Genomic DNA, 108,226 nt, shown 5'->3' with positions numbered 1-108,226 from the left:
CCCGTCGCGGCGTTCGTCGCGGCGTTCGTCGCGGCGTTCGTCGCGGCGTTCGTCGCGGCGTTCGTCGCGGCGTTCGTCGCGGCGTTCGTCGCGGCTAGGAAGGCCTGGAGGTGGTGCAGGTCCGAGGACCTGCCGACGAGCGCAGTCACGAGGAAAGTGTCCCTCGTCGCCCGAGTCGAATGACTGGTGCTCCCCCATTGCCGGACGCCGGACCATGGTGCAGCCACATCGGCGGTACGGGAGGTAGCAGGATGAACGGCACGCTTCGGGTCGTCGTGGCGGACGACCACACCCTGGTGCGTGAGGGCATGGTGCGCGTGCTGGAGCAAGGCGGCGTCGACGTCCTCGGCACGGCCGCCACCGCTGACGGCCTGCTCGGCCAGGCTCGCGCCTACCGCCCCGACGTGGTCGTCACCGACCTGCACATGCCGCCGGGCGACGGCCGCGACGGCATGTGGGCGGCGCGGGAACTGCGGCGCGGCAGCCCCGCGTGCGCGGTCGTGGTGGTCTCGCAATACCTCGAGGAGGAGTTCGCCCTCGAGTTGGTCGAGGCGGGCCCGACCGGCGTCGGCTACCTGCTCAAGCAAAAGATCGCGGTGGCGGACACCCTGCTCGACGCGGTCCGCCGGGTCGCCGCGGGCGGCACGGCCCTCGACCCGGACGTCATCTCCGGCCTGGTGCGCCGCGGCCGCGACGAGGGCCCGCTCGGCACGCTGACGGCCCGCGAGCGCGAGGTGCTCACCCTGATGGCCGAGGGCCACTCGAACGCCGGCATCGCGGCCCGGCTGTTCATCACCGTGCCCGCCGTCGAACGCCACGTCACCGGCATCTTCGCGAAGCTGGGCCTGGGCGGACCCGGCGGCGGCCGCCACCGCCGGGTCCAGGCGGTTCTCCATTACCTCCGTTCGACCTGCTCATAGACGGTGTCCCGCGGCCGCGGCCGGACCCGCCACAGGGGGATCGCCGCCTGGATCAACCAGGTGACGGCGAGTAGCACGGTGAGCACGGCCACGAGCGGCCGGACCTCGTGGCCCGCGAAGACGAACGCCGACGCGAGGGAAAGCACACCGAGGACGAGGACGACGATGCGAACCCGGGGCCGGCGGACGCTGTGGCGCACGGCGACGGACAGGGTCGGGACGAATTCGGGCTCCACCGGGGCGCGGCTGCCGCGAGCCTCCGCCTCGAGCAACTGCCGAACCTCGGCGAGGGACTCGTCCGCCCCGGCAGCGCCCTGCTCGCGGGCCACCGTCAGCCAGTGTTCGGCCCGGACCAGGCTGCCGTTCTCCAAATAGAGGTTCCCAGCTCGTACGCCGCGATCGCCAGCACACTGGAGACCGCCCTGAGGCTCCCGTCGTGAATGGCCATGATGCACTCCAGACAAATAGATGTCGCAATGGTGGGGTGGAAGGGGGAGATTGCCGACCTCCCCCGCACGAAGACATTTCGTTGATCAGCGGGAAAGGGGTAGGCTCAGGTCTGCCCTGGCGTCGCGGATGCGCCGCACTGCCAGGGAACCAGCCTCTCCTGCTCGCTGTCCGCCACCCGTAGGCCGAATCGCACCCGGAACTCGAAAGGCACATCCCCCGAGACCGGTTCGGTCAACAGGGCCTCCTGTTCCGCGGTCATCATGATTCTCGGCAGAACCGAGTTCATGAAATTCGCCCAGGCGATGCCGGCGAGAATCCCGGGTCCCGGGCCCGCCACAACGCCGGTCATACCACCGACCGCGGCTGCCGATCCCGCTGTGATGGTCCAGCGGATGCACGAGTTCCGTTTTGACATTTCCTCCGCCTCGAAGGCTCACGTCGGCAACAAAAAACCCGTAGCCGGCGTATGGCTACGGGTTTGCGGTCGTGCGTTCGTGCGAAGTTCAAGCTAGCACCGCACCGCCCGGGCGGATATGTCGCGCGCGCCAACTTCACCCGGAAGGGGCGTCGTCAGGAGGCCTGGCGGACCAGCAGGCCGGCGCGCCACGCGTCGGCGAGGGCGTCGAGGGGGACGCCGAGGACGTCGCTGAGGCGCACGACGGTGCCGAAGGCGGGGGCCGGCAGGCGGCCTACCTCAATCTTGCGGAGGGTCTCGGGGGACATGCCGGCGGCGACGGCGACCTCGACGAGGCTGCGGCCGGCGCGAGCCTGCCGGAGGGCGATGCCAAGGCGCTGGCCGGCCGCGATCTGTTCGGCGGTGTGCGGTTGGCGAACCATTCCGTCACTATAGACCCCAAACCGGCGTGGTATAACTATACCGTGATCGAGCTGAAGTCCCCCGCCGAGATCGGGCTCATGCATGTCACCGGCCGCTTCGTCGGCGAGGTGCTGGCCGAGGTCGCCGCGTCCGCGGCCCCCGGCGTCAACCTGCTCGACCTCGAGCAGCACGCGCGCGGCCTCCTCGAGAAGCGCGGCGCCGAGTCGTCCTACTGGGACTACGCGCCGTCGTTCGGCCGCGGCCCGTTCCGCAACGTGCTGTGCCTGTCGGTCAACGACGCCGTCCTGCACGGCCTGCCCCACGACTACGCGCTGCGCGACGGCGACCTGCTGAGCATCGACATGGCGGTCGCCATCGACGGCTGGACGGCCGACTCGGCGTACTCGGTCGTCGTCGGCACCGCCGCCCCCGAGGACCTGCGCCTCATCGAGGCGACCGAGGTGGCTTTGGAGGCCGGCATCGAGGCGGCCCAGCCCGGCGGGCGCCTCGGCGACATCTCCGCCGCGATCGGCGCGGTGGCCCGCGACTACGGCTACCGGGTCAACAGCGAGTTCGGCGGCCACGGCATCGGCCGCACCATGCACGAGAGCCCGCACATCCCGAACGACGGCCGCGCCGGCCGCGGCATGCGGCTCATGCCGGGCCTCACGATCGCCATCGAGCCGTGGTTCCTCGTCACCACCGACAAGATCCGCTTCGACGAGGACGGCTGGACGATCCGCTCCGCCGACGGATCCCGCACGGCCCACTCCGAGCACACGGTCGCGGTCACCGAGACGGGCCCGCTCGTCCTGACCCGCCGCCCGGACCACGACCCGGCCACCGGCGACGCCGCCGGCACGCCGGGGCAGCAGGCGCGGTAACCGCCTCAGGACCGGACGCTCAGCAAGGCCACGCGCCGGGGGACGCGGCGCGGGTGGCCGACGCCATCCTCGCCGTGACGGAGATGGACGCGCCGCCGCTGCGCCTGCCGGTGGGCGGCGACGCCGTCGCGGCGATCCGCGCGTCGTTGCAGTCGCGCCTGGCGGAGCTGGAGCGTCTCTAGGGCTTCATCACGGCGGCGAGGCCGTCGAGGAGGCGCTGGAGGCCGTAGTCGAGCAGCAGGTCGAGGCCGAACTCGTGGTCGCCGGCCATGAAGCGGGCCATCAGCGGGAGCTTGCCGGTGGCCAGGACGGCCGCGAACCGGTCCTGCTGGGCCTCCATCCACTGCTGTTCGGTCATGCCGGTCTCCTGCTCGGCCTGGGCCTCCTCCTCCAGGTTGACCGCCGTGCCCCGTACGTAATTGGCGATCATCACCGCGGCCGTGAACTGGGTGCTCGTGTCGAGCCCGCACCGGTCGAGGGCGCGCATCGTCCACTCGGTGTGCGCCATGCCGTGCGGGGCCAGCGGCGGCCGGGTGAAGGACATCGCCTGGGCCAGCCAGGGATGCTCGCGGTACATCGCCCACTGGAGGCGGGCGAGCGCCTCGACGCAGGTGCGCCAGTCGTCGACGCCGGGATCGAGGTGGGGCGGCGGGGGATGCTCGGCCATCACCCGGTCCGTCATCAGCCGGACGAGGTCCTCCTTGTCCTCGACGTAGCGGTAGAGCGCCATCGTCGGCAGGCCGACCTCGCCGGCGAGCCGGCGCATCGAGACCGCGCCCAGCCCTTCGGCGTCGGCGACGGTGATGGCGACCCGGACGATGCGGTCACGGTCGGGCGGGGCGGTGCCGCCGGAGACGACCGTGCCGAGGCCGGGCCGCGTCTCCACCAGGCCGGTGTCCCGCAACTGGCCGATGACCCGCGTCGCGGTGGCCATCGCGACGCCGTACGACGCCATGATCTGCCTGGTCGAGGGGACGGGCGCGCCCGGCGGCAGCGAGCCGTCGGTGATCTGCGCGGCGATCTGGGCGGCGATCCGCCGGTACAGGGGCTCCACCGCACTAGTGCACCACAGGGCGAAGCACCACGTCGAATGGTGGGGTTAGCACTACCGACCCGGCAGGTAGTGCGCCCGTACGGTGTACTCATCCGAACACGGGAGGGGCACCAGCATGAATGACGCGGTCCGTGTGGAATCGCTGTACAAGACTTATGAGAACGGGGTGACGGCGCTCGACGGCGTGTCGGCGCGCTTCGCCTCGGGGACCTTCACGGCGGTGATGGGACCGTCCGGCTCGGGCAAGAGCACCCTGTTGCAGTGCGCGGCCGGGCTCGACCTGCCGACCGCCGGGCGGGTCTTCATCGGCGGCGCCGAGCTGACGGCCACAAAGGACACTGCCCGCACGAAGTTCCGGCGCAGCCGGGTCGGCTTCGTCTTCCAGGACTACAACCTGCTGCCGTCGCTCACCGTCGAGCAGAACGTGCTGCTTCCGTTGCGCCTGGCCGGCAAGCGGCGGCCGGCGAACGCCCGGCAGATCCTCGACCGGCTGGGCCTCGGCGACCGCACCCACGAGCTGCCCGAGCGGCTCTCCGGCGGCCAGCGCCAGCGGGTGGCGGTCGCGCGGGCGCTCGTCACCGAGCCCGCGGTCGTCTTCGCCGACGAGCCGACGGGCGCGCTCGACCTGCGCAGCGCGCGGGAGGTGCTGGGCCTGCTGCGGGCGGTCGTGCACGAGTACGGGCGCACGGTCGTGATGGTCACCCACGACCCGGTGGCGGCGGCACACGCCGATGCCGTGCTGTTCCTGGCCGACGGGCGGCTGGCCGGGTCGATGGCGCACCCGAGCGCCGACGCCGTGGCCGAGCGCCTCGCCCACCTGGGTGACCTCACCACCCGGGCCGCGGCATGATCGCCATCGCGCTGCGGAACCTGAAGCACCGGCCGGGCGGCTTCGTGGCCACCTTCGTGTCGGCGTTCCTCGGCGCCGCCCTGCTGATGGCGTTCGCGTCCCTGATGGACACCGGGGACACCGAGTCGCTCACCACGACGGCCGTGGTGGGCGGCGGCTGGTGTCTCGTCATCGTGGCCTTCGCGGTCACGTCGACGCTGAGCCTGTCGGTGCGGCAGCGCGCCGACCAGGTGGCCCTGCTGCGCTCGGCCGGCGCGACCGGCCCGCAGCTGCGCCGGATGATCGTCGGTGAGGCGGCGGCCATCGCGCTGATCGCCTCGGCGGCGGCCGTGCCGGTGGGGTACGCGCTCGGCCGCGTCCTGCTCTCGCTGTTGCAGGACACCGGCCAGGTCGCGGAGTCGGTCGGCTACCGGTTCGGCCCGATCGCGCTCGGCACCGGCTTCGGCGTGACGCTGCTGGGCGCCGTGGCCGCGGCGTACGCGACGGCACGCCGTACCGCCGGAAAGGCCGGCGGCAGGCCGGAAAGGCCGCGTCTGCGCCGCGTCGGGGCCGTGATCTTCCTGCTGGCGGGCGCCAACTGCTCGGTGCTGACGGCCACGCTGATGGACGGCAAGGGCGTCGACGCGATGCAGACCGCCGGGCAGGCCGGCATCTGGGCCTCCATCGGCCTGGCGCTGCTGGCTCCCGAGCTGCTGCGGCTGGTCACCGCCGTCATCGGCCCGGTCGTGCGGGCCTTCGGCGGCGTTGCGGGTGAGCTGGCGGTGACCGGCGTGCACTCCCGGGCGCGGCAGCTCGCCGCGGCCGTCATGCCGGTGCTCATCTTCACCGGCGTGGCCACCGGGACCGTGTACATGCAAGGCATCGAGGACCGCGCCGCCGAGGGCCAGATCCAGCCCGAGTACGCGCAGGACGTGCAGACGCTCAACTACGTGGTCGTCGGGATGATCGCGGTCTTCGTGGCCGTGATGCTCGTCAACACGCTCGTCGCCGCCACCACGCGCCGCCGCCGCGAGTTCGCCCAGCACCGCCTGGCCGGCGCCACCCGCGGTCAGCTGCTGGGGATGGTGTCGCTGGAGGTCGTGCTGGTGACCGTGGCCGGCGTGCTCGGCGGCTCCTCGGCGTCGCTGTTCACCATCGTGCCGTTCGGCTCGGCCCGTGCCGGCGAGCTCTGGCCGTCGGCGAGTCCTTGGCAGTACGGGGTCATCGTCGCCCTCGCGGTGGTCCTGACCGCCGCGGCGACGATCCAGACCACCCGCCGCGCGCTGCGGGGCCCGGCGACCGCCGGCGTGCGCGCCTGACCCGGCGAAGACACGCCATGCCCGGTCTCCCCCCTGGGGCCGGGCATGGCGGCTGTGGCTCTCTTTACTTGCCGTGGCGGGCGTACTTGGCGCGGAACTTCTCGATGCGGCCCGCGGTGTCCAGGACCCGGGTGCGGCCCGTCCAGAACGGGTGGCTCGCCGAGGAGATCTGGACGTCGATCACCGGGTACGTCCGGCCGTCGGTCCACTCGACGGTGGCACGGCTGGTCTCCGTCGAGCGGGTGAGGAACGCGAAGTCAGCGTTGCGGTCGCGGTAGACGACGCTGTGGTAATCGGGGTGAATGCCGTTCTTCATGGCTCTCTCCTCCAAAGGATCGACCACCACAACCAGCGGAGGTGCCCCGCTATTCCAGGGCACCTGAGCTGCGGTTATGCGAACTTCGCGGACGCCGCGTCGAGGGCGGCCACCTCCTCGGCGGTGAGGTCGAACGTCGCCGAGGCGAGCAGCGCCGGCAGCTGCGACGCCTTGCTGGCGCTGGCGATCGGGGCGACGACCTGCGGGCGCCCGCGCAGCCACGCCAGGGCGACGGTGGCGATCTCGGCGCCGCGCGCCCGGGCGATCCGGTCGAGGGCGTCGACGACCTCGAGGCCGCCCTCGTTCAGGTAGGTGCCGGCGCCGCCGCCGCGCGGGGACTTCGACAGGTCCTCGGTGGTGCGGTACTTGCCGGTGAGGAAGCCGCTCGCCAGGCCGTAGTAGGGCACGACGGCGAGGTTCTCGTCGGCGGCGACCGGGGCGATGTCCTCCTCGTACCGGGCGCGGGCGACGAGGTTGTAGTGGGGCTGGACGGCCACCGGCGGCGCGAAGCCCTCCCGCTCGGCGATCCCGATCCACTCGCGGATGCGGGCGCCGGTGTAGTTCGACACCGCGATCGCGCGGACCTTGCCGGCCCGCACCAGCGCGTCGAACGCGGCGGCGGTCTCGGTCAGCGGCACCGACTCGTCGTCGTAGTGCGCGTAGTAGAGGTCGATGTGCTCGACCCCGAGCCGGGTGAGCGACGCGTCCGCGGCCGCCGCGACGTTGCTCGCGGAGAGCCCCCGGAACTGCGGATGCTGGCTGACCTTGGTGGCGACGACGACCCGATCGCGATTGCCGCGGGCCCGGAGCCACTCCCCGATGATCGTCTCGGACTCGCCGCCCGAGTTGCCCGGCACCCACGCCGAATAGCCGTCGGCGGTGTCGATGAAGTTGCCGCCGCCGGCCACGTACTGGTCGAGGACGTCGAACGAGGCGTCCTTGTCACTGGTCCAGCCGAAGACGTTGCCGCCCAGCGAGAGCGGGAAGACGTCGATGCCGGAATTGCCGAGAGTAGCCATGGTGCTCCACTTCCCTGTCGATCAATCTCCTGAACGCTAGCGCGGCACCCGGTGCCCGGCATCACACCTCGCAGAGACCGAATCCGGTATGGCCATACGTATTGATATGCCTCGATAAGAGGGCCAGCCTCGGACGTAACCCCCGAGGAGGAGAGATGTTGTTACGCAGGATCGCCGCGGCCCTCTGCGCCACCGCGCTGGCCGCCGTGGGAGTGCAGGCCACCAGCGCCGGACCGGCCGCCGCCGCACCCCGGGTGCTCTACTACGACGCCGGCCAGGCCCAGGAGTTCCGCTCGGTCGTCGACCAGGGCGCGCAGATCTGGAACAGCCGCGTCACCAACGTCCGCCTGGTGCCGGTCCCGGCCGGGCAGACCCCCAACATCCGGGTGTACGCCGACAACGGCTGGCCACGCGCGATCACCACGTCCCTGGGCAACGGCCGCTGGTACATGGGCCGCGAGGCGGTCAACGACGGCTACTACCAGCCCCGCATCGCCGCGCACGAGTTCGGCCACCTGCTCGGCCTGCCCGACCGCCGCACCGGCCTCTGCTCCGACCTGATGTCCGGCAGCAGCGCCCCGGTGTCGTGCACCAACGCCTACCCGAGCACCCGCGAGGCCACCACGGTGAACACCAACTTCGCCACCGCGGCGGCCGTCGCGCCCCAGGTCTACGCCTGGGCCGGCTAGCGCCCGGGGCCGGGGCCGGGCCGCGCGGGCGGCTCGGCCCCGGCGCTCCAGTCCGGCTTGCCGCCGGCGGCGTTCGAGGTCACCTCGGGGCCGATCAGCAGGAAGTGGGCCTCGTCCCCGTCGACCCGGGGACAGTGCTCGACGCCGCGCGGGATGACCAGCAGGTCGCCGGGGAGCAGAGGCACGTCGCCGTCGCGCAGCTGGATCGTCATCCGCCCGGACAGCAGCAGGAAGGTCTCGTCCTGGTCGTCGTGCGCGTGCCAGTTCGTCGACCCCGTGCCCTTCGCCACCTTGAGCAGGTTGCCGTTCGCCGAGGCGAGCACCCGCTGGGACCAGAACTCGGTGAGGCCGGCCGCCTCAGCGGCCACGGCGTGTTTCGTGAGCATGCACTGATCTTGAAGGCGCCGGCGGGCGAACGGCAGTGGTAGGAATGACCGATGCCGCAAGGATCCTCACACCGGGTCGTCCTCGTCGTCGACGAGCAGTCCAACCCCTTCGAGGTCGGGTGCGCCTGTGAGATCTTCGGCGGCCCGCTGCGGCCCGAGATCGGATATCAGCTGTACGACCTGCGCGTGGCCGCCCCGCGACGCTCGACGCCCATGCGGGACGCGCTGTTCAGCATCGGCGCGGTCGGGCGACTCGACGAGATCGACCGGGCGGACACCGTGATCGTGCCGAACCGGCCGTATGTCGCGACGCCGACCCGCCCGGCGCTGCTCGCGGCCCTGCGCCGCGCCCACCGGCGGGGAGCGCGCCTCGTCGGCCTCTGCACGGGTGCCTTCACCCTCGCCGAGGCCGGCCTGCTCGACGGGCGCCGGGCGACGGTGCACTGGGATCTGGCCGAGGAGTTCCGGGCGCGCTTTCCCGCGGTGACGCTGGCACCCGACGTCCTGTTCGTCGACGACGGCGACGTGCTGACCTCGGCGGGCAGCGCCGCGGCCCTCGACCTCGGCTTGCACATCGTCCGGCGCGACTACGGCGCGGAGGTCGCCAACCACGTCAGCCGCCGTCTCGTCTTCGCCGCCTACCGCGACGGCGGCCAGCGCCAGTTCGTGGAACGCCCGATGCCGCCCGCCGCCGGCCAGTCCCTCGCCCCCGTGCTGGCCTGGGCCCAGCAGCGCCTGGACGAGCCGATCACCGTCGCCGACCTCGCACTCCGGGCCGGGATGAGCGCGGGAAGCCTGCACCGCCGTTTCCGCGCCGAGCTCGGCACCACCCCGCTGGCCTGGCTGACCGTCGAGCGCGTCACCCTGGCCTGCCGCCTCATCGAGCAGGGCGCCCACGGCCTCGAAGCCGTCGCCCGCCGCTCCGGCCTCGGCACGGGCGCGAACATGCGGGCCCTGTTCAAGCGCCACGTCGGCGTGAGCCCGGCGCACTACCGGCGCCGCTTCACCGCCACACCGTGAATCTGCATCTTGGCAACGTTTCCACCTTCGCGACTCAGGCGAGCTCGCGGTGAAGACGTAAGCCATTGCGGGTAACGCCTTCCTTCGAATCGATGCCGAAACGATTGATCGCCGCAACGGGGCGGTGCGCCGTCAAGGCCCCACCAAATCCATTGCACATCGTGTCGTCGCCGCGCTCGTCTCCTCCGGCAGGATCGACCCCACGGGGAAGACAGCCGATCAAATTGCCGCAGAAGGCCTGGGGATCCTCAGGAAAGCAGTGGACGATCCGAATTCCGAGTTCCTCACGGTCGTAGACCACTCAACCGAAATCCTTGAAGCGGCGCAGTCCGCGAGGAGCGCCGGCAACCTGCATCTGGCCATACTCATGCAAGCAACACTGTGGAAGCTTCTTGGAATGCCGCTCGTGGCCGAGAGGGACGTGGACGTCTTCGGGGCAGCTGCCGACGACCTCGCACCACTCGAGGGCCGGCGCGCACCGCGCCGGCCCTCTCGCCGGGCTCAGGCCGGCAGGCCGCCCACCTGCTGATTCACCCAGGTCCGGATCGATGGCAGGTCGCCGTAGATGGACGGGGCGGTGGCGCAGACCGAGCTGTTGTTGCCCGCTCGGCTGGTCACGCCGATCAGGGACCAGCGGCCGCTGATCGCGCGGACCTGCGGGCCGCCCGAGTCGCCGTAGCAGGCGCCGGCGTTGCCGTTCGTGTTGTTGGTGCAGATCTCGTAGGCGGCGTTGATGCCGGAGCAGCGGCTGTCCGCCACGATCGACGTGTCGAGCTCGTTCGCGATGCGCGGGGTGGAGCCGCAGCCGCGGGTCGGGCACGTCTGGCCCCAGCCGATGATGCGGGTGGCCGTGCCGACGGCACCGGACGCCGTGGGGATCGGCGCCGGGGCGTACGAGACGGAGCTCGCCAGCTCGAGCAGCTTCACGTCGATGCCGGGGTGGTTGACGGCGCGGCGCACGGACACGACGGTGCCGCCGCTGGACCGGTCGACGCTGCCCACCCGTACCGATGACGGGGTGGGGCAGTGTTTGGCGGTGACCGCCCAGTTCGCCTTGATCAGGGAACCGGTGCAGCCGGACACGTAGACCATGAACGAGTAGTTCTCGCTCGCGGGCCGGCCGTTGACGACGTTGGTGCTGGGAGCGGGATCGGCGGCCGCTGCCGTGCCCGCGGTGGCGGGCGCCAGCAGACCGGCCGCCGCGGAGACCGCGACGAGCGTACGGGCGAGGATGCGCATGGTTTCGTCCTCCTCCAGGTCGGTAGAGGACACACCGTAGCCATCTATCGATGTCCGTCGATAATCCCGGCGAGGGCCTATCGCGGGGCGATGACCCCCATGGCCGTGCGCGCCTGCCCGAGCGGGTCGGGGCCGAGCGGGCGCAGGACGATCGTGTCCGCGCCGGCCTCGCGCAGCGCCGCGATCTTGCCGGGGATCTCGGCGGCCGGGCCGATCAGCGAGAAGACGTCGGCCGGGTCCACGCCCAGCCACGCCGCCTGGCCCTCCACCATCGGCCGGGTCACCTCGAAGTCGTCGGTACGCAGGTAGGTGAAGACGATCAGCTCGTGCGCGGGCCGGTCGCCGGCCTTGCGCCCGCGCTCGATGTGCTCGCGCGCCGCGGCGATCTCGGCCGGCCCGGCGCCCTCGGCGAGGATCGTGCCGTCGGCGACCCGGCCGGAGAGCTCCAGCGACTTGGGGCGCACCACGCCCGTGACGATCGGCGGGACGACGCGCGGCGGGTGCACCAGGGAGACGCCGTCGAGGGTCACCTCACGGCCGTGCAGGGTCGCGGTCTCGCCGTCGAGCAGGCCCCGCACGCCGACGACCGTCTCCTCCAGGAGGGCGAGCTTCCGGTCGCGGTCGGCGCCCACCTTGCGCATCCATTCCGGTACGCCGTGACCGACACCGGCGACCAGGCGGCCCTCGTGCACGCGGGCGAGGTTGCCGAGCTCCATCGCGAGCAGCGCCGGGTTGCGCAGCGCCACCGGGGCGATGCCGATGCCGACGCGCAGCCGGGACGTGGCCGCGAGGGCGAGCGCCGCGGAGCTGATCGACCCGGTCCAGCCCAGGTCCTCGATCACCCACAGGTCGTCCGCGCCGAGCCGCTCGACGTCGGCGGCGAAGCCGGTCAGCTCCTCCGGCTGCCGGTCGCGGTCGAACATGAAACCGATCTTCGTCATGCCGGTCACCCTAGACGAGCGCGTCCCGGCCGATGCTAGGCGCGTGACTAGCTCATACGTGTCGGAGAAGTGACGTGGACCCCCGCGATGAGGCGATTTGCGGCACCATGTCGGGAAAGGCCCGTTCGCAGCTCTCGGAGGACACCGTGGCGAGCCCAGCGCAGCGCGTTTTCGTCCAGGACGTGGTGGCCACCGCCGACGCCATGACCAAGCGGCTCGAGGTGCTTCTCGCCCGGCACGAGCAGGTGCCCAGGGAGCGGCAGACGATCGCCGACGGCGTCACGTCGCTGCTGGAGAGCGCCCGCGCGGCGGCGAAGGGCGAGAACCCGCCGTACCGGCGTCTGACGAACTGGTGGCGGGCGCCGCTGCTGGAGGCGGCCTACCAATATCTGCACGCCGCGCAGGTGCAGATGATCGACCTCTACGACGACGAGGAGGTGGAGACCGCCATCCCGGCCGCGCTGGCCAGGATCCGGCGCGAGCTCGACCGGGACGACCCACGCCGGGCGACCGCCGAGAAGCTCGCGTCCATCCGGTCGGACGAGGCCCGGCGGGTCGCGCTGCGCACCTGTTTCGAGGCCGCCTACACCGCCTCCGACGAGTGGCACCGCCGCCAGCGCAGCTTCCGCAACATCATCGTCCTGGCGACGATCGGCATCACGGTACTCATGGCGCTGGTCGGGACGCTGGTCTTCATCAAGCCGTCGTTCATGCCGTTCTGCTTCGAGAACGTCCAGCAGGCCGAGGGCGCCCAGGCGCCCACCGGCACGACGCCCACGGACCCGTCGCGGCCGGGATCGACGGCCGAGGTGGTGACCGCGTTCGTGGTCACCAGCTGCCCGACCGGGGAACCGGCGAACGACGACTCGCCGGCCTCGTCGTTCGACATCGTTATGGTCGCGCTCATGGGGCTGCTCGGCGGCTCGCTCGCGGCGGCCGTCTCGATCCGCAAGGTGCAGGGCAGCGCGACGCCGTACGACATCCCGGTCGTGCTCGCCACCCTGAAGGTGCCCACCGGCGCCCTGACCGCCGTCGTGGGCCTGGTCGCCATCCGGGGCGACTTCGTGCCCGGCCTGTCCGGGCTGGACTCCCAGGAGCAGATCCTCGCGTACGCGCTGGTGCTGGGTTATGCCCAGCAGCTGGCGACCGGATTCCTCGACCGCCGGGCCGAGGGCCTGGCCAAGGAGCCCGCGGCCGAGCCGGTGGCCGCCAAGGAGATCAAGCCGGAGGCGGCCCGGACCGAGACACCGCGGCGGAGGGGCTGGGGCTCGCTGCGCCGGCGCTGAGGCGCGCCGTCAGGCAACCGTGGTGGCCAGCCACACGGCGAGGCCGGCCAGGACGAGCAGCACGATGTTGAAGCCGATCAAGCGCGCCTCGCCGCGCGCCAGGTGCAGCGCGATGGCGCCGATCTGGAGGGCGACCAGGCCCACGGCCGCCGCGATCGCGAGCGCGGGCAGGACGCCGGTCAGGGGCGGCAGGATCAGGCCGGCCGCGCCCAGGATCTCGAGCACCCCGATGACGCGGAGGAGCGGCAGCGGCATGCTGTCCACCCAGCCCATCATGGGCCGCAGTTGATCGCGGCTCTGCACCGCCTTCTTGCCGCCGGAGTAGAGGTAGACCAGGGCGAGCAGCGCGGCGACGATCCAGTAGGCGATTTCCATTGCATGACCCCTCTGAGCAGGATGGTTATCATCCGGAAGTAGCCACATCATGGGGCACTTTCGAGGGGCTTACAAAAGGCACATCCGTGTGCCTCAGGCACAGGGAGACGTCATGTCGCAGTACGAGCACACGTGCATGATCCGAGGCGACGGCGGGCGGACGCTGCGGGCGATACTCGACCGGATCTGCAACAAGTGGACGCTGCTGATCGTCGCCACGCTGGACCAGGGCACGGTCCGCTTCACCGACCTGCAACACCAGATCCCGGGCATCTCGCAGCGGATGCTCACCCTGACCCTGCGCCATCTGGAGCGCGACGGCCTGGTCTCCCGCACGGTGCACGCCGAGGTGCCGCCCCGGGTCGAGTACGCGCTGACCGCGATGGGCAAGAGCCTGATCGCCCCGGCGCTGGCGCTCGCAGGCTGGGCCATGGAGCACCTGCCCGAGATCGAGGCGAGCCGCGGGGCATACGAGGCGAAGGGCCGATGAAAAGATCGACCGATGCGGATTCTCTTCGACGGCGGGCTGCCGGTCGCCTACGGGCAGGCGTACGTGACCAGCCGGGAGCTGCCGGACATGGACCGGGCGTTCGCCGGGCAGGCGAACGGGCTCTGCGGCGCCGGTGATCCCGGGACGCTCTTCCTGATGACGGGCACGAGCGACGGGCAGGTGCACCTCACGATCGAGCTGCACGAGCGGGAGCCACCGCCCGCCGCCGAGGGGTGGGAGGAGGTCGTGGAGGTCTCGCTCCAGCCCCGGGCGGCGCGGGCCGGGCTGGTGCCCTGGGGCGACGGCGCCCTGGCCGAGCTGGAGCTCCCGGAACGCTCCTACCGCGTGCGCTACTGCGCGGCCGGCATGGACGAGGGGCGCGACCCGTTCGGCGGGTTCAACCCGGACGAGATCGAGGCGGGCGACTACACGTACATGGATCAGCGCCCGGACCGGTACCTGCTGTGCTTCTGGCCGGCACCACCCACGGCCGACGCGATCGTGCGGCAGACCAGCGGGGCGGCCGCCTACTGGCACGGCTGGGCCGCCCGGCTGCCGGCGCCGCCGACGCTGGAACAGCAGATCCGGGCGGTGGAGGAGGACCGGCGCGAACGGCAACGCCGCGCCGAGGAGTACCGGCTGCGGGAGGAGGCGCGGCGCTGGGGCGGCCGCGCGCCGAGCGACCGGCTGCGCCTGGTGAAGGGCAACGTGTTCGGTCTCGCCCGGGTCGACCGCGACCTGGTCGACGGGGTCGCGGAGGCCGGTGACGCCGTCCAGCGGCGCGTCGCGATCTGGGCGGCCCGGCACGCGTTCGCCTACGCCGGCATCGCGGACCTCGACTGGCTGGCGCCGGCTTGGGCGGCGCTGGAGAACGGCGAGCCGCTGCCCGCCGAGTTCACCGATGGCATGGCGCTGCTGACCCGCATCGAGGGGGCGCCGCTCGTCACCTTTTCGCTGGCCACCATCCGCCCTCTCCACCAGCTCCACCACGGCCTGGACGACGACATGCTGAGCGGCCCGGTCAACCGGGTCGCGATGGCGCTGCCCGCGCTGACCGCCGCCGCTCAGCCCGACCCGCTGCAAGCCGCGCTGGAGGCCCTGTGGGCGGCCGTCACGGCGTACGGCTCCGATCGTGGGGTGTTCTTGGCCGAGGTGCGGCGGGCCTTTCCGGTCACCGACCGGGAAGGCCCGCTCTGATCAGCCGTTGCAGATGGTGGTCATCTCGTCGCGCGGGACGACCTTGATGCGCTTGCGGCCGTGCGGCTCGCCGAGGCTGACCTCGTGGGCGTCGAGCTTCTGCCAGCCCTCCCAGGTGGTGATGGGCAGGCCACGGCCCTTGAGGTACGCGGTGACGTCGTCGAGCTCGCGCGACGGCGCGACCGGCAGCGCCTCGACGTCGGCCAGCAGGCTGGTGACCGTCTCGTTGGCGTCGCCCTTGGTGTGGCCGATCAGGCCGACCGGGCCGCGCTTGATCCAGCCGGTCACGTACATGCCGGGGATGTGCTCGCCGTCGAGGTCGAGGATGCGGCCGGCCTCGTGCGGGATGGTGCCGGTCTTGGTGTCGAACGGCAGGTCCGGCAGCGCCGTGCTGAGGTAGCCGACCGCGCGGTACACGGCCTGCACGTCCCAGTCGGTGAACTCGCCGGTGCCGCGCACCCAGCCGTCGCCGGTGAGCTCCTGCGTCTCCGTACGCAGGCCCTCGACCTTGCCGTTGTCGCCCAGGACCTCGACCGGCGCCTGGAGGAAGTGCAGGTGCAGGCGGCGCGGGCGGTCCTCGCGCGGGTCGCGGACGGCCCAGTTCTGCAGGATGTCCACGCACATCTTGACGTGCCGGGTCTGGCGCATCATCTCGAGGCTGCCCTCGTCGAACTCGATGCCCTCGGGGTGCACGATGACGTCGACGTTCGGCGAGTGGTCGAGCTCGCGCAGCTCCTGCGGGGTGAACTTGACCTGCGCCGGGCCGCGCCGCGAGAACAGGTGCACGTCGGTGACGGGGCTGTTCTTGAGGTGCTGGTAGACGTTGTCCGGGATCTCGGTCTCGAGCAGCTCGTCGGCCGTCTTGGCCAGGATGCGCGCGACGTCGATGGCCACGTTGCCGGCGCCGATCACGGCGACCTTCTCGGCGTTCAGCGGCCAGTCCCGCGAGACGTCGGGGTGCCCGTTGTACCAGGAGGCGAAGTCGGCGGCGCCGAAGCTGCCCTGCTTGTCGATGCCGGGGATGTCGAGCTCGCGGTCCTTCTCGGCGCCGGTCGCGATGATCGTCGCGTCGTAGAAGCGGCTCATCTCCTCGGGCTTGACGTCCACGCCGTACGCGACGTTGCCGATGAAGCGGATCCGCGGGTTGTCCATCACCCGGTGGAGCGCGTTGATGATCTCCTTGATCCGCGGGTGGTCGGGGGCGACGCCGTACCGGATCAGACCGTAGGGGGTCGGGAGCTTGTCGAAGATGTCGACGGTGACGTTCTCGACGGCCTTGATGAGGTGGTCGGCGGCGTAGATGCCGGCCGGGCCGGCGCCGATGACGGCAACCCGCAGAGGGCGGTTCATGGTCGCGGTTCCTTAACAAGATCGACGTTAGGCAAACCTAACTGTAAAACCTCAACCTAGGTTCAGATCAAATCAGGTCCCGCCCAGCGATATTCCGTCGCTCAGTGTGACGAGACCGACCATGCTATTAAACCCATGGAGATAGTAGGGTTGCTGAGGCACACAACATGATCAACTAACTGGGGCCCATCCATGACGGCAGAGGAATACGCTGCGTGGCGGGAAGACCGGGAGCGCAAGGTCACCGCGCCCACCGGCAATCTCGCCCTTATCGAGACCCGCTGGGGCACCGACGACCCAGCGGCTGCTCTTGTCGGCCAGGCACCCACAGTAACCGCCAGCACGCTCGTCCGCCGTGATTTGATCACGGGCATCGAGCAGCACGGCGTCCGCCTCTGGGACGCCGAGTCCGAGGCGATCAAGAACTTCAAGGGCATCGACGCGTACCCATATGCGCAGGACTGGGTCTTGGAAGGGACCTGGACCGAGGTGCCGGGAGCCCGCTGTCTGCCGTTCGAGCACGCCCGTGACGAGGGGCGCACGCGTGATCTTCCGGTGCCGGGTGATATTCACCTCACCCTTGCGGGGCGCGACTACACCGTGAGCGCCTTCGACGACGAGGGCACGCTGCTGCTGGTCTTCGGCGACCCGACCAACGGCGCCGGCACGTACCACTCGGGGCGGTTCCTCTTCCCCACCCTGACGCCGGGCACCGACCGGGTCGTCCTCGACTTCAACAAGGCGTTCGTGCCGCCGTGCGGCTTCTCGTCGCACTACAACTGCCCGATGCCGCCGCCGCAGAACCGCATCGCCGTGCCCGTCCTCGCCGGCGAGAAGCTCCCGCTCTTCACGAATGGATTCGAAGTATGAAGAAGCTCCTGGCCTCGCTGGCCGCGGTCGCCGCGCTGAGCCTCGTGGCCGCGTGCGGTTCGTCCGGCGGCGGCTCGTCGTCGAGCTCGGGCGGCGCGAACGCCACCATCCAGGTCGGCTCCGTCTATGAGCCGCAGAACCTCGACAACACCGCAGGCGGCGGCCAGGGCGTCACCGAGGCGCTCAACGGCAACGTGTACGAGGGCCTGTTCAAGCTCACCGACGACGGCAAGGTCGAGCCGCTGCTCGCCAAGGACCAGAAGGTCAGCGAGGACGGCCTCACCTACACCTTCACCCTCCAGCCGAACGTCAAGTTCCACTCGGGCAAGGCCCTCACCTCGGCCGACGTCAAGGCCAGCATCGAGCGGGTCACCGCCGAGAACTCGAAGTCGGCGCGCAAGAGCAACCTCGAGGTCGTCAAGAGCATCGCCACGCCGGACGACTCGACCGTGGTGGTCACGCTCTCGAAGCGGTCCATCTCGTTCGTCTACAACCTCAGCTACGTCTGGGTCGTGAACTCGTCGGCATCCGACTACACGACCAAGGCCGACGGCACCGGCCCGTACAAGCTGGGCGAGTGGAAGCGGGGCTCGACGCTCACGCTGACGAAGTTCGACGGCTACTGGGGCACGCCGGCGAAGAACGCCTCGGTGGTCTTCCACTACTACACGGACGCGACGGCGCTGAACAACGCGCTGCTCACGAACGCGGTGGACGTCGTGACCAGCGAGCAGAGCCCGGACGCGCTGGCACAGTTCAAGGGCAACTCCTCGTACAAGGTGAACGACGGCAAGTCGACCACCAAGCTGCTGCTCGCGTTCAACGACAAGGTCGCGCCGTTCACCAAGGTCGAGGTCCGTCAGGCGCTGACCCAGGCGATCGACAAGAAGAAGCTGCTGACCTCGATCTGGGGCGAGTACGGCACGGTGATCGGCTCGATGGTGCCGCCCACCGACCCGTGGTACGAGGACCTGACCTCGATCAACGCGTACGACGTGAACGCGGCCAAGGCGAAGCTGGCGGCCGCCGGCTTCCCGAACGGCTTCACGTTCACGCTGGACACCCCGAACTACGATCCGCACCCGACCGCGGCGACGTTCATCAAGTCGGAGCTCGCGAAGGTGGGCGTGACCGTGAACATCAACACGATCACGGCCGATCAGTGGTACACGAAGGTGTACCAGAAGCACGACTTCCAGGCGACGATGCAGGAGCACGTCAACGATCGGGACGTGGTGTGGTACGGCGACCCCACCTTCTACTGGGGCTACGACAACAAGCAGGTCACCCAGTGGATCGACCAGGCCGAGCAGGCCAAGACGACCGATGAGCAGACCGCGCTGCTGAAGCAGGCCAACAAGCAGATCGCGACGGACGCGGCGAGCGACTGGCTCTACCTCTACCCGCAGATCGTGGTGGCCTCGTCGAAGCTCTCCGGCTATCCGGTCAACGGCCTCAACGCGCAGTTCTACGCGTACGACATCGTCAAGAGCTGATGACCCGATACCTCGTGCGGCGAACGGCGATCCTGATCGGGTCGCTGTTCCTCGCCGCGGTGGCGCTCTTCGTGCTGCTGCGGCTCCTGCCGGGCGACCCGGCCAACGCCCTGCTCCCGGTGGGCGCGACCCCCGAGCAGATCGAGGTCGCCCGGCGGGAGCTCGGCACGAACGAGCCCCTGCTCACCCAGTTCGTCACGTGGCTCGGCGACCTGTTCTCCGGTGACCTGGGCACGTCGCTGATCAGCACGTTCCCGGTCGGCCCCGAGATCGCCGCGCGGCTGCCGGTGACCGTGCCGCTGACGCTCGCGGCGTTCGTGCTCGCCGTGGTCGTGGCGGTGCCGGTCGGCACCCTCGCGGCCGTGCGGGCCGACCGCTGGTACGGCGTGGTGCTCAACGCGGTCGCGCAGTTCGGCATCGCGGTGCCGGCGTTCTGGGTGGGGTTGCTGCTCGTCACGGTCTTCGCCCTGCGGCTCCAGGTGCTTCCCGCCGGCGGCTTCCCGCCCGACGGCTGGGCGTCGTTCGGCGCCGCGGCCGAGTCGCTGGTCCTGCCCGTCGTGACGGTCGCGCTGGTCATGTCGGCTTCGCTCATCCGGTACGTACGAGCGGCCGTCCTGGAAGTGCGCGGCGCCGACTATCTCCGTACGGCCAGATCGTTGGGCTCCTCCCCGGCGCGGGCGCTCTGGCGGCACGGGCTGCGCAACGCGGCCGTCCCGGTGATCGCGGTGCTCGCGATGGAGCTGGCGACGACCTTCCTCGGCGCCGTGGTGGTGGAGAGCGTCTTCGCGCTGCCGGGCCTCGGCGGCCTGCTGGTGAAGGGCATCAGCGAGCACGACTTCCCGGTCATCCAGGGCGTGATGCTGGTCAGCACGGCGACCGTCCTGCTGGTCGGCTTCCTCGGCGACGTGGCGCAGCGCCTGGTCGACCCCCGCCTGCTGCATCGGAGCGCGTCGTGAACCGTCGTTCGCTTCACCTGGCCGCCGGGCTCGTGCTCGTGCTCGTCGTGGCCGGTGCGGTGCTGGTCTCGTACCTCTGGCTGCCCTTCGCCCCCGACGACACGTCGGGCGGACGACTCGCGCCGCCCGGAGGCGACCACCTGCTCGGCACGGACAAGCTGGGCCGGGACCTGTTCACCCAGCTGCTGATCGGCGGGCGCATCGCGATCGGCACGGCGCTCGGCTCGGTCGCGGTGGGTGGCGTGCTGGGGGTGAGCGCGGGCCTGCTCGCGGGCTTCGCGACGCGGTGGCTCGACGACGCCTTCGCGGTGGTGCTGGACATCCTGATCGCCTTCCCCACCCTGCTGCTCGCGATGCTGATCGTGGCGGGCACGGGCGCGTCGCTGGGCACCGCGATCCTGGCGATCGGCCTGGCCATGGCCGCGATCGTGGCCCGGCTGGTGCGGGTGCTGGTCAAGCAGGTGCTGGCCCGCGACTACATCACGGCGGCCCGCGTCGCCGGCGTCTCGTGGCCGCGCATCGTGGCGAGCCACATCCTGCCGAACATCGGCCCGGTCGTGATGGTGAACCTGGCGTTGCAGGCCGGGCTGGCGGTGCTGGCCGAGGCGAGCCTGTCGTACCTGGGGCTGGGCACTCCCCCGCCGAACGCCTCGTGGGGGCGCATGCTCTACGAGGCCCAGGCAACGGTGCTGACGTCCCCGGTGGCGGCGCTGGCGCCCGGGATCGCGCTGGTGGTGCTGGTGGTCGGCATGAACCTGACGGCGGACGGGTTGCGCGACCTGACCGACCCGACCCGTCGCGGGGCTTCCGCGGCCGCCACCGGGCCGGCGGATCCGTTCGAGCTCGCCGATTACGGCAGCGTCGTCAACCCATCGCTGGCCGCTGCGGCCGACTCCGCTGCCGCCGACGCTGTTCCTCGGGGGGATCGATGAGTCTGCTGACTGTTTCCGGGCTTTCCGTGCGTTCCGGGCCTTCCGTTCTGGTGGACGGCGTCTCGTTCGAGGTCTCGCCGGGCGACCGGGTGGGCCTGATCGGCGAGTCCGGCTCCGGCAAGTCGCTGACGGCCCTCGCGGTCACCGGCCTGCTCCCGCCCGGCCTGACCGCGACCGGAGAGGTACGCCTCGACGGCGTCGACATGATCGCCGCGCCGGAGCGGCAGCGAACCGCCGTGCGCGGCCCGGTCGCCGCCATCGTCTTCCAGGAGCCGCTCACCGCCCTGAACCCGCTGATGCGCGCCGGCCGCCAGATCGCCGACCCGCTGCGCCGCATCCGGGGCCTGCGCGGCGAGGCCCTGAAACTCGCCGTGCGCGACGCCCTGCGCGAGGTGCGCCTCGACGACACGGACCGGATCGCCCGCTCGTACCCGCACCAGCTCTCCGGCGGCCAGCGCCAGCGCGTCGCGATCGCGATGGCCATCGCCTGCCGCCCCCGCCTGCTCATCGCGGACGAGCCGACCACGGCCCTGGACGTCACCGTGCAGGCGGAGATCCTGGACCTGCTGGACGGCCTGGTGACCAGGCACAACACCGCGCTCGTCTTCATCACCCACGACCTGCCGGTGGCCGCCCGCGTCATCCGCGACACTCACGTGCTGCGCAACGGCCGCGTGGTCGAGTCGGGTCCCATCGACAGCCTGATCGACCACCCCGAACACCCCTACACCCGAACCCTCGTCGACAGCGCCCGGCGCTTCGACGCCGCCCTGGAGCGGACCGCCCGTGACTGACTCACCCCGCAACGATCCCCGGCCATCGTCCGATGTGGCAGTGGCTGACTCTCCCGGTTCGGTGGCGCTGCTCGAGGCCGACTCGGTGGGCTTCTCGTATCGAGGCGGCACGCCGGCGTTGACCGATGTCTCGCTGACCGTGCGGGCCGGGCGCAACGTGGCCCTGGTGGGCGAGTCCGGCGCCGGCAAGAGCACCCTGTTGCGGCTGCTGCTCGGGTTGGCCCGCCCGACGACCGGCGAGATCCGCTTCGCGGGCCGGCCGCTGACGCGGGGCAGGCTGCGCGAATACCGCCGCGCGGTGCAGGCCGTGTTCCAGGACCCGTACTCGTCGCTCGACCCCCGCCACAGGATCGGCCGCATCGTGGCGGAACCGCTGCGCGGCCTCGGCCTGCGCGCCGACCCGGCCCGGGTGGCGGCCGCCCTCGACGCGGTGGGCCTGCCCGCCGACACGGCGTCCCGCTACCCGCACGAGTTCTCGGGCGGCCAGCGCCAGCGCGTCGCCATCGCCCGCGCCATCGTCTGCGACCCGAAGGTCCTCCTCGCCGACGAGCCGGTCAGCGCCCTGGACCTGACCACCCGCGTGCGCATCGTCGACCTGCTCGCGTCCCTCTGCGCCGAACGCGACCTCACCATCATGCTGGTCTCCCACGACCTCGGCGTGGTGGCCGAGCTGTGCCGGCACACCGCCGTCCTCGAAAGCGGCCGCCTGGTCGAACAGGGCGACACATCGCAGGTCCTGGGCAGCCCGTCGCATCCGTATACGCGGAAGTTGCTCGCCAGTGTTCCCCGCCTCGCCCGCTGACCGCCGCCGGGCCCACGCGGCCAGGTGACATCGGACCCGCCAGACGAACACGGTTCACCCAGCCACGCGACAACGAACCGCCACGCGAACGCGGCCTCACCCAGCCACGCGACAACGAACCGCCACGCGAACACGGCCTCACACCACAACGAACCGCCACGCGAACACGGCCTCACCCAGCCACACCGCACGTAAGGCCGCGCGAACACGGCCTTATGCGGGCGCGTGACGGCGGAGTGGTCAGGCGTAGGAGGGGCCGACCGCGGCCGCGGCCTCGCGCAGCCATGTGATGGCGGGGTCGTCGCCGCGGTCGCGGTGCCAGACCATCGCCCAGGGGTAGGCGAGGTTCGGCGAGAGCCGCAGCCGCGTGGTGCCCTCCGGCAGCGGCGTGGAGCGCAGGCTGAGGGTGACGCAATCGCCCTCAGCGACCAGGTCCAAGGCCGAGGCCGCGCTGGCGGTGGTCACCGGATAGCGGGCCGGCTCGAAACCCGCTCGGCGGCATTCGCCGAGCACGAAGTCACGCCACTCGGGCGCGAGCGTGTCGTGCGGCAGATAGAAGGTCTCCCCCGCCGCGTCCGCGAGCCCGACCGCTCCAGGCGCCGAGTCGACGTCAGCGACAGCGGCGTCCGGGACGGCGGCGAGGGGGTGGCCTGTGGGGACGATCAGGTCGACTGGCTCGTGGCAGAGGGGAACCATCGTTAACTTCTCGTCGCCGGCCGCGCCCAGGCCGCAGAAGCCGGCGTCCAGGTCGCCGGCCAGGAGGCGGCGGCGCTGGCTGACGCTGCCCTCGGCGGTGACCGCCAGCCGCATGCCCTGGTGGTCGGTTCGGAGGCGCTTGACCACCGCGCGGGGAAGGGCCAACTCGGCGTCCAGCACGTCGACGCGGAGGACCGGTGAGGGCGCGGCCGCGGCGAGCGCGGCGCGAATGGCCGTTAACGCCTGGCGGGCGTACGGCAGGAAGGCCTGTCCCGCGGGAGTCAGAGTGACGCCGCGCGTGGAGCGGGCGAACAGGGGTGAGCCGACGGCCCGTTCGAGGCGCTGGATCTGGTTGCTCAGCGCCGGCTGCGAGACGAAGAGGCGCTGCGCCGCCCGGGTGAAGTGCAGCTCCTCGGCGAGCGTCAGGAAGTAGCGAAGCAGGCGCGCGTCGATGCCGTCGGACCGCTGTTCACCTGCGTTCATAACCGAATCCTGTCACCGCACCGGATCTGTGTCTTGGACCGGTCGCGCCGGCCGGGCCGAGACTGGCCGCATGACCACGATCAAGATCGGTGACCACCTGATCGGGCCCGGGCACCGGCCGTACGTCATCGCGGAGATGTCGGGCAACCACAACGGCTCCCTGGAGCGGGCGCTGAGCATCGTCGACGCGGCCGCGGAGTCGGGGGCGAACGCGTTGAAACTTCAGACCTACACCCCGGACACGATCACGATCGACGCCGACGGGCCCGACTTCCGCCTCTCGGACGGGCACGAGCTGTGGGGCGGGCAGACCCTCTACGAGCTCTATCGCAAGGCCCACACGCCGTACGAGTGGCACAAGTCCCTCTTCGAACGAGCGGCAGCGCACGGCCTGACGGTGTTCTCGGCCCCGTTCGACCCGAGCGCGATCGCGCTGCTCGAATCGCTGGGCGCGCCGGCGTACAAGATCGCCTCGTCGGAGCTGGTCGACCTGCCGCTCGTGCGGCTCGCGGCACGGACCGGCAAACCGCTCATCATGTCCACCGGCATGGCGAGCGTCGCCGAGATCGGCCAGGCCCTGGAGGCGGCGCGCGGGGCGGGCGCCGAGCAGATCGTGCTGCTCGCCTGCACGGCGTCGTATCCCGCGGCGCCGCACGAGAGCAACCTGCGGCGCATTCCCGTGCTGGCGGAGACCTTCGGCGTGCAGGTCGGCCTCTCGGACCACACGCTCGGCGTCGGCGTGCCGATCGCAAGCGTGGCGTACGGCGCGACCGTCATCGAGAAGCACCTCACCCTGGCCCGCGACGACGGCGGCGTGGACTCGGCGTTCTCCCTGACCCCGGCCGAGATGCGTGTGCTCGTGGACGAGACCGAGCGGGCGTGGCAGGCGCGAGGAACCAGTAACATCGGGCCGACCGAGTCGGAGCGGGAGGGCCTGCGGTTCCGGCGCTCGCTCTACGTCGTCGCCGACGTCGAGGCTGGCGAACCCGTCACCCCGGCGAACGTCCGCTCGATCCGCCCGGCCAACGGCCTGCCACCCGCCGAGATCGACCGGGTCCTGGGCCGCCGCTTCACCCGCGCCGCGGCGAAGGGCACGCCACTGACCTGGGACCTGATCTGACGCTCCACCCGCGCCGCGGCAAAAGGCACGCCACTGAGCCGGAACGCGATCCAGCGCTCCACCCGCGCGGCGGCAAAGGCACGCCACTGAGCCGGAACCCGATCTGACGCTCCACCCGCGCCGCGGCGAAAGGCACGCCACTGAGCCGGAACCCGATCTGACGCTCCACCCGCGCCGCGGCAAAGGGCACGCCGCTGAGCTGAGACCTGATCTGAGCACCCCGGCACACGGTTGGCGCCCAGCGGTCACCGGGCCAGGCGGTCGAGGCGCACCCGGCCGATGTAACGCGTTGGTGGGGCCTCCACCGCCGGGTGGGCCGGGATGTGGACGATCCGGGTCGGTGACACGTCCAGGTGGGTGTCGTGGGTGATCAGGATCGTGGTGCGGCCGGCCATCAGGCGGCGCAGCGGCACCATGATGCGGGCGGCGGAGTCGCGGTCCAGGCCGGTGGTGGGCTCGTCGAGGACGAGGACCGGGGTGTCGCGGAGCAGGGCGCGGGCGATCGCGAGGCGCTGGCGCTGGCCGCCGGAGAGCAGGCGGCCGCGGTGGCCGACGTCGGTCCGGTAGCCGTCGGGCAGGGCCGCGATGAAGTCGTGCGCGTCGGCGGCGCGGGCGGCGGCCTCGATCTCGCTCGTGGTCGCGCTCGGGCGGCCGTAGGCGATGTTGTCGTGGACGGTGCCGGCGAAGAGCTGGCTCTCCTGGTGCAGCAGCGTGACGGTGGCGCGCAGCGAGCGCAGGGACATGCGGCGCAGGTCGACCCCGTCGAGCAGGATGCGCCCGGCGGTGGGGTCGTAGAAGCGCAGCAGCAGCTTGGTGACGGTCGACTTGCCGGCGCCGCTCGGGCCGGCCAGGAGCACCAGGTCGCCGCGGTCCGCCGTGAACGACAAATGCCGAAGGGCGGGACGGTCACCCTGTGGATAGCGGAAGGACACGTCGATGACGTCCACCCGGCCGGCGGCGCCTCGGCCCTCGCCGGCTGGACGATTGCGGTCGAGCGCGGGCCACGGACCCGGGGCCACGGCACCGGCCGGACGACGGCGGACAGCGGCCGACGGACCGCCGGCCCCGGCCAGGCGGCTGCGGCCGAGCGCGGCCCATCCCGCCCCGGTCACGGCGCCGTGGGGCGAAGGGTCATGAACTTCTGCTTGATCTTCGACGGCGGGGCGCACGCGCAGGAGGTCGTCGAGCCGGTCCACGGCGGCGGCCGCTTCGGCGGCGTTCAGGGGGAACTGGCCGAGGGACTGGATCGGCGGGTACAGGTAGCCGAGGTAGCCGGCGAACGACAGCAGGCCGCCGAGGGTGACGCGGCCCGCCGCGAGCTCCCACGCGCCCAGCCCCAGCACGGTCAGCACGCACACCGTCTCCACGACGCCGACCACCGGCCCGTAGAGCGAGCCCAGCCTGGTCTCGGCCATCCGCGCCCGCAGCCACACCACGCCCTGGCGGTGCAGGCGCTCCTGTTCGGCTTCCTGACGGTTGTACGCGCGCACCACCGCCTGATTGGAAAGGCTCTCCTCGACCACGGTCGCCATGCCGCCGTTGCCCGCCCGCTCCTCCGCGGCCACGGCCTGGAAACGGCCGCCGATCGCGCGTGAGACCAGCCAGAAAAGCGGCGCGAGCACGCAGGCGGCGAGAGCGAGATCCCATCGTACGAGAAATGCGGCCGTGGCGAACGCGACGACGCTGATCGCCGCCGTGGCGCTGCGGACCAGTCCGGAGACCACGAAATTCTCGACGGACTCGAGGTCGTCGGTGAATCGGGCCATGAGGTCGCCGAGACGGCTCTGGTCGAGAAAGTCGAGGGGAATGCGCTGCACGTGCGCGAACAGCCGATCACGTAATCGGAGCAGAAATCGTTCGCCCGCGAGCGACACCAGAACGCCCGCCGAAAAAGAGGCGACCGCACCGGCGACCGCGATCGCCAGCCAGGTGACCGCCGGGCCCCAGAAGGCGTTCAGATGGCCGGCGGCGAGCACCTCATCGGTGATGACGCCGAACAGATAGACGGCGGCCACCTCGGCTCCGGCCGCCGCGACGGCGAGGACGCCACCCCAGACAACCAGCTTCCGATCGGTCGCGACAAGTGGCCAGAATCGCTTTATCATCGGCCACGCGCTCATCCCGTTGCTCCCTGCCCGCAGGAGTGGGGGCCGGCCCGGCGGACCGGCCCCACTCCATTCGCTACCGCGTGCTCCTGGTCACTTCCAGTCGGCGCGCGGGTCGAACTTCTTGGCCTTCTTGGCCTTCTTCTTCGGCTGCGCCGGCGGGCGGGGAAGCTCGTCCTTCTTCTTGGGGAGGATGTTGTTGATCGGCATGATGAATGCCCCTTCTCTTGACTTCCGCCTTGCGGCGCTTGCAGAGAGAAAGCTATTTCCGGAACTTGTCCCGCCAATGTGCGGAACCTGGGAATTACCTAAACCGAATGGCATGAATACCTCGATGTGTGACCGCTTCGCGACGGGGTATTCGCCAGGGCATGACTGTGCGATATGACCAATACGACAGGGTTGCGGTGGTGACGGGGTCGGATTCCGGAATCGGCGAGGCGATCGCCGTCGCGCTCGCCGGGGCCGGCTTCGACGTGGGCGTGACGTACCGGTCGGACGACGGCGGCGCCAAGCAGACCGCGGAGAAGGTGCGGGCGGCGGGGCGCAAGGCCGAGCTGCGCCGGCTCGACCTGACGAAGCTGCCGGAGGCGGCGAGCGTGGTGGACGAGCTCGCGGACGCGCTCGGCGGCCTCGGCGTGCTCGTCAACTGCGCCGGCACGGGGATCTCCACGCCGGTCATCGACACCGGATACGAGCAGTGGCGCGAGGTGCTCGCGGTCGACCTGGACGGGCCGTTCCTCTGCGCGCAGCGGGCCGCCCGGCGCATGTCCGCGGCCGGCCGGGGCGGGCGCATCATCAACATCACCAGCGTGCACGAGCACGCTCCCCGGGTGGGCTCGGGCGCGTACTGCGCGGCGAAGGGCGGCCTCGGCCTGCTCACCAAGGTGATGGCACAGGAGCTGGCGAGCCACGGCATCACCGTCAACGCGGTGGCGCCCGGCGAGATCGCCACGCCGATGACCGGCAACGAGGACGTCGACCCGTTCACCGTGGACCGCCCGGGCATCCCGGTGGGACGCCCCGGCGACGCGAACGAGGTGGCGGCCGTCGTCGCGATGCTGGCGGACCCGAAGGCCGCGTACGTCACCGGCTCGTCCTGGGTCGTCGACGGGGGCATGCTGCTGATGGGGCCCCAGGCCGGCTCGCATCTGACGACCGACGAGTGGCGCGAGGGATAGACCGGGTCCACCGGGGTACTCGGACGGCCCATCGATGTCGAGGGAGCCATCATGACCAATGACGTGGTCGACGTCCTGACCAGCGACCACCGGGACGTCACCGCCCTGATCGGCGAGATCTGGACGATCCGTGACCCGATGATGCGGCGGGATCTGACCGACACCGCGATCAGCGAGCTCGTGCGCCACGCCGTCGCCGAGGAGATGTACGTGTACCCGGCGATGCGCAAGTACCTGCCCGACGGTGAGAAGGCGGTCGAGCACGACGTCGAGGAGCACAAGGAGCTCGAGGAGACGATGAAGCGCCTCGAGGACGTGGACGTCTCCAGCCCGGAGTTCGACGAGGCGCTGCGCAACCTCGAGACGGTCCTGCGGGATCACGTGCAGGACGAGGAGTCCGAGCAGTTCCCCGAGCTGCGCCGGGTGGTGCCGCGCGAGGAGCTGGTGGAGCTCGCCGGCAAGGTCGAGACGGCGAAGAAGCTGGCGCCGACCCGGCCGCACCCGAGCGCGCCGAACGCCGAGCTGTTCCACAAGCTCGTCGGTCCCGGCGTGGGCCTGGTCGACCGCCTCCGCGACAAGCTCACCGGCCGCGCGACGAAGTAGGCGATCAGAACGCGTACCGCACGCGGCAGTAGGGGATCCGCTCGGCGATCAGGTCCGTCAGGGCCTGCACGTAGCGGCCCTTGCTGCCGGTGCGGTAGCGGACGTTCCAGCTGCCGTTCTGCGACCGCTTCGGCTGCTGGAGGTCCGGCCGCCAGAGCGCGTCCTCGGCCTTGGGGTGCCAACCGAGGTTCACTTCGTGGAGATCGCGGTTGTGCGTGAGGAAGATGACCTCGCACGCGAGCTGTCGCCTGGCCGCGGCGCCGATGCCCGCGTCGAGCTGCTCGAAGAGCTCCGACCAGGCCTCCAGCCAGCCGTCCCGCACGACGACCGGGCTGAAGTTGACGTGCACCTCGTAACCGGCGGCCACGAAGTCGTCGATCGCGGCGATCCGCTCCGCGACGGGCGTGGTGCGAATGTCCAGTAACTTCGCGTCGGCCTGGGGCATCAGCGAGAAGCGCACCCGGGTGCGCCCCTGCGGGTCCCAGCCGAGCAGATCGCGGTTGACGTACTTCGTGGCGAACGACGCCTTCGCGTTCGGCAGCCATCGGAACAGCTCGACCAGATCGCGCACGTTGTCGCTGACCAGCGCGTCGACGCTGCAGTCGGAGTTCTCGCCGATGTCGTAGACCCACGCGTGCGGGTCGCACTCGTTCGGGGCCGGCTTCACGCCCTGACGGCCGGCATGCCTCTGCACGTACCCGAGGATCTTGTCGATGTTGGCGAAGACGGTGATCGGGTTGGAGTAGCCCTTGTGCCGGGGCACGTAGCAGTAGGCGCAGGCCATCGCGCAGCCGTTGGCGGTCGAGGGCGCGATGAAGTCGGCTGAGCGCCCGTTCGGACGGGCGCTCAGCGACTTCTTCACCCCGAGGACGAGTGCCTCGCGTTTGATACGTACCCACCGATTCACGTTCGACTCATCGCCGTACAGCTCGGGGATGCGATGGTGGCTCTCGACCTCGACGAGGGTCGCGCCCGGGAAGCGCGCCAGGATCTCCTTGCCGCGCGGCAGCTCCGCCGCGGCCGGCTCGTAGTAGATCCTGCTGATGTCAAGCACGAACCCCACCGTACCTAGTCGAAGTCGACCGATCGCCCCAGCTCGGCCCACTTCGCGTCCTCGGCGTTGAGGACCGCCATCTCGTGACGCACGATGTCGACGGCGTCGCTGCCGAGCGGCAGGTGCAGCGGCGGCTCCGCCATCGCGGCCACGTCGATCAGCACGCGGGCGACCTTGACCGGGTCGATCGGTTCTTGCCCGCCGCGGCCACGCAGAAACTCCCCCATCGCGCCGACGGTGGCCGCATAGTTCGCCGAAACGGGCGGGATCTCCATCGACGAGCCCGACCAGTCCGTACGCATGGCGCCCGGCTCGGCCAGCGTGACCTTGACGCCCAGCGGGCCGGTCTCCTTGGCGAGGACGCCGGAGAAGCCCTCAACGGCCCATTTGCCCGATTGGTACGCGCCCACGCCCGGGGCGGTCCCCCGCCCGCCGACCGAGGTCACCTGGATGAAGTGACCGGCCCTTCGCTGGACGAAGTGCGGCAGCACGGCCTTGGTCACGTAGACTGTGCCGTAGAAGACCGCGTCCATCTGCGCCCGGAAGTCGTCGAGGCTGATGTCTTCGATCGACACGAGGTTCGCGTAACCGGCGTTGTTGACGACGACGTCGATCCGCCCGAACGCGCCGATCGCCTCGTCCACAGCGCGCCGCGCCTGCTCCGGGTCGGTCACGTCGAGTGCGACGGCCATCAAGCGGTCGCCGAACTTCGCGGCGAGGTCGTCGAGCGCCGCGGGCTTGCGAGCGGTCGCGACGACCCGGTGACCCGCCACGAGCGCCTCTTCGACGACGGCTCGGCCGAGGCCGCGGGAACTGCCGGTGACAAACCAGACCTGCTCGGTCATGTCCTCCTCCTTCGTTGCTTGCTGCTGCATCGAAGTTAACGCAATCGCCTTGCGTTAACAACGCAAGGCGATTGCGTTAGCATGGTGTCGTGCCACACACCTTTCAGCGCGCCCGCTCCCCCGAGGCCAAGGAGGAACGCATCGGCGCCCTGCTCGCGGCGGCCCGGTCCCTGGCCACGCCGCAGGGCCTGCGAACGGTCACGTTGACCGACATCGCCCAGGCGGCGGGCGTGCACGTCTCCGGCGTGCGCCGATACTTCGGCTCTCGTGAGGAGATCTTCCTGACGCTCGCGGCCGAGGAGTGGACCGCTTGGGCCCACGAGGTGAGCACCCGGCTGGCGTCCGGCACCTCGGCACCGCCAGCCGAGGGTGGTCTCGCCGCAGTGCTCGCGGGGACGCTCGCGGAGCGCCCGCTGCTCTGCGACCTGCTGGCGCACGTGCCGCTGAGCCTGGAGCGGGAGGTGTCGGCCGAGGCCGTACGCGACTACAAGCTCACCGCCGTCGCCGCGCTCGACGTGCTGCTCGACGCGATCACCGGCGTGACGGCGTTGTCCCGCGGCGCCGCGCAGGACCTCGTGGCCGCCGTGACCAGCATCGCGGGCAGCCTCTGGCAGGTGTCCCACCCGCCCGCCACCTTGGCCCGGCTGTACGCCGAGGACGAGCGCGTGGCCCACGCCGCCTCGGACTTCACTCCCCGCCTGACTCGTCTGACGGAGGCCTTGGTGCGCGGTCTGGAGCCGACATCCCGCCCATGAGCCCCGGCGGCTCGTCCGTGACGGACGGCGCCACGGGGTCCGGCAGCGGCGCGCCGGGGACGAGGCCGGCGGCCGTCGCGATGGCCAGAGCCTCCTGCAGCACGGCTCGCTCGGACCGGCCCTCCCGCCCGGCGAGGGCGGCCACGTCCGCGAACTCCGGCATCACCTGGACGATCACGCCCTCCAGGTGACCGACTTTGATCGGTACGGTGGCGTCGCCGACCCGCACGGGCACGAAGAGCCGGGGCAGCGCCGTCTTGGCGCGCGGCGACTCGCGAACGCCCAGCGTGCTGGTGTCGCGGAAGATCCTGGCGCGCAGCGCCGCGGCCCGCCCGGGTTCGCAGAGCACGCTGAGGGTGTGCGCGGGGCGGCCCTTCTTCATGAGGATCGGCACCAGCCAGGCGTCCGAGGCGCCGGCCGCCAGCAGGCCCTCGAGGACGCCGGGCCACAGGCGGGGATCCAGGTCGTCGACGTTCGCCTCGAGCAGCACGGCGTCCACCGCCGCGGAGCCCGGTGCGAGGCCACCCGGCTGCGGAGTGCCGATGAGGACTCGGACGATGTTGGGGCGGTCCGGGGTGTCGCGGCCGCCGGCGCCGACGCCCGTGGCCTGCAGGGTCATGGGCGGGAGGTTCTCGCAGCGTTCGGCCAGGGCCCGGATGATGGCCATGCCGGTGGGGGTGGCGAGCTCTCCGGTGCCGCCGGCGCGGACGCGCCAGTCGCGGGCGAGTTCGGTGACCGCCGGGGCCGGCACGGGCAACTCGCCGTGCGCGGTGCGGACACGGCCGGCGCCGAGGGCGACCTCGCCCGCCGAGACCGTGCCGATGCCCAGGTCGTCGAGGGCCGCGCACACGCCCACCACGTCGGCGATCGAGTCCAGGGCGCCGACCTCGTGGAAGTGCACGTCGCCGGCCGGGACGCCGTGCACCGTCGCCTCCGCCTCGGCCAGCCGGGTGAAGACGGCGAGGGCCCGGTCTCGTACCGCCGGGGGCAGCTCGGCTGTGATCAGCCGCTCGCGGATCCCGCGCCAGGTGCGCTGCGGCGGGCTGTCGATCAACGGCTTGACATCGGCCCTGAGGGCGCGCAGGCCGGCGCGGGTCACCGCACGCGCGCTGACGTGCACGGATCCCGGGACGACGGCGTCGACTGCGCCTTGGACGACGTCGGCGTTCGCCCCGGCGTCGAGCAGGGCCGCGAGCACCATGTCGCCCGCCACCCCGGCCGAGGCGTCGATCCAGGCGTGCCTCATGACGGATCGGGGGCGGCGATCTGGGCCGCGAGGTGCCCCGCCCCGTACCCGTTGTCGATGTTGACGACCGCCACGCCCGGGGCGCAGGCGTTGAGCATGGACAGCAGAGGGGCCAGGCCGCCGAACGCCGCGCCGTAGCCCACCGAGGTCGGCAACGCCACGACCGGCGCCGGCACCAGGCCGGCGACGACGCTGGGCAGGGCACCGTCCATCCCCGCGGCGACCACCACCACCCGCGCCCGGCGCAGGAGGGGCAGTTGGGCGATCACCCTGTGCAGGCCCGCCACCCCGACGTCCACCACCAGTTCGGTCTCCCGGCCGAGGTACCGGGCCGTGAGCATCGCCTCCTTCGCCACGCGCAGGTCGGAGGTGCCCGCGGCCACCACCACGACCAGGCCGCCCGACGGCGCGGGCGGCTCCGGCGGCCAGGCCAGCAGCCCCGCGTCCGCGTCGTGGAAGGCGTCCGGGCGCTCCCGCAGCACCGCCTCGGCGTGCTGCTCATTCGCCCTGGTGAACAGGGTGACTCCGGAGCCGCCACTCGCCGCGGCGATCGCCGCCACCTGCGCCGGGGTCTTCCCTTCGCAGTACACGGCCTCGGGATAGCCGCGCCGCGCGTGGCGTTCGGCGTCCAGTTGGGCGAAGTCCGCCACCTTCACGAGACCGCCGGCCTCGGGATTGTCGTGGTCAGGCATGGGTGGCCGTGACCAACGGGAGGGTGAACGCGCCCGACTGGATGCCGGCGGCCAGGTCGAGGGCGGCGAAACGGAAGCCCGCGGACCGCACGGCGGCGTGGATCTCTTCGCGCAGCGTGGTGACGGCTCGGACCAGGTCCTGCTCGGGCAGCTCGATGCGCGCCACGTCGCCGTGGTGGCGCACCCGGAGGTCGCCCAGGCCCAGGCGGCGCAGGGCGGACTCGGCGGACTCGATCTGGTGGAGCTTCTCGCGGGTCACGGGGGTGAAGTGCGGGATGCGCGAGGCCAGGCACGGCGCGGCGGGCTTGTCGGCGCTGGGCAGGCCGAACGCGCGGGCCAGGCGGCGGACGGCGGCCTTGTCCAGGCCGGCGTCGGCGAGCGGGCGCAGGACGCGGTGCTCGGTCGCGGCGCGGCTGCCGGGGCGGTCCGGGCGGCGGGCGTCGTCGGCGTTCTCGCCGTACGCGACGGCGTCGAGGGCGTGCGCGGTGGCGACCTCGTCGCCGATGCGGGCGAAGAGCTCGTTCTTGCAGTGGAAGCACCGGTCGGGGCCGTTCGCCTGATAGGCGGGCACGTCGCCCTCGTGGGTCTGGATCTCCACCACGGGTACGCCGATGTGGCGCGCCACCGCGTGAGCGCCGGCCCGCTCGTCGGCGGCGAGGCTGGGCGAGACCCCGAGGATCGCCACCACGCGGCCGGGGCCGAGGACCCGCGCGGCCAGGGCGAGCAGCACGGACGAGTCGACACCGCCGGAGAAGGCGACCCCGAGCCGGTCCACGCCCGCCAGCAGACCCGCGATCCGCCGGAGCACGCCGTCGACAGCCGGCGACTCCCCCGCACGGCCGCTGCCGGAAGTTGGTGGCGGTTCGGGCAAGCGCCCGGTGGGGGCGGCCACGGTGGAATCATCGGTCATGATCCTTATTTGATGCCGGTACGGCCGGAGCGGCAAGCGGTTGCCACATGTTGCGGGAGGTGCGGGGTGAGCGAACGACCGCCCACCATCTACGACGTGGCCAAGGCGGCCGGTGTCGCGGCGTCCACCGTCTCGCGGGCGTTCGCGCGGCCGGGGCGGGTGAACTTCGCGACGGCGGAGCGGATCCGGCGGGTCGCGGCCGAGCTCGGCTACCGGGTCAGCCCGCTGGCCCGGGGGCTGTCGGCGGGGCGTACGTCGATGATCGGGCTCGGGGTCGCGGACATCGGGAACCCGTTCTACACCGAGATCATCCGTGGGGCGCAGGACGCGGCGGCGGAGGCCGGTTACACGTTGCTGGTCACCGACGCCCGGGAGTCCGGTGCGCGGGAGCGGGAAGCCCTGGAGCGGGCCGTCACGACGGTGGACGGGCTGGTGCTGGCCACATCGCGCATGTCGGACTCGGCGATCCGGGCCATCGCGAAGCAGCGGCCCGTGGTGGTGCTCAACCGGGCGGTGACCGACGTGCCGAGCGTCCTCACGGACACCGCCGACGGGATGCGCCGGGTGGTCGAGCACCTCGCGGGGCTCGGACATGAGGGGTTCACGTACGTGGCCGGGCCGGAGGCCTCGTGGGCCGACGGGATGCGCTGGCGTTCGCTGCGGGAGCTGGCTCCGGGCAGCCGGCGGCTGGGGCCGTACGCGCCCAGCGTGCCCGGCGGCGGTGCGGCGGCGGCCGACTTCCTGCGGGCGCCGTCGAGCGCGGTCGTCACGTACAACGACGCCATGGCGATCGGTCTGATCCGGCGGCTCACGGTGATGGGCGTGCGGGTACCCCGGGACGTGAGTGTGGTCAGCTTCGACAACGTCGAGGCGGCGGAGCTCGTCACGCCGGCGCTGACGACGGTCGCGACGCCGCTGCGGGCGATGGGGCGCACGGCCGTGGTGAACGTGCTGGCCATCGCGAACGGGGCGGTCCCGCACACCACTGAGCCGATGGTGCTGCCGTCCCGGCTGGTGGTGCGCGCCTCGACGGCGCGGCGTGAGAAAGGCGGCGGCCGCGCGGTGTGGGAGGGGCCCGCCCCTCACGCGGAGCGCAGGCGGAACAGGACCTCGCCCGCCTGGGGCACCACGAACGCGTCCGGGTCGTCGAGGCGCACCGCGGACGGGTCGAGATAGTCGAGGTTCGCGGCCCGTACGACGTCCTCCGGGATGCCGGTGGCGAGCGTGACCGTCACGCGCAGGTGTTCGCCGGTCGCCGGGTCGTAGGTGCCGGCGCCGCGCAGGTGGGTCGAGTGGGCCAGCACGCCCCAGTGGTAGCCCTTGAACCTGTCCCACTGCTTGAGGAAGTAGTCGCGGCAGTGGTAGCCGATCTTCTCGATCTCGGGGTGCATGGCCGCGATCCGGGTGATGTGCGGCGCGTAGAGGATCACCTGGCCGCCGTCGGCGACGACCGGCTCGACCTTGTAGAAGCCCTTCGCGCCCGTCCACATGTCGTCGTACTTGGCCGGGATGATCGAGAGCACCTTGTGGACGGGGGCGTCCAGATATCGCACGTGGGTCTGGGCCGACACGTCCGCGGCCGCCGCCCACGCCTCCTCGGGTGCGCCGAGCGCCGCCGCGTGCAGCTCGCTCGTGCCCGACCGCACGACCAGGCAGAGCGCCAGCCGGCGGCTCGGGATCAGCGCGGCGGCCTGGTCGATGAGGGCGCGGACCGGTGTGATGCCGCGCGTGCCGATGATGGAGGCGCTGGTGATGAGCGCGCCCAGCCAGTGCGAGAAATCGATGATCTCCTGGCCGGCGACTCCCGGGAAGAAGTACTTGTTGCCGCCGGAGAAGCCCACCACCTCGTGCGGGAAGACCGGCCCGATCACCAGGCACACGTCGTGCTCGACCACGGCCCGGTTGAGCACCACGTCGACGTCCTGGCTCATCCGCCCCTCGGACAGCTCCGCCACGCGGGCCGCGGGGATGACGCCGATCGACGTGAGGGCCGAGGGCTGCCACCACTCGTGGTTGCGCACGGTGAAGCCTTCGTACGGGCCGCCCAGGTGCGCGAGCAGTTGCTCGCCGGTCATCGGCGCGTGCGTGCCGAGCGCGACCAGCACGGTCACCCGCGAGGCGCGCCCGTGCAGGGCCTCGTGCACCGCGGAGAGGAGCATCGGCAACGGGCAGCTCCGGGTGCCGTCCGGCACGATCACGCAGACGCTGCGCCCGTCAAGATCTTCACTTCCGAGGGTACGCAGCACGTAGTCGCGCACCGCCTCGTCGCCGAGGGTCGTGTCCGGGCCGCCGAGGAGCTCGATCATGGCTCCCACCCTCCGCCCGCCCGCCGCGCCGTGGCAAGCGAACCGGGCAACACATGGCAACCGCTTGCCGCCCGCGCGCCCGCACCGGAAGCCTCGACACCATGGCGACGCGAGAGCACGGGGCGGCCGGCGGGGGCCGGGGAATGCGGGAGGACCGGCTGCTGCCGGCGGATCCGGGGACGCGGGCCGTGGCTCGGCGGCTCTACGAGGCGGTGCGCGACCTGCCGATCATCTCGCCGCACGGGCACGTCGATCCCGGCATGCTGCTGGAGGACGCGCCCTTCACCGATCCGACGGCGCTGTTCATCACGCCGGACCACTACGTCACCCGGCTGCTGCACGCCGGCGGGATCGGCCTCGACCGGCTCGGCGTGGGCGAAGGACCCCTGACCGAACGAGCGTCCCGTGACGCGTGGCGCCTGCTCTGCGAGAACTGGAGACTGCTGCGTGGCACGCCCGTGCGCTACTGGCTGGAGACCGAGTTCGAGGACATCTTCGGCATCACCGAGCGCCCCTCCGCCGCGAACGCCGACGTACTTTACGACCTGATCGCGGACCGCCGGGCACGCCCGCGGGAGCTCCTCGCCCGGTTCGGCATCGACTTCCTCGCCACCACCGACGATCCCGCGGACGACCTCGCCCCGCACGCCGCCCTCGCCGGGGCCGTGCGGACCCGCATCGCCCCCACCTTCCGGCCCGACGCCTATCTGGAACCCGCACGGCCCGGCTGGGCGGGGAGGATCGAACGGCTGGCCGCGGCCGCCGGCACCGACATCGCCGACTACAAGGGCTACCTCGCGGCGCTCGAGAACCGGCGCCGGCACTTCATAGCGCACGGCGCGGTCTCGGCCGACCACAGCCACGCCGATGCCCGGGCCGAGCCCGTGGACAACCCCGACCGCCTCTTCCAGAGGGCGCTGACCGGCGACATCACCGAGGCCGAGGGCACGGCGTTCCGCCGGCACATGATGCTGGAGATGGCGCGGATGTCGTCCGAGGACGGGCTCGTCATGACCCTGCACCCGGGCATCCACCGCAACCACCACCCGGCCACCTTCGAGCGCTACGGCGCGGACACCGGCCACGACATCCCCACCACCGTCGAGTTCACCCGCGCGCTGGCGCCGCTGCTCGCCCGGCACGGCACCGATCCCGGCTTCCACCTGGTGCTCTTCACCGTCGACGCCACCGTCTACAGCCGCGAGATCGCGCCGCTCGCCGGCTTCTACCCCTCGGTCTACGCGGGCGTGCCGTGGTGGTTCCTCGACAACCCGGCGGCGATCCGGCACTTCCAGGAGTCCGTCACCGAGATCGCCGGGTTCAGCCGCCTCTCCGGGTTCATCGACGACACCCGCGCCCTGTGCTCGATCCCCGCGCGGCACGACATGTCCCGCCGCCTCGACGCCGGCTACCTCGCCGGCCTGGTCCGCACGCACCGCCTGGACGAGGACGAGGCCCTGGACACGCTCACCGCCCTCGTCACCGACCAGCCCCGAAAGGTCTTCAAGCTGTGACCGGCATCGTGCACCTCGGCCTCGGCAACTTCTTCCGCGCCCACCAGGCCTGGTACACGGCCGAGGCGAACGACGGGTGGGGCATCGCCGCGTTCACCGGCCGTTCCCCGCACGCGCCCGGCCCTCGCTACAAGCTGATCACCCGGGGCCCGGAGACGGACGAGATCTCCTGGCCGGGCGCCATCACGTCGACGCATTCCGGGCTCGACCGCGCGGCATGGACGACGGCCGTCGCGAGCCCGGAGACCGCGATCGTCACGCTGACCGTGACCGAGGCGGCGTACGCCGGCGACGACGTCCCGGGCCGCCTGGTGGCGGGCCTCGCCGCGCGCAAAGCAGCGAACACCGGTTCACTTGCGATCGTGCCGTGCGACAACCTGCCCGGCAACGGCGAGGTCGCCCGGCGCGTGGTCACCGAGGCGGCCCGCCGCACCGATCCCGCGCTCGCCGGCTGGATCGCCGAGAACGTCTCCTTCGTCTCCACGATGGTGGACCGCATCACCCCGGCGTCGGCGCCGCCCGAGGTCGTCACCGAGCCCTTCCACGAGTGGGTGCTCCAGGGCGCCTTCCCCGCGGGCCGCCCGGCCTGGGACGTCGCCGGCGCCCGCTTCGTCGAGGATGTGCTCCCCCACGAGCAGCGCAAGCTCTGGCTGCTCAACGGCGGGCATTCCCTGCTGGCGTACGTGGGAAGCGCCCGCAACCTCACCACCGTGGCCGAGGCGGTCGACGACCCGGAGTGCCGCACCCTGCTGGAGACCTGGTGGGACGAGGCGGCCGCCTGCCTGCCGCTGCCCGCCGAGGAGATCCGCGACTACCGGGCGGCGCTGGTCGAGCGCTGGGAGAACGCCCGCATCCGGCACCTGCTGGCGCAGATCGCGATGGACGGCTCCCAGAAGATCCCGATCCGGGTGCTGCCGGTGCTGCGCCGCACCCGCGAGCGCGGCGGCATGCCGGTCGGCGCCGTCCGGGTGCTGGCCGCCTGGCACCGGCACCTGCACGGCGCCGGCGCGCCGGTCAACGACGCGGGCGCGGCCCGCTTCGCGTCCGCCGCCACCGCCCGCGACCTGCTCGGCGAGCTCGACCCGGCCCTCGCCGCCGACGACGACCTGGTGACCGCCCTCGACGACGAGCTCCGCGTCGCCGCCCGCTGAGCCCCCGCCCGGCACAGGTGCCGTCAGGTCACACTGACGGTGCCGTCCGCGGAGCGGGTGCAGCGCACCGACCGGGCGGCCGTGACCGCCGCCCCCGACAGGCACTGCCCGAGCACCGCGTGCCCGGCAGCGTTCGGGTGCCAGGACTCCTGGCAGGTCTGGAAGGAGGTCACGCAGGCGTTCGCGACCCGCTGGACGTCGAGCTTGTCGAAGCCGGCCAGGTCGGTCAGGAACACCCCCGTCGGCCCGTCCTGCAGCCGGATCGGCGTCGCCAGCGCGTTGCCCGGGCTGCCCGCCCGCTCGCACAGCCGCGCCCCGTCGAAGGCCGACTGCACGTTGAGCAGGACCAGGTCCTCGCCCGGGAACTCCGCGCTCATCGTGCCGTGCACGCCCGCCACCAGCGCGCCCAGACCGGCCGAGAAGGTGTGCCCCGGCCCGAGGCTGGCCCGGTGGATCGGGCAGCCCGCCCGGTAGCGCTCCGCCCCGAGCGCACGGAACTTGTCCCGGTCGTCCGCCCGGCCGTCCTCCTCGTGCAGGCTGCTCTCGAGCTCGGTGGGCAGCGGGTTGGTGTAGTCCTGGAAGACCACGCGATGCACGCCGTCCGCGTCGACCTCGTCCAGGGTCCGCAGAACGGCCCGGACCGCCGTGGCCGTCTCGGCCTGCGCGGCCGCGAGCTGGGCCGGTGTCGCCAGGTCCTCGGCCGTGCAGGGCTCCTGCGGCACCGGGCCGCCGAGGTAGGCCCAGAACTCCCACCAGCCGGTCCACGCATCCGCCACGAACCGGTTCGCGCACTTGACCGCGACGTCGCCGAAGGTGAACGACGCGTTGTTCGATCCGAGGCCGATCACCACAAGATCGATGTCATGGGTACGGGCGACAGCGCGCACCTGATCGAGCTGCGCGGCCACCGTCCGGCCCTTCTCGCGCGCGCTCGACGCGTGCGTGATGTCAGCGGGCTGCCCGCCCGAGCAGGCGAGGTTGAACCGGTCCTGGATGCCCGGCAGGCTCGCCTTCAGCAGCGAGGCGTTGGCCGAGCGGTGGCAGAAGTACGCGTTGCTGTTCGGCGCCGACCACCCCGGGAAGGACTGCGCCTGTCCCGAGGCGTCGACGACGGGCTGGTAGGCACCGGCGCCCTCACCGCTGATGAAGCTGTCGCCCAGCGCGACGGCGGCGGTCGGCAGGGCGGCCCGGGCCGGGGTGGCGTGAGCGGCGGGCACGAGGAGCGACAGGACGGCGAGGACAGCGAGGCGGCGCCACATGCACCGATCGGACCACGTCGATGTGACGCTCGTCAATGAAGCGTCAGGACCGCGGGCAGGAGTCGTCGCAGTCGCCGATCGGGATGATGAGGTCGGCGCTGTCGCGCTCCGGCGGATAGAAGGCGTCGAAGCTCACCGCGACCCACTGCCCCTCGGGCCGCCGGCTCCAGTTCATCCGGTATTCGTCGTAGTAGGCGACCTCGCGCTCGGTCTCGGTGGCGCCCGGCGGGATGGGGCTCCAATAGCCGATGGAGAGCAGGTATCTGCCGCGGTCGGGCCCCGGGAAGAACATCTTCTTCGCCCGGCGGGGCACGCGGAACCAGCTGTCGAGCACCACCTTGTCGGGGTCGGCGCCGTCGAGCGACGGGATGCCCTCCTCGTGGCGGACCTCGTCGAGGCGCACGGGCATGCCGTTGGGCCGGAACGGCTTGTCGTCGAGGGTCATGCCCTCGTACCATTCGCCCCCGCCCCGGCCGGGCGGCGGCGACACCGCCTGCAGGCGGCGGAAGATGGCCGGCGGCGGATGCTCCTCCGAGATCGTCGGAGCATACGGATAGCGCAGCGGCGCACCGAAGGCGAATCGAAGGGAATGGACGCACGCGCCGACGAGTTCGAAGGCCGCGTCGCTGGTCGGCTGACCCATGTCTATATCCTCATTGGGCGACTGGAGAGCCTGGGGCGATGATGTGAGCCCGACAGTAGGCTGGCGAAGGGTGGCGGCACAAGGCGTGGCCAAGGACCTCCCGGTGACCCCATCGTCACGGACCGTGAGCGCGATGTCCGCGACCTGGCGCTCCTACCTGCCCGAACACATCCTCCGCATGCTGCTCGGCACGCCGAGTGTCAGCAATCCGCCAATCACCGAGCGTTCCGGCGCCGTCGTGCTCTACGCCGACGTCGTCGGCTTCACCGCCATGACCGAGAGCTTCGCGGGCTCCGGCAGCTACGGCACCGAGCAATTGACGCGCATCATCAACCGCTGGTTCGGGGTGACCGCGAAGGCCATCGCCGAGTCGGGCGGCAGCGTGGTCGACTTCGCCGGCGACGCGCTCGTCGGCATGTTCCTGCACGCCCCGGACTCGGCGCCCGCGGCGGCTCGCCGGGCGATCCGTTGCGCCGAGCTCATCCGCGAGGCCACCGCCTCGGTTCCCCCGGTGTCCACTCCGGACGGCGGGCGCCGCTCGCTGACCATCCGGGTGGGCCTGGGTCTCGGCCCGCTGCAGGTGATGCTCGTCGGCGACCCGGCCATCCGGTTGCAGCACCTGATCGCCGGGCCCGCCCTCGACTTCGCCATCGACGCGCTGCACCGGGCGGAGCAGGGCGAGATCGTGGTGGACGAGGCGCTGCGGGACATCGCCGCCGAGCAGGGACCCGAGCACCCGGCGCCGGAGTCGCCGCAGCCGCCGCCCGAGCAGCTCGAACGGCTGCTGACGCCCTTCCTGCACCCGGCGATCCGGCAGCGGCTGCGCTCCGGCCGCCACGAGCTGGTCAACGAGCACCGCAAGGTCTCCACGGCCTTCGTACGCCTGCCGGACCTGTCCGCCGACGACCCCTCCACCGTGCGGGCGCTGCAGCGCTTCCTCGCCGCCGGGGTGGCCATCATCGACCGGTACGGCGGCCACCTGCGCCACCTGATGGCCGACGACAAGGGCACCGTGCTGGTCGCCGTCTTCGGCACCCCGGTGAGCCACGAGAACGACGAGGAACGGGCGCTGCGCTGCTGCCTGGAGCTGCTGGCGCTGCCCGGCGGGCCCTACCGGGGCGGCGTGACGACCGGGCCGGTCTACTGCGGCGAGGTCGGCTCCGACGTCCGCCGCGAGTACGCGGTCGTGGGCGACGCCGTCAACCTCGCCGCCCGCCTCATGCAGGCCGCGCCGGCCGGTCATCTGCTCATCGACCAGGCGACCTACGAGCGCACCCACGGCTTCGTGGCGGCCGAGGGGCCCGGCGTCATCACCGCCAAGGGCAAGACCGGCCCGATTCCGGTGTGGACCGTCCGGGAGGCGTGGGAGCTGCCCGCGCCCGCCCCGCTGCCGGCGCCCGGGCCGGGCCGGCTGGTCGACCGCACCCGCGAGCTCGCCGAGCTGCACACCCTCGTGCACGAGGCGCGCGAGGGCCGCGGCCGGCTGGTCTGGCTGCACGGCGAGCCCGGCGTCGGCAAGTCCCGGCTCGCCGCGGAGACGTGCCGCCTGGCCGCCAAGCTCGGCTTCACCGGCTACCGGGACAGCTGCCGGTCGCACGGCGGTAGCGCCGGATATCTGGTCTGGCGCTCGATCCTGCGCGAGATCCTCGAGATCGACCCCACGTTGCCGATCGCCGAGCAGCAGGCGGCGCTCACCGAGCGCACCGCCCGGTACGACGGCACGGGCCAGCGCGCCCCGCTGCTGGCCGGCCTCATCAACCTGCCGATGCCCGAGTCGGCGCTCACCGCCCAGCTCGACCCGGCGGGCCGCGACCACCTGCTCCGCTCCACCCTGCTGGCCTGCCTGTTCGACCGGGCCTCCGCCGGCCCGCTGGTCCTGCTGCTGGAGGACTGCCACTGGATCGACCCGGCCTCGCTGACCTTGCTCGACCTCGTCGGCCGGCACATCGCCGACCTGCCCGTGCTGGTGCTGGCGACCTCGCGCGAGCCGCTACCGGGCCGGCTCGCCGCGCGCGACCACGCGGTGGAGATGCCGCTGATCCAGATGGCCATGACGGACGCGGAGCAGCTGACCGTGGTGCGGCTCCGCGAGCGGTTCGGCGGCGACGCGGACATCGCGGCCGGCCTGGTCGGGCGGATCGGCGAGGAGGCCGGCGGCAACGCGTTCTACATCGAGGAGCTGGTCACCTATCTGCACGGCCGCGGCGTCGACCCGGGCGACCCGCGCGCGCTGGCCGAGATGCGCCTGCCGGACAGCCTCCAGCGGCTGGTGATGGCGCGCATCGACGAGCTCACCGACGGCGAGAAGACGGCCATCAAGGTCGCCAGCGTGATCGGGCGCCGCTTCCAGCCGCCCTGGATCGCCTCGGTCTACCCGCCGGCCGGCACCGCCGAGCAGATCACCAACAACCTGCGCCGGCTGCACGCGCTCGACCTCACCCCGCAGGTGGAGACCGAGCCCGCGCCGGAGTACGAGTTCAAGCACCCGATCACGCAGGAGGCCGCGTACCAGAGCATCACGTACGACACGCGGGCCTCCCTGCACGAGCGCGTCGGCCTGCTCGTCGAGGAGCTGTACGCCGACCGGCTCCCGCAGTACGTCGACATGCTCGCCCACCACTACACGCGGAGCGCGCGAGTGGACAAACAACGGATCTGGCTACGGGCCGCCGGCGACCGCGCGAAGGCGACGTTCGCGAACGACGCGGCCCTGCACTACTACGGGCGGCTGCTGCCGCTGCTGCCGGAGCCCGACCAGGCGGCGCTGCACATCGAGCTCGGCGACGTGCACCACCACACCGGGCAGTGGGCCGACGCCGAGGCGCACTACCGGCGCGCGATGCTGCTCGCCGAGCGCACCGGCCAGCCCGAGGTGCTCGCCGCCGGGCAGCGCCAGCTCGGCGACCTGCTGATGTACACGCACTCGTACGCGGAGTCGGTGAGCTGGCTGCAGCGGGCGCTGGACGGGTTCAACCGGCTGGGCGACCCCGCCGGCGTCTCGCGCACGATGGAGCGCATGACGTTCGCGCTGTTCCGCCAGGGCGCGTACGCCGACACGCTGGCGATGGCCCGGCAGCACCTGTCGATGGCCGCCGACGCGCACGACCTGTCCGCGATGAGCGCCGCCCTCAACCACATCGGCCTGGTGCACCTCAACACCGGCGGGCTCGCCGAGGCGCTCGACCACCTGCGCCGCGCGCTCACCACCGCCGAGCGCGCCGACGACCGGCACTGGATCCTGCACGCGGCCAACAACCTCGGCTGGGCCTCGCTGCGCGGCGCCGACCACGTGCAGGCGATCGCGTCGTACCGGCAGGCCCTGGCGGTGGCCCGCGACATCGGCGCCCGGCACACCGGCGCGGTCATCGTCGGCAACATGAGCGAGATCTACCGCGATCAGGGCGACTATCGGCGGGCGCGCGTCTGCGTGATGCACTCGCTGCGGGTGGCCGTCGAGCTGGGTGACGCCTCCAGCGTCGCCGACCTGGTGGCCGGGCTCGGCCTGATCACCGCGGCCGAGGGGCGCCCGGGCGAGGCGCAGCGCCTGCTGGAGCGCGCGATCGAGCTGGCCCGCGACCTCGACGCCCCGTACTACCTCTGCGCGGGGCTCCACCGGCTCGCGAGCCTGCACCTGGCCGCGGACCGCCCCGCGGCGGCCCGGCGGCTCAACGAGGAGGCGCTCGCCGTGGCCCAGGAGCACAGCGAGCGCGACACCCTGGTGCACGCCTTCGTGCTGTCGGTGCGCCTGCGCGCGGCCGCCGGCGAGATCGACTCCGCGCGGGCGGCCGCGATGCTGCGCGAGGCGGTCAAGCAGTGGAGCGAGCCGCACGAGGCGGCCATCCTGCTGGACGCGGTGTGGCAGGCCGACCCCGACGACACGGGCGCGCGCGACACCGCCGCCGGTATCTACCGCGAGCTGTACGAGCGGGCGCCCAGCGTCGAGTACCGCGAGGCGTACCGCCGGCTCACGGGCGTGCTCCTGCCGCCCGGGCCGCCGCTGCCCGAGCTGCCGGAGTGGATCGCCGCGGAGAGCGGCCCGGACCTGGTGACGCTGCTGCGGCGCATCGACGGGCCGGTCAGCCCAGCGGGTCCTCGCCCGCCAGCAGGCTGAGCGCGGGCAGCGAGGGCGCGAAGGCGTACACCGCGCCGGTGGTCGTCACGAACCCGCCGAAGGCCTGCCGCGGGATGCGGTCGACGACCTCCTTCGGCAGGCGCTCGCGTGCCTGCCGCTCGCTCAGGCCGACGACGGGGTCGAGGCCGTCGACCCGGTCGCGGTCGGCGAGGCTGCGGCCGTACGCGTTGAGCGTGCTGGTCGGGAACTTCGGATCGTTCGCCCAGTGGCGCAGCAGGAACTCGAACTGGTCCTCGATGCTCGCCATGTACGCGTTGAAGAGGATGCCCCGCTCGCGGTCGTCGGGATTCTCCCGGTCGAACGCGGGGCCGAAGGTGATGCCGCGGCGCAGCATCTTGTGGCCGCGGTCGCGGAAGACGTCGTCGGCGCGCGGGTTCATCTTGCGGATGTGCGCGTAGAGCGGCGTGTGCCGGCCGGACTCGTCGCTGCCGTACGAGAAGTCGTTCTGGTCCTGGGGTGTGGCGCCGGGCTCGAGGGGCGTGCCGTCGAGGGAGCGGCCGAGCGCCTTGGCCGCCGCGGACTCGGCGTCGTCGCCGTTGCCGCCCATGTGCCGCCACCAGCCCGCCGCGTCCTGGTTCATCCGGCGGAACACCTGGAACGAGCCGCCGCGCATCCACGGGGCGGGGGTGGGCCGCGGCGCCCAGTTGGCCGGGCGGCGCTCGCCGGGGTAACCGAGGACGAACTCGCCGGCCGCGATCAGCTTGTTGACCTGGTCGGGGTCGCTGAAGCCGCGGATGCCCGGCTGGGAGATGCCGTCGGTGAAGCCGAAGTGCTCGACCCGGCGGTGGGCGGCGTTGCGCCGCACCTCACCCCGCTCGGACCAGAGGACCTCGAGGCCGGCATCGGTCGCGGCCCGGCTCTCGGCGCGCAGCGCGGCGGTCAGCGTCTCGTCGTCGTCGGCGGCGAGGGTGAGCAGCGCGTCGACGGGCGCGCCCGCGGGCTTGCCGACGACCCAGTTGCCGGGGTCGCTGTCGCCGATGTCGCCCAGCAGGGCGGGCGCGGTCGTGAGCTGCCCGGCCTCGTCGAGCCGCGCGCCGAGCGGGCCGCGCCAGAACGCCTCGTAGGGCACGAGGTCGCCGGCCACCTCGGCGCGCAGCAGCACCAGGCCGGTGGCGGTGAGGCCGATGTTGAGCAGCGAGGCCGAGCTCTGGATGCGCCGGCCCCGGCGCGCGCGGCCCTGGCCGTCGTCGTCGCCGTCGAGGGCGCGCTCGACATCGTCGGTGCCGGAGGCCCGGCCGGCCGCCTCGCGCAGCCACCTCCGGGCGCCGTCCCGGTCGCTGCGGAACGACAGGGTCAGGAAGGCCTGGTAGCGGCCGCCGAAGGGCAGCAGGATGTTGCCCTGGATCGTGGGTGCGTCGGCAAGGATCGGCACGATGGTCCCCTCCGGGTCGGGTTCTGCACACCGGAGGATGCCGCAGATGATCGCCGTTTCGGCCCGGCTGTCCTAAATCTGCCAGCGGCGGCGGCGCACCCATCGGCCGTTCGGACGAGGGCGGTTCCGCCTTTCTCCGGTCCAGTCCGGCACGCGCCGACCGATCGACATGCCCGTGGCCTACCGAATGAAGACTGTTGCCGCCGCGGCCCTCGCGACGGCCTCACTGACCGCCGTGACCGCCGCGCCGGCTCTCGCCGCGCCCTCGACCAGTCAAACCCCGTCCTCGCTCGTGGTAGGCCTGCGGACCGACAGTGCCGTGGCCGCCACCGTCAGCGCCCTGGACGCCGACCCCGACGTCAGCGTCCTGGCCAGCACCGCGCGGCCGGCGCTCGACGCCGTCACCGTCACGGTCCCGGCCGCCGACAGCGCGGACGCGATCGCGGCGCTGCGGGCCAACCCCGACGTCACGTACGTCGAGCCGAAGGTCGAGGCGTCCGTCGTCAGCACAGCGGCACCGACCGACCCCTACTACGCCCAGCAGTGGGGCCTCTCCAAGATCAAGGCACCCGCCGCCTGGCCCTCGTCGTCCGGCGACGGCGTCGTGGTGGCGGTCGTCGACACCGGCGTCACCGCCACCAACGAGCTCGCCGGGCGCGTCCTGCCCGGATACGACTTCGTCAACGGCGACGCCGACCCCTCCGACGACAACGGCCACGGCACCCGGGCCGCGACCGTCGTCGCCGCCAAGGGCGACAACGCGACCGGCATCGCCGGTGTCTGCTGGGACTGCGAGATCCTGCCGGTGAAGGTGATGGGCTCCGACGGCGTCGGCTACTCCGACGTCATCGCCCAGGGCATCGTCTACGCCGTCGACCACGGCGCCGACGTCGTCAACCTCTCGCTCGGCTCGGACACCGCGACCCAGGTCCTCCAGGACGCGGTGCGCTACGCCGCCGACCACGACGTCGTCGTGGTCGCCTCCGCCGGCAACGACGGGGTGACCACCCGCTTCTACCCCGCCGCCTACACCGAGGCGGTCGCCGTGGCCGGCTCCGACCCGAGCGACCTGCGCTACAACTGGTCCAACTACAACAGCGCGCAGGACGCGTGGGTCGACCTCGCCGCGCCGGGCAGCAACTACGCCCAGGGCCCGACCTTCGCCTACGGGTGGTACGTCGGCACCAGCTCCGCCGGCCCGGTCGTCGCCGGTGTCGCCGCGCTGGCCCGCGCCGCCAAGCCCACCGCCACCGCCGCGCAGATCCGCGCCGCGATGGAGGGCCAGGCCGACCCGGTCGGCTCCTGGGTCGCCAAGGGCCGCGTGGACGCCGAGGGCACCCTCCAGAAGCTGATCACCGGCGGCTCCACGCCGCCGTCGGCCGCGTTCGGCGTCACCTCGCCCGCCTCCGGCACCGTGCCGGTGACCCTGACCGCCCCGGCGGACGACACCGTCCTGATGGAGCTGCTGGTCGCCGACCGGGTCGCCGCGACGGCCACCGAGGCGCCGTGGACGATCGACTGGGACACCACCGGCCTCAACGGCAACAAGTCCATCAAGGTACGCGTCACCGACAGCGCCGGGAACGTGACCACCTCGGCCGCCCGCACCGTCGCGCTCGACAACACCGGGCCGGTGCTGCGGTGGACCGCCCCGGGCGCCACCGCGGCCCTGCGCGGCACCGTGAGCGTCACCGCGACGGCCACCGACCTGAACGGCGTGGCCACGGTCGAGCTGCTCGCCGACGACGAGCTCATCGCCGAGGACCTCACGTCGCCGTACGCGATGACCGTCGACACCACCGCGCTCGACGACAGCCAGGCCCTGACCCTGCGCGCCGTCGACAACCTCGGCAACGTCACGTCGATCGCCCGCACCGTCACCGTCGACAACGAGGCCCCGGCCGTGGCCGTGACCCTGCCGGACACGCTGCGCGGCACCGTCCGGATCACCCCGGCGGTCACCGACAACGTCGCGGTCAAGCAGGTGAAGGCCGTCGTCACCGACGCCACCGGCCGGGTCGTCACCACGCTGAGCGCCACCAAGGCCCCGTGGGTGCTCACGTGGAACACCGGCAAGCTCACCGGCACCTACGACGTCGCCCTGACGGCGACCGACACGACCGGCAACACCACCACGGAGAACCTCACCGCCGAGGTCGACAACACCGCCCCGTCCGCGGCCGCCACCGTGCCGGCCATGACCGCGGGTGCGCTCACCGTCGAGCTCGACGCGCCGTCCGCCGACACCGCGACCATGGTGCTGCTCGTCAACAACCAGGTCGTCGACACCGTCTCGGCGGGGCCGTGGGCGATCGAGTGGACGCCGTCGGCCGCCGGGGCGTACACCCTCGTGGTGCGCACCACCGACACCGCCGGCAACGTCGCCGGCTCGACGCGGCGGGTCATGGTCGACACGACCGGCCCGCGGCTGACCTGGTCGGCGCCGGCCGCCACGACGCTGCTGCGCGGCACGGTCACCGTCGCCGCGAGCGCGACGGACCCGGCCGGGGTGGCGAAGGTCGAGCTGCTCGCCGACGGCCAGGTCGTCGGCGAGGACCTGACCTCCCCGTACGCGATCCCGCTCGACACCGCCGACCTGGCGCAGAGCCAGGAGCTCGAGCTGCGTGCCACCGACCGGCTGGGCAACGTGACGACCCTGGCGCGCACCTACACGGTCGACAACGAGGCCCCGACGGCCGACCTGACCCTGCCGGGCACCCTGTCCGGCACCGTGACGCTCGCGCCGGACGTGGCCGACAACGTCGGGGTCAAGCAGGTCCGGGTGGTCGTCACGGACGCCACCGGCCGGGCCGTCGCCACGCTGGGCTCGACCCGCAGCCCGTGGACCGTGCCGTGGAGCACGGGCCGGCTGACCGGCGAGTACACGATCACGGTGACCGTCACCGACCGGGCCGGCAACACCGGCACCTGGACGGGGCCGGCCGAGGTGGACAACACGCCCTGACAGCGGCATCGCCGCGGAACGCCGCCCGGGAGGCTCTCCCGGGCGGCGTTCCCCCTTTCGGTCGATGCCAGATGGTCCTTTCGGCGGCACGGTCCGGACGAATAGTTCACGCGTTCGGCGGCGGCCGACCGAACAACAAGCTCGTGGCCCACCGAATGAAGACAGCAGCCGCCGCGGTCCTCGCGACCGCCTCGCTGACCGCCGTCACCGCCGCGCCGGCTCTCGCGGCGGAGACCGGCCCTGCCCCGTCCTCGCTGGTGGTGGGCCTGCGCTCGGACAGTGCCGCGGCCGCCACCGTCAGCGCCCTGAACGCCGACCCGGACGTCAGCGTGCTCGCCAGCGACACGACGCCCGCCCTCGACAGCCTCACCGTCACCGTGCCCGCCGCGGACCGGGCCGACGCCGTCGCGGCGCTGCGGGCCAACCCGGACGTCACCTACGTCGAGGCCGGCGCCGTCGCCACGGTGACCTCCACCGCGAGCCCGAGCGACCCGCTCTACGGCCAGCAGTGGGGCCTCGACAAGATCAAGGCTTCCGGCGCCTGGGCCTACACCACCGGCAACAGCGTCGTGGTCGCGGTCGTCGACACCGGCGTCAGCGCGATCAGCGAGCTCGCCGGCCGGCTGCTGCCCGGCTACGACTTCGTCAACGACGACTCCAGCCCGGCCGACGACAACGGCCACGGCACGAAGGCCGCCTCGGTCATCGCCGCCGCCGGCGACAACGCCACGGGCATCGCCGGCGTCTGCTGGACCTGCAAGATCCTGCCGGTGAAGGCGATGGGCGCCGACGGCAAGGGCACCACCGACGTGATCGCCAAGGGCATCGTCTACGCCGTCGACCACGACGCCGACGTCATCAACCTGTCGCTCGGCACGCCCACCGACACGCAGGTCGTGCGCGACGCGCTCGCCTACGCGGCCGACCACGACGTCGTCGTGGTCGCCTCGGCCGGCAACGACGGCCAGACGAGCGAGCGCTTCCCCGCGGCCGTCGCCGGCGCCGTGGCCGTCGCCGGGTCGGACAGCAAGGACGCCCGCTTCACCTGGTCCAACTACAACGGCGCCGGCAACCCATGGGTCGACGTGACCGCCCCGGGCCAGAACTACTCGCAGAACACCGACAACAAGTTCTTCTGGTACGCGGGCACGAGCTCCGCGGCCCCGATCGTGGCCGGGGTGGCCGCGCTGGCCCGCGCCGCGCAGCCGTCCGCCACCGCCGACGAGGTGCGCGCCGCGATCGAGAGCACCGCCGAGCCGGTCGGCGCGTGGGTGGCCAAAGGCCGCGTCGACGCGCAGGCGGCCCTCGAGGCGATCACCGGTGGCGTCGTTCCCGCCCCGGACGTCCGGGACTCCACTCCCCCGTCGACAGCGTTCAGCGTCGCCGCGGCGGTCGCCGGCACCACCCCGGTCAGCCTCACCGACCCGTCGGACGACACCGCCCGCCTGGAGCTCCTCGTCGCCGACAAGCTCGTGGCCGCCACGACGTCGGCGCCCTGGACGATCGACTGGGACACCACCGGCCTCAGCGGCACGCGGGCCGTCAAGGTGCGCGTCACCGACACGTCCGGCAACGCCATCACGGCCTCCAGCGTCACGGTCACCGTCGACAACAACGGGCCGTCGCTCAAGTGGGTCAGCCCGTCCGCCAAGGGCGGCCTGCGCGGCACCGTCACCGTCGCCGCCACGGCCTCCGACCTCAGCGGTGTCACCTCGGTCGACGTGCTGGCCGGCGGCGACGTGATCGGCGCCGACGACGCGGCGCCGTACCAGATCGCGGTCGACACCACCGCACTGAGCAGCGGCGACACCCTCACGCTGCGCGCCACCGACACGCTCGGCAACGAGACCACGATCGCCCGCGGCGTCACCGTGGACAACGGCGCGCCGACCGTCGAGGTCTCGGTGCCGGACGTGCTTCGCGGCACCGTGAAGATCAATCCGACCGCCGAGGACGACGTCGCGGTGAAGCAGGTCCGCGCGGTCGCCACGGACGGCGACGGCAAGACGGTCATGACCACGGTCGCCACGCGGGCCCCGTGGACGCTCACCTGGAACACCGGCAAGCTCGCCGGCACGTACACCCTCGATCTGATCGCGACCGACACCACTGGCAACACGGCGACCGTCTCGACGCCCGTCGAGGTGGACAACGCCGCGCCGTCGGCCGCCGCCCAGGTGCCGGCCGTCATCGGCGGCCCGGTGACGGTCGAGCTGAGCGACCCGTCCGGCGACACCGCCCGGATGGAGCTGCTCGTCAACGGCAGGACCGCCGGGAGCACCGAGTCGGCACCCTGGGCGGTCGAGTGGACGCCGGCGAGCTCCGCCTCGTACACCCTGACGGTCCGCACCACCGACCAGGTGGGCAACACCGCGAGCACCACGCGCAAGGTCGCCGTCGACGTGACCGGGCCGAAGGTGGCGTGGCCCAACCCGATCGTGTCGGTCCCGCTGCGCGGCACGGTCCTCGCGACCATGTCCGCCGTCGACAGCGCCGGGATCGCGTCGGTCGAGGTGCTCGCCGACGGGCAGGTGCTCGGCGAGGACACCGCCGCCCCGTACCAGATCGAGATCGACACGACCTCGCTCGCGCCGACGCAGGTGCTGACCCTGCGCGCGACCGACCGGCTCGGCAACGTCACCACCCTGGACCGCACGTTCGCCGTCGACAACGAGGCGCCGGCGATCGACGTCACCCTGCCGGCGGCGTACCCGTCCCTCGCCAAGATCACCACCGCGGTGAGCGACAACCTCGCGGTCACGAAGGTCACCATCGCGGTGACCGACGAGAGCGGCGCGCACGTCACGACGCTCTCCACGACCAGGGCGCCCTGGAGCATGCAGTGGATCACCAGCAAGCTCCGCGGCACCTACACGCTGACGGCGACCGCCACCGACAAGGCCGGCAACACGGCCACGTGGGTGGGCACGGCGACCATCGGCGCCACGCGCTGACCATTCCTCGGTAACGCGGCCCGGGAGGTTCTCCCGGGCCGCTGCGCGTCCGCCCGGCTCCGCCGATTCGCCGGGTTCCGGGGACGGGCGGATGGGACGATGGGGACATGCGGGTCCTGTCCTGTCTGGCGGCCGGCGTGCTGCTGCTCGCCGCGGGATGCGCGGGCGCCGGCGACGACGCGGCCGCACCGGCGCCGAGCGTGTCGGTGACCGGCAACCACCGCGTCTCGCCCTACCTCGACCTCGAGAGCGGCACGGCGGACGTCACGGCCATCGCCGAGGCGACCGGGCAGGCGGACTACACGGTCGCGTTCGTGGTGGCGAACGGCGCGGGCGACTGCACGGCGACGTGGGGCGGCTCGGCGGCGCTCGACGACAGCGACGTGCAGGCCGGCCTGGACGCGATCGCGGACCTGGGCGGGCAGATCACGGTGGCGACCGGCGGGGCCGACGGGACGTACCTCGAGGCGGTCTGCACCGCCGCGGAGCTCGCCACCGCGTACGAGAAAGCCCTGGACGCCGCCGGCAGCAACCGCCTGGACGTGGACATCCTCATCGGCGACGGCCAGCAGGTCACGGCGGCGACGGTGGCCACCGCGCTGCAGGCCGTGCAGGACGCGCGGGACACCGTCGTGTCGATCACCGTGCCGGTCGCGGAGGACGGCGACGGCCTGACCGGCGACGCCGTCGCGCTACTGAAGAGCATGAAGAGCGCCGGCGTCGACGTCACCGTGAACGTCATGACCATGAACTTCGAGGGCTCCGGCGACTGGGGCACCGCCATGACCGGCGCCGCCGAGTCGGTGCGCGACGACGTGGCGGCCGTCTGGACCGGCCTGAGCGACGCCGACGTGTACGCGATGCTCGGCGTCACTCCGATGATCGGCGTGAACGACAGCGGCGCCACCACCACGGTCGCGAACGCACAGACGCTGCTCGGCTACGCCGAGGAGAAGGAGCTGGGCTACGTCCGCTTCTGGTCGGTCAACCGCGACAACGACGGCTGCGCCGACGGCACGGTCAGCAGCTCGTGCAGCGGCATCGCGCAGACGGACTACGCGTTCACGTCGCTCTTCGCGGCCTTCGGGACCTAGGCTTCCAGGAGGATCAGCAGCCCGACCCCGATCAGGACCACGGGCAGCACGATGTGGCCCCAGCGGCTGAGCGCCCTGGCGATGACCGGGCGGGTGGCGAGGAAGCGGCCCGCCGCCACCCAGACCCCGACCAGCACGAGGAAGACCGTCGCGTAGACGGCCGTGCCGCTGGCACCCGCGGTGGCGAAGACCGGCACGTACACGCCGATGTTGTCGCCGCCGTTGGCGAAGGTCACCGCGGCCACCTCGAGCGCCCGCGGGCCGTTCTGACGCCGCTCCGACTCGCCCTCGTCGTCGTGGCGGTGCCGCCATGACTGGACGGCGGCCTTGACGCCGAGGGCCAACGGCAGCAGGCCCAGCCACGGGAGGACGGCGTCGGGCAGGAGGCCGGCGCCGAACCCGGCCGCCACCGCGACGGCCAGGATGCCGGCGAAGCCCAGGTATTGCCCGAGCGCGATGGCGTGGGCCGTATGCGGCCGGCCGGAGCCCTGCGCGAAGTACAGCGCGAGGAGCAGGAGGTCGTCGACGTTGGTGACCGCGAACAGGCCGATCGCCTGCCCGATGACGGCGGCGCTCATCAGTACTTCAGGTACTGCCTCGTCAGCGTGGCGACCTTTTCGACGAGGGCGATGCCGTCCTCGTACGTCTGGTTGTTGTGGGAGAGCACCGCGATCGAGACGTCGGTCTTCTTGTCGGCGGAGGTGACGCGGCCGATCGTGTTGACGGCCCACAGGCCGCCGTCGGCCTGGCGGGTGTCCCAGCCGTTCTTGACGGTGGCGGTCTCACCGGCCTTGGCGACGACCGGCACGCCCCAGTCCTGGTCCTCCGCGACGGTGGTCATCAGCTGGAACGCGTACTGCCGGGAGTTGACCGACAGCGGGCTCTTGGGGTCGACGAACTCGCTGAGCAGGCGCACCTGGTCGTCGGCGGTGGTGCGGGTCAGGCCCCACGCGCTGTTCACGACGGTCTGGGTCAGGCCGAGGCGCTTGTTGCAGGCGGTCAGGCCGGAGACCTTGCCCAGGGCGGTGAAGAGCGCGGTGGTGGCGTCGTTGTCGCTGTTCTGGATCGACTTGGCGGTCAGCTGGCGCTGGGACGCCGTGAGCTTGCGGTCGTCGTCCTGAGCCTGGAGCAGCGTGCAGGCGAGGATCGACGCCTTGACGACGCTGGCGGTGTCGAACTTCTCGGTGCCCTTGAACTCGAACCGCTCACCGGTCTTGCGGTCGAGCACCGCGACGGAGAACTCGGGCACCGTCGGGGCCAGCTTCGTGAGCGCCGCGGTGAGCTGCTTGCGGCGCTGAGCGCGCAGGGCGACCGCCGGATCGACGGTGCTGCGCGTCGGTGACGGGCCGCGCGAGGCCGGTGACCCCGCGGAGTCTTCGCTGCCCGACAGCCCCTGATAGATCAGGGTGCCACCGCCGGCGGCCACCACCACTGCAATGATCAACGAGACGAGTTGGGTTCGTTGCACCCGAGCATGGTGCCGTACAAGGGCAAAAATGGCGAGACCGTGAGGGATTGTTCAAAATATTGCTGTCCGTTCAACCGTTGCGGGCCGCACCGATGCTTTGCAACACGACCCCGCCGACCGCAGGCGCGCCGTCATCCGCGCCGCGACGGCGTCCCACCCGGAGCCGGCCGACGCGTTCGCCGGGCTCGGGCGGGCCGCGGACTGACGGGGCACAATCGAACGATGTCGCTCGCCTCGCACGCACGGGACATCATCGAGTCCAACCTGTACCTGGTGCTGAGCACCGTCGACGCGGACGGGCGGCCGTGGACCTCGCCCGTCTACTTCGCGCCGGCGGGCGAGCGCGACTTCCTCTGGGCCTCCGAGACGACCGCGCGGCACTCGGTCAACCTGGCCGAGCGGCCCCGGGTCAGCTTCGCCGTCTTCGACTCCGCGGTGGAGCCCTATCACGGGCGCGCCGTCTATGCGGACGCGGAAGCCGTCGAGGTGCCCGCCGGCGACGTCGAGCGGGCGCTGGCGCTCTATCCCCGGCGGGACGGCCGCGACGTCACGCTGCTGACCCGCGACGACGTGACCGCCCCGTCCGGGTACCGGCTCTATCGCGCCTCGGTGAGCGACCTGTGGGTCCTCTGCCCCCGCGCGCCCCGCGAGCCGTGCGAGCTGCACGGCCTCGCGAAGGACCACCGGGCCCGCGTGCGCTGACTCAGGCCGCCGGGCGGTGCAGGCGTTCGTAGCCGCCGTTGAAGTAGAGCAGCGGGTGCCGGTCCGGGTGGCTCTCCAGCGCCACCACCCGCCCGATCGTCAGGTAGTGGTCGCCGGTCTCGTGCTCCTGCTCCAGCGTGCAGTCGATCGAGGCGAGAACCCCGTCCAGGACCGGGCTTCCGGTGCTGCCGGGCCGCCAGCTCACGCCACGCCATTTGTCCGTGCCGGTACGCGCGAACTGGTCGCACAACTGCTCCTGGCCCGCCTCCAGGATGTTCACGCAGAACGCGCCGGCGCTGCGGATCCGCGGATAGGACACCGACGCCCGCGACGGCGAGAAGGCGATCAGCGGCGGATCGAGCGACAGGCTGAAGAACGACTGGCAGGTCATGCCGACCGGCGCGCCGTCGACGACGGCGGTCACCACGGTGATGCCCGAGGCGAAGCCGCCCAGGACGCGGCGGAACTCGCGGCTCGCGATGGCGGTGTCAGGCACGGCGTGCCCCCAGCTCGCTCAGGACGCCGGCGTGCGCCTTGGCCCACTCCTCGGTGATCTCGGCGAGCGACTCCATGCGGGACATCACCATGTAGAGGCCGCGGGTCGGCACGGTCGCGCCCAGCTCCACGAGCAGGGGGCGCAGATAGGTTTCCACCGCGAGGGCGTGGTCGGGGGCGGCGCCGGTCATCACCGGGACGGCGACGACACCGGCGAGGCCGTTGGACCCGTACCGGTCCAGGAAGGCCTTGAGAAGCCCGGTGTAGGTGGCCTTGTAGGTCGGCGAGGCCACGATCAGCACGTCGGAGGCGGCGACGCGGGCGGTGAGCTCGTCGAGCTCGGGATCGGGCCAGGTGAACAGGCGGCTCGCGTGGTCGGCGAGGTCGACGACGAGGCGGTCCTCGCCCGGGAAGTGGTCCGCGACGGACTCGGCGGTCAGGCGCGTACGGGACAGGGGCTTGGGATTGCCCACGAGAACAGTGATTCGCATGGCTGCGCACTCCTTCACTAGCACGGAACATCAGCCACCGCGGAGCAGTCCGGAATGGTCGCCAGGCACATCAGGGATGAGACCGGCCGTCTGCGGAGATCTTTTTCGGGGGTACGGCCTCAGGGCTGGACGAGCGTGCCCAGCTTGCCGTCGGCGTCGTAGAGCAGGACCTCGATGCCGAGGTCGCGGGCGGCGCGGGTGGTCCAGCCCGACGGGGAGAAGACCTGGGCGACGGTCTCGCTGACACAGAGCACGATGCGGCTGTCGGGGAACATCGAGGACCGCAGCCAGGTGAGCTTGAACATGTCGGCCATCACCTTGTTGCGGTGCAGGGAACGGAAGGTCCCCTGGTTGCCGACCATCTGCACGAGCAGGCGATGCCCCTCGTCGGCGCCCTCGATCTCGAGCCGGGTGCCGTCGCCGAGGTCGATCGAACGGGGCCGCAGCTCGACGCCGAGCTCGGCGCTGAGGGCGAGCAGCATGGCGCGCTCGATGCTGTCCGGCCCGAACCGCCGCCAGCCACGCTCCTCGGCGTCGTCATCCATGGTCAACAGCGTACGGGCGCCGAGTTCGCCCGGGGTCATCGCCGGGTGTTCCCGTAGCGCCGTGAGGATCCGCATCCCCTTCCCCTTCCATGTCGTCTTTCCTGTCACCGCGCGGCCGCCAAGGCGGCGGCCGTGGTGGTGGCGAGGGAGCGGTGGCGCAGCAGAGCCGCCACCAGACCGCCCGCCGCGACCACGAAGAGGGTGGCGAGCACGGCGCAGGCGGCCTCGTACCCCGCGAACCCGGCAACCGCGAAGACCGCGAGCGGCCCCAGCGCGGCGCCGAGGTCTCCCGCCGTGCGGGTGAACCCGATGACTCCCCCGGCCGCCGCGGGCGGGTAGGCATCGCCGGTGATGACACCCGGCAGCACGCCGATGACGCCGGTCGCCAGCGAATACGCGACGATCGCGGCCGCGAACCCCATCGGCACGTGCAGGAACGGCAGGCACAGGAACGCCACCGCCCCGGCGGTGCCGGCCGGCACCAACAGAGCCACCCGAGCGCCCGCATCGACCCACCTGGCGATGAACGGCATGGCCACGAGGCTCGCCACCGTGCCGGCCGCCGTCGCGAGGCCCAGGGTGAACGGCTCCAGGCCGCCGCTCTCGTAGGCCAGGACCGGAACGAGGCCCTGCTCCCCCGCGAACCGCACGAAGAACGTCGCGAACGCCTCCGCGCACAGGGCCAGGAGCAGCCAGCTCGGCCTCGCCCCGAATCGCCGCCCCGGCAGCGGCCGGTGTGTCCCACGATCGGCCGTTGTCCCGAAGGACCAGTAGCGCGCCGCCGGCCGGGCAGCGTCCCACAGCAGGCACGCCAGCACCGGCAGCGCCGCCACCGCGAACGTCCAGGCCGGGCCGACCAGCCCGACCACCGCGCCGCCGAGCAGCGCGCCCGCGCCGGCCGTGCTCATCTGCACGACCGTGGCCGTGGCCATCGCCGCGCCCCGGCGCTCGGCCGGCGCGCCCGCCACGAGCAGGGCGAAGCCCACCGTGACGGCCGCGCCGCCGAGCACGCCGGCCGCCAGGCGAAAAGCGAGCAGAGCGGGCGCCGAGGTGGCCAGGCCGGTCAGCGCCGTCACGGCCGCCAGCGCCAGCAGGACCGTCCGCAGGTAGGCACGGGCGGGGAGGCGGCGCAGCGCCAGCCCGGCCGGGATGTTAGCGACGATTCGCCCCACGGCGAAGGCCGCCACCAGCGGTCCGAGCAGGCCGACGGCCATGCCGTAGCTGTCCAAGTACAACGGCATTATCGGCACCGTGACGCCCCACGTCATCTGCGCCGTGCCGATCAGCGCGCAGACCAGCACGGTCTGCTCAGCCGCCGGTGACCGCAAGGTTCTCTCGCAAGGTTCGGCCCGCGTAGCGTGGCGCCAGCGCACCGCGCCTGCGCAGCTCGGGCGCCAGGAGCTCGGCGAGGTCGGCCAGGCCGGACGGCATCGCCAGCGGGCTCGACAGCATGTAGCCGCCGCGCGATCCGGTCGCCTCGAAGTTCTCCTGCAGCGCGTCCGCCACGGTGGGCGGGTCGCCGAGGACCGTGTGGTCCATGCCGGTGGCGCTGCTCCAGCCGTGCTCGAAGAACTCCGTCCGGCTCATCTGGTAGTCCTCGCCGTGCTCGGCCAGCAGCGTGCCGATCAGGCCGCCGGGGGTGGCCTGCGCCTGCGCGGCCTGGCGCCGCAGCTCGCCGAGCGGGAACGACGACGGCAGCTTCGAGAAGTCGATGCCGGCGTTGTGCGACAGGAACGCGCCGACCGCCTCCTCGCTCCAGAAGCTGAGCACCTCGTCGCGGCGTGCTCTCGCCTCGTCCATCGTCCGGCCGACGATCACCTGGGTGGCCCACAGGATGCCCACCGTGGCCGGGTCGCGGCCCTGCTCGCGCAGCGCCGCGTCCAGCATCGTGCGGTGCCGCCGCTGCGACGGCAGGCTGCCGCCGAAGCCGAAGACCAGGTCGGCGAAGCGGGCCGACGCGGCGATGCCCCGCGGCGAGTTGCCGGCCTGCACCAGCATCGGCGCGACCTGCGGGCTCGGCACGCTCGGCAGCGGGCCGCGAACGTCGAAGAACTTCCCGTGGTGGTGGATGGCCCGCACCTTGGCCGGGTCGGCGAAGCGGCCCGTCTCCCGGTCGCGGACGATGGCGTCCGGGTCGACCGACTGCCACAGCGCCTGACAGACGTCGATGAACTCCTCCATCCGCTCGTAGCGCATGTCGTGCGCCATGAGCTGGTCGAAGCCGTAGTTCGCCGCGTCCGCCCCGCGGGTCGACGCGACCACGTTGAAGGCGATCCGGCCGCCGGTGACGTGGTCGAGCGAGTTCAGCAGCCGGGCCACGTAGAACGGGTGCATGAACGTCGACGAGTACGTCAGCCCGAACCCGATGTGCGAGGTGACCGTCGACATCGCCGCGATGATGGGGCTCATGTCGTGCCGGGGCCACTGCACGCCCCACTCCACGGCCGCGTCGATCGAGCCGCGCCACGTGTCGGGGATGCCGGTGCCGTCGCCGAAGAAGAGCAGGCCGATGCCGGCGCGCTCGGCGGTCTGGGCCAGCTCCATGTACATCCGCGGGTCCGGGAAGTCGCGGCCCACCCACGAGCCGCGCCGCGCCCAGCGTCCCTCGGTGTGCGTGAACGACAGGTCGAAGGCGAGATGCATGCCGCTCATGCCGTCACCCACAGATCCGCGAGCTCGTCGCCGCCGGTGAGCACCGCGACGTTCATCGCCAGCGCGCTGAGCGAACTCTCATGAACTTCTCTCTGGTACGCCGCCACGGCGTCGACCGGCAGCAGCACCGGCCAGCCGAGCTGGAACGCGTCCGTGGCCGTCGCCGCCACACAGCACTCGGTGGTGAGCCCGCAGACCGCGACCCATCCGATGCCCGCCTCCCGCAGCGCCGCCTCCAGGTCCGTGCCCAGGAAGCCGCTGTAACCCCGCTTCACCACGCGGATCTCCCCGTCGGCGGGGCCGGTGCCGTACCACTGCGCCCCCGGCGTGCCGGCGACACAGGGTTCCTCCGGGCCGTACGGGGCGGCGGGATCACCGGTGCGCAGCCACTGACTCGCCCGCCACGGCTGCGCCGGGTCGCTGCCCAGCTCCACCCAGGCCACCGTGACCCCGGCCGCCCGGGCCGCGTTCACGAGCGCGCCGGTGGCCTTGACGGCCGCCGCCACCGCGTCGAAATCCGGCTCGTAGTCCGCGATCATCTCCGGGTCGGCGAACGACCGCTGAACGTCGACGACGATCAGCGCCGGCTCCATCCCTCGAAGAGCCGCCAGCTGAGCCTCGTGCAGCGCCACCGGCCGGCCCTCACGCAGCTCCGCAGGCCGGCCCTCACGCAGCTCCGCAGGCCGGTCCTCGCGCGACGCCGCCATCACTCGGTGCCGTCCGCGGCGCGCAGGGCGGGCAGCACGGCCTCGCCGAACGGCAGCATGTCCGCGTGGTAGTCCGGGAAGATGAGCATCAGCCCGTCCAGCTCCGCCTCGCTCGTGATCTGCTGGATGTGCTCGAGGACCTTCTGCGGCCCGCCCGTCACGTACGGCGTCTGGAACGCCTCCGAGCCGGTCGCGCCCTCGGCCCACGCCCGGGCCGTGTCCGCCGGGATGCCCCAGGACGTGCGCATGCCGATCAGCGCCTCCCTGTCGAGGCCCTCGCCGTAGCGGGCCGCCTTCGCCTCGGCCGCGGCGTCGGTCTCGTCGAGCACGACCGTCAGCATCGAGTACGTCTTCACCTGGCGGCCGTGCTCGGCGCCCTTGTCGTGGACGTACCGCGAGAACTCGCGCATCTGGTCGAGGTTGTCGGCGCTCAGGAACGCGCCGTCGGCGTACCTGGCCTGGAAGTCCCGGCCCGCGGCCGAGCGGCCGGCGCTGATGATGGTGGGCCGCGTCGCGGGGTGCGGGCGCGACTCGCAGGCGTCGAGGGTGAAGAAGTCGCTCTTCATCGTGACGACGTCCTCGGTCCACAGCCGGGTGACGGCCTGCGTCCACTCCTCGGTCATCCGGTAGCGGTCGGCGTGCGACAGCTCCGCGTCCCAGAGGCCCATCTGCTCGAACTCGGCGGCGTACGAGCCGTTGACGATGTTCATGCCGGCGCGGCCCGCCGAGACGTCCTGGAGGGTCGTGAACATCTTCGCCGCGATCGCGGGGTGATGGATGTTGGCGTGCATGGTCGCCCAGATCTTCACCGTGGACGTGGCCTCGGCGAGCGCCGACATCATCGTCATCGACTCGAGCGTCTGTCCCCAGTGGTCGGTGGTGCCGCCGAAGCCCTTCCACTTCGCCATCGACATGATGAAGTCGAGGCCGATCCGCTCGGCGTCGACCGCGACCCGGCGGTTGTAGGCGTACGTCGCCTCGGGGTGCGGAGCGGTGGACGAGATCATCCAGCCGCCGTTGCCGATCGGCAGGAACACGCCGTATTCCTTGGTACCCATGTGAATCCCCGTTCGCGTTACGGTGCCGGCCAGATGAGCTTGTCACCCGAGTAGATGGCGGAGAGGAACGACGGGTCGAATTCGCTCGTCGCCTGCGCGGGGGAGATCGAGGTCTTCGTGTACGTGTTCAGCATCTCGGCGAGCGCGGTGACGTTGGCGGTGTCGATGGTGCCCAGCGGCGTCCCCGCCTTGAGGCTGTCGCGCACGACCTTGTCCTCGGTCTGCCACACCGTGAGGTTCTGCTTCTCGTCGTAGCCGGCGCCGGTCAGGTCCGCGGCCGCCTTCACGCACTCCTCGGCGTTGCTCTCGCAGTAGGCGAAGGCGTGCAGGCCCGCGCGCAGGAAGTCCTGCACCGCGGTCGGGTTCTTCGCGGCGAAGTCCGGGTTGACGGCCATCGCGCCCAGCGAGCCCGGGACCTTGTAGTCGTACGGCCGCCACACCGTCACCGGCGTGCCGGCGGCCTTGAGCTGGTTGGGCTCGTTGGAGATGAACCCGGTGAGCGACTTGACCTGGCCACGGGTCAGCACGGACGGGTCGTAGCCCACCGTCACCTGCTTGATGGAGCCGAAGTCGGCGCCCGCCTGCACGAGCATCGCCTGCACGCCGACCGGCATCGCGCCCTTCTGCCCGAGCGTGGTGCCGTCGAGCTGCTTCAGGTCCGTCACGTCGGTCTTGGTCATCAGGACCTCGAGACCCACGTTCGAGTACGAGGAGATGCCCGTGACCTTGATGCCGTTGGCGTTCGCGGAGAGCACGTCCTGCTGGCTCACCGGGCTGAACGTGACCTTGCCGCTGGCCAGCAGCTTGGTGTTCTGGCTGGTGTCGCCGGTGCCCGGCTGCATCGCGACGTCGAGGCAGAGCGAGTCGAAGTAGCCGAGCTTCTCGGCGGCCGCGTATTCGAGGATCGACGCCGACGCCTGCCACTGGTAGCCCGACAGGTACGTGATCTTCCCGGCCGCCTTGTTCGCGGCGCACCGGTCCGCGGAGATGGCAGTGCCCGCGGCGGCCGCGGGCGCCGCGTCGTCGTCCGACGATCCACAGGCCGCGGCCGTACTCAGAAGTGCGGCCGCCGCAACGACCGCCACAACATGGCGAATTCTCATTGATTCCTCCCAGATCGGGCGGGCTACTAGTAAAGGGGTGTTCGTGAGGGCACCGGGGAGCGATCCGCCGGCGCTTCGAAGGAAGGGCGCTTTACTTGGAAGCGCCCTGGCGGGTCTCGTGCCAGTGCAGGAGACGGCGCTCCAGCAGGGTGACCACGAGCAGCAGCAGCGCGCCCAGCACGGCAAGGATGGCGATCGAGGCGTAGACGGCGGCGAGCCGGTTCATCGACGAGGCGAGGCTGATCGCCGTACCCAGGCCGGCGGAGGAACCCGCGGCCGAGAGCTCCGCGACCACCGCGCCCACGACGGAGAGCGGGAAGACGATGCGCAGGGCGGCGAAGAGGTACGGCAGCGCGCTGGGCACCCGGATGTACCAGAGCGTCTCGAGCCGCGAGGCGTGCATGGTCTGATACACCTGCAACACCGGCACGGGCACCGCGCGCAGGCCCATCGACATGTTGATCAGCACCGGGAAGAAGCAGATCAGCCCGGTCACGATCAGCTTGGGCGCCGCGCCGAAGCCGAAGGCCACCACCAGCGCGGGCGCGATCGCCACCAGCGGGGTGACGTTGAGGATCACCGCGACCGGCATGATGGCCCGCCGGGCGAGCGTGAACTCGCTGACGACGACCGCGAGCACGAAGGCCACCGCCGTGCCGATCGCGAGCCCGCCCAGCGCCTCCCGCAGCGTCACCAGAGCGTTCTCGACGTAGTAGCCGGCGTCCTCGGTGAGCGTCCGCCCGATGTCGCCGAGCGGCGGCAACAGGTACGGCATGCGGCCGGCGCCCCACTGCCACAGCGCGCCGAGCACCGCGAGCATCAGCACCAGCGGCAGCCACTTCGCGGGGTGCAGGAACGACAGGCTCACTTTCCTCGCCGGGCGCGGCGGCGCGATCAGCTTGCGCGCCTCCGCAATCACCTCCGGCTCGGTCACCGTCATGACGCGATCGCGTTCGCGTGGTGGAAGGCGCCCCGCAACCTGTCGCGCACGAGGTCCTCGTACGCGTGGAACTCGGGGGTCTTGAGCAGTGCCTGCCCGCGCGGGCGGGGCAGATCGATGTCGATGACGTCGGTGATGCGGCCCGGCCGCGGCGCCATGACGACGATGCGGTCGGAGAGCCGGACGGCCTCGCTCACCGAGTGGGTGATGAACAGGACGGTCGCCTTGAGCTCGTCCCACAGGTCGAGCAGCTGCTCCTGGAGGGCCTCGCGGGTGAACTCGTCGAGCGCCGAGAACGGCTCGTCCATCAGCAGCACGTCGGGATGCAGCCCGAACGCGCGCACGATCGCGGCCCGCTGCTGCATGCCACCCGAGATCTGCGACGGCAGCTTGTGCATGACGTCGCCCAGCCCGGCCTTGCGCAACAGGTCGGGCATGTCGGCGGTGCTGCGGCCCTTCCGGCGGTTCACCTTCTTGGGCAGCGACACGTTCTTGAGGACCGACAGCCACGGCAGCAGCGCCGGGGTCTGCGGCACCAGGCCGAGCATCTTGTCGGCGGCGGCCCGCTGGGGCGTGAGCCCGCCGACCGTGATGTGGCCCGCGTCCGGCTTCTCCAGGCCCGCGACCGCCCGCAGCAGCGTGGACTTGCCGCAGCCGCTGGGCCCGATGACGCTGACGAAGGTGCCGGTCTCGACGGTGAGATCGACGTCGTCGAGGGCGACGAGGGAGTTTCCCGCGCCGATGTCGTAGACCCGGCGCACTCCGGTGACGCGGATCTCTCCGCTCATGCGAACAGTCCTGACATAGCGGTCTCCAGACAGATGGAAATCGTCGATGGAGCCGGAGAACCGTGCGAGGCGAATACGAGGAATGGCCCGCGAGACTCAAGCTGAGAAGAAACTAAGGACGGCGTGATACCGCGAGAAGTATCGGAGGTTTCTACGCCGTAAACTCGGCTTTCTCCAGCACCGCGAGCTGCCGGGCCGCCTCGTCGCCGCGCGGCCACAGCACCGCGACGCGGGTCGCGCCCAGCTCGGCATAGCGGCCTACGCAGTCGTGCAGCGCCTCCACCGAGTCGAGCGGCCGCTCACCGCCGTACCCCAGGACGACCACACTGGACGGTGTCGCGCGGCCGGTCCGCGAGCACGCCTCACGCAGCATCGCGAACTGGCGGGCGACCTCGGCGTACGGCGTGGCGGCCGTTCTGACGATGTCCTGCGTGACGAACCAGTCGGCGCGCTCGGCCGCGAGCGCGATGCCGCGCGGCCCGGTGGCGGCGACGGCGAGGGGCGGCCGGCGGGGAAGACCGCCGCCGAGCTCCGCCGCCCGGGCGGTGAACCATTCCCCTTCCAGCGTCGGCGCGGGCCGGGTGAGCAGGGTGTGCACGTGCTCGGTGAACTCGGCGAACCGCCGTGCCCGCTCGGCCGGCGTGAGCGGTGGCGTGCCCAGGGCCTCGGCGTCGGCCCCGGCACCGCCCGCGCCCAGCCCGAGCACGAAACGGCCGCCGCTCACCTCGTCGAGCGCGAGGGCCGCCTTGGCGGTGGTGACGGGATGCCGGAAGTTCGGCGCGGTCACCATGGTGCCGACGCCGATCGTGCTCGTCGAGGCGGCCGCGGCGGCGAGGATCGCGTACGCGTCGTGCCAGACCGGCCGGCCGCCGAGCACCAGATGGTCCCAGAGCCAGCCGCGGCCGATGCCGAGGCGCTCGGCGTGCTCCCACTCGCGCCGCAGCTGCGGCCACGGGCCGTCCGGCCACATCACGGCGTCGATCTTCGGCCTCATGCCCGCGCAGCGTACCCGTGCCGCACCTCGACACGGACCAGGGCGCCGATCTCGAGGGCCGCCCAAACCGCGCCGTCCGGGCCGGTCGTGATGCCGTGCGGCTCGCTGCGGGCCGTCGGCAGGGCGTACGACTCGATCGTGCCGTCCGGGGCGATGGCGCCGATGCGGTTGCCGGCCCACTCGGTGAACCAGAGGCGGCCGTCCGGGCCGGTGGTGATGGCGTGCGGGCGGCCGGCGCGGTCCGGCAGCGGGAACTCGGTGACGGCGCCGTCGGGGGTGATGCGGCCGATCTGGCCCGCGCCGATCTCGACGAACCAGAGGGCCCCGTCCGGACCGGCGGTGATGCCCACCGGCGCGGCGCCCTCGGTCGGCAGCGGATGCAGGCTGGTGGTGCCGTCGAGGTCGATGCGGCCGATCGCGTTGCCCTGGTTGAGGGTGAACCACATCGCGCCGTCGGGGCCGGCCGTGACGGCGGAGGGGAACGAGCCGGCGACCAGCGGCGGGAACTCGGTCACCTCGCCGTCGGTCGTGATGCGGCCGAGCCGGTCGGCGGTGGTCTCGGTGAACCACAGCGCCCCGTCCGGTCCCGCCGCGATGCCGAACGGGCCGCACTCCGGGGTGGGCAGCGCGAAATCGGTCACCTCGCCGGCCGTGGTGACGCGCCCGATGCGATGGGTGCCGTACGCGGTGAACCACATCGCGCCGTCCGGGCCGGCCGTGACGATCGTCGGCCGGGCGGACGGCCCGGCCTCGAAGGCCGCCGCCGGGTCGAGCCGCCCGATGCGGCCGCTGTCCACCAGCGTGAACCAGAGCCCGTTGCCGGGGCCGGCCGCGAGCGCGTAGGGACCGCCGGGCACCGGATGTTCCTCGATGGATACCTGTGTCACGTGATCCGAGTCTGCCCGGCCGAGCGAAATCGGCAACCCGATTACCGTCAGGACAGCCGCGGCGGGAGGCCGAACGCCGGGAACAGGCCCGGGTCGGCGAACGTGACGCAGCGCCGGACGAGACCGGCCCGCACGGCGAAGACCTGAAGCGAATGCGCGACGTCGTCGGCGAGCAACCGGGTCAGCGCGGGCACGTCGGCCGCCTCGAACGCCGCGGCGTAGCGCTCGACGGCCGCCCGCTCGCCCGGATCGGCCGGCTCCCGCACCTCGTCGAGGACCGGGCCGGCGGCCGCCAGCGCCGCCCGGGCCCGTTGCAGGCTGCTGTTGACGGAGGCGACGCTGCTGTCCAGCGCCTCGGCCACCTCGGCGGCCGTCAGCTGGAGCACCTCGCGCAGCACCAGGGCGGCCCGCTGCCGCGCGGGAAGCAGCTGGAGGGCGGCGACGAAGGCGAGCCGGAGCGCGGCGCGCTGCTGGACGGCGCCGGCCGGGTCACCGGCGGCTCCCAGGCCGCTCGGCAGGGGCCGTCGCGCGCGGCCCTCCAGCGCGGTCAGGCAGACGTTGGTGGCGATGCGGTGCAGCCACGTCATCCAGTTCAGCACCCTCGACGGCGTGGTCTCCGACCCCGACGGCCGCTGGGGCACCGACCACGGCGGCTGGGCGTTCCGCCACGGCCCGGGCCCCGTGGGCGACGACAAGTTCCGCCTGGGCGAGGTGATGGAGCAGGGCGTTCAGCTGTAGCCGCGTGGCCGAACTCGGCGGCCCTGGACACCGATCCGCTCACGTGGGTCAGGAGCGAGCCGCGGGACATCGTGGTCATCGGCAGCCTGAGCCTGGTGCGCGCCCTGTCCGCCGCGGACCTGGTCGACGAGTACCGCCTGATCACGATTCCGGAGGTGCTCGGCCGGGGTGACCGCCTCTTCGACGGGGGAACGCCGGCGGGTTTCCGCTTCACCACGGTCGACACGGCCGGCCCGGCGGCCCTGACGGTCTTCCGCCGCGACCGGGAGGAGCCGAGCGCGTAGCGCACCCAACGTACGCCCGCTCGTCATCCGATGTTCACCTTGGCGGGTTTACGTTTGTTGCATGATCCGCCCGCTCGTCGCCGACGCCCGCGATCTCGCCGAACGGCTGCTCACGGACCTGCCCGAGCGATGGCAGCACACCGTCGGGGTCGCCGAGCGGGCCGGGCAGATCAGCGCGACCGTGCCGGCCGGCGAGGCCGACGTCCTGGTGGCGGCGGCCTGGCTGCACGACATCGGCTACGCCGAGGCGCTCCACGACACCGGCTTCCACCCGATCGACGGTGCCCGGCACCTGCGCGACCTGGCCTGGCCCCTGCGCATCGCCGGCCTGGTCGCCCACCACTCGGGCGCGATCTGCGTCGCGCACGTCCGGGGCCTCGGCGCGGCGCTCGCCGAGTTCCCGCAGGAGAGCACGCCGGTCAGCGACGGCCTGACATATGCCGATCAGACCGTCGGCCCGTACGGGCGCAGCATGGACTTCGAAGAGCGCATGGCCGACATGCTGCGCCGCCACGGCCCCGGCTCACCCAACGCGGCCGTGCACTCCCGGCGCGCCCCGATGCTGCGCGCCGCCGTGCAGCGCGTCGTCTCGCGCCTCGCCATCCCGGCCGGCGTCCGCGTCGCCTGAGCGGCCGCCGCTCAGGCCGCCGACGTGCCCGCCGCGGCTCCCGCCAGGGCCAGCTCGGTCTTGGTGTGCTGGATCTCGGCCGGCTCGATGCCGTCCTTGCGCAGCGCGCGCGAGACCCGCGCCGACACCGCCGCGGCCTCGTCGACCGGGCACTTGGTGGAGAGCTCGAGCAGCGCCGAGCCGTCCGGGTAGACCCAGCGCTCGGCCGCCAGCGTGACGTCGCGGACCCTCACCCGGCGCTTGCGGGCCTCCACCGGGCCGAACGTGGTCAGGTCGCCGAGCTCGCGCGGGGCGTACGCGGCGAGCAGCCGGCGCTGCCGCGCGGAGAGCAGGCTTGTCAGCGGTTTGCCCTCGGCCAGCGCCCGCGCGACGCTGCCCTTGTCGAGCCGCCTCTTCAGCGCGCCCGAGCACACGTAGCGGCCGGGCATCGCGTCGACCTCGACGTGGAAGCCGGGGGCCCGCCGGAGCCAGCCGGGGACCGTGCGGGTGTGCATCGGGCGCAGCTTGACGACCACGTCGTCGGGTCGGCCGGCGCGCTCGCGGACGCGGACGACGATGCCGTGGTGTTTGAGGTCGAGCTCAGGGGTGTCGAGGAAATAGACCTTCCGCGCCTGGCCGCGCACGGGGCCGCCGTCGGGCACCAGGAGCTTGAGCTCCACCAGGTCGGCGTTGCGGGTCAGCACCCGCACGTCGTCGGCCTGGTCCGACGCGGGTTGCCAGTAGCCCCCCATGGAAGATCTTGAAGTCACCCGGACAACCGTACCCGACGAGTGGCCACCCTGCGTTAACCACTCGTTAACCCGTACGGCGCGGCCCGTTCCACGAAGTCGCGGAAGCGCGCCGCCGCCGGGCCGAGCCGGCGGTCGGTTCGCCAGGTCAGGCCGACCACCCGTTCGGCGCCCGGCGCGGCGAGCGCGAGGCCGACCGTGCCGGACGCGCCCACGAACTGCTCCGGCACCAGCGCCACGCCCAGGCCCGCGCCGACCAGGCCCTCGATCGTCGCCAGGTCGCCGATCTCGAACGCGATCCGCGGGGTCACGCCGGCCGCCGCGAACAGGTCGTCGACCAGCCGCCGGAAGCCGAACCCCGAGGGGATCGTCACGAAGTCCTCGCGCGCCACCTCAGCGAGCGGCACGGCCCGGCTGCGCGCGACCCAGCGGTGGCCCGGCGGCACGATCAGGGCCAGGCTTTGCGTCTGCAGGGCCACCCAGCCGTACGGCCCGGACGGGCGCGGCGAGAGCATCGCCAGCTCGGAGACCCCGGCGTCCAGGTCGCGCAGCATCTCGTGACCCGGCTCCTGGCGCAGCTCGATGCGCATGTGCGGCGCTCGCCGGCGTACGTCCCGGAGAATGCGCGGCACCAGCGAGGTGGCCATCGAGTCGAGGAACGCGAGCCGGACCGTCCCCGACTCCGGGTCGAGCAGGCCGGCCAGGTCGCGCCGCAGCCGGTCGTGCCGGTCCACGATGTCGCGGGCGGCGGCCAGGGTGACCTCACCAAGCGGGTTCGGGTGCACGCCGCGGGCGTCACGCTCGAACAGCCGTGCCCCCACCTCGGCCTCGACCCGGGACAGCAGCCGCGAGAGGGTCGGCTGGGTGGTGCCCAGGGCGGCGGCGGCCTCGGTGACGTGGCGATGCTCACCCAGCGCCAGCAGCGCGCGGAGATCCTCGATCAGCACTCCTCCGATCATACGTCCGGCGCATGAGGGCCATGGTTTCCATGCATTGGACGCATGCCGTACGCCGGCGAAAGGTCGATCGTGTGAGCACCCACCGCGCCGGGACGCCCGGCTACCGCCGGATCTGCCTCGCCCTGTTCGCCGCGGGCGTGGCGACGTTCGCACTGCTCTACAGCACCCAGGCGCTGCTGCCCGACCTCGCGACGGCGTTCGGCCTGACGCCCGCCCAGAGCGCCTGGTCGCTGTCGCTGGCCACGATCGGCCTCGGCGTGGCGCTGTTGATCACCGGGCCGCTCTCGGAGAGGCTGGGCCGCACCCGCCTGATCCACCTGTCGCTGGCGCTCTCCGCCGCGGTGGGGCTCGCCTGCGCGCTCGCACCCGGCTGGCATGTGCTGTTGGGGCTGCGACTGCTCCAGGGCGTGACGCTCGCCGGGCTGCCGGCGGTCGCCACCGCCTACCTGCGGGAGGAACTGCACCCGGACACGCACGCACGCGCCGCGGGCCTCTACATCGGCGGCACCGCGCTCGGCGGCATGGCGGGGCGGCTGATCACCGGCTGGGTGGCGGAGGCGTACGGCTGGCGATGGGCCATGGCAGTGGTGGCGCTCGTCGGGGTGGCCTGCGCGATCGTGGTCGCGCTGCTGCTGCCGGCCTCGCGCAACTTCGTGCCCCGGCCGCGCGCGGCGACGACCCGGCGGGCGCTGACCGATCCGGCCCTGCTCAGCCTGTACGCGATCGGGGCGTGCTCGATGGGCGCGTTCGTCTCGGTCTACAACGCGATGGGCTTCCGGCTCACCAGCGCGCCGTTCCTGCTCGGCGCGGGCGCGGCCGGCGCGGTCTTCCTGGTCTACCCGGTGGGCACGCTCAGCTCGGCGGTCTCGGGGCGGCTGGCCGACCGGTACGGGCGGCGCGCCGTCATGCCGTTCGGCTGCGTCCTGACCGCCGCGGGCCTGCTGCTCACCCTGCCCGACAGCCTGCCGGTGATGGTCGTGGGGCTGGCCGTGATGACCGCCGGGTTCTTCTGCGTGCACGGCGTGGCCAGCGGCTGGGTGCCGGTGCGCGCACACGCGGGCGGGGTGCCGGCGGGGCAGGCCGCGTCGCTCTACCTCTTCGCGTACTACGCGGGCTCGTCGGTCTTCGGCAGCCTCGCCGGCACGGCCTGGTCACTGGGCTCGTGGCCGGCCGTCGTCGCGCTCGCCTCGGTCTTCGCCGGCATCGGCGGCGTGCTCGCCGGCTACCTGCGCCGCGTACCCGCGTTGACACCGGCCGTCAGCTGAACGCGCGAACTTCACCCCGGGATGCGGCTATTACGCCTCTTGGGCGAACTCCTGGGAGTGTTTTACGACTTTCCCAGTCGACTTTGATCAGATGGTGCCATCTTCCTTTGACCACCCCCGACGGGTGCGCGCGTGACACCTGGGGAGGCGGCAGCATTGGCCCAGCGAGTTTTCCTGCACATCGGTGCGCCCAAGACCGGCAGCACCTACATCCAGAACGTCCTGTGGGGCAACGCGGACACCCTGCGTGACCGCGCCGGCGTGCTGGTGCCGCACTCGCTCTACGCGCACGACCAGGCGATGGCGGACCTGCGCGGCGTTGCCTGGCACGACCCGGACTCCGGCTGGACGTGGGACCGGCTCGCGGCGATGGCCGTGGCCTGGCCCGGCGACGTGGTGATCAGCAGCGAGGGGCTGGGCGCGGCCACGAGCGAGCAGGCCGCGCGGGCGGTCGCGTCGCTGGGCGGCGCCGAGGTGCACATCATCGTGGCCGGGCGCGACCTGTGGCGCACGCTGCCGTCGATGTGGCAGCAGAGCATCCGCGGCCGCAGCACCTGGCGCTTCGAGGACTTCCTGTCCGCCGTCGAGCACGGCCGCTACCAGGCGTTCTGGGACGAGCACACGGCCGACCGGATGCTGCGCCGGTGGGGCGACCTGGTGCCGCCCACGCAGCGCCACCTCATCACCGTGCCGCCCGCCGGGGCCCCGCACGACACGCTCTGGCAGCGCTTCGCCGGGGTCACCGGCATCCCGGACGGGCTCTGCACGGTGGCCGCGCCGACCGCGAACGTGTCGCTCGGCGCGGCCGAGGTCGAGCTCCTGCGCCGCGTCAACCAGGCCCTCGGCGACCTGTACCCGCACCGGGTCCCGTACCAGCGGGTCGTGCAGAAACACCTGGTCGACGCGGTCCTCAAGCAGCGGGCGAACGCGCTGCGCTTCGGCATCGGGGCGGACCGGGCGGCGTGGGTGATGGCGGTCGCCGAGCAGCAGATCGAGACGCTGCGCGCGTACCCCTGCCAGGTCGCCGGCGATCTCGAGGAGCTGCGGCCGGTGGCGATCCCGGCGGACGGGCCGACCCCGGACCAGCTGCCGGAGACAAAGGTGCTGGAGGCGGCGATCGACACGATCGTCGGCATGCTCGGTCACGCCGAGTCACTCGACCGGCCGGTCGAGCCGCCGCCGGTGAACCCGTTCATCCGCCTGCGGAACCGGGCGGCGGGCGGCGTGAAACGGCGTTTGCGGAACACGGTCACTTTCGGCACCCGCGTAACCGATCCGGCCGAGCGGGTACCCGGCGCGCGTCCCCGGGCTTAGCCTGGGCCCATGCCGTACGTCGCCGCCCGCGACGGCCGCCGGCAGCGCGGCCCTCAGGATCGGGCACCCTCCGTCCCCGAACGACTCGACGACCTGCGCGGCCACAGCGTAGGGGTGCTGGAGCTCCCGCACCACATGGCCGCCGGCCACAAGTCACGCCGGATCTTCGACCTGGAGAACCCGGCCCAGCAGCGCCTGGCCTACCAGACCGTGCTCTGCCAGGCCGCCGACTGCTGCGAGATCAACGACCTGTTGCACCCGGGCCTGCTCCGCCGGCTCTGGCGTCACCTGCACATTCCCGATCGCGTACGCCAAGCGTGGGAGGCACGGTATCCCGACCTCTCGACGCCGTCCCCGCAGGCCGGAGCCCCGACAAAGATCGAGAGCGCCGAGCTGATCGCGCCCCGCACGGACGACGGCTTCCGCCGCGCGGGCCGCCGCCCGAGCGCCTCGGTGCCCGCCGACCGCATGACGGCCGCCCAGATGATCGCCGCCCGTACCGCCTCCAGCCGTTGATCTCGGTCCGCGGCATCGGCCTGGGGCTGGCCGCCGTCGGCCGCCCCGGGTACATCAACCTCGGCCGCGACGCCGACCTGCCGGCCGAGCGCACGGTGGAGGCGCTGCGCGCCCGGGTCTTCGAGCTGCTCGACGACGCGTACGCCCGAGGGGTGCGCTACTTCGACGTGGCCCGCTCGTACGGCCGCGCCGAGCAGTTTCTCGCCGACTGGCTCCGCAAGCACGCCCACGACGACGCGGTGGTGGGCAGCAAATGGGGCTACACGTACACGGCGGAGTGGCGCGTCGACGCCGAGGTGCACGAGGTGAAGGACCACGGCGTCGCCACGTTCGACCGCCAGATCGGCGAGACGCAGGACCTGCTCGGCGACCGGCTCGACATCTACCACATCCACTCGGTGACGCCGGAGAGCCCCGCGCTGACCGACCGGGTGCTGCACCGCCGCCTCGCCGGCCTGGCGGCGCAGGGCGTGGTGGTCGGCCTCTCGACAAGCGGCCCGTCCCAGGCGGCGGCGATCCGAGAGGCTCTGGCGGTACGGGTCGACGGCGAACCGCTGTTCCGCAGCGTCCAGGCCACATGGAACCTGCTGGAGCCCTCGGCCGGCCCGGCGCTCGCGGAGGCCCACGACGCGGGTTGCCTGGTGATCGTGAAGGAGGCCATGGCGAACGGGCGCCTGGCCGCCCTCCGCTCCCTGGGCGAGGCCCCGGACGCGGTGGCCCTGGCCGCGGCCCTGGCCCAGCCGTGGGCGAACGTGGTGCTCTCGGGCGCGGCGACGGCCGGCCAGCTCGAGTCCAACCTGCGCGCCCTGACGATGCCGGTGGACGCGGAGTCCTTCGCCGAGCTGGCGGAGCCACCGGGCGAATACTGGGCGCGCCGGGCGGGCCTGGCCTGGAGCTGACGCCGACTCGGGCCGGCGGTTGGCCGGCCCTGGCTCGGGCCGGCGCTCAGGTGGGCCGGCGCTCGGGGCGGTGGCGCTCGATTGGGCCGGCGCCGGTCTCCCTGCGGTCAGCGTTCACCGCGCGTCGGTGGCGGGCCTGGCTCCAGGACCTTCTCCAGGGCCCGCGCGACGGTGCGGGCCTCGTTCGCGGTCATGCGGGACGTGAAGTGGCGGTGGATGCCGTCCAGGTAGACCGGGGCCGCCTCGCGCAGGCGCCGGCGCCCCTCCTCCGTGATGGTGGCGTAGGCGGAACGCTTGTCGTCGGGGTTCGTCTCGCGGACCACCAGGCCGGCGTCGGCCAGACTGTCCACCACCCGGCTGGCCCGGGTGCGGCTCACCACGGCCACCTCCCCCAGCTCGCCCATGCTCAGCTTGCGCCCCGGCGCCGAGTTCAGCTCCAGCAGCACGTCGTACCAGGTCAACGGCAACCCGCAGCTCGCCTGAAGCTCCTTGTCGAGGCGCGGGACCAGGGCGGCATGCACCCGCAGGAGAGCCGCCCAGGCGGCCGCATCGGTGTCGCTCATCACCGCACCATAGCCACCTCTTGTGCGTGCGCACGCATCGGCGTAGAAATGTGCGTGCACACGCATCATCGTCTCGCCTGCCGCGCGATGCGGTCGGCCACATCCCGGGCATCGGCGGGTGCGCGGGTGCGCGGGCCCGCGCACCCCCATCCACCCAGCCCACCGCACTACTGCTTCCGCTTATGTGCGTGCGCGCGCATAAGCACCCATCCTCATCCACCCAACGCACTGCCACCGCTTCCGCTTATGTGCGTGCGCGCGCATAAGCAACACCCACCTCACTGCCGACGCTTCCCCTTACGTGCGTGCGCGCGCATGCGGAAGTTAACGACTGTTTGGAGGCACCATGAAGGTCCTGCACATCTCCGCCTCGCCCCGCGGGCCGCGCTCGGAGTCGCTGGCGCTCGCCGGCACGTTCCTGGAGGTGGTCCGGGATTCGCTGGACGACCGCGCCGCCGTCGAGGAGTACGACCTCTGGGACGGCACGCTGCCGGCGTTCGGGCCGGACGCGGCGGCGGCCAAGATGGCCGTCTTCGCCGGTGAGCAGCCGCAGGGCAAGGCCGCCGAGGCCTGGGAGGCGGCGATCGCCACGTTCCGGCGCTTCGACGCGGCCGACCGCTACCTGTTCAGCGTGCCCATGTGGAACGCCGGCATTCCGTACATCCTCAAGCAGTTCATCGATGTGATCAGCCAGCCGGGCCTGGTGTTCGGCTTCGACCCGGACGCGGGCTACACCGGGCTGCTGCGCGGCAAGCGGGCCGCGGTCATCTACACCAGCGCCGTCTACGGGCCGGGGCGCGGGCCCGAGTTCGGCGCCGACTTCCAGGCGCCCTACTTCGAAAACTGGCTGCGCTGGGCCGGCGTCGGCGACGTCCGCGCCGTCCACTTCCGTCCCAACCTGGTCACCGCCGACGCGGCCACCGGGCGCCGCCTCGCCCACGAACAGGCCCGCGACTTGGCCAAGGCGTTCGTCGCGTGAGGGCGCCCGGGCCGAGGGCTCACGAAGCCCCCGGCCCGGCCTGCGGTCAGAAGACCTCGTCGAGGAAGTTCACGAACTCTCGCCAGCTGCGCTTGTCGGCCTTCTCGTGGTAGAGCGGGATGCCGGGCAGCGTGAAGGCGTGCGGGGCGCCGGAGTAGAGCGTGATCTGCCAGTCGAGGTCCTCGCGGGTGCGCAGCTCATCGGCGAACGCGACGACCGCCTCGTCGGGGACGACCGGGTCGGCCGCGCCGGTGAGGATGAGCAGCGGGCCGGTGATGGCCGCCACGTCGGCCGGGTCGTGGGTGACCAGGCCGCCGTGGAAGGAGACCGTGCCGGCGAGCGGGGCACCGGATCGGGCGAACTCCAGGGCCGCGCTGCCGCCGAAGCAGTAGCCGATGACCACGATGCGGTCCGGGTCGACGCGCGGGTCGCGGGCGACGAGGTCGTACGCCGCCTGGACCCGGGCGCGCAGCAGCGGCAGGTCGGCGTAGTACTTGCCGGCCTCGGCGGACGACTGCTCGTCGTTGTCGAAGGTGACGCCGGCGCCGTAGACGTCGGCGGCGAACGCGAAGTAACCGAGGCGGGCGATCATCTGCGCGCGGGCCTTCGGATACTCGCGCAGGCCCGACCAGTCGTGGATGACGATCACCGCGGGCTTGCGGTCGGTGATGGCGGCGTCGTGCACCGCGTACCCCTCGAGGGCTTGCCCGTCGTGCTCGTAGGCGACGGTCTCGTCCTCGATGCGGGCGCCCGCGCCGGCCGGCACGGTGTCGACGAGGTTCTGGTGGATGGCGGACAGCTCGGTCATGCTCCCGATCTTCGTACCTGCGGCCGCTGGGCGCCCAGGCGGGCCCGCAGAAAGTCGATGATCTCGGCACGGGCGACCCTGGCCCGCGACACCAGGCCCGGGGTGCTGACGAACGCGTGCGGCGCCCCGGGATGTTCAGCGACGTTCACCGGCACGCCCGCGTCGCGCAGCCGCCGTGCGTACGCCCATCCCTGATCGGCGACCGGGTCGAGCGTCGGCACCACGACGAGCGCCGGGGCCAGGTCGTCGGCGTCCCCGGCGTACAGGGGCGACACGGCCCGCGGGTCCGCGCCTTCCGGAACGGCCAGGCGCAGGAAGAACGTCATCTGCGGCAGCGTGAGGGTGGGACTGTCGGCGTGCTCCCTCATCGACGGATAGCCGAGCGCCGACGGCGTCACGTCGACGCACGGGTTGACCAGCACCTGCGCCCGGATCGCCGGGCCCGCGCGCAGGGCGGCCATCGCGGCCACCGTTCCGCCGGCGCTCTCCCCGAAGACCGCGACCCGCCCGGGATCGACCTCGTCCCACGTCAGCACGTGGCGCAGCACGTCCCAGCCGTCCTCGACCATCGCGGCCAGCGGGGTGTCGAACGACAGGAGCCGGTGCTCGACCGACACGACGAGGGCCCGCAGCCTCGCGGCGATGTGGCTGTTGATCCAATCACTCTGTACGGCGGTGCCGACGAACCCGCCGCCGTGCACGTGCAGAACGAGCGGGCGACCACCCCGTACCGCATCAGCCTCTGCCGATGGACGGTAAACGCGGGTTCGCACCACGCGGTCGGGCAGCGCGACGTCCCGCCACCCGATCCGCACGCCGCGTGCGGGAAAGCCGGTGACGACCCGGATCAGCGGCGACGATCGCCGGCGGTTCTCCGCGTCGCGCAGGGTCGCGAGCCGATCGGGCGTCATCGCCGTCCAGTCCGGCTCCTTCCGCACCGCGGCCAAGATGCGCAAGCCCAGCATGGGCCACCTCCATAACGATACTAGCGGTATCGAAACTGGCAGTAGCGTAACTGCTAGGGTGGCGGCATGGCCAGACCCCGTTCCGGCATCGACGCCGAAGTCTTCGCCGCGACCCTCAAGACGGTGCACGAGCTCGGGTACGCCCGGGCCACGGTCGACCGCATCGCCGCCGAGGCCGGCATCGCGAAGACAACGATCTATCGCCGCTGGCCGTCCAAGGGAGCGCTGCTGACGGCGGCCCTGGTCGACGCGTTCGGGCCGGCGCCGCTGACCGGGGCGAGCCGCACCGAGATCCTGGCGACGGCGATCCGCTGGATCGCGGCGAAGATCGGCGAGCCCGGCATCGGTGCCGCCTTCGCCGGTGTCTTCACCGACGCGGTCAACGACCCCGAGCTGCGGGTGATCCTGTCGGCCCAGCTCCAGGACCCGTACCGGATCGCCGTGGAAAAGGCCCTGGGCCTGCCGGAACGGGAGGTGCTCTTCATCATCGACGTGGTCGTCGGCACCCTGCTGCACCGCATGGGCATGACCGGCGAGCCGATGGCCGACGACGACGTCGAGGCGCTCATCACGCTCGTCACGAAATAGGCGGCCGCGCGGTCACCAGGGCATGACCCTTCCCACCCGCGACCACTGCCTCAGCCTCGTCCGCGCCGTGGACCGGCCCACCGGCGCGGCCCGTTACGGCCGCATGTTCCCCGGCCTGGAGCCCCTCGGCGGCGACCCGAAGCTGCTGATGCGCGCCGGCGACACCGGCGGCATCTGCGACGCGGCGCCGCTGCTCGACCGGCTGAACGCCGGCGGCGACGACGCGACCGAGGCCGCGGGCTGGCCGTTCTTCGGCCAGCTGATCGCTCACGACATCACAGCCGACCGCTCTCCCCTGGCCGGCGGCGTCGACCCCGAGGCGCTGAAGAACGCCCGCGCGCCCAAGCTCAACCTGGAGATGCTGTACTCCGACGGGCCGGTCGGATCCCCGTACCTCTTCGATGTGAACGACCCCGCGAAGTTCCTCGTCGACGGCGGCGACGTGCCGCGCAACTCCCAGGGTGTCGCGCTCATCGGCGATCCGCGCAACGACGTCCACCGGTTCGCGCTGACCCTGCACGTGGCGCTGCTGCACGCGCACAACCGCATCGTCGACCGGCTCCGCGACGGCGGCGCCCCCGAGACCGATGTTTACGAGCGTTCGCGCATCACGCTCACGTGGCACTACCAGTGGATCGTCGTGCACGACTTCCTGCCCCGCCTGGTCGGCGCCGCCATGGTCGACGACGTGCTCGCCAACGGCGGCCGCTGGTTCGCGCCCGAGCCGGGGCGCGGGTACATCCCGCTCGAGTTCGCCGACGCCGCGTTCCGCTACGGGCACGGCCAGATCCGGCACACCTACCGCCTGGTCGAGGGCGGCCCGGAGGTGCCGCTCTTTCCCGACCTGGTCGGCTTCGGGCCGCTCGGGGCCGGCCGGCGCATCGACCTCGCACAGATCTTCGACGTGCCCGGCCGCCCGCCCGCGCAGCGCGCGAAGCGACTCGACGGGCGGCTGGCGTCCAGCCTCATCGGCCTGCCCGTGCAGGTGACCGGCGCCGTGGACACCGAGGCCTACCACTCTCTCGCCGTACGGGATCTGCTGCGCGGCGAGAGCACGGGCCTGCCGAGCGGCGAGGCGGTGGCGCGCGAGCTCGGCGTGGAGCCGCCCGCGCTCGACGGCTGGCCGCACGGCACGCCGCTGTGGTTCTACATCCTCAAGGAGTCCGAGCTGCTCGGCGGCGGCGACCGCCTCGGCCCGGTCGGCGGCCGCATCGTCGCCGAGGTGCTCATCGGTCTGCTGCGCGCCGACCCGGCGAGCTACCTGAGCCTGGAGCCGGACTGGCAGCCCGTGCTGCCGGCGCGCGAAGGGTCGTTCACGTTGACCGACCTCATCGTCAGGTGAACGGGCCTTCGCCCCGGCTCAGCGAGAGCAGGAGGTCGCGGGTGCGCTCCAGAGCCGCGGGATTGCTGCCTCCCTCGTAGAGAGTCGCCAGCGAGGCACCGTCGGCGGCCTTCGTGATCAGCAGCACCCGGTCGGGGTGAAGGCCGTCGGCGGTGAACGCCGATTCCCACTGCCGTGCGTCCTCCTGAAGGATCCCGGCGACCCCGGGCACGGTCGACAGGGCGGCGGCCAGCAGCAGGTGCTCCGAGACCACCGCCTCGTCGTCCAGATCTTCGAAGATCACTTTCACGTACGCCCGGACGAGCCGCCCCGGCGCGTGATCGGCCGGGTCGACGGCCGCCCGCACGTCCGCCACGAACCTGTCGACCTGGTCCTGGGTGAGCGCGCGCAGGAGCTCGTCGCGGCTGCGGAAGTGGTGCAGCAGCCCGCTCTTGGACACCCCGGCCTCCCGCGCGATGACGTCGAGGCTCACGCCGGCGCCCTGCCGCGCCACGGTGCGCGCGGCGGCGTCGAGCACCGCTCGCCGGGTGCGGGCGGTATCCCGCCCTTTCAGCGGCGCGCCGGCGTCGCGGTCCTTCGGCGGGACGCCGGCATCCCGTCCCCTCGGCGGCGCCCCGGCGTCGCGGTCCTTCGGCGGCACGCCGGCATCCCGTCCCCTCGGCGGCACGCCGGCGTCACGTCCCCTCGGCGGCGCGCCGGTGTCACGGTCCTTCGGTGGCATACGGATCACATTAGTAGCCGACCATTTGGTCTGTACTACCGACCGGATGGTCGGCTATCGTCGAGGCCATGATGACGAACGGACGCCGCTGGGGCGCGCTCGCCGCCCTGACGCTGGCGGTGACGCTGCTGGCGGTGGACGGCACGGTTCTCGCGCTGGCGGTGCCCGCGCTCACCGCCGACCTGTCGCCGACCAGCAACCAGCTGCTGTGGATCGGCGACGTCTACTCGTTCGCGCTGGCCGGGCTGCTCATCAGCATGGGCACCCTGGCCGACCGCATCGGCCGAAAGCGGCTGCTGCTGCTCGGCGTGACCGGCTTCGGCGCCGCGTCGCTGCTGGCGGCCTTCGCGCCCAGCGCCGGCTGGCTCATCGCGGCCCGCGCCCTGCTCGGCGTGGCCGGGGCGACGCTCATGCCGTCGACGCTGTCGCTGGTGCGCAACATCTTCCCCGAGCCGCGCCCGCGCACCCGCGCCATCGCGATCTGGTCCGCCGGCGCCTCGGGCGGCGCGGCGCTCGGCCCGCTTGTCGGCGGCGTCCTGCTGGAGCACTTCTGGTGGGGCTCGGTCTTCGTCATCAACGTGCCGATCATGCTGCTGGTGCTGCTCGCCGTGGCCGCGCTCGTGCCCGAGTCGCGCGACCCCGCGCCCGGCCGCTTCGACCCGGTGAGCGCCCTGCTGTCGGTCGCCGCGATCGTGCCGCTGGTCTGGGCGATCAAGCACGCGGCCCACTCCGGCGCGAACACCGCTTCACTTACCGCCGCGCTCCTCGGCCTCGCCGCCGGCACCTGGTTCGTGCGCCGCCAGCGCCGCCTCACCACCCCGCTGATCGACGTCACCCTCTTCGCCCGCCCCGCGTTCAGCGGCACGGTCGCCGCCAGCGTCATCGCGATCTTCGCCTTCAGCGGCCTGCTGTTCTTCTTCTCGCAGTACCTCCAGCTGGTCCGCGGCTACTCGCCGCTCCAGGCGGGCTTGCGCGAACTCCCGTTGACTTTGGCCTCGATCGCCGTGGTCCTCATCGCCGTCCGCGTGATGAACCGGCTCGGCGTCGGCCGCGCCCTCGGCCTCTCCCTGCTCGTCACCGCCGCGGGTTTCGCGGTCCTGACCGCCGGCGAAGGCGCGTCCGGTTACACCGTGCTCGCCGTCGGCCTGGTCGTCATCGGCCTCGGCGTGGGCGTCGCGTTCACCGCCGCGACGGACGCGGTCCTCGCCTCGGTCCCGCCCCAGCGCGCGGGTTCCGCTTCGGCGGTCTCCGAGATGGCGTACGAGCTAGGCGTGGCCACCGGCATCGCCCTGCTGGGAACGCTGCACACGGTCCTCTACCGCGCATCGCTTCCCGACCTGTCCACCCTGCCCACCAACGTCCGGAACGCCGTCACCGAGTCGCTGGCCACCGCAACCCAGGCCCTGCACGGCAACACCCTGCTCGACGGCGCCCGCTCGGCCTTCGCCCACGCCATGGAGGCGACGTCCCTGGTGGCCGCGGCCCTCCTGGTCGTGGCCGGCGCCCTGGCGTGGCGCCTCGTCCCCGCCGGCCCCGAGCCCTCGCAGCCGGGCAACCCCGGCCCTGCCGAGCCAGCCGGCGTGGACTCTGCCCAGCCGGGCAGCGCCGGGGCACACGACTCGGGCGCGTGGGGGCAGCGCGTCTGATCGCCGGGCGTCGCCGTTGGCGTCGATACGTTACGGTCCCTGATCAACGGACGAGGGGACATGGGTGATGGTCGACGTCATCGAGGTGAACGAGCTGCCGGAGGCGCGCCGCCGGATCGATCCGGTCATGGCGGCCGCGGTCACGGTGAGCGTCGACGCCGCCCTGTTCGTGGTGGTGGCCGTCGCCGGCGTGCCGTTCCTGATGTTCGTCTTCGCCGACGAGTCCGGCACCTGGCAGCGCCTCTGGCCGTACGTCGGCACCTGGGTCATCGCCTGCGTGAGCGGCGCCGGGACGACGGCCGCCGCCTTCGTCCTCGCCAGGAGCTCCACCCGTTTCGCCCGCCTCGCCGGAGCCACCGCCGCCCTCGGCGCGGGCGTCGCCGGCGTGCTCGTGTCGCTGCTGATGTGGCACACCGAGATCGTCCTGCTGGCCGCGGTCTTCGGGCTCGCCAACCTGCTCGCCGCCTACGCCTTCCTCACCGCCAAGGACCCTTCCTTCGCACCTTTCGAGCCGGCTCCCCTGCCGCAGCAGGCGTTCCCCACGGACTTCGCGCCCGCGTTCGACGAGGCCGACGAGCTGTACCGGCGGCCGGCTCCCGCCACGGCATCACAGACCAAGATGACCATCGACCTCCAAGTGCACCCGCGCCCTCGGCCGGACCGCCGCCGCCCGCGGGCCCAGGCAGCCCTGCACACCCTTCGCGGCGTGCAACTGCCACCCCGAGCCCGCCGCACCCACCCAGCCCGGTGAAGCGCGGCGCCCGGGGACACGCTCGGTAGGGGTTCCACCAGCTTCGGCGCCGCGGCGGCGCGCTCCTCCTGGATACAAACACCAGGTGTGGACGCGGAACGACGCACCCGTCTCCAACGCGGCGAACCGCGAGCAGGCCGGCCCGCTGCGCATACACGTCCCAACCGGCGCGACCGTGCGGCTCGGTTCGACGACGAGCTTGCAGCGTCGTGAAGTTCGAGGATTTGCCGACCGGCCGCCGTCGCGCCTGACCGAGGAGGACAGCGACTCCGCAGGCTACCCGACCTGCACGGCCGCCAGGCCCGTCGCGGGTCGCCCACCGAGCGCCGTGGGGGTTGACAGGGCATGAGCCTGGAGGGAGAAGCCGGACGCGGCGTCGCTGGGCGGGAAGCTGGGGCGCCAGGGCCGCGCGGGACGAACCGGTCAAGCGCGGCCACGCCTCCGACACACGGCCAGGCCGCGCGCATCCATTCCGGGGCTATTGACGTGATTGATGACGCCATATTAACGTGATCGTTACCACCGTGTTAAAACGTTTCACAATCGCGCTCCCCCGCGATTGTCGCTGGTCACTGCTTGCGCCGAGAATTTGGCGGTTCTTTAGTCGAACCGCTGGCTCGTCGTGAGTTGAAACGATTTCGCGACAGGAGCCGCTTTGCGACGCAAGCTCGTCACCGCCGCACCTCCGATCACCGTTGTCCTGGGGACGCCCGCCCACGGTGTCGCCCTCCGCGACGGCCGGGACCAGCCTCACCTCACCGACGGCACCCTTCCGGCGGCCCAGGTGACCAACACGCTCGCCAACTCCCGCAACAAAGTCCTGCCGTCCGGACTGGCCGGCCCCGTCACCCTGCGGCCGAGCGCCGTCCGCACCGCCAAGCTGGAGGCCACCCGATGAAACGCCGTACCGTCCTTGCCCTCGGCGCCGCGGCGGCGCTGCCGTGGCCCTCCGCCGCCGCCGAAGCCACGCCGCTGAAGGCCAGCAACACCGGCGCGAAGTTCCGCTGGTGGTGGCCGCACGGCCTCGTCGACCCGGCCGAGATCGCGCGGGAGATCGACCAGATGGCCGACGCGGGCTTCGCCGGCGCGGAGATCCAGGACGTGCACCACAGCGTCCGCGCCGACCTCGACGCCGCGGGGCACGGCTGGGGCACCAAGCCGTGGCGCGACGCCGTCGAGTCGGCGCTGCGCCAGGCGAAGAGGCGTGGCCTGACCATCGACATCGCCGTCGGCCCGAGCTGGCCCGCCGCCGTGCCGGGCATCACGCCGGACGACCCGGCCGCCGCCAAGGAGCTCGTGCACACGGTCACGCCCTTCACCGGCGGCATCACCGCGCCGGTGGACCCGGACGTCCTCGCCGTGCAGATCGCGCGTCTCGTCTCGGCCAACGTGCTCGACCCGGCCTCGGTGCGGACGCTGACGCCCGCCGGCGGCCAGGTCGAGGTGACCGTGCCGGAGGGGTCGTGGCTGCTGTTCACCTACAAGGTGCGCGGATCCGGGCAGGAGCCCGAGGGCGGCCCGCACACCGTCCCGGCGTCCTACGTCGTCGACCACTTCAGCGCGGCCGGCACCCGGGCGATCGTCGACACGTGGGACCGGCTCGTGCTCACAAGGCCGATCCGGCAGCTGCTGCGCGAGGCGGGCGGCGACCTCTTCGAGGACTCCATCGAGCTGGAGACCGACTGGACCCTGTGGACGCCGGACTTCCCCGCGGAGTTCACCCGCCGGACCGGCACCGATCTCTTCTCGGTGCTGCCCATCCTGCTGCGCCCCAAGGGCAAGTTCCTGTACGCCTTCGACAGCGACACCACGAACCACGTGCGTGACGCGGCCGACCAGGTGCTGTCCGACCTCTACCACGAGCACCACCTCGTGCCGCTGCGCGATTTCGCGCACCGGCTCGGGCTCCAGCTGCGGGCCCAGCCGTACGGGCTGAACACCGACGCGATCCGCAGCGCCACCCTGCTCGACGTGGCCGAGGGCGAATCGCTCGGCTTCAAGAACCTGGACGACTACCGGGTGCTCGCCTCGGCCCGCGACATGGCCGGCAAGCGGATCCTGTCGTGCGAGTCGGCCGCGTACGCGAACGGCGCCTACAGCACCACGTGGAACAAGGTGCTGCAGACCATGGGCAGCGTCTTCGCCGGCGGCGTGAACCAGGCGGTGCTGCACGGCTTCGCCTACAAGCAGGCCCCGGGCGCGGCGTGGCCCGGGTTCGCCGCGTTCTCGCCCTACAACGGCAACGGGATCGGCTATGCCGAGGCGTGGGGCCCGCGGCAGCCGACGTGGCGGCACGTGGGCGACGTGGCGGGCTGGTTCGCCCGCACCCAGAAGGTGCTGCAGACCGGCACGGCGCGTGCCGACCTCGTCTTCTTCCGGCAGAAGGGGTGGACGGCGACCGGTATCGGCGCGCCGTGGGCCACCAACGACGGCATCCCGATCGGCTGGACGCACGGCTTCGCCGACGAGGCGTCGCTGGCGCTGCCGGCCGCGAAGGTGCGCGACGGGCGGCTCGGACCGCCGCGCTACAAGGCGCTGATCCTCGACGGCGACGTCTTCCGGGGCAAGGACCACACGCTGTCGGTACGGGCGGCGCACCAGCTCGTGGCGCTCGCCCGGGCCGGGCTGCCCGTCGTCGTGGTCGGCGACTGGTCGGACGTGCACCCGGCACCGCTGAAGCCGATCGTCGCGGACCTGCTGGCGGCGCCGAAGACCCGCGTCGCCGCGGACCAGACCGGCATCCCGGCGGCGCTGGAGGCGCTCGGCGTCCGGCGCGACGTCGAGTACGAGCGGTCGTCGCTGATGACCGTGCACCGGGTCGACGGCGACGCGGACTACTACTACCTGGCCAACGCCCGGCACGCGGAGAACCGGACCATCACGGCGATCGACCAGGACGTGTGGCTCACCACGACGTCCCGGTGGAGCGTGCCGGTGCGGATCGACGCGTGGACCGGCGAGCGCACCGGCGTGGCGTACACCCGGGAGGGCAACCGGGTGCGGGTGCGGGCGACGTTGCAGCCCGGCCAGTCGATGCTGCTCGCCTTCCAGCGGGGCCGCGCGGACATCCCGGTCCGGGCCTTCGTGGACCCGCCGCTCGCCCTGACCGGCTGGGAGCTGTCCGTCGAGGACTGGCAGCCGAGCGGGGTGACCCGGCACGAGCTGACGCTCACCGAGCTGCTGCCGTGGTCGTCCATCCCCGAGCTGGCCGACGTGTCGGGCATCGGGACCTACCGGACCACGGTCACGGCCGAGAAGGCGGGACGGGCGCTGCTGACGCTGGGCAAGGTGGTCGACACCTGCCGCGTGCGGGTGAACGGCCGTCCGCTCCCGCCGATCGACGTGCTCCAGCCGGTCGCCGACGTGGCGCTGCGAGCGGGGCGCAACACCATCGAGGTCGAGGTGGCCACCACCCTGCTCAACCGGCTGCGCACCACCAGCCCGGAGGTGTTCGGCATCGCCGCCCGGCAGGGTTACGGGCTGCTCGGGCCGGTCTCGCTGAGGTGGTACCGCTGAGGCGCGGCCCGGCCGGTGTCACATCCGGCCGGGCCCCGTGGTCCTTGGGGAAACACGACCACGGAAGGCACAGGACCATGAAGATCGCTGTCATCGGCGGCACCGGGCTGATCGGCTCGCAGGTCGTCAAGCTCCTCAACGCTCAGGGGCACGAGGCGGCGCCCTACTCGCTCTCCAACGGCGTCGACCTGAGCAGCGGCAAGGGCGTCGCGGAGGCCATCAAGGGCGCGCAAACGGTCATCAACTTGACGAACTCGCCGACCTTCGACGACGCCTCCGCGGTGTTCTTCCGGGAGACCATGGAGAACCTGATCGACGAGGCCGAGGACGCCGGCACCGAGCACATCGTCATCCTGTCGATCGTCGGCGCCGACCGGGTGCCGGACCTCGCCTACTACCGGGCCAAGGTGCTCCAGGAGACGCTGCTCGCCGAGCAGGAGAAGATCCCGTACTCGATCGTGCGGGCCACGCAGTTCTTCGAGTTCGTCACCGCGGTGATGTCGTGGACCTCCGACGACACCGCGGTGCGCCTGCCGTCGACGCTCGTGCAGCCGATGGCCTCGGCCGAGGTGGCCAACGCCGTCGCGCAGGTCGCGGCCGGTGAGCCGCTCATGGGGGTGCGCGACTACGCCGGCCCCGAGGTCTTTCCGCTCGACGAGCTCGGGCGCATCACGCTGGCCTTCCAGGGCGACCGGCGCCCCGTCGTCGTCGACGAGAGCGCCGGCCTCTTCGCGGCGGTGCACGGCGACGCCATCATCGCCCGGGACGGCGCGGTCATCACGAGGACGACCTATCAGGAGTGGGTGTCGAGCCGATGATCGACAGGAGCTGGAGCCGTTCCTGGGAGAGGGAGCCGGGTTTCGCCGTGTAGACGACGAGCTGCTGCGACCGGTCCGGGTCGAGGAGCCGCTGGCAGTCCAGCTCCAGCGGCCCGACCTCCGGGTGCAGCAGCCGCACCGGCCCGCAGTAGGGCCCGGCGACCGGATGCTGCTTCCACAGCGCCGCGAACGACGGGCTGGCCGGCAGCAGCGCCTCGAGCAGAGCGCCGGCCCGCGAGTCCGCGCCGTCGCGGGTGTACGACTGGAGCAGGTCCGCCACGATCAGCCGGCTCTGCTCGTCCCACTCCTCGCGCGGGTGCGGCGCTCGTGTCGCCGGGTCGGTGAACCAGCGGTAGTGCTTGCTCCGGTCGAGCCCGCTGTAGATGCTCTCGTCGCCCAGCAGCGCCACCGCGAGCCGCGTCTGCAGCAACGTCTCGCCCAGTGAGGACACAACCATCGCCGGCGCGTCGGCCAGCCCGTCGAAGATGCGCAGCATGCCCGGATTCACGTGCTCGCTGTCGACCGACCGGCGCGGCGTCGCATATCCCGCCAGCTCGAAGAGGTGGTCGCGCTCCTCCATCGACAGCCGCAGCCCGCGCGCGAGAGCGGTGAGCATCTGCTCGGACGGATGCGGCCCGCGCGGCTGCTCGAGCCGGCTGTAGTAGTCGATCGACATGTCGCTGAGCACCGCCACCTCCTCGCGGCGCAGGCCACGGGTCCGCCGCCGCTGCCCGCGCGGAAGCCCCACATCCTCGGGCTGAAGCGCTTCCCGGCGCGTGCGCAGATATTCGGCCAGTCTCGCGCGGTCCATCTCAGCCCTTCGTTCGCTGCGGTACGCCGGCGGCGTAGTCCCACAGGCGCGCGGCGGCGGCCTCGTCCCGCGCGGACTTGTAGACGGTGAGCTCCGCCGGGCCGCCCGTGAACTGGCCGAAGCCGTCGGGGCCGTAGAGGCGGCCGCCCTCGGCATGCGGGCTCGTGGCCGCGTACAGGATCGGCAGGACGCCCTGGGGGACGGCCTGGACCAGGATTCCCCAGCGCGCCAACCGGGTCATGACGGCCTCGTGGGGTGCGGGCTTGGGGCGCCCCAGGTTCGGGCCGGCGGCGTAGAGGCCGGTCAGCGTGGTGCCGGGGTGTGCGGCGTTGCTGACGATGCCCCAGCCCTCGGCGCGGCTGCGGCGGTCGAGCTCCAGCGCGAGGAGCAGGTCGGCCAGCTTGGAGTTGTTGTACGCCTTGACCGGCGAATAGCGGCGCTCGGCCTGGAGGTCATCGAAGTCGAGCCGGCCCTGGCGCGCGGCGCTGCTCGTCACGGTGGTGACGCGGGCCTTCGCCTCGCGCAGCAGCGGCAGCAGGCGCTGGGTGAGCACGGCATGGCCGACGAAGTTGGTGCCGAACTGGAGCTCCAGGCCGTCGGCGGTGGTGTGCCGCGTGGCGGGGGCCATCACCCCGGCGTTGTTGACGAGGATGTCGACGGGCCTCCCCGCGGTCAGCAGGCCGTCGATGAGGGCGTGCACGGACTCGAGCGAGGCCAGGTCGAGAGGGCGGAGCGAGAGCTTGGCGGCGGGCACCTCGTCACGGATGCGGACGAGGGCCGACTCGCCTTTGGCGGTGTCGCGGACGGCGAGGAGCACTTCGGCGCCGGCGGCGGCCAGGCGGGTGGCGAGGCCGAGGCCGACACCGCTGTTGGCGCCGGTGACGAGGGCCAGCCGGCCGGTGAGATTCTGCGAATCGAGGCTAACTTTTCTCACGATTACTCCCTGTGGAACGTGGTGCCTCAACGTTCGCGCGGCGAAGGGCTGTTAACCATGTTCTGTGGTGACATGCCAACGGGACAGCTTCGCGGGGTTGAGCACTATCCACAGCGCCGCCACGAGGTCGCCGGCGCAATCGGTGGCGACGACGGCCTCGGCGCGGCCGGCGCGGCGCAGGGCCAGGCCGGCGCGGCCGTTGACCGCCGCGAGGGTGAGCTCGGTGCCCGGCACACACAGCAGCACGGACACCAGGGCGGCGACGTTCTCCGCACCGTGCACAGGATTGAGCGCCGCGAGGACCGCCCCGCCGCCGTCGCACGTGGCGACGGCGTCCTGGTGCAGGGCGGCTCCCAGCGCCGCGGTGTCTCCCGTCAGGCAGGCGGCCAGAAACCTCCGCACGGCGTCGTCATGCCGAGGGGGCATGCTCACGCGAGGCTCCGGCGGAGACCGCCTGCACCTCGTGCGCGGCCGGCTCCTCGGACGCGGCCGGCACCTCGCCGCCCGTCACGAAGGCGCGGCGCGGGTGCTGCACCGACGCCAGCGACACGATGTCGCGCCCGAACAACGCGGCCGTCACCCAGACGAGCAGGACGCGCACCTTGCGCTCCCAGCTCGGCACGGCGAGCACGTGATAGCCCCGGTGCATCACCCACGCCGGGAAGCCCTTGATGACGATTCCCTTGTACTGGAAGATGCCCCGCCCCAGGCCCAGCGTCGCCACCACGCCGAGGCTGTGGTGCAAATACTGCTTGGGCTCGCGGCCCCGCAGGCTCGCGACGATGTTCCTCGCCAGCAGCTTGCCCTGGCGGACGGCGTGCTGCGCGTTCGGCACCGTCGCGGCGCCGGGTTTGGCGCCGGCCAGCGCCAGGTCGGGCACGGCCGCGTCGTCGCCGGCGCCCCACGCGTCCGGCACGAACGACGACGCGTCACCCACGCGCAGGTCGGCGCGGACCATCAGCATGCCGCGGCCGTCGATCGGCAGGTCGGTGTGGTTGCGCACGAGCGGGCTCGCCGCGTTGCCGACCGTCCACACGATGAGGTCCGAGTCGAACTCCTCGCCGGTCGACAGGACCACGTGGCCGCCGTCGGCCGACTGGAGCACCGCGTTGAGGTGGATGTGCGCGCCGCGCTTCTCCAGCGAGCGCACCACCCACTCGCCGGGCTTGTCCGTCACCTCGGGCAGGATGCGGCCGCGCGCCTCGACCAGGTGGAAGGAGAGCTCGGCCGGGTCGAGCTCGGGATATCTGCGGGCCAGCGCGGTCGCCAGCGACAGCAGCTCGCCGAAGCCCTCCACACCCGAGAAGCCGCCGCCGACGAAGGTGACGGTCAGCAGCCGGCGGCGCTGCGGGCCGGGCGGGAGCGTGGCGGCGCGGTCGAAGTTCGTCAGCAGGCGGTCGCGGATGGCCACGGCCTCCTCGACGTGCTTCATGCCGATCGCGTGCTCGGTGACGCCGGGGATGTCGAGCTTGCGCGTCACGGCGCCCGCGGTGACGGCGATGATGTCGTACGGGAACGCGTACTCGGGTCCCTCGGCGGGGCGGATCGTGGCCGTCTTGTGCGCGTGGTCGACCTTCACCACCGTACCGGCGATGATCCTGGTCTTGGTGAGGTGGCGGCGCATCGACACGGCGGCGTGACGGGCCTCGACGGAGCCGGCCACGACCTCGGGGAGGAACGGCTGGTAGGTCATGTAGGGACGAGGGTCGACCACGACGACGCGCGCTTCGTCACGGCGGAGCTTCTTCTCCAGCTTCCACGCCGTGTAGAAGCCGGCATAGCCGCCGCCCACCACCAGGATCGTCCGCATGGGGTCCTCTGTTTCTCTCGCAGTCACCCCTTAGACCGGATCACCCCAGCGTTTGTGACAGTTTTTCGGGAACCATCTGCCAGAGAACGCGGTCGATGCCCTCCGCCGTCGCACCGGCCGTGAGGTAGGCCGTCCGGCCGTCGGCCAGCCGGATGAGCAGCGCGCTCTGGCCGTTGCTCGCCAGCCACCGCAGCTCGGCACCGTCCCAGATCCACTCGGAGAGCGCCATCATGAACTTCGCGACCCGCAGCGCTCCCTCGACCGGACGGCGGGCGACGCCGGGCGCGCCGTTGCCGTCGGAGAGGCTGACCACGCCGGGCGCGAGCAGCTTCTCGAGGGCGCTCAGGTCGCCGCCGCGGGAGGCCTCGAGGAACGCGGCCAGCAGCCTCTTTTGCTCGTCGGCGGCCACCGGTGTGCGCCGCGACTCGGTCAGGTGCTTGCGGGCGCGGCTGACGAGCTGGCGCACGGCGGGCTCGGAGGTCTGGAGGATGCCGGCGATCTGCGCGTACGGGTAGTCGAACGCCTCCCGGAGCACGTAGGCGGCGCGCTCGGCGGGCTTGAGCCTCTCCATCAGCAGCAGGGTCGCGTATTCCAGCGCCTCGCCTCGTTCGGCGCCCAGATAGGGATCGGCGCTCGTGTCGACGGGCTCGGGCAGCCAGGGCCCGACGTACGTCTCGCGGCGGGCGCGCGCCGACTGGAGCTCGTTGATGGCGAGCCGGGTGGTCGTGGTCGCCAGGAACGCGGCCGGATTCGTGACCTGGCTGCGGTCGTACGCCTGCCAGCGCAGCCAGACGTCCTGGAGCAGGTCCTCGGCCTCGCCGGCGCTGCCGAGCATCCGATAGGCGATGCCGAACAGCCGCGGGCGCACGCCGAGGAAGACCGCCGTGGCATCGTCCAGATCCGTCGTCACCTGCCCATCCTGATCCGTGCCGCGGCAATCACCAAGCTTCTGTCACAGAAACCACGGCCGTCCTGTCTCGGCTGGCATGATGCTTCTCCCCGGCGACCGCACCCGCAACGACGACCGCGCCCGCGGCGACGACTCGGCTCGCCAAGCGCTGGAGGCCGCACAGGCCGCCCCCGCGCCGAAGCTCGACGTCGACGAGACGTGGGTGACGGTGGGCGACGTGCCGGTGCGTATCGTGCGCCCGCCCGGGGCCACCCGGGTGCTGCCGGCGGTTCTCTACCTGCACGGCGGCGGCTTCGTGATGGGCAACGCCGGCACCCACGACCGGCTCGTGCGGGAGCTCGCCGTCGGGGCGCACGTGGCGATCGCCTTCGTCGAGCACGAGGGCGCCTTCGCCGAGGCTTGGGAGCAGTCGTACGCCGTGGCGCGGTGGATCGCGGCGCGGGGCCGGTTCGCCGGGCTGGACGGCGCCCGGATCTCCGTCGCGGGCGACGAGGCCGGCGGCGCCCTGGCGGCCGCGCTGTCGGCGACCGGCATCCCCTTCATCCACCAGTCGCTGTACTACCCGTGCGGCCTCCGCGAGGTCGCGGACCCGTCCCGGTCGCCGGAGACGTTCGTCGTCGCGCGTGGCGACGACGAGGGCGCTGCCTACGCCGGCAGGCTCCGAGCGGCCGGTGTCCGCACGACGACCGTCACCTACGAGGGTGCCCCGCCCCACTTCATGATGCTCAACGCGCTGCGCGCGTCGCCCGCGGCCACCGGCGCCGTCGAGCGGGCGATCCGGGCCCTGCGTTCCGCCTCTCACCCCGGCCGGCAATGACGTCCAGGAAGGACAGCGCCATGACACCGACCGTCGTGCTCGTGCACGGAGCCTTCGCCGAATCGGCGAGCTGGAACGGCGTCGTCGAACACCTCAAGGAGAACGGCGTGCCGGTGGTCGCCGTCGCCAATCCCCTGCGCAGCCTCGCGGGCGACGCCTCGTACGTCCGCGACGTCGTCGCCGGCCTCGGCACGCGGGTGGTGCTGGCCGGCCACGCCTACGGCGGCATGGTCGTCACCGAGGCGGCGGCCCGCCTGCCCACGGTCGCGGCCCTGGTCTACGTGAGCGCCTTCGCGCCCGACCAGGGCGAGTCCGCGCTCGCCCTGACCGCGAAGTTCCCCGGCAGCAGGCTCGGCACGGCCCTCACCTCCTACCACCTCACCGCCGGCGGCGTCGAGCACGCCGTCCGCCCGGAGGCCTTCCACGAGCACTTCGCCGCCGACCTGCCCGCCGAGCGCGCCACCGTCATGGGCGCGACCCAGCGGCCCGTCACGCAGGCCGCCCTCGCCACCGGTCTGCTCGCGGCCACCCCGGCCTGGCGGTTGACACCGTCCTGGTTCGTCTTCGGCGACGCCGACCGCGCGGTGCCGCCGGCGCTGCACCGTTTCATGGCCGACCGCGCCGGCGCCAAGGGCGTCCACGAGGTCCCCGGCGCCTCGCACGCCCTGCCCGTCTCGCGCCCGGCCGAGGTCGCCGGCACCATCCTCGACGCGGTGGCCCGGATTTGACCCTGCCCTTGTGGGAGGGTTCAGGATGAGGCGGTGCTGCTCACCATCGGAAGCTTCGCGCGGCTCTGCCGGCTGAGCGTCAAACAGCTGCGCCACTACGACGAGGTGGGGCTGCTCAAGCCCGCGGCGGTCGACCCGGCCACCGCGCGACGGCCACCGAGGAGGAGCTCGGCGCGGCGGTCGGAGCCTGCGCCGCGCGGCTGGTGCGGGCGGGGCTGGTGCCGCGGTGGGGCCTATTCCCGGCCGATCTGGGCGGCGAGATGCACATCGCGGTCGGTGCCTTCGGGACGGAGCCCGATCAGCTCGTCACGCGGCTCGTGGTTGCTGTCGAGGAGGAGTCGTGACGCTCTTCACGGCGAGGACATCGCCGGCTTTCGTCGACGTGCCGGCGCTGGCCTACCTGATGGTCGACGGTGCCGGCGACCCCAATGGACCGGCCTATGTGGACGCGGTGCAGCGCTTGTACCGCACGGCGTACCGCATCCGCGCCGTCTTCAAGGCGCGCGGCGAGGTGTACAAGGTGCCGCCGCTGGAGGGGTTGTGGACGGACGTCGGCGACGGGCTCGGCGACCGTACCGGCTGGAAATGGACCATGATGCTGCTCCTGCCGCTGGGCGCGCCCCCGTCGCCGGTCGAGATGCCCGCGGGCGTGCGGCTGGAGACCTTCGAGGAGGGGCCGTCGGTGCAGGTCCTGCACGTGGGCCCATACAACCGGGAGACCGCCGCGATCGGCCGCCTGCTCGCCTTCGCCCGGGAGCACGGCCGCGAGGTGACCGGCCGCCATCACGAGATCTACCTGAGCGACCCTCGGCGCACGGCCCCCGAGCGGCTCAGGACCATCATCCGGTACGGGGTCACTCCGGGTACGTGACGCCGGGCGTCGACGCGATCAGCACATCGGCGACCGTCCGCCAGCCGAGCCTCGCGTAGAGGCGCTGGCCGTCCTCGCTGGCGATGAGCAGCCCGTGCCGGGCCGGCGCGGCCTCGGCGAGCGCGCTCATGACGGCGCTGCCCAGCCCGCGGCGCCGGTGGGCGGGCAGCGTCTCGATCCGGTCGGCGATGCCGTCGTCCCCCACGACGCCCATGGTGCCCCGCGCGCCCACGTCGCCCTCGCGGTCGAGCACCTCCACCCGGACGACCGAGTCCTCGACGCGCGACTCGACCCGATAGCCCGGCGGCGGCGCGCTGCGCGGCTGCTCGCCCAGCTCGACCGTCATGAGCTTCTCCGAGCGCTTGAGCACCACCAGCCCGGCCGCCTCGATCGCCGCGGCCGCCCGGCCGGGCTCGACGGTCGGCACGGTCAGCCACGTTACTTCCTGTTCGCGCCGGACCAGCCCGGCCAGCCCGGCGACGGACGCCACCCCGTCGAGCGCCACGTATTCGACGTCCCGCCCGATCTGAAGGCACCGGACCCGCAGCCCCGAGCCGAGATCATCGGCCGCCGGGAGTCCGCGCGCGACTCCCCATCCCCGCTGCCACCGGACAACAAGCTCCCGAAGATCACTCACCGCGCTAGTAGATCATCCGCTGTCCATCGGCTCAGGGCTTTTATGAAGTCCTATATTGACGAATATTAGTTAACCTTCCTAAGATTTCCCCGCCCGTAGTCATCCCCACGGCGCTCCCCCGCGCCGGACACGAAGGGTCGCCATCCCCATGGCCATCAAGAGAAGAAGCAGGTGGGCGGCCTCGGCCGCCGCGCTCACCGTCGCCGCGGTCGGCACGATCACGGCGATCGCTGTGCAGGGCACCTCGGAGGCCGCCGTCCTGCCGAACGGCTTCAAGAGCGTCGGCTACATGCCGTCCTGGGCCGGCAGCGTCACCAGCATCCAGTACTCGAAGCTGACGCACATCAACTACTCGTTCGCGCTGCCCAACGCCAACGGCACGCTCCAGCCGATCGAGAACACGTCCAAGCTCCAGCAGCTCGTCACGCTGGGGCACCAGAACAACACCAAGGTCTCGCTGGCGATCGGCGGCTGGAACGACGGCAACGACTCGGCCTTCGAGTCGCTCGCCGCCAACTCCGGCACGCGCACCACGTTCGTCAACACCGTCATGAGCACCGTCCGCCAGTACAACCTGGACGGCGTCGACATCGACTGGGAGTACCCCGACCCCGGAACCTCCGGTAACAACTACACCGCGCTCATGCAGCAGCTCAGCACCGCGCTGCACAACGAGGGCAAGCTGCTCACCGCCGCGGTCGTCAGCGAGGGCACCACCGCCAACGGCGTCCAGCCCGCGGTCTTCGGCTACGTCGACTGGCTCAACATCATGGCGTACGACGGCGGCAGCCCCCACGCGAACTACGACTGGGCGATCGCCAGCGCCAACTTCTGGAAGGGCCGCGGCCTGCCCAAGGCGAAGACCGTGCTGGGGGTGCCCTTCTACAGCCGCCCCGGCTACCTCACGTACGCCCAGCTGGTGGCGCAGGACCCGGCCAACGCGAACCGCGACTGCACCCCGTCCGGCGAGTGCTACAACGGCCTGCCGACGATCCGCCGCAAGACCCAGTGGGCGCTGGCGAACGCCGGCGGCATCATGAACTGGGAGCTCTCGCAGGACGCCACCGGCGCCAACTCGCTGGTCAGCGCCATCTACGAGACCGTGATGGGCGGTGGCGGCCCGACCACCCCGCCGCCGTCGGGCCGCACCGGCCGCATCACCGGCATCGCCGGCAAGTGCGTCGACATCGCCGGCGCGAGCAGCGCCAACGGCACGGCCGTCCAGCTGTACGACTGCAACGGCACCACCGCGCAGAACTGGACCGTCGGCACCGACGGCACGATCCGCGGCCTCGGCAAGTGCCTCGACGTGGCCGCCGCGGGCACCGCGAACGGCTCGCTCGTGCAGATCTACGACTGCAACGGCACCGGCGCGCAGCAATGGCGGTCGCAGTCGAACGGCACACTGCTCAACCCGGTCAGCAACAAGTGCCTCGACGCGTCGAACAACAGCTCGGCCAACGGCACCCGGCTCCAGATCTGGGACTGCTTCGCCGGCGCCAACCAGCGCTGGGTGCTCCCCTAGTGAGGACGCTGCGCGGCCCGCTTTCGCCGCGGCGGGCCGCGCAGCACACTGGAACCATGTATGTGATCAAGGAACGGTTCTTCTCCATCGGCGACGACTTCGACGTGGAGGACGAGAACGGCAACCGCGTGTTCCACGTCGACGGCAAGGTCTTCAGCGTCCGTAACCGGGTCGTCATCGAGGACGTGAACGGCGACGAGGTCGCGTCGGTCCACCGCCACCTGGTCGCGCTGCGGCCCACGTACGAGATCAGGATCGGCGGCGAGAAGGCGGCCGAGGTGCGCAAGAAGCTGTTCACGCCCTTCCGCGACAAGTTCACCATCGACGTGCCGGGCCCGGACGACCTGGAGATGAAGGGCAACCTGCTCGACCACGAATACGTCATCGAGCAGGACGGCCGCGAGGTGGCTGCCGTCTCCAAGCGCTGGCTGACCATCCGCGACACGTACGCGGTGCAGGTCGCCGAGGGCGCCGACCCGCTGCTGATCATCGGCAGCGTGCTCGCGCTCGACCTGGCGCTCGACCGCGACAAGCGCGGCGAGTCAGATGACTGATGAAGGCGGCCGCCCGGCTGCCTAGCGTCGAGGCATGACCTACAACGAGACGCGGAGCAGGGTGACCGTCGAGCGGATCACCCTGACCTCCGGGCGTACGTTCGACGACGTTCTCACCAGCCTGTACGAGGGGATCTCGCGCCCCGACATCGCGGCCGCCGCCCGTGCCTGGCTCGGCGCGACCTCGTACGAGGAGTTCGAAAAGGTGATCGCCGAGGCCGCGGGACCGTCGGGTCTCATGCAGTTCCTGCCGCTCGACCAGGGCGCGGCGCTGGCGAAACTCCCGGGCGTGCCGCCGCGCCGCCTCGAACGGATCATCGCGGGCAACCCGCTCACCATGGCGCGCCTGACCCGCCACGTGCCCGAGGCCGGCTCGTACGCCCCGGTGTCGATCCTGGTCTGGGAGGACGGCGGCGCGGTGCACCTCGCGTACGACACGATGGAAAGCTCGATCGCCCCGTACGGAAGTGAACCGGCGTTCGCGGTGGCCCGCGAACTGGACACCGAGGTCTTGACCTTGATGCGGGCCGCGGCGGATCCGGGCTCCGATAGCATCTGAGGATGTCCGGGGGACGGCGGGTGGCGCTGGCGCTGGGCTCCGGGGGTGCTCGGGGGTTCGCGCACATCGGGGTCGTGCAGGTGCTCGAGGAGCGTGGCTTCGAGGTCTGCTCGGTGGCGGGGTCGTCGATGGGCGCGCTGGTCGGCGGGGTGATGGCCACCGGGCGGCTCAAGGAGTTCACGGACTGGGCGGTGCGGCTCAAGCAGCGCGACATCCTGCGCCTGATCGACCCGAAGTGGGCGCTGCCCGGCGCGATGGCCGCGGATCGGCTGATCAACCACCTGAACGACTTCCTCGCCGACGCCGAGATCGAGCACCTGCCGATCCCGTACACGGCGGTGGCGACCGACATCAACGCCCGGCGCGAGGTGTGGTTCCAGCGCGGCCTGCTCCGCTCGGCGATCCGGGCCTCCATCGCGATCCCCGGCCTGATCACCCCCGTCGTGATCAACGGTCGCCTGCTCGCCGACGGCGGACTGCTCAACCCCGTACCCATCGAGCCGACCGCGGCCTCGGGCGCCGATCTGACCATCGCCGTCTCGTTGCAGGCCCCACGCCCCCAGGGCGAATCGGCGGCCCCGGTGCGGGCGGCTGCGGCCCCACACTGGTACGAGGACTGGCGCGAGCGCCTCCGCCACGTCTTCCACACCAGAAACGGCCGCGCGGCCCCCGCCGAAGCCCCCCTCGACGCCATCGACGGGCCCGTCGACATGCCCCTCGACCTGCCGGGCACACCCCCCGCGGCACCGCTCGACCTGCCCGGCGCGGCGGCCGCCGCCCTGCCCAGCGACGGCCGCGGTACCGAGCCCGCCGGCCTGCCCACCGGCCGCACTGGCACTGGCACCGGCACTGGCACCGGCACCGGCACTGGCACCGGCACCGGCAGTGCCGGCCTCCCCGGCAGTGCCGGCACCCCCGGCACCCCCGGCACCCTAACCGACATTTCGGAAATGTCGGTTAGAGGCGGCTCGAGTAGCCGGCCGAGTGCCGCCGATCCCGTGCCGCTCCCCGCCAACCTGCGCATCGCCGACGTCCTCGGCTCGTCGCTGGACGCCATGCAGGACATGATCGCGCGCTACCGGATGGCCGGCCTGCCGCCGGACGTCCACATCGCCGTGCCGGTCAACGCCTGCCGCGTCATGGACTTCCACCGCGCCGCCGACATGGTCGCCCTGGGCCGCGCCCTGGCCACGAGGGCCCTGGACAACGCCTCCCTCTGACGCGGCTCACGGGCGCGGGTCTCTCCGCCGCGGGCGCCGACTCGCAGCGGAGAGGGTGCCGCGTCTCAGCCGCGGGCCGCCATGACGGCGTCCACGGTGCGGTCGACGTCCGCCTCGTCGGTCGACCAGTTCGACACGGAGACGCGGATGGCCGCGGCGCCGTTCCAGGTGGTGCCGCTCATCCAGGCCGTCCCCTCGTCCTGGAGGCGGCGCAGGGCCCGCTGGGTCGTGTCGTCGTCGCCGAGGCGCACCAGCACCTGATTGAGCACGACCTCGTTGAGCACCTCGGCACCGGCGGCCGACAGCCGCTCGGCGAAGCGGCGGGCGAGCGCGCACGACCGTTCGACCAGCTCCGCGATCCCGTCCCGGCCGAGCTGGCGCATCGCCGCGTAGACCGCGAACCCGCGCGCCCGCCGCGAATGCTCGGGGTTGTAGTCGAGCGCGTCCCGCTCCCCCTGCTCGGCGTGCATGAGATAGCTCGCCCGCACCCCCATCGCGGCGCGGTGCGCCTCCGGATGGGCACAGATCACCAGCCCCGAGTCGTACGGCACATTCAGCCATTTGTGCGCGTCAGTGGCCCACGAGTCGGCCCGCTCGATCCCCGCCAGCAGCGGCCGCAGCCGGGGGCTCGCCGCCGCCCACAGCCCGAAGGCCCCATCAACATGCAGCCAGGCCGCACGCCGTCCGGCGCCACCCCGCCGCCCGCTTCCGAGCCCGACACCGCCCGGCCCGACACCGCCCGACCTGACACCGCCCGACCCGACACCGCCCCCGCTCGCCCCAGCAGCCGCCCCCCATTGGGTTCCCACTCCGGACATTTCCGAAATTTCGTAGATCGGGTCGATGGCGCCGGTGTTCACGTTGCCCGCCTGGGCGCAGACGATCGTCGGGGCGTCCTCCGCCGCCAGGGCCCGCGCCAACGCGGCCGGGACGATCCGGCCCTGGCCGTCCATCGCGACCGTGACCAGCGAACCGGTGCCCATGCCGAGCTGGCGCAGCGCCCGGTCGATCGTGCCGTGGCGCCCCTCCCCCACGATGACGCGCACGCGCGGCGCGCCCCACAGCCCGTCCGCGTCCACGTCCCAGCCCTCGCGCCGCAGGACCGCACGGACCGCGATGGCGAGCGCCGTGAAGTTGGCCATCTGGCCGCCCGTGACATAGCCGACAGACGACCGCGCGGGCAGCCCGAGCAGGTCGATCAGCCAGGCCCCCGCGGTCTCCTCCACCACGCTCGCGGCCGGGCCCAGCACGTACAGCCCGGCGTTCTGGTCCCAGGTCGACGTGAGCCAATCCGCCGCGAGCGCCGCCGGCGTGGCCCCGCCGACCACGAAGCCGAAGAAGCGGCCGCTCGACGACGCCATCACGCCCGGCTCGGCCGCCGCCACCAGGTCCGCCACCACCTTTTCCGGCCGGAGCGACTCTTTCTGGAGCGGGCCGCCCAGCGCCGCTCGCATCTGCGCCAGCGAGGCCACCGGCCGCACCGGGCGACCCGGCAGCCCGCCGAGGTAGGCCGCGGCGTGGTCGAAGGCCACGCCCAGCGGCCCTTTCCAGTCCGGGCTCTCCATCCCGCCAGGCTAGGCCCGCCGGACCGCGGCGATCCACGGCCGCGGAGGATCAGATGCCCGACACCGGCCTCAGGCCTCGACGAGCTCCGGTGCCGCCGCCGGCGCGCGGTGCTTGGCCGCCGGGCGGTCGCTCGCGAGGAAGAACAGCACCAGGGCCGCGCCGATCGCGAAGACCACGGCGCCGAGCGCGTAGCTGATGCGGAACGCGTTCTCGGTCGGCAAAGCCGCCGCGCCGACGTGCTTGGTCTGGCCGGCGAGGATCGTGATGACCAGCGCGCTGCCGATCGTGCCGCCGACCGTGCGCATGATGGAGTTGACCGAGTTGGCGATGCCCGTCTCGGCCGGCTTGACGTGGCTGACGAGCAGGGCCGGCATCGACGCGTACGCCATCGCGATGGCGCAGCTGGCCACGACGAACGCCGCGATCGTCTCCACCTTGTTGTCATGCAGGAAGGTCAGCGAGGCCATGCCGAGCGCGCCGATGCCGCAGGCGAGGGCGAGAACGACGCGCGGGCCGAGCTTGCCGACCAGCACGCCCGCGAGGGGGCCGATCACGACGCTGGCCGCCGCGCCCGGCAGCAGGAAGACGAGGCTCGTCTCGAGCACTGTCGCGCTGAAGCCGAAGCCGGTGTACGCGGCCGGGCTCTGCACGAAGTAGCTGGTGGCGAGCTGGAGCGCGAACATCGCGAAGCCGACCGACATGGCCGCCAGGTTGGTCACCAGGATCGGACGGTGGCGCAGCATCTCGACGGAGACGAGCGGGGCCGCCGTACGGCGTTCGAGGAAGTAGAAGCCGACCAGGATCACGACGGCGGCGGCGAAGAGCAGCAGCACGCGGGCCGACCCCCAGCCCCAGGTGTGCCCCTGCGAGATCGGCAGCAGCAGGCTCACGAGTCCGGCGGAGAGGACCGCCGCGCCGACGAAGTCCACCCGGCCGCCCGCTCCGGCACGCCGGGGCAGGGTGAGGGCGAGCGCCAGGGCGACCGCGCTCATCGCCACGCAGAGCCAGAAGATGCGCCGGTAGTCGGCGTCGCCCTGGGTGAGCAGGCCGGAGGCGACCAGCGCCACACCGCCGCCGACGCCGAGGGTCGAGGCGACCACGGCCATGCTGTGGGTGAGCTTGCTCGGCGGCAGCTCGTGACGCAGCAGGCTGATGCCGAGCGGGAAGAGCGCGAAGCTGGTGCCCTGCAGGACGCGGGCGACGATCAGCCAGCCGATGTCGTGGACCGTGGCGGCGAGCACGCTGCCGGCGAGGGTGACGACGAGCGTGGCCACGAAGACCGGCTTGACGCCGAGGACGTGTCCGAGCCGGCCGAGCAGCGGGGTGCAGGCGGAGGCGGCGAGCAGGGTCGCCGTGGAGACCCACCCGACCGTCGTCGCGTCGGCGCCGAGCTGCGCGGCGATCTGCGGCAGCACGGGGACCGGGATGGACTGGATGAGCGACAGCAGGAAGCTGGCGGCCGCGGCGGCTACGAGGAGCAGCCCCGGGCGAGCGGCGCGTGGGGGTGTGGTCACGTCCGCCTACACTATCGACGCGGTGTCGATTTTTGTGGTCACCGCGTCGATGATCACATGGGGAATGATCGGAAACATGAGTCAGGTAACACGGCGCCGCACCGGCCCGTCCAAGGGCGATCTGCGGGAGGCCGCGATCCTCGAGGCCGCTCGAGCCCTGTTCACCGAGCGGCCGTACGAGTCGATCACCATCGACGATCTGGCCGGTGGCGCCGGCATCTCGCGCACGAGCTTCTACTTCTACTTCCCCACCAAGACCGCCGTGCTGACCGCGCTGATGGCGCGGGTCGGCGACGAGCTGGCCGCGTCGCACGTCTGGTTCGACGCCGAGGGCCCCGCCGCCGGCCTGCTCCGTGAGCAGCTCGCCGCCTCGGCGCGGCTGTGGCGCGACAACGCCGGCATCCTGTCGTGTGCCGCCAGCGCGATGGCCACCTCGCCGGAGCTGCGCGAGTTCGTCGGCCGGGTCCGGACCCGCTACGACGAGCGCGCCGCCGAGAAGATCCGCCGCGATCAGGCCGCCGGCACAGCGACCACGGCCATCGCGGCCCACCGGCTGGCCGAGATGATCTCGGCGATCCGCGACGCCCGCTACGAGCAGCTCGCCGGCGCCTCCGACGACGAGCTGCGCGAGGCCGTCGACGACTTGACGGAGGCGATCTCCCGGCTCGTCTACGGGCGGGCTTAAAATACCCGCGTGACGGGCGTGGCGAGCATGATCGGCAGGGATGCCGAGCTCGGCATGGCCCGCGGGCTGCTCGACGAGGCGGCGGCCGGCAACGGCACCGCCCTGCTGATCCACGGCCCCGCCGGGGTCGGCAAGACAGCCCTGCTGCGCGCCGTGGCCGCCGAGGCGACCGTCCGGGGCTTCACCGTGCTGCGGGCCGCCGGCATCGAGGCCGAGCGCTGGTTCCCCTTCGCCGCCCTGCACCTGCTGCTCCAGCCCCTGCTCGCCGAGATCGACCGGCTGCCGGCCGCGCACCGCTCGGTGCTGCGGGTCGCGTTCGGCGCCGACGACGCCGAGCCCGACGTCTACCGGGTCGGCCTGGCCGTGCTCGAGCTGCTCGCCGAGGCCGCCACCGAGCGGCCGGTGCTGGCGGTCGCCGACGACGTCCAGTGGATGGACCCGTCGAGCCGCGACGTGATGCTCTTCGTGGCCCGGCGGGCACACGGGCACGCCCTGCTGGTGCTCGGCGCGACCCGGCCCGAGGGCACCGGGCGGGTCGGCAGAGGCTACACACCCGAGCTGGCGCTGGGCCCGCTCGACGAGCCGGCCTCCGCCGAGCTGCTCGACGCGGGCGCGCCCGGCCTGTCCCCGCGGCTGCGCGCGCTCGTCCTCGACCGTGCCGCCGGCAACCCGCTCGCCCTGATCGAGCTGCCCAAGGCCGTGCAGGCGACGCCGGCCGGCACCGACGACCTGCCGCTCACGCAGCGCCTCGAGACGGCGTTCGCCGCACGGACCGACTCCACCAGCCCGTCGTGCCGGGCGCTGCTGCTCGTGCTCGCGGCCGAGCCGCACGCGCCGCTCGACCGTCTGCTGGAGGCGGCCGGGCAGGTCACCGGCTCGATCGTGACGATCGACGCGCTCCAGGAGGCGGTCGACGCGGGCCTGGTCACGATGACCGCCGACGGGCCCGAGTTCCGCCATCCGCTGATGCGCTCGGCGATCTACAACCGGGCCCGGGTCACCCACCGGCTCGCCGCCCACCGCGCCCTCGCCGCGGTCCTCGCCGACCGGCCCGACCGGCAGTTGTTCCACGAGGCGGCGGCCACCATCGGCCCCGACGAGGAGCTGGCCGGCCGGCTCGAGCGCTTCGCCGACGCGGCCCAGGCGCGGGGCAAGGTCGCCGCGGCGGTTCCGGCCCTGCAACAGGCCGCTTCGCTCGTACGGGATCCGCGCCGCCGCACCGGCATCCTCGTGCGCGCCGCCGAGCTGTCCGGTCAGCTGAGCGACCGCCGCCGCACCCGCGCGCTGCTCGCCGGCGCCGATCCGGGCGAGATGGGCCCGGTGGAGCGCGCCCGGCTGCTCCTGGTCAGCGACAGCGCCGCGTTCGAGCCCGACGAGCCGCACCGGCGCATCCACGACATGGTCACCGCCGCCTCGGGTGCGGCCGCGGCCGGCGCCCGCGACGTCGCCGACAACCTGCTCTGGCGGGCCGCGGCCCGCTGCTTCTTCCAGGACGGCGACGCGGCCACGCGCGCCGAGCTCGGCGCCGCCGCGGACGGCTGGGACGCGAGCCCGGACGATCCGGTCGTGCTGACCGTGCGCGCCTACGCGCAGCCGTACGAGCGGGGCGCCGACGTGCTCGCCCACCTCGACCGGCTCGACCCCGACCGCGCCGACGGCCGCACCCTGCACTACCTCGGCAGCGGCGCGATGGGCTTCGGCGACTTCACCCACAGCACCCGCTGGCTGGCCCAGGCGGCCGCCATCTGGCGCGCCCAGGGCCGCCTCGGCCTGCTGGCCCGCGCGCTGGCCGGCGCCTGGCCGCGCTACTACCTCGGCCAGCTCGACCAGGCCCGCACGGACGCGGCGGAGGGCGTCGCGCTGGCGAAGGAGACCGGCGAGGCGATCGTCTCGCTCGGCGTGCGCTCGGTCGCGGGCCTGGTGGCGGTGACCCGCGGCGAGCCCGGCCCGGCCGAGGAGATGGTGCGCGACCTGCGCGCCGACCCGCTGCTCATGGGCATGCCGTTCGCGTCATCCATCACGCTCCAGGTGGAGGGCCTGCTCGCGCTGTTCGGCGGCCGCGCCGACGAGGCGTACGACCAGCTGGCGCGCGTCTTCGACCCGGCCGACCCGCACTTCCACTCGGTGAGCCGCTGGCTCGTCGCCCCCGACCTCGCCGACGCCGCGCTCGCCGCGGGCACGGTCGAGCAGGCCCGCGAGCTGGTGGCCGAGCTGCCGTCGCTGGCACGGCGCCTGCCGACCGAGATGATGACGATGGCGTACGCGTACACGAGCGCCGTCCTGGCACCGGACGACGACGCCGAGAACCGCTACGCCGAGGCGTTCGCCACCCTGCCCGCCTCGCTCCAGCTCGTCCGCGCCCGCCTGCACCTCAACCATGGCCGCTGGTTGCGCCGCCAGCGTCGCCAGCTCGACGCGCGAGCCCCGCTGCGCACCGCCCGCGACGAGTTCGACCGCCTCGGCGCCCGCCCCTGGGCCGAGCTGGCCCGCGACCAGCTCCGGGCCACCGGCGAGTCCAGCGGCCGCCGCCACGAGAACCTGAGCGACAAGCTGTCCGCCCAGGAGATGCAGATCGCCGCACTGGCCGCCGAGGGCCTGACGAACCGCGAGATAGGCCAGCGCCTGTTCATCTCGCACCGCACCGTGGGCGCCCACCTCTACCGCATCTACCCCCGCCTCGGCGTGAGCGGCCGCCGCCAGCTGGCCGCCGCCCTGAGCACGACGGCCCGCTGACGCCGCACGGGTGCGGGTAACCGCACCTCGCGGGGACGGCTCGCACGGATGTGCCCGGGCCGGCCGGTGGCCAGAGTGGACACATGGACTTCGTGATCTCGCTGGACGCGGTGTCGCGGCGCTATCCCCGGGGCGTGTGCGCGCTGCGGGACGTGTCGCTGGACGTACCGGCCGGGCAGTTCGCCGCCGTCATGGGCGCGACCGGATCGGGCAAGAGCACCCTGCTGCACTGTGCCGCCGGGCTGGACCGGCCGACGGGCGGGCGGGTGCGGCTCGCCGGGCAGGACATCACCCGGATGCGGGAGGCGCGGCTCACCCGGCTGCGGCGCGATCGGGCCGGGTTCGTCTTTCAGTCGTACAACCTGCTCTCCGAGCTGACGGTCCGGCAGAACGTGGCCCTGCCGGTGCGCCTCGGCGGGCCGCGCGCCCGCACCGTCGACGAGGTGCTCGGCCAGGTGGGGCTGGGCGGGCTCGGCGAGCGCCCGGTGGGCGAGCTCTCCGGCGGGCAGCGGCAGCGGGTCGCGGTGGCCCGGGCGCTGGTCACGGCGCCGGCGGTGATCTTCGCGGACGAGCCGACGGGCGCGCTGGACCCGGCGACCGGATCGCAGATCCTCGGGTTGCTGCGCACGGCGGCGGACCGCGACGGGGTGACCGTCCTGATGGTGACGCACGACCCGGCCGCCGCCGCGTGGAGCGACCGTCTGGTGCTGCTGCGCGAGGGGGCCGTGGCGGACGACCGGGCGGCGCCGGGCGCGGCGGAGATCGCCGAGCGGCTGCGCGGCGTCTCGGCGGTGGCCGCGTGATCCGCCAGGCGCTGCGGGCGAACCCCTGGGCCTTCCTCGGCCCGGCCGCCACGCAGGCCCTCGCCGCCGCGCTCGTCACGACCGGGCTGTGCCTGGTGGCCTCCTTCGACGGCGCCCGGCTGGGCGACAGCGACGTCGCGGACATCGGGCTCATCTTCACCATCTCGTCGGTCTACCTCGCGGTGCTCATCGTCGGCGTCACCATGGGCACCGCCATCGCCGGCCAGGCCCGCGACATCGCCCTGACACGCACGGTCGGCGCCACCCCGGGGCGGGTCCGGCGGGCGATCGCCGCGCAGGCCGTCCTGGTCGCGCTGCCCGCCACGGCCTTCGGCATCCCGCTGGGGCTGCTGGCCGGGCAGGCGTGGCTGCACGGGCTCGCCGGCAGCGGGGTGGTGCCGGCCGGCGTCGCCTTCCGGGTGCACGGCGGCACGGTGCCGATCGCGTACGCGGTGACGGTCGGCACCTCCCTGCTCGGCGCGATGGCCGCGGCGATCCGGCCGTCGCGGCTGCGGCCCGCGGTGGCGCTGACGGAGGCGGCGGTGCCGCGGCGGGGCACGGGCCGCGTGCGTACGCCACTGGGCCTGCTCCTCGTCGCCGGCGGCGTCGCTCTCGCCGTGGTGATCAGCGACCTCGACGCCGCGACGGCCGACCAGGCGGGGCTCTTCGTCATGCTCGCCATGTGCGTCGGGACGGGCCTGCTCGGGCCGGTGCTGTTGCGCGCCGCGGCGCTCGTGGCCCGGCGGCTCGGCCCGATCGGCACCCTGGCGGCGGACTCGGTGACCGCCCATGCCCGGTCGCTGTCGGGCGCCCTGGTGCCGCTCACCCTGGCGGTGGCCTTCGCGGCGTTCACGATCGTGCGGGGCACCACCGTCGCGCACGTCACCGGCGTCGCGACGCCGTCCGCCGACCGCTGGCTGGAGTATTCCGGAACCGGCGCCTACACCGCGTTCGCGGCGATCGCGGCGGTGAACACCTTGCTGACCGTCATGCACGCGCGGCGGCGCGACCTGGCCGTCATGCGGCTGGCCGGCGGCACCCGCGGGCGCACACTGGCGGTCGTTGTCTGCGAGGCTCTGATCGTGACGAGCACAGCGCTGGCGGCCGGGGCGGTGGTGGCCGCGACGACCCTCCTGCCGCTCCTGCACACCGCGCTCGGCACGTGGCGCCCGTGGCTGCCGGTGTCCTGGCTGGTGGCCGGTGTCACGGCGGCCGCCGCCCTGGTCTTCGCGGGTATGGTCGCGCCGGCCGCGGCCGGGCTGCGCCGGCCGCCGATCGAGGTGGCCGGGTGATCCTGCTGCGGGTCTGGGCGAGCCGCCGCACGTGGCGGGAGCTGCTGTACGTGCTCGTCGCGGCGGCGCTCCGGCTTCCGGCGTTCGCGCTCGCGCTGCTCGGCATCGTCGCGTGTGCCCTGTCCGTGCTGGTCCTGGGGCTCGTGCTGCTCGCCGCCGTGCTCGTGCTGGCCCGCCGCGCGTCGCGCTGGCTACGCGTCCCGGCCCGCCGCATCCTCGGCTGGGACTGGCCCGATCCGCAGCCGCTGCGGGCGCCGACCGGGTGGGGCCGATTCCTCGCACTCTTCGGCGACGCGACGGCGTGGCGCGCATTGGCGTACTGCTTCCTGAGCTTTCCGGTCTTTTACACGGGCGCGTACGGCACGGCGATCGCCCTCGGCAGCGGCCTGGCGGCGGCGACCTACCCGGCCTGGTGGTTCATCGACCCCGGAGGGCTCGGCGCAGACGCGCACACGTGGCCGCAGACCTGGGGCAAGGCCGCCCTGGGCCTGCTGTTGCTGCTCGCCGCGCCGTGGCTCGTGCGCCTCACCGTCGCCGTCGACCGTCTGCTGGTACGGGGCCTGCTCCAGCCGACCGCGGCCGCCCGGCGCATCGCCGAGTTGGAGGCGGCGCGCACGGCCCTGCGCGAGGACTCCGCGGCCCTGCTCCGCCGCGTCGAACGCGACCTGCACGACGGCACCCAGGCCCGGCTGGTGGCGCTCGGCGTGGCCTTGTCGCGCATCGAGCACCGCACCAGCGAGCAACCGGTGCGGGAGGTCGCCGCCGACGCACGGCGCACCGTGACCGAGGCGCTGGCCGAGCTGCGCGACATCGTGCGCGGCATGCACCCGCCGGCCCTCGACGACGGTATCGGCGTGGCGCTGAGCACGCTGGCCGGCCGCAGCGCCGTGCCCGCGTCGGTCACCGTGGACCTGCGCACGCCTCCGCCCGGCGCCACCGCGTCGGCGCTCTACTTCGCCGCGGCGGAACTGCTCACCAACATCGCCCGGCACGCGCGCGCCACCCGAGCCGAGATCCGCCTGCGCGAGGAGGACGACCGGCTCACGCTGGTCGTGCACGACGACGGCCGCGGCGGGGCGGCCACCGATGCGGGCGGCACCGGCCTCAGCGGACTGGCCCGCCGCATCGAGGCCCTCGACGGCCGCCTGCACGTCAGCTCGCCGGTGGGCGGACCCACCACCGTCACCCTGACCGTCCCCCGGGAGTGAGATGCGCGTCGTCATAGCCGAGGACAACCCGCTGCTGCGCGACGGCATCGCGCTGCTGTTCCGCGAACACGGCATCGAGGTCGCCGCCGCGGTGGACAACGCGCCGGCACTGCTCGACGCGGTCGCCGCCGCACAGCCGGACGCGGCGGTGGTGGACGTGCGAATGCCACCGACACACACCGACGAGGGCCTGCGCGCGGCGCTGACGATCCGCGCCGACCACCCCCGGGTGGCGGTGCTCGTCTTCTCGCAGTGGATCGAGACGAGCTACGCCCGCCGCCTGCTCTCCGAACACAGCGGCCACGTCGGCTACCTGCTCAAGGACCGGATCGTCAGCACCGGCGACTTCGTCGAGGCGCTGCGCCGGGTCGCCGCCGGCGGCACGGCCCTCGACCCCGAGGTGGTGCGCCACCTGCTCGCCGCCCCGGCGGCCGACGCGGGCCTGGCCCGGCTCTCCACCCGCGAACGGGAGATCCTCGGCCTGCTCGCCGAGGGCCGCTCCAACGTCGCCATCGCCGAGGCCCTCCACCTGGCCGAACGCAGCGTCGAAAAGCACGTCACGGCCATCTTCACCAAGCTCGACCTGCCGCACGACCGCTCCGACCACCGCCGCGTGCTGGCCGTCCTGCGCTACCTGCGCGCCTGAGCCACGCCGGCGCGTCCTTGACCTAGGCGCATGG

108 protein-coding genes and 1 pseudogene are annotated in these 108,226 nt (G+C 72.5%); 57 read left to right on the top strand and 52 right to left on the bottom strand.

Features of this window, described 5'->3' with window-relative positions:
• Both Ade02nite_RS29430 and Ade02nite_RS29425 read left to right on the top strand, forming a co-directional pair.
• Positions 1-183, top strand: a 183-nt coding sequence (locus tag Ade02nite_RS29430; RefSeq protein ID WP_203770978.1) for a hypothetical protein, incomplete at its 5' end; no start/stop codon positions are given.
• 68 nt (positions 184-251) lie between these two features.
• Positions 252-920, top strand: coding sequence for a response regulator transcription factor (locus tag Ade02nite_RS29425; RefSeq protein ID WP_203770975.1), 669 nt, complete (start codon positions 252-254; stop codon positions 918-920).
• Here the strand turns inward: Ade02nite_RS29425 and Ade02nite_RS29420 are convergent.
• From Ade02nite_RS29420 to Ade02nite_RS29410, 3 genes are all read right to left on the bottom strand, one after another.
• Positions 896-1,291, bottom strand: coding sequence for a hypothetical protein (locus Ade02nite_RS29420; protein ID WP_203770973.1), 396 nt, complete (start codon positions 1,289-1,291; stop codon positions 896-898). The genes Ade02nite_RS29425 and Ade02nite_RS29420 overlap by 25 nt on opposite strands.
• A 182-nt stretch (positions 1,292-1,473) precedes the next feature.
• The gene (locus tag Ade02nite_RS29415; RefSeq protein ID WP_203770971.1) at positions 1,474-1,719 is read right to left on the bottom strand and encodes a hypothetical protein; all 246 of its coding nucleotides are present in this window, start codon (positions 1,717-1,719) and stop codon (positions 1,474-1,476) included.
• A gap of 221 nt (positions 1,720-1,940) precedes the next feature.
• Positions 1,941-2,207 (bottom strand): helix-turn-helix domain-containing protein, encoded by a 267-nt coding sequence (locus tag Ade02nite_RS29410; RefSeq protein ID WP_203770969.1) that lies wholly within the window; start codon positions 2,205-2,207, stop codon positions 1,941-1,943.
• A 42-nt stretch (positions 2,208-2,249) separates the two neighbouring features.
• Between Ade02nite_RS29410 and map the strand changes: the two genes are divergently transcribed.
• Entirely contained in the window at positions 2,250-3,071 is an 822-nt protein-coding gene (gene map, locus Ade02nite_RS29405) for a type I methionyl aminopeptidase (RefSeq protein WP_203770966.1), read from the top strand.
• Between the two features lie 178 nt (positions 3,072-3,249).
• Here the strand turns inward: map and Ade02nite_RS29400 are convergent, their stop codons facing one another.
• On the bottom strand, positions 3,250-4,125 hold the full coding sequence (locus Ade02nite_RS29400; RefSeq protein ID WP_203770964.1) for a TetR/AcrR family transcriptional regulator C-terminal domain-containing protein: 876 nt from the start codon (positions 4,123-4,125) through the stop codon (positions 3,250-3,252).
• Between the two features lie 115 nt (positions 4,126-4,240).
• On the opposite strand from Ade02nite_RS29400, the gene Ade02nite_RS29395 reads away from it, so the two are divergent.
• Both Ade02nite_RS29395 and Ade02nite_RS29390 read left to right on the top strand, forming a co-directional pair.
• Positions 4,241-4,975: an ABC transporter ATP-binding protein gene (locus Ade02nite_RS29395; protein ID WP_203770962.1), complete on the top strand. Its 735-nt coding sequence runs from the start codon at positions 4,241-4,243 to the stop codon at positions 4,973-4,975.
• Positions 4,972-6,273 carry an FtsX-like permease family protein gene (locus Ade02nite_RS29390; RefSeq protein WP_203770960.1) on the top strand — a complete coding sequence of 434 codons (1,302 nt, stop codon included), beginning with the start codon at positions 4,972-4,974 and terminating at the stop codon, positions 6,271-6,273. The genes Ade02nite_RS29395 and Ade02nite_RS29390 overlap by 4 nt, the downstream gene beginning before the upstream one ends.
• Before the next feature lie 64 nt (positions 6,274-6,337).
• On the opposite strand, the gene Ade02nite_RS29385 is transcribed toward Ade02nite_RS29390, so the two are convergent.
• Together Ade02nite_RS29385 and Ade02nite_RS29380 are read right to left on the bottom strand one after the other, a co-directional pair.
• Complete coding sequence (locus Ade02nite_RS29385) at positions 6,338-6,589, bottom strand: type B 50S ribosomal protein L31 (RefSeq protein WP_203770958.1); 252 nt, start codon at positions 6,587-6,589, stop codon at positions 6,338-6,340.
• Positions 6,590-6,663: 74 nt separating this feature from the next.
• The gene (locus Ade02nite_RS29380; RefSeq protein WP_203770956.1) at positions 6,664-7,608 is read right to left on the bottom strand and encodes an aldo/keto reductase; all 945 of its coding nucleotides are present in this window, start codon (positions 7,606-7,608) and stop codon (positions 6,664-6,666) included.
• A 155-nt stretch (positions 7,609-7,763) separates the two neighbouring features.
• Between Ade02nite_RS29380 and Ade02nite_RS29375 the strand changes: the two genes are divergently transcribed.
• Complete coding sequence (locus Ade02nite_RS29375; RefSeq protein ID WP_203770954.1) at positions 7,764-8,297, top strand: snapalysin family zinc-dependent metalloprotease; 534 nt, start codon at positions 7,764-7,766, stop codon at positions 8,295-8,297.
• Here the strand turns inward: Ade02nite_RS29375 and Ade02nite_RS29370 are convergent.
• A complete protein-coding gene (locus tag Ade02nite_RS29370) occupies positions 8,294-8,683 on the bottom strand; it encodes a cupin domain-containing protein (protein WP_203770952.1) in 390 nt (129 codons plus the stop codon). The two genes, Ade02nite_RS29375 and Ade02nite_RS29370, sit on opposite strands and share 4 nt — an antisense overlap.
• A gap of 51 nt (positions 8,684-8,734) precedes the next feature.
• Here Ade02nite_RS29370 and Ade02nite_RS29365 point away from each other — a divergent pair, with 51 nt between their 5' ends.
• Positions 8,735-9,703 carry a GlxA family transcriptional regulator gene (locus tag Ade02nite_RS29365; RefSeq protein WP_203770950.1) on the top strand — a complete coding sequence of 323 codons (969 nt, stop codon included), beginning with the start codon at positions 8,735-8,737 and terminating at the stop codon, positions 9,701-9,703.
• A 34-nt stretch (positions 9,704-9,737) separates the two neighbouring features.
• On the opposite strand, the gene Ade02nite_RS29360 is transcribed toward Ade02nite_RS29365, so the two are convergent.
• The 3 genes from Ade02nite_RS29360 to Ade02nite_RS29350 form a co-directional block, all read right to left on the bottom strand.
• Complete coding sequence (locus Ade02nite_RS29360; RefSeq protein WP_203770948.1) at positions 9,738-10,004, bottom strand: hypothetical protein; 267 nt, start codon at positions 10,002-10,004, stop codon at positions 9,738-9,740.
• Positions 10,005-10,204: 200 nt separating this feature from the next.
• Positions 10,205-10,960, bottom strand: coding sequence for a S1 family peptidase (locus Ade02nite_RS29355; protein ID WP_379036483.1), 756 nt, complete (start codon positions 10,958-10,960; stop codon positions 10,205-10,207).
• 59 nt (positions 10,961-11,019) lie between these two features.
• Positions 11,020-11,883 carry an LLM class flavin-dependent oxidoreductase gene (locus Ade02nite_RS29350; protein WP_203770946.1) on the bottom strand — a complete coding sequence of 288 codons (864 nt, stop codon included), beginning with the start codon at positions 11,881-11,883 and terminating at the stop codon, positions 11,020-11,022.
• A gap of 146 nt (positions 11,884-12,029) precedes the next feature.
• Here Ade02nite_RS29350 and Ade02nite_RS29345 point away from each other — a divergent pair, with 146 nt between their 5' ends.
• On the top strand, positions 12,030-13,169 hold the full coding sequence (locus Ade02nite_RS29345; RefSeq protein ID WP_203770944.1) for a hypothetical protein: 1,140 nt from the start codon (positions 12,030-12,032) through the stop codon (positions 13,167-13,169).
• A gap of 9 nt (positions 13,170-13,178) precedes the next feature.
• Here the strand turns inward: Ade02nite_RS29345 and Ade02nite_RS29340 are convergent, their stop codons facing one another.
• Complete coding sequence (locus Ade02nite_RS29340) at positions 13,179-13,544, bottom strand: DoxX family protein (RefSeq protein ID WP_203770942.1); 366 nt, start codon at positions 13,542-13,544, stop codon at positions 13,179-13,181.
• A gap of 112 nt (positions 13,545-13,656) precedes the next feature.
• On the opposite strand from Ade02nite_RS29340, the gene Ade02nite_RS29335 reads away from it, so the two are divergent.
• The gene (locus tag Ade02nite_RS29335) at positions 13,657-14,034 is read left to right on the top strand and encodes a winged helix-turn-helix transcriptional regulator (RefSeq protein ID WP_239169157.1); all 378 of its coding nucleotides are present in this window, start codon (positions 13,657-13,659) and stop codon (positions 14,032-14,034) included.
• Between the two features lie 12 nt (positions 14,035-14,046).
• Positions 14,047-15,231: a hypothetical protein gene (locus Ade02nite_RS29330; protein ID WP_203770939.1), complete on the top strand. Its 1,185-nt coding sequence runs from the start codon at positions 14,047-14,049 to the stop codon at positions 15,229-15,231.
• Here the strand turns inward: Ade02nite_RS29330 and Ade02nite_RS29325 are convergent, their stop codons facing one another.
• On the bottom strand, positions 15,232-16,581 hold the full coding sequence (locus Ade02nite_RS29325) for an FAD-dependent oxidoreductase (protein ID WP_203770937.1): 1,350 nt from the start codon (positions 16,579-16,581) through the stop codon (positions 15,232-15,234).
• A 192-nt stretch (positions 16,582-16,773) separates the two neighbouring features.
• Between Ade02nite_RS29325 and Ade02nite_RS29320 the strand changes: the two genes are divergently transcribed.
• The 6 genes from Ade02nite_RS29320 to Ade02nite_RS29295 are packed head-to-tail and all read left to right on the top strand — an operon-like array spanning position 16,774 to position 22,431.
• Positions 16,774-17,451 carry a DUF1684 domain-containing protein gene (locus Ade02nite_RS29320; RefSeq protein WP_203770935.1) on the top strand — a complete coding sequence of 226 codons (678 nt, stop codon included), beginning with the start codon at positions 16,774-16,776 and terminating at the stop codon, positions 17,449-17,451.
• Positions 17,448-18,947, top strand: coding sequence for an ABC transporter substrate-binding protein (locus Ade02nite_RS29315; RefSeq protein WP_203770933.1), 1,500 nt, complete (start codon positions 17,448-17,450; stop codon positions 18,945-18,947). Before Ade02nite_RS29320 ends, Ade02nite_RS29315 begins: the two co-directional genes overlap by 4 nt.
• Positions 18,947-19,903, top strand: a complete 957-nt coding sequence (locus Ade02nite_RS29310; RefSeq protein WP_203770931.1) for an ABC transporter permease — start codon at positions 18,947-18,949, stop codon at positions 19,901-19,903. The genes Ade02nite_RS29315 and Ade02nite_RS29310 overlap by 1 nt, the downstream gene beginning before the upstream one ends.
• Positions 19,900-20,835, top strand: coding sequence for an ABC transporter permease (locus tag Ade02nite_RS29305; RefSeq protein WP_203770929.1), 936 nt, complete (start codon positions 19,900-19,902; stop codon positions 20,833-20,835). The genes Ade02nite_RS29310 and Ade02nite_RS29305 overlap by 4 nt, the downstream gene beginning before the upstream one ends.
• Positions 20,832-21,629 carry an ATP-binding cassette domain-containing protein gene (locus Ade02nite_RS29300; protein ID WP_203770927.1) on the top strand — a complete coding sequence of 266 codons (798 nt, stop codon included), beginning with the start codon at positions 20,832-20,834 and terminating at the stop codon, positions 21,627-21,629. Before Ade02nite_RS29305 ends, Ade02nite_RS29300 begins: the two co-directional genes overlap by 4 nt.
• A gap of 40 nt (positions 21,630-21,669) precedes the next feature.
• Positions 21,670-22,431 carry an ABC transporter ATP-binding protein gene (locus Ade02nite_RS29295; RefSeq protein WP_239169156.1) on the top strand — a complete coding sequence of 254 codons (762 nt, stop codon included), beginning with the start codon at positions 21,670-21,672 and terminating at the stop codon, positions 22,429-22,431.
• A 240-nt stretch (positions 22,432-22,671) separates the two neighbouring features.
• Here the strand turns inward: Ade02nite_RS29295 and Ade02nite_RS29290 are convergent, their stop codons facing one another.
• Complete coding sequence (locus tag Ade02nite_RS29290; RefSeq protein WP_203770925.1) at positions 22,672-23,610, bottom strand: LysR family transcriptional regulator; 939 nt, start codon at positions 23,608-23,610, stop codon at positions 22,672-22,674.
• Between the two features lie 70 nt (positions 23,611-23,680).
• Here Ade02nite_RS29290 and pseI point away from each other — a divergent pair, with 70 nt between their 5' ends.
• A complete protein-coding gene (pseI, locus tag Ade02nite_RS29285; RefSeq protein WP_203770923.1) occupies positions 23,681-24,730 on the top strand; it encodes a pseudaminic acid synthase in 1,050 nt (349 codons plus the stop codon).
• 245 nt (positions 24,731-24,975) lie between these two features.
• On the opposite strand, the gene Ade02nite_RS49680 is transcribed toward pseI, so the two are convergent.
• Positions 24,976-26,835: an ABC transporter ATP-binding protein gene (locus tag Ade02nite_RS49680; RefSeq protein ID WP_239169155.1), complete on the bottom strand. Its 1,860-nt coding sequence runs from the start codon at positions 26,833-26,835 to the stop codon at positions 24,976-24,978.
• A 371-nt stretch (positions 26,836-27,206) separates the two neighbouring features.
• Here Ade02nite_RS49680 and Ade02nite_RS29275 point away from each other — a divergent pair, with 371 nt between their 5' ends.
• Positions 27,207-28,016 (top strand): SDR family oxidoreductase, encoded by an 810-nt coding sequence (locus tag Ade02nite_RS29275; protein ID WP_203770921.1) that lies wholly within the window; start codon positions 27,207-27,209, stop codon positions 28,014-28,016.
• A gap of 51 nt (positions 28,017-28,067) precedes the next feature.
• Entirely contained in the window at positions 28,068-28,619 is a 552-nt protein-coding gene (locus tag Ade02nite_RS29270) for a hemerythrin domain-containing protein (protein ID WP_203770919.1), read from the top strand.
• Between the two features lie 4 nt (positions 28,620-28,623).
• Here Ade02nite_RS29270 and Ade02nite_RS29265 read toward each other — a convergent pair whose 3' ends face one another.
• Positions 28,624-29,673 (bottom strand): spore photoproduct lyase family protein, encoded by a 1,050-nt coding sequence (locus tag Ade02nite_RS29265; protein ID WP_239169153.1) that lies wholly within the window; start codon positions 29,671-29,673, stop codon positions 28,624-28,626.
• 14 nt (positions 29,674-29,687) lie between these two features.
• Positions 29,688-30,518 carry an SDR family NAD(P)-dependent oxidoreductase gene (locus Ade02nite_RS29260; protein WP_203770915.1) on the bottom strand — a complete coding sequence of 277 codons (831 nt, stop codon included), beginning with the start codon at positions 30,516-30,518 and terminating at the stop codon, positions 29,688-29,690.
• Positions 30,519-30,607: 89 nt separating this feature from the next.
• Here Ade02nite_RS29260 and Ade02nite_RS29255 point away from each other — a divergent pair, with 89 nt between their 5' ends.
• Complete coding sequence (locus Ade02nite_RS29255) at positions 30,608-31,273, top strand: TetR family transcriptional regulator (protein WP_203770913.1); 666 nt, start codon at positions 30,608-30,610, stop codon at positions 31,271-31,273.
• On the opposite strand, the gene larC is transcribed toward Ade02nite_RS29255, so the two are convergent.
• The 3 genes from larC to larE are packed head-to-tail and all read right to left on the bottom strand — an operon-like array spanning position 31,206 to position 34,121.
• Positions 31,206-32,519 carry a nickel pincer cofactor biosynthesis protein LarC gene (larC, locus tag Ade02nite_RS29250; protein WP_203770911.1) on the bottom strand — a complete coding sequence of 438 codons (1,314 nt, stop codon included), beginning with the start codon at positions 32,517-32,519 and terminating at the stop codon, positions 31,206-31,208. The two genes, Ade02nite_RS29255 and larC, sit on opposite strands and share 68 nt — an antisense overlap.
• On the bottom strand, positions 32,516-33,211 hold the full coding sequence (gene larB / locus Ade02nite_RS29245; protein ID WP_203770908.1) for a nickel pincer cofactor biosynthesis protein LarB: 696 nt from the start codon (positions 33,209-33,211) through the stop codon (positions 32,516-32,518). The genes larC and larB overlap by 4 nt, the downstream gene beginning before the upstream one ends.
• Positions 33,204-34,121 (bottom strand): ATP-dependent sacrificial sulfur transferase LarE, encoded by a 918-nt coding sequence (gene larE, locus Ade02nite_RS29240; RefSeq protein ID WP_203770906.1) that lies wholly within the window; start codon positions 34,119-34,121, stop codon positions 33,204-33,206. The genes larB and larE overlap by 8 nt, the downstream gene beginning before the upstream one ends.
• A 66-nt stretch (positions 34,122-34,187) precedes the next feature.
• Between larE and Ade02nite_RS29235 the strand changes: the two genes are divergently transcribed.
• Complete coding sequence (locus tag Ade02nite_RS29235) at positions 34,188-35,297, top strand: LacI family DNA-binding transcriptional regulator (protein ID WP_239169152.1); 1,110 nt, start codon at positions 34,188-34,190, stop codon at positions 35,295-35,297.
• On the opposite strand, the gene Ade02nite_RS29230 is transcribed toward Ade02nite_RS29235, so the two are convergent.
• Positions 35,204-36,427: a lactate racemase domain-containing protein gene (locus Ade02nite_RS29230; RefSeq protein WP_203770901.1), complete on the bottom strand. Its 1,224-nt coding sequence runs from the start codon at positions 36,425-36,427 to the stop codon at positions 35,204-35,206. The genes Ade02nite_RS29235 and Ade02nite_RS29230 overlap by 94 nt on opposite strands.
• Before the next feature lie 101 nt (positions 36,428-36,528).
• Between Ade02nite_RS29230 and uxaC the strand changes: the two genes are divergently transcribed.
• Positions 36,529-37,941: a glucuronate isomerase gene (gene uxaC / locus Ade02nite_RS29225; protein ID WP_239169151.1), complete on the top strand. Its 1,413-nt coding sequence runs from the start codon at positions 36,529-36,531 to the stop codon at positions 37,939-37,941.
• The gene (locus Ade02nite_RS29220) at positions 37,938-39,092 is read left to right on the top strand and encodes a mannitol dehydrogenase family protein (protein ID WP_239169150.1); all 1,155 of its coding nucleotides are present in this window, start codon (positions 37,938-37,940) and stop codon (positions 39,090-39,092) included. The genes uxaC and Ade02nite_RS29220 overlap by 4 nt, the downstream gene beginning before the upstream one ends.
• 23 nt (positions 39,093-39,115) lie before the next feature.
• On the opposite strand, the gene Ade02nite_RS29215 is transcribed toward Ade02nite_RS29220, so the two are convergent.
• Positions 39,116-40,351 carry an SGNH/GDSL hydrolase family protein gene (locus tag Ade02nite_RS29215; protein ID WP_203770899.1) on the bottom strand — a complete coding sequence of 412 codons (1,236 nt, stop codon included), beginning with the start codon at positions 40,349-40,351 and terminating at the stop codon, positions 39,116-39,118.
• A 43-nt stretch (positions 40,352-40,394) separates the two neighbouring features.
• Entirely contained in the window at positions 40,395-40,994 is a 600-nt protein-coding gene (locus Ade02nite_RS29210; RefSeq protein WP_203770896.1) for a hypothetical protein, read from the bottom strand.
• Positions 40,995-41,127: 133 nt separating this feature from the next.
• On the opposite strand from Ade02nite_RS29210, the gene Ade02nite_RS29205 reads away from it, so the two are divergent.
• Positions 41,128-45,105, top strand: a complete 3,978-nt coding sequence (locus tag Ade02nite_RS29205; protein ID WP_203770894.1) for a tetratricopeptide repeat protein — start codon at positions 41,128-41,130, stop codon at positions 45,103-45,105.
• Here Ade02nite_RS29205 and Ade02nite_RS29200 read toward each other — a convergent pair.
• Positions 45,071-46,498, bottom strand: a complete 1,428-nt coding sequence (locus Ade02nite_RS29200; protein WP_203770892.1) for a Dyp-type peroxidase — start codon at positions 46,496-46,498, stop codon at positions 45,071-45,073. The two genes, Ade02nite_RS29205 and Ade02nite_RS29200, sit on opposite strands and share 35 nt — an antisense overlap.
• A 187-nt stretch (positions 46,499-46,685) precedes the next feature.
• On the opposite strand from Ade02nite_RS29200, the gene Ade02nite_RS29195 reads away from it, so the two are divergent.
• From Ade02nite_RS29195 to Ade02nite_RS29185, 3 genes are all read left to right on the top strand, one after another.
• The gene (locus tag Ade02nite_RS29195) at positions 46,686-49,463 is read left to right on the top strand and encodes a S8 family serine peptidase (RefSeq protein ID WP_203770890.1); all 2,778 of its coding nucleotides are present in this window, start codon (positions 46,686-46,688) and stop codon (positions 49,461-49,463) included.
• 155 nt (positions 49,464-49,618) lie between these two features.
• Positions 49,619-52,417 carry a S8 family serine peptidase gene (locus tag Ade02nite_RS29190; RefSeq protein ID WP_203770888.1) on the top strand — a complete coding sequence of 933 codons (2,799 nt, stop codon included), beginning with the start codon at positions 49,619-49,621 and terminating at the stop codon, positions 52,415-52,417.
• Between the two features lie 107 nt (positions 52,418-52,524).
• A complete protein-coding gene (locus Ade02nite_RS29185) occupies positions 52,525-53,511 on the top strand; it encodes a glycoside hydrolase family 18 protein (RefSeq protein ID WP_203770886.1) in 987 nt (328 codons plus the stop codon).
• Here Ade02nite_RS29185 and Ade02nite_RS29180 read toward each other — a convergent pair.
• Both Ade02nite_RS29180 and Ade02nite_RS29175 read right to left on the bottom strand, forming a co-directional pair.
• Positions 53,508-54,089 (bottom strand): cadmium resistance transporter, encoded by a 582-nt coding sequence (locus Ade02nite_RS29180; RefSeq protein ID WP_203770884.1) that lies wholly within the window; start codon positions 54,087-54,089, stop codon positions 53,508-53,510. The two genes, Ade02nite_RS29185 and Ade02nite_RS29180, sit on opposite strands and share 4 nt — an antisense overlap.
• Entirely contained in the window at positions 54,089-54,979 is an 891-nt protein-coding gene (locus Ade02nite_RS29175) for a serine hydrolase (protein WP_239169149.1), read from the bottom strand. The genes Ade02nite_RS29180 and Ade02nite_RS29175 overlap by 1 nt, the downstream gene beginning before the upstream one ends.
• Positions 54,980-55,201: 222 nt before the next feature.
• On the opposite strand from Ade02nite_RS29175, the gene Ade02nite_RS29170 reads away from it, so the two are divergent.
• Positions 55,202-55,681: a pyridoxamine 5'-phosphate oxidase family protein gene (locus Ade02nite_RS29170; RefSeq protein ID WP_203770882.1), complete on the top strand. Its 480-nt coding sequence runs from the start codon at positions 55,202-55,204 to the stop codon at positions 55,679-55,681.
• Position 55,682: 1 nt separating this feature from the next.
• Here the strand turns inward: Ade02nite_RS29170 and Ade02nite_RS29165 are convergent, their stop codons facing one another.
• The 13 genes from Ade02nite_RS29165 to Ade02nite_RS50395 form a co-directional block, all read right to left on the bottom strand.
• On the bottom strand, positions 55,683-56,177 hold the full coding sequence (locus Ade02nite_RS29165) for a flavin reductase family protein (protein ID WP_203770880.1): 495 nt from the start codon (positions 56,175-56,177) through the stop codon (positions 55,683-55,685).
• Entirely contained in the window at positions 56,170-56,667 is a 498-nt protein-coding gene (locus Ade02nite_RS29160) for an NADPH-dependent FMN reductase (RefSeq protein ID WP_203770878.1), read from the bottom strand. Before Ade02nite_RS29160 ends, Ade02nite_RS29165 begins: the two co-directional genes overlap by 8 nt.
• Positions 56,668-56,786: 119 nt before the next feature.
• On the bottom strand, positions 56,787-57,212 hold the full coding sequence (locus Ade02nite_RS29155) for a hypothetical protein (protein WP_239169148.1): 426 nt from the start codon (positions 57,210-57,212) through the stop codon (positions 56,787-56,789).
• A 104-nt stretch (positions 57,213-57,316) separates the two neighbouring features.
• Entirely contained in the window at positions 57,317-58,513 is a 1,197-nt protein-coding gene (locus Ade02nite_RS29150) for an MFS transporter (protein WP_344298689.1), read from the bottom strand.
• 7 nt (positions 58,514-58,520) lie between these two features.
• Complete coding sequence (locus Ade02nite_RS29145) at positions 58,521-59,864, bottom strand: NtaA/DmoA family FMN-dependent monooxygenase (protein ID WP_203770873.1); 1,344 nt, start codon at positions 59,862-59,864, stop codon at positions 58,521-58,523.
• Complete coding sequence (locus Ade02nite_RS29140) at positions 59,861-60,571, bottom strand: cysteine hydrolase family protein (RefSeq protein WP_239169147.1); 711 nt, start codon at positions 60,569-60,571, stop codon at positions 59,861-59,863. Before Ade02nite_RS29140 ends, Ade02nite_RS29145 begins: the two co-directional genes overlap by 4 nt.
• Positions 60,571-61,629: an LLM class flavin-dependent oxidoreductase gene (locus tag Ade02nite_RS29135; RefSeq protein WP_203770870.1), complete on the bottom strand. Its 1,059-nt coding sequence runs from the start codon at positions 61,627-61,629 to the stop codon at positions 60,571-60,573. The genes Ade02nite_RS29140 and Ade02nite_RS29135 overlap by 1 nt, the downstream gene beginning before the upstream one ends.
• 17 nt (positions 61,630-61,646) lie before the next feature.
• The gene (locus Ade02nite_RS29130) at positions 61,647-62,714 is read right to left on the bottom strand and encodes an ABC transporter substrate-binding protein (protein ID WP_239169146.1); all 1,068 of its coding nucleotides are present in this window, start codon (positions 62,712-62,714) and stop codon (positions 61,647-61,649) included.
• 109 nt (positions 62,715-62,823) lie between these two features.
• Complete coding sequence (locus Ade02nite_RS29125; protein ID WP_239169145.1) at positions 62,824-63,672, bottom strand: ABC transporter permease; 849 nt, start codon at positions 63,670-63,672, stop codon at positions 62,824-62,826.
• A complete protein-coding gene (locus Ade02nite_RS29120) occupies positions 63,669-64,460 on the bottom strand; it encodes an ABC transporter ATP-binding protein (RefSeq protein WP_203770866.1) in 792 nt (263 codons plus the stop codon). Before Ade02nite_RS29120 ends, Ade02nite_RS29125 begins: the two co-directional genes overlap by 4 nt.
• 151 nt (positions 64,461-64,611) lie before the next feature.
• Positions 64,612-65,454 (bottom strand): LLM class flavin-dependent oxidoreductase, encoded by an 843-nt coding sequence (locus Ade02nite_RS29115; RefSeq protein ID WP_203770864.1) that lies wholly within the window; start codon positions 65,452-65,454, stop codon positions 64,612-64,614.
• The gene (locus tag Ade02nite_RS29110; RefSeq protein ID WP_203770862.1) at positions 65,451-66,341 is read right to left on the bottom strand and encodes a virginiamycin B lyase family protein; all 891 of its coding nucleotides are present in this window, start codon (positions 66,339-66,341) and stop codon (positions 65,451-65,453) included. The genes Ade02nite_RS29115 and Ade02nite_RS29110 overlap by 4 nt, the downstream gene beginning before the upstream one ends.
• A 47-nt stretch (positions 66,342-66,388) precedes the next feature.
• On the bottom strand, positions 66,389-66,928 hold the full coding sequence (locus Ade02nite_RS50395; protein WP_203770860.1) for a sigma factor-like helix-turn-helix DNA-binding protein: 540 nt from the start codon (positions 66,926-66,928) through the stop codon (positions 66,389-66,391).
• Between Ade02nite_RS50395 and Ade02nite_RS49670 the strand changes: the two genes are divergently transcribed.
• The 3 genes from Ade02nite_RS49670 to Ade02nite_RS29095 all read left to right on the top strand — a co-directional run bounded on the left by Ade02nite_RS49670 (position 66,909) and on the right by Ade02nite_RS29095 (position 67,991).
• A complete protein-coding gene (locus Ade02nite_RS49670; protein ID WP_239169144.1) occupies positions 66,909-67,079 on the top strand; it encodes a hypothetical protein in 171 nt (56 codons plus the stop codon). The two genes, Ade02nite_RS50395 and Ade02nite_RS49670, sit on opposite strands and share 20 nt — an antisense overlap.
• Before the next feature lie 71 nt (positions 67,080-67,150).
• Positions 67,151-67,363 carry a dihydrofolate reductase family protein gene (locus tag Ade02nite_RS49665; RefSeq protein ID WP_239169143.1) on the top strand — a complete coding sequence of 71 codons (213 nt, stop codon included), beginning with the start codon at positions 67,151-67,153 and terminating at the stop codon, positions 67,361-67,363.
• A 61-nt stretch (positions 67,364-67,424) separates the two neighbouring features.
• Positions 67,425-67,991 carry an HD domain-containing protein gene (locus Ade02nite_RS29095; protein WP_203770858.1) on the top strand — a complete coding sequence of 189 codons (567 nt, stop codon included), beginning with the start codon at positions 67,425-67,427 and terminating at the stop codon, positions 67,989-67,991.
• Between the two features lie 11 nt (positions 67,992-68,002).
• Here Ade02nite_RS29095 and Ade02nite_RS29090 read toward each other — a convergent pair whose 3' ends face one another.
• Both Ade02nite_RS29090 and Ade02nite_RS29085 read right to left on the bottom strand, forming a co-directional pair.
• Positions 68,003-68,740, bottom strand: a complete 738-nt coding sequence (locus Ade02nite_RS29090) for a hypothetical protein (RefSeq protein WP_239169142.1) — start codon at positions 68,738-68,740, stop codon at positions 68,003-68,005.
• 35 nt (positions 68,741-68,775) lie between these two features.
• Positions 68,776-69,666, bottom strand: coding sequence for a LysR family transcriptional regulator (locus tag Ade02nite_RS29085; RefSeq protein ID WP_203770856.1), 891 nt, complete (start codon positions 69,664-69,666; stop codon positions 68,776-68,778).
• An 83-nt stretch (positions 69,667-69,749) separates the two neighbouring features.
• Between Ade02nite_RS29085 and Ade02nite_RS29080 the strand changes: the two genes are divergently transcribed.
• The 4 genes from Ade02nite_RS29080 (at position 69,750) to Ade02nite_RS29065 (ending at position 73,672) form a co-directional block, all read left to right on the top strand.
• A complete protein-coding gene (locus Ade02nite_RS29080; protein WP_203770854.1) occupies positions 69,750-70,943 on the top strand; it encodes an MFS transporter in 1,194 nt (397 codons plus the stop codon).
• Positions 70,944-71,075: 132 nt separating this feature from the next.
• On the top strand, positions 71,076-72,257 hold the full coding sequence (locus Ade02nite_RS29075; protein ID WP_203770852.1) for a hypothetical protein: 1,182 nt from the start codon (positions 71,076-71,078) through the stop codon (positions 72,255-72,257).
• A 9-nt stretch (positions 72,258-72,266) separates the two neighbouring features.
• Entirely contained in the window at positions 72,267-72,773 is a 507-nt protein-coding gene (locus Ade02nite_RS29070) for a hypothetical protein (protein ID WP_203770850.1), read from the top strand.
• Positions 72,770-73,672, top strand: coding sequence for an aldo/keto reductase (locus Ade02nite_RS29065; protein ID WP_203770848.1), 903 nt, complete (start codon positions 72,770-72,772; stop codon positions 73,670-73,672). Before Ade02nite_RS29070 ends, Ade02nite_RS29065 begins: the two co-directional genes overlap by 4 nt.
• Before the next feature lie 107 nt (positions 73,673-73,779).
• Here Ade02nite_RS29065 and Ade02nite_RS29060 read toward each other — a convergent pair whose 3' ends face one another.
• Positions 73,780-74,235: a MarR family winged helix-turn-helix transcriptional regulator gene (locus Ade02nite_RS29060; protein ID WP_203770846.1), complete on the bottom strand. Its 456-nt coding sequence runs from the start codon at positions 74,233-74,235 to the stop codon at positions 73,780-73,782.
• Positions 74,236-74,581: 346 nt separating this feature from the next.
• On the opposite strand from Ade02nite_RS29060, the gene Ade02nite_RS29055 reads away from it, so the two are divergent.
• A complete protein-coding gene (locus Ade02nite_RS29055; protein ID WP_203770844.1) occupies positions 74,582-75,214 on the top strand; it encodes an FMN-dependent NADH-azoreductase in 633 nt (210 codons plus the stop codon).
• A gap of 46 nt (positions 75,215-75,260) precedes the next feature.
• On the opposite strand, the gene Ade02nite_RS29050 is transcribed toward Ade02nite_RS29055, so the two are convergent.
• Positions 75,261-76,022 (bottom strand): dienelactone hydrolase family protein, encoded by a 762-nt coding sequence (locus Ade02nite_RS29050; RefSeq protein ID WP_203770841.1) that lies wholly within the window; start codon positions 76,020-76,022, stop codon positions 75,261-75,263.
• Positions 76,019-76,987, bottom strand: coding sequence for an alpha/beta hydrolase (locus tag Ade02nite_RS29045; RefSeq protein WP_203770839.1), 969 nt, complete (start codon positions 76,985-76,987; stop codon positions 76,019-76,021). The genes Ade02nite_RS29050 and Ade02nite_RS29045 overlap by 4 nt, the downstream gene beginning before the upstream one ends.
• Positions 76,988-77,053: 66 nt before the next feature.
• On the opposite strand from Ade02nite_RS29045, the gene Ade02nite_RS29040 reads away from it, so the two are divergent.
• Together Ade02nite_RS29040 and Ade02nite_RS29035 are read left to right on the top strand one after the other, a co-directional pair.
• Positions 77,054-77,575, top strand: coding sequence for a TetR/AcrR family transcriptional regulator (locus Ade02nite_RS29040; RefSeq protein ID WP_203770837.1), 522 nt, complete (start codon positions 77,054-77,056; stop codon positions 77,573-77,575).
• A 22-nt stretch (positions 77,576-77,597) separates the two neighbouring features.
• Positions 77,598-78,917 (top strand): peroxidase family protein, encoded by a 1,320-nt coding sequence (locus Ade02nite_RS29035; RefSeq protein ID WP_203770835.1) that lies wholly within the window; start codon positions 77,598-77,600, stop codon positions 78,915-78,917.
• On the opposite strand, the gene Ade02nite_RS29030 is transcribed toward Ade02nite_RS29035, so the two are convergent.
• Positions 78,910-79,638, bottom strand: a complete 729-nt coding sequence (locus Ade02nite_RS29030; RefSeq protein ID WP_203770833.1) for a TetR/AcrR family transcriptional regulator — start codon at positions 79,636-79,638, stop codon at positions 78,910-78,912. The two genes, Ade02nite_RS29035 and Ade02nite_RS29030, sit on opposite strands and share 8 nt — an antisense overlap.
• 68 nt (positions 79,639-79,706) lie before the next feature.
• Between Ade02nite_RS29030 and Ade02nite_RS29025 the strand changes: the two genes are divergently transcribed.
• From Ade02nite_RS29025 to Ade02nite_RS29005, 5 genes are all read left to right on the top strand, one after another.
• Entirely contained in the window at positions 79,707-81,284 is a 1,578-nt protein-coding gene (locus tag Ade02nite_RS29025) for an MFS transporter (protein ID WP_203770831.1), read from the top strand.
• 67 nt (positions 81,285-81,351) lie between these two features.
• Complete coding sequence (locus Ade02nite_RS29020; protein ID WP_203770829.1) at positions 81,352-82,035, top strand: hypothetical protein; 684 nt, start codon at positions 81,352-81,354, stop codon at positions 82,033-82,035.
• A 655-nt stretch (positions 82,036-82,690) separates the two neighbouring features.
• Positions 82,691-82,933 (top strand): hypothetical protein, encoded by a 243-nt coding sequence (locus tag Ade02nite_RS29015; protein ID WP_203770827.1) that lies wholly within the window; start codon positions 82,691-82,693, stop codon positions 82,931-82,933.
• Complete coding sequence (locus Ade02nite_RS29010) at positions 82,930-85,551, top strand: glycosyl hydrolase (protein WP_203770825.1); 2,622 nt, start codon at positions 82,930-82,932, stop codon at positions 85,549-85,551. Before Ade02nite_RS29015 ends, Ade02nite_RS29010 begins: the two co-directional genes overlap by 4 nt.
• Before the next feature lie 77 nt (positions 85,552-85,628).
• Positions 85,629-86,369: an SDR family oxidoreductase gene (locus Ade02nite_RS29005; RefSeq protein ID WP_203770823.1), complete on the top strand. Its 741-nt coding sequence runs from the start codon at positions 85,629-85,631 to the stop codon at positions 86,367-86,369.
• Here the strand turns inward: Ade02nite_RS29005 and Ade02nite_RS29000 are convergent.
• Genes Ade02nite_RS29000 through Ade02nite_RS28980 form a run of 5 tightly spaced genes read right to left on the bottom strand, consistent with a single transcriptional unit; the run spans position 86,329 to position 90,834 of the window.
• Entirely contained in the window at positions 86,329-87,180 is an 852-nt protein-coding gene (locus Ade02nite_RS29000) for a helix-turn-helix transcriptional regulator (protein WP_203770821.1), read from the bottom strand. The two genes, Ade02nite_RS29005 and Ade02nite_RS29000, sit on opposite strands and share 41 nt — an antisense overlap.
• A gap of 1 nt (position 87,181) precedes the next feature.
• Entirely contained in the window at positions 87,182-88,114 is a 933-nt protein-coding gene (locus tag Ade02nite_RS28995) for an SDR family oxidoreductase (RefSeq protein WP_203770819.1), read from the bottom strand.
• Positions 88,115-88,165: 51 nt separating this feature from the next.
• Positions 88,166-88,516 carry a sigma-70 family RNA polymerase sigma factor family protein gene (locus Ade02nite_RS28990; protein ID WP_239169141.1) on the bottom strand — a complete coding sequence of 117 codons (351 nt, stop codon included), beginning with the start codon at positions 88,514-88,516 and terminating at the stop codon, positions 88,166-88,168.
• 7 nt (positions 88,517-88,523) lie between these two features.
• Positions 88,524-89,924, bottom strand: a complete 1,401-nt coding sequence (locus Ade02nite_RS28985) for an NAD(P)/FAD-dependent oxidoreductase (RefSeq protein ID WP_203770816.1) — start codon at positions 89,922-89,924, stop codon at positions 88,524-88,526.
• A 40-nt stretch (positions 89,925-89,964) separates the two neighbouring features.
• On the bottom strand, positions 89,965-90,834 hold the full coding sequence (locus tag Ade02nite_RS28980; protein WP_203770814.1) for an RNA polymerase sigma-70 factor: 870 nt from the start codon (positions 90,832-90,834) through the stop codon (positions 89,965-89,967).
• 76 nt (positions 90,835-90,910) lie between these two features.
• Here Ade02nite_RS28980 and Ade02nite_RS28975 point away from each other — a divergent pair, with 76 nt between their 5' ends.
• The 4 genes and pseudogenes from Ade02nite_RS28975 (at position 90,911) to Ade02nite_RS28960 (ending at position 93,250) form a co-directional block, all read left to right on the top strand.
• Entirely contained in the window at positions 90,911-91,651 is a 741-nt protein-coding gene (locus Ade02nite_RS28975) for an alpha/beta hydrolase (RefSeq protein ID WP_203770812.1), read from the top strand.
• Positions 91,652-91,671: 20 nt separating this feature from the next.
• Positions 91,672-92,379: an alpha/beta fold hydrolase gene (locus Ade02nite_RS28970; RefSeq protein WP_203770810.1), complete on the top strand. Its 708-nt coding sequence runs from the start codon at positions 91,672-91,674 to the stop codon at positions 92,377-92,379.
• 33 nt (positions 92,380-92,412) lie between these two features.
• Positions 92,413-92,508: pseudogene (locus Ade02nite_RS28965) on the top strand (MerR family DNA-binding transcriptional regulator); the annotation flags it as partial.
• 211 nt (positions 92,509-92,719) lie between these two features.
• Positions 92,720-93,250 carry a GyrI-like domain-containing protein gene (locus tag Ade02nite_RS28960; RefSeq protein WP_203770807.1) on the top strand — a complete coding sequence of 177 codons (531 nt, stop codon included), beginning with the start codon at positions 92,720-92,722 and terminating at the stop codon, positions 93,248-93,250.
• Here the strand turns inward: Ade02nite_RS28960 and Ade02nite_RS28955 are convergent.
• Positions 93,234-93,887 (bottom strand): GNAT family N-acetyltransferase, encoded by a 654-nt coding sequence (locus Ade02nite_RS28955; RefSeq protein ID WP_203770805.1) that lies wholly within the window; start codon positions 93,885-93,887, stop codon positions 93,234-93,236. The genes Ade02nite_RS28960 and Ade02nite_RS28955 overlap by 17 nt on opposite strands.
• A gap of 148 nt (positions 93,888-94,035) precedes the next feature.
• Between Ade02nite_RS28955 and Ade02nite_RS28950 the strand changes: the two genes are divergently transcribed.
• From Ade02nite_RS28950 to Ade02nite_RS49660, 4 genes are read left to right on the top strand one after another with little or no spacing between them, the layout of a single operon-like run.
• Positions 94,036-95,412: a glycosyl hydrolase family 18 protein gene (locus Ade02nite_RS28950; RefSeq protein WP_203770803.1), complete on the top strand. Its 1,377-nt coding sequence runs from the start codon at positions 94,036-94,038 to the stop codon at positions 95,410-95,412.
• A gap of 56 nt (positions 95,413-95,468) precedes the next feature.
• Positions 95,469-95,966 (top strand): LURP-one-related/scramblase family protein, encoded by a 498-nt coding sequence (locus Ade02nite_RS28945; protein ID WP_203770801.1) that lies wholly within the window; start codon positions 95,469-95,471, stop codon positions 95,964-95,966.
• Positions 95,967-96,000: 34 nt separating this feature from the next.
• The gene (locus Ade02nite_RS28940) at positions 96,001-96,525 is read left to right on the top strand and encodes a DUF302 domain-containing protein (RefSeq protein WP_203770799.1); all 525 of its coding nucleotides are present in this window, start codon (positions 96,001-96,003) and stop codon (positions 96,523-96,525) included.
• 2 nt (positions 96,526-96,527) lie between these two features.
• Positions 96,528-97,745, top strand: coding sequence for a patatin-like phospholipase family protein (locus Ade02nite_RS49660; protein ID WP_239169140.1), 1,218 nt, complete (start codon positions 96,528-96,530; stop codon positions 97,743-97,745).
• Between the two features lie 65 nt (positions 97,746-97,810).
• On the opposite strand, the gene Ade02nite_RS28930 is transcribed toward Ade02nite_RS49660, so the two are convergent.
• Positions 97,811-99,310, bottom strand: coding sequence for a pyridoxal phosphate-dependent decarboxylase family protein (locus tag Ade02nite_RS28930; protein ID WP_203770796.1), 1,500 nt, complete (start codon positions 99,308-99,310; stop codon positions 97,811-97,813).
• 69 nt (positions 99,311-99,379) lie between these two features.
• Positions 99,380-100,825, bottom strand: a complete 1,446-nt coding sequence (locus Ade02nite_RS28925) for an MFS transporter (protein WP_203770794.1) — start codon at positions 100,823-100,825, stop codon at positions 99,380-99,382.
• Between the two features lie 76 nt (positions 100,826-100,901).
• On the opposite strand from Ade02nite_RS28925, the gene Ade02nite_RS28920 reads away from it, so the two are divergent.
• The 6 genes from Ade02nite_RS28920 to Ade02nite_RS28895 all read left to right on the top strand — a co-directional run bounded on the left by Ade02nite_RS28920 (position 100,902) and on the right by Ade02nite_RS28895 (position 108,192).
• Positions 100,902-101,510, top strand: coding sequence for a TetR/AcrR family transcriptional regulator (locus Ade02nite_RS28920; RefSeq protein WP_239169139.1), 609 nt, complete (start codon positions 100,902-100,904; stop codon positions 101,508-101,510).
• A 9-nt stretch (positions 101,511-101,519) separates the two neighbouring features.
• Positions 101,520-104,243, top strand: a complete 2,724-nt coding sequence (locus Ade02nite_RS28915) for an ATP-binding protein (RefSeq protein WP_239169138.1) — start codon at positions 101,520-101,522, stop codon at positions 104,241-104,243.
• Between the two features lie 83 nt (positions 104,244-104,326).
• On the top strand, positions 104,327-105,046 hold the full coding sequence (locus tag Ade02nite_RS28910; RefSeq protein WP_203770792.1) for an ABC transporter ATP-binding protein: 720 nt from the start codon (positions 104,327-104,329) through the stop codon (positions 105,044-105,046).
• A complete protein-coding gene (locus Ade02nite_RS28905) occupies positions 105,043-106,338 on the top strand; it encodes an FtsX-like permease family protein (protein WP_203770790.1) in 1,296 nt (431 codons plus the stop codon). Before Ade02nite_RS28910 ends, Ade02nite_RS28905 begins: the two co-directional genes overlap by 4 nt.
• Positions 106,335-107,546 carry a sensor histidine kinase gene (locus tag Ade02nite_RS28900; protein WP_203770788.1) on the top strand — a complete coding sequence of 404 codons (1,212 nt, stop codon included), beginning with the start codon at positions 106,335-106,337 and terminating at the stop codon, positions 107,544-107,546. Before Ade02nite_RS28905 ends, Ade02nite_RS28900 begins: the two co-directional genes overlap by 4 nt.
• A gap of 1 nt (position 107,547) precedes the next feature.
• Positions 107,548-108,192, top strand: a complete 645-nt coding sequence (locus Ade02nite_RS28895; RefSeq protein WP_203770786.1) for a response regulator transcription factor — start codon at positions 107,548-107,550, stop codon at positions 108,190-108,192.
• Positions 108,193-108,226: the final 34 nt, after the last annotated feature.

The sequence above is a fragment of the Paractinoplanes deccanensis genome (assembly GCF_016862115.1).
In the GTDB taxonomy this organism is placed as follows: Bacteria; Actinomycetota; Actinomycetes; order Mycobacteriales; family Micromonosporaceae; genus Actinoplanes; species Actinoplanes deccanensis.
The sequence above is the reverse complement of the archived record's forward strand: the minus strand, read 5'-3'. Positions and strand labels throughout refer to the sequence as shown.

Excerpts from the sequence above, each read along its gene's own strand:
- Ade02nite_RS29425 (WP_203770975.1), top strand. The coding sequence starts at position 252 with ATGAACGGCACGCTTCGGGTCGTCGTGGCGGACGACCACACCCTGGTG.
- Ade02nite_RS29415 (WP_203770971.1), bottom strand. The coding sequence starts at position 1,719 with ATGACCGGCGTTGTGGCGGGCCCGGGACCCGGGATTCTCGCCGGCATC.
- Ade02nite_RS29410 (WP_203770969.1), bottom strand. The coding sequence starts at position 2,207 with ATGGTTCGCCAACCGCACACCGCCGAACAGATCGCGGCCGGCCAGCGC.
- Ade02nite_RS29395 (WP_203770962.1), top strand. The coding sequence starts at position 4,241 with ATGAATGACGCGGTCCGTGTGGAATCGCTGTACAAGACTTATGAGAAC.
- Ade02nite_RS29390 (WP_203770960.1), top strand. The coding sequence starts at position 4,972 with ATGATCGCCATCGCGCTGCGGAACCTGAAGCACCGGCCGGGCGGCTTC.
- Ade02nite_RS29385 (WP_203770958.1), bottom strand. The coding sequence starts at position 6,589 with ATGAAGAACGGCATTCACCCCGATTACCACAGCGTCGTCTACCGCGAC.
- Ade02nite_RS29380 (WP_203770956.1), bottom strand. The coding sequence starts at position 7,608 with ATGGCTACTCTCGGCAATTCCGGCATCGACGTCTTCCCGCTCTCGCTG.
- Ade02nite_RS29375 (WP_203770954.1), top strand. The coding sequence starts at position 7,764 with ATGTTGTTACGCAGGATCGCCGCGGCCCTCTGCGCCACCGCGCTGGCC.
- Ade02nite_RS29370 (WP_203770952.1), bottom strand. The coding sequence starts at position 8,683 with ATGCTCACGAAACACGCCGTGGCCGCTGAGGCGGCCGGCCTCACCGAG.
- Ade02nite_RS29365 (WP_203770950.1), top strand. The coding sequence starts at position 8,735 with ATGCCGCAAGGATCCTCACACCGGGTCGTCCTCGTCGTCGACGAGCAG.
- Ade02nite_RS29350 (WP_203770946.1), bottom strand. The coding sequence starts at position 11,883 with ATGACGAAGATCGGTTTCATGTTCGACCGCGACCGGCAGCCGGAGGAG.
- Ade02nite_RS29340 (WP_203770942.1), bottom strand. The coding sequence starts at position 13,544 with ATGGAAATCGCCTACTGGATCGTCGCCGCGCTGCTCGCCCTGGTCTAC.
- Ade02nite_RS29335 (WP_239169157.1), top strand. The coding sequence starts at position 13,657 with ATGTCGCAGTACGAGCACACGTGCATGATCCGAGGCGACGGCGGGCGG.
- Ade02nite_RS29330 (WP_203770939.1), top strand. The coding sequence starts at position 14,047 with ATGCGGATTCTCTTCGACGGCGGGCTGCCGGTCGCCTACGGGCAGGCG.
- Ade02nite_RS29325 (WP_203770937.1), bottom strand. The coding sequence starts at position 16,581 with ATGAACCGCCCTCTGCGGGTTGCCGTCATCGGCGCCGGCCCGGCCGGC.
- Ade02nite_RS29320 (WP_203770935.1), top strand. The coding sequence starts at position 16,774 with ATGACGGCAGAGGAATACGCTGCGTGGCGGGAAGACCGGGAGCGCAAG.
- Ade02nite_RS29315 (WP_203770933.1), top strand. The coding sequence starts at position 17,448 with ATGAAGAAGCTCCTGGCCTCGCTGGCCGCGGTCGCCGCGCTGAGCCTC.
- Ade02nite_RS29310 (WP_203770931.1), top strand. The coding sequence starts at position 18,947 with ATGACCCGATACCTCGTGCGGCGAACGGCGATCCTGATCGGGTCGCTG.
- Ade02nite_RS29300 (WP_203770927.1), top strand. The coding sequence starts at position 20,832 with ATGAGTCTGCTGACTGTTTCCGGGCTTTCCGTGCGTTCCGGGCCTTCC.
- Ade02nite_RS29290 (WP_203770925.1), bottom strand. The coding sequence starts at position 23,610 with ATGAACGCAGGTGAACAGCGGTCCGACGGCATCGACGCGCGCCTGCTT.
- pseI (WP_203770923.1), top strand. The coding sequence starts at position 23,681 with ATGACCACGATCAAGATCGGTGACCACCTGATCGGGCCCGGGCACCGG.
- Ade02nite_RS49680 (WP_239169155.1), bottom strand. The coding sequence starts at position 26,835 with ATGATAAAGCGATTCTGGCCACTTGTCGCGACCGATCGGAAGCTGGTT.
- Ade02nite_RS29275 (WP_203770921.1), top strand. The coding sequence starts at position 27,207 with ATGACTGTGCGATATGACCAATACGACAGGGTTGCGGTGGTGACGGGG.
- Ade02nite_RS29270 (WP_203770919.1), top strand. The coding sequence starts at position 28,068 with ATGACCAATGACGTGGTCGACGTCCTGACCAGCGACCACCGGGACGTC.
- Ade02nite_RS29260 (WP_203770915.1), bottom strand. The coding sequence starts at position 30,518 with ATGACCGAGCAGGTCTGGTTTGTCACCGGCAGTTCCCGCGGCCTCGGC.
- larC (WP_203770911.1), bottom strand. The coding sequence starts at position 32,519 with ATGAGGCACGCCTGGATCGACGCCTCGGCCGGGGTGGCGGGCGACATG.
- larB (WP_203770908.1), bottom strand. The coding sequence starts at position 33,211 with ATGCCTGACCACGACAATCCCGAGGCCGGCGGTCTCGTGAAGGTGGCG.
- larE (WP_203770906.1), bottom strand. The coding sequence starts at position 34,121 with ATGACCGATGATTCCACCGTGGCCGCCCCCACCGGGCGCTTGCCCGAA.
- Ade02nite_RS29230 (WP_203770901.1), bottom strand. The coding sequence starts at position 36,427 with ATGATCGAGCTCCTCGGCGGCCCGGACACGACCCTCGGCGACGAGGCG.
- uxaC (WP_239169151.1), top strand. The coding sequence starts at position 36,529 with ATGGCGACGCGAGAGCACGGGGCGGCCGGCGGGGGCCGGGGAATGCGG.
- Ade02nite_RS29215 (WP_203770899.1), bottom strand. The coding sequence starts at position 40,351 with ATGTGGCGCCGCCTCGCTGTCCTCGCCGTCCTGTCGCTCCTCGTGCCC.
- Ade02nite_RS29210 (WP_203770896.1), bottom strand. The coding sequence starts at position 40,994 with ATGGGTCAGCCGACCAGCGACGCGGCCTTCGAACTCGTCGGCGCGTGC.
- Ade02nite_RS29205 (WP_203770894.1), top strand. The coding sequence starts at position 41,128 with ATGTCCGCGACCTGGCGCTCCTACCTGCCCGAACACATCCTCCGCATG.
- Ade02nite_RS29195 (WP_203770890.1), top strand. The coding sequence starts at position 46,686 with ATGAAGACTGTTGCCGCCGCGGCCCTCGCGACGGCCTCACTGACCGCC.
- Ade02nite_RS29190 (WP_203770888.1), top strand. The coding sequence starts at position 49,619 with ATGAAGACAGCAGCCGCCGCGGTCCTCGCGACCGCCTCGCTGACCGCC.
- Ade02nite_RS29185 (WP_203770886.1), top strand. The coding sequence starts at position 52,525 with ATGCGGGTCCTGTCCTGTCTGGCGGCCGGCGTGCTGCTGCTCGCCGCG.
- Ade02nite_RS29180 (WP_203770884.1), bottom strand. The coding sequence starts at position 54,089 with ATGAGCGCCGCCGTCATCGGGCAGGCGATCGGCCTGTTCGCGGTCACC.
- Ade02nite_RS29170 (WP_203770882.1), top strand. The coding sequence starts at position 55,202 with ATGTCGCTCGCCTCGCACGCACGGGACATCATCGAGTCCAACCTGTAC.
- Ade02nite_RS29160 (WP_203770878.1), bottom strand. The coding sequence starts at position 56,667 with ATGCGAATCACTGTTCTCGTGGGCAATCCCAAGCCCCTGTCCCGTACG.
- Ade02nite_RS29155 (WP_239169148.1), bottom strand. The coding sequence starts at position 57,212 with ATGGATGACGACGCCGAGGAGCGTGGCTGGCGGCGGTTCGGGCCGGAC.
- Ade02nite_RS29145 (WP_203770873.1), bottom strand. The coding sequence starts at position 59,864 with ATGAGCGGCATGCATCTCGCCTTCGACCTGTCGTTCACGCACACCGAG.
- Ade02nite_RS29140 (WP_239169147.1), bottom strand. The coding sequence starts at position 60,571 with ATGGCGGCGTCGCGCGAGGACCGGCCTGCGGAGCTGCGTGAGGGCCGG.
- Ade02nite_RS29135 (WP_203770870.1), bottom strand. The coding sequence starts at position 61,629 with ATGGGTACCAAGGAATACGGCGTGTTCCTGCCGATCGGCAACGGCGGC.
- Ade02nite_RS29125 (WP_239169145.1), bottom strand. The coding sequence starts at position 63,672 with ATGACGGTGACCGAGCCGGAGGTGATTGCGGAGGCGCGCAAGCTGATC.
- Ade02nite_RS29120 (WP_203770866.1), bottom strand. The coding sequence starts at position 64,460 with ATGAGCGGAGAGATCCGCGTCACCGGAGTGCGCCGGGTCTACGACATC.
- Ade02nite_RS29115 (WP_203770864.1), bottom strand. The coding sequence starts at position 65,454 with ATGAGGCCGAAGATCGACGCCGTGATGTGGCCGGACGGCCCGTGGCCG.
- Ade02nite_RS49670 (WP_239169144.1), top strand. The coding sequence starts at position 66,909 with ATGCGGTGCAGCCACGTCATCCAGTTCAGCACCCTCGACGGCGTGGTC.
- Ade02nite_RS50395 (WP_203770860.1), bottom strand. The coding sequence starts at position 66,928 with ATGACGTGGCTGCACCGCATCGCCACCAACGTCTGCCTGACCGCGCTG.
- Ade02nite_RS29095 (WP_203770858.1), top strand. The coding sequence starts at position 67,425 with ATGATCCGCCCGCTCGTCGCCGACGCCCGCGATCTCGCCGAACGGCTG.
- Ade02nite_RS29070 (WP_203770850.1), top strand. The coding sequence starts at position 72,267 with ATGCCGTACGTCGCCGCCCGCGACGGCCGCCGGCAGCGCGGCCCTCAG.
- Ade02nite_RS29060 (WP_203770846.1), bottom strand. The coding sequence starts at position 74,235 with ATGAGCGACACCGATGCGGCCGCCTGGGCGGCTCTCCTGCGGGTGCAT.
- Ade02nite_RS29055 (WP_203770844.1), top strand. The coding sequence starts at position 74,582 with ATGAAGGTCCTGCACATCTCCGCCTCGCCCCGCGGGCCGCGCTCGGAG.
- Ade02nite_RS29050 (WP_203770841.1), bottom strand. The coding sequence starts at position 76,022 with ATGACCGAGCTGTCCGCCATCCACCAGAACCTCGTCGACACCGTGCCG.
- Ade02nite_RS29045 (WP_203770839.1), bottom strand. The coding sequence starts at position 76,987 with ATGCTGGGCTTGCGCATCTTGGCCGCGGTGCGGAAGGAGCCGGACTGG.
- Ade02nite_RS29040 (WP_203770837.1), top strand. The coding sequence starts at position 77,054 with ATGGCCAGACCCCGTTCCGGCATCGACGCCGAAGTCTTCGCCGCGACC.
- Ade02nite_RS29035 (WP_203770835.1), top strand. The coding sequence starts at position 77,598 with ATGACCCTTCCCACCCGCGACCACTGCCTCAGCCTCGTCCGCGCCGTG.
- Ade02nite_RS29030 (WP_203770833.1), bottom strand. The coding sequence starts at position 79,638 with ATGCCACCGAAGGACCGTGACACCGGCGCGCCGCCGAGGGGACGTGAC.
- Ade02nite_RS29025 (WP_203770831.1), top strand. The coding sequence starts at position 79,707 with ATGATGACGAACGGACGCCGCTGGGGCGCGCTCGCCGCCCTGACGCTG.
- Ade02nite_RS29020 (WP_203770829.1), top strand. The coding sequence starts at position 81,352 with ATGGTCGACGTCATCGAGGTGAACGAGCTGCCGGAGGCGCGCCGCCGG.
- Ade02nite_RS29010 (WP_203770825.1), top strand. The coding sequence starts at position 82,930 with ATGAAACGCCGTACCGTCCTTGCCCTCGGCGCCGCGGCGGCGCTGCCG.
- Ade02nite_RS29005 (WP_203770823.1), top strand. The coding sequence starts at position 85,629 with ATGAAGATCGCTGTCATCGGCGGCACCGGGCTGATCGGCTCGCAGGTC.
- Ade02nite_RS29000 (WP_203770821.1), bottom strand. The coding sequence starts at position 87,180 with ATGGACCGCGCGAGACTGGCCGAATATCTGCGCACGCGCCGGGAAGCG.
- Ade02nite_RS28985 (WP_203770816.1), bottom strand. The coding sequence starts at position 89,924 with ATGCGGACGATCCTGGTGGTGGGCGGCGGCTATGCCGGCTTCTACACG.
- Ade02nite_RS28975 (WP_203770812.1), top strand. The coding sequence starts at position 90,911 with ATGATGCTTCTCCCCGGCGACCGCACCCGCAACGACGACCGCGCCCGC.
- Ade02nite_RS28970 (WP_203770810.1), top strand. The coding sequence starts at position 91,672 with ATGACACCGACCGTCGTGCTCGTGCACGGAGCCTTCGCCGAATCGGCG.
- Ade02nite_RS28950 (WP_203770803.1), top strand. The coding sequence starts at position 94,036 with ATGGCCATCAAGAGAAGAAGCAGGTGGGCGGCCTCGGCCGCCGCGCTC.
- Ade02nite_RS28945 (WP_203770801.1), top strand. The coding sequence starts at position 95,469 with ATGTATGTGATCAAGGAACGGTTCTTCTCCATCGGCGACGACTTCGAC.
- Ade02nite_RS28940 (WP_203770799.1), top strand. The coding sequence starts at position 96,001 with ATGACCTACAACGAGACGCGGAGCAGGGTGACCGTCGAGCGGATCACC.
- Ade02nite_RS49660 (WP_239169140.1), top strand. The coding sequence starts at position 96,528 with ATGTCCGGGGGACGGCGGGTGGCGCTGGCGCTGGGCTCCGGGGGTGCT.
- Ade02nite_RS28930 (WP_203770796.1), bottom strand. The coding sequence starts at position 99,310 with ATGGAGAGCCCGGACTGGAAAGGGCCGCTGGGCGTGGCCTTCGACCAC.
- Ade02nite_RS28920 (WP_239169139.1), top strand. The coding sequence starts at position 100,902 with ATGAGTCAGGTAACACGGCGCCGCACCGGCCCGTCCAAGGGCGATCTG.
- Ade02nite_RS28910 (WP_203770792.1), top strand. The coding sequence starts at position 104,327 with ATGGACTTCGTGATCTCGCTGGACGCGGTGTCGCGGCGCTATCCCCGG.
- Ade02nite_RS28895 (WP_203770786.1), top strand. The coding sequence starts at position 107,548 with ATGCGCGTCGTCATAGCCGAGGACAACCCGCTGCTGCGCGACGGCATC.